Origin of the sequence: Paenibacillus sp. FSL R10-2778, assembly GCF_038593035.1 — a bacterium.
Taxonomy (GTDB): domain Bacteria; phylum Bacillota; class Bacilli; order Paenibacillales; family Paenibacillaceae; genus Paenibacillus_AQ; species Paenibacillus_AQ odorifer.
Map to the genome: position 1 here is coordinate 461371 of NZ_CP151956.1, position 115343 is coordinate 576713.

The window sequence follows — 115343 nt, forward strand, 5'->3', positions numbered from 1 at the left end:
CGGTTCGCTTGCATGTATCCTTGTCCACTCAGCTATTTTGACGAAGGTGACATCTTGCTGTGCGCGGATCAGCTTACTGGCGAACGGCTGAAGTGCATGCTCAGACAGCTCAATTAAAAGCGAGGTCAGCAAATAATTAACGCTGGAATAGGTTAAATACCCCGAGTTGGCCACATGAAGGATTTGATTCGCCAGAATATGAATCCGGTCACTATGTTGGATTTTTATGATTTGGGGCAGATATAGATCATGTACGGACCATAAGCGCTGTGTGCGCGAAAAGATTTCTTCTGCCTCAGGCTTCATTTCCTCCTCACTCAGTAATAACCCCTCGGTTGTCAGTTCGAAATGAAACCAATAAAACCTAACCCCGGGTCGTGACTCTCTATAGCCGACATGTGTGCGATTAGGCATGAGCAGAAGAGCTTCGTCAGGGCCTACTTCAAATTGTTTGTTCTCCTCACTCAAATATACCGTTTCGTTCACGCCAATGATTAGTTCGTAGTTCCCCATAACACGCTCTACATGCTTCCATGGTGTTTCTGAGATAAATTCACCTGCCGCTGTAAAATGAACAGGTGCATCTGCATTTATTTTTAAATAGCTCATGCGGTCCTCCTAGTATTCAATAAGTCGGGTTTGTCCACTATTTGTACGACTGATCTACCGACAAATCAACGTTCCGGTGTTATCTTATGGATACAAATATACACTTGTCATCTAACCCTGACAAGATTGCGAGGGAGCGATTTCATTGAAGACGCAAGCTTTTGATCTACAGAACGTACGAATTGATTCAGGTCCACTTCTCCATGCGATGGAGTTAAATACTGATTATTTACTTAAGCTTGAGGCAGATCGGCTTCTGTCGCGTTTTCGCGAATATGCTGGCTTAGAGCCTAAGGCTGCTCACTACGAGGGCTGGGAATCTCAGGGTATTAGCGGCCATACGTTAGGCCATTATATTTCTGGATGTGCGTTAATGTATGCCTCTACGGGAAATGAAGAGCTGCTACAACGCGTGAATTATGTAGTAGATGAATTAGAGCAATGTCAGGATGCGCATGGCAATGGCTTTATTTCCGGCATTCCTCGTGGCAAGGAGTTATTTGAGGAAGTGAAGGCAGGCGACATTCGCTCACAGGGCTTTGACCTCAACGGAGGTTGGGTGCCGCTTTACACGATGCATAAGCTGTTTGCAGGTCTTCGCGATGCTTATCGATTGGCCGGCAATCAGAAGGCGCTCGTTATTGAAACGAAGCTGGGGCTGTGGCTTGAGGATATTTTTGCAGGGCTGAGTAAAGATCAGATCCAAGAGGTGCTGCGTTGTGAGTTTGGCGGCATGAATGAAGCGCTGACGGATTTGGCAGAGGATTCCGGAGAAGATCGTTTCCTCGCGTTAGCGGAAAGCTTTTATCATGGGGAAGTGCTTAATGATCTGGCCGTAGAAAAAGATACCCTAGCTGGAAGACATGCTAATACACAGATTCCAAAAATCATCGGAGCTGCTAGACAATATGAGGTAACAGGGCAGGAGCATTATGCAGGTATTTCCCGCTTCTTCTGGGATCGGGTCGTGAATCATCATTCTTATGTGATCGGCGGCAACAGCTATAATGAGCATTTTGGTGAACCGGATAAGTTAAATGATCGATTGGGTGAAGGTTCCTGTGAGACATGCAACACGTACAATATGCTGAAGCTGACTAAGCATATGTTCCAATGGGATGCGTATGCAGCGTATGCAGATTACTACGAACGTGCGATGTATAACCACATCTTAGCCTCTCAGGAGCCGGTAGATGGCCGGGTATGTTACTTCGTATCTCTCGAGATGGGTGGACATAAATCGTTTAATTCGCAGTTCGAAAGCTTTACGTGTTGTGTAGGTTCGGGAATGGAAAGCCATTCTATGTATGGCTCGGCGATATACTTCCATAGTGCAGATGAGCTTTATGTCAATCAGTACGTACCTTCTACAGTGGCTTGGAAAGAGCAAGGCATTAGCTTGCAGCAAGAGACCAAGTTCCCGGCAGAGGGACAAGGTGTACTGCGGATCAGTGCAGCACAGCCAACGAAATTCACATTAAAGCTAAGATATCCTTACTGGGCTGAGCAAGGGATGAGTGTTAGCGTAAATGGTGAAGATGTTCAAGTAAATGTAGGCAAATCTAACTACTTTACTTTGGATAGAGAGTGGCAGGATGGAGACGTTGTCGAATACGATATTCCGATGTCGGTGAGAATCGAGACGATGCCGGATAATCCGAACCGAGTTGCATTCCTTTACGGGCCACTTGTGCTCGCAGGTGATTTTGGGCCTATAAATGCAGAGGCCAATAGCGATCGCGCCCTTGCTTCCGTATTAATCGGAGATCGGGACACACTGACGAACAACCTCATCCAATCTAATGTGAGCAAAAATGTGTTCCGGATGAAAGGTTTAGGGTATACAGGGGATCATGAGCTTCGTCCGTTCTACCCTATGCATGATCATCGTTATTCCGTGTATTGGGATTTATTTACACCGGAAGAGTGGAAGCTGGCAGAGGCTGAATATCGCGAAGCCGTGGAGAATAACTTGCTGCTTGAGCAGTTAACTGTCGATTCGGTACAACCTGCTGAAATGCAGCCTGAACGCGATCATAATTTCACAGGTGAATTTGTAGGCTTAGGTAAAATCCACAATCGCAAGTATCGGGACAGCTGGATCAATGGCTGGTTCTCCTTCACGATGGAAGTTTTGCCGGATGAGCAAGTGGATCTGGTGGTCACGTATCTGAAGTCGAACGATACTTCGCTGGCATTTGATATTTTGGCGGATGGGGAGCAACTTGGTGTAGGCACTCTTGAGTCTGAGGAGATGAATAAGCTGGAGACGATTCGCTATGAACTCCCGCAGCCGATCACGAGCGGCAAATCAGCAGTTACGATCAAGTTTGCTTCTCATGAAGGACATAAGGTTGGCCAAGTGGCCGGACTACGTATCGTTAAACGGAACTCTTGAATAAAAAGGCTTACAGAATTATAATAGGAACAATTCTTTTAATTGAGGTGAAATGGATGTCTTTCCGTACCGTTACAAGGAACTAGTTATCGGGCTGGGTGAAACGCGTACCAGCTATCAAGGGGGGAGTCTACCCTTTTGATTACAACTAACTAGAGCTTTGAACGGTGCCATAGGCAGCTATTTTTGTAGAGCCAGGCACTTAACCTATTTAACTTAGAGAACCGTTTATTTGTGGATGGTTTTTTACAGTGGGATAGGAGCGTCTGGCTTTTTTGCATTCAATTAAAAGAGGGGATAAACGATATGTTAAAAAAGAGTCTAGCTCACCTAAAGTGGTGGGTATGTGGTTATATTTTATTGGGTTTTGCCATTCAGCTGTTAAGTAGTTTAGGGGTTGTTGTCTTTCAAAAAATATTAGATAAGGCCACGGTAATCAACAGTTTTGGTGAAATATCCACATTAATTATGGTGTATGGGTTTCTGCTAGCTGGGGTGGCGATCCTGAATTATATAGACGAATACCCGAGTGTGTTTTTATCGAACAGCATCACGGAGCGGTTAAAGATTCTTGCACTGTCCAAAATATCAAAAATGGATTATCAAGCGTATCAGGATATGGGAACAGGGCAGATGATTAAGGTGATCGAGAACGGGGCAGCGGCTGGAAACAGCATTATTTTTTCTTTTTTTCTCAAAACATTACATGAGTTGTTACCTACTCTTCTATTCAGTCTAGTCTTTATCAGCTTCTATGATCTAAGGATCATGTTAGTGATTGCAGCTGGCTACGTGGTTGTCTTTCTGATAACAAATCTGTTGTTGAAATTTCTGTATGCCATGAAGGCTGCCATTCTCCAAGAGCAAGAAAAGATGTCCAGATTCTCTATCCGCGGGTTTATGGAATTGGTCGTCTTTAGAACCAACAAGAGATATGAGAAAGAGATCGATAAATTAAGCCAGACTGCACGCACTATCATTCATAAAAATGCTCAGCTAAAAATGATCCATGAAGCTTTTTTTGCTATATTCGAGTTATTTGTCACGATCATTAAAGTTGTTGTCCTGATTTATGGTGTGAAAAGCATTGTCGCAGGCGAGACCTCCCTTGGTATTGTGGTCGCATTGTTTATGTTCATCGATAAAATTTATACCCCAGTTGCCATCTTTAATGTTTTATTTGTAGATTACAGACTGAATAAAGTGACCTACAGAAGATTCGAGGAATTTATTGCTGCCCCAGAAGATAAGAACTTGGAATCCGGAGAAGCCATCACTGAGCTCCAAGGCAATATTGAGTTTAGGGAGGTGTCCTTTACTTATGGGAATGTGCAGATACTGAACAACCTGTCTTTTTCGCTTACGCGAGGAACTTCTGTTGCTATTGTCGGATTAAGTGGAGGCGGGAAATCTACGCTGATTAAATTGATTGTGGGGTTATTAAAAAAGGGCGAAGGTGAACTCTTACTGGACGGTAAGGATATCGATGAGATTCGTTTGAATAGCTACTATGATCATATTTCCTATCTATCCCAAGATACGCCGATTTTTGATGCTACGATAAGGGATAATATTGTATTTGATGAGGATACTCTGTCGGATGAAGAGCTATATGAGATTCTGGGAAAAGTTCATTTGCAGGAAAAAGTAAGCCATTTACCGGATCGCTTAGATACTTTGGTGGGCGAAAAAGGTCTCAAATTATCAGGAGGCGAAAGACAGCGATTAGCGTTTGCCAGAGTCATTGCCCAAAAAAGAAATATTCTAATTCTGGATGAGCCCGTGTCAGCGCTTGATAATATCACTGAGCAAAGTCTTATGGAGACGATTTTGAATGAATTTAAGGATAAAACTATCATCATTGTGGCCCACAGGCTTAATTTTATAAAAGACGTTGATAAGATATTGGTAGTGGATCAAGGATCAATTGTTGGGGAAGGGAAGTTTGATGATTTAATAGAACAGTGCGAAGCTTTTAAAGCGTTATGGAATAGAAAAATATCGTTTACAGATTATCGATAAATTGCTAGACTCTTCTAAAAAAAGAGGTGCTATCTATGGCTTGGCCAACACATATTGTAGCGGTGGGTGGAATTGCAATAAATGAAGAGGGAGATATTCTTTTAGTAAAAACACATCATGGTGGCTGGGTATTTCCTGGAGGACAAGTGGAAGTTGGAGAAAACCTAATGGATGCACTAATTCGCGAGATTAAAGAGGAAAGTGGAATAGATGTTGTTGTTTCTCAATTGATTGGCGTGTATTCGAATACAGGTATGCATAAATGGTATGACGGTGAGACGGATGTTCCTACCAAGGTCATGTTAGACTTTATCTGCAAGCCCGTGGGTGGAGAATTAAGTACTTCGGAGGAAACATCTGAAGTGATGTGGGTAGCCAAGGAGAAGGTGCTGGATCTGATTTCTGCAGCGGCTAATCGTACCCGCTATCAAGCTTATTTGGATTTCGACGGAAATACTAGGTACATGGATTATGTAACTGGAGGTGCGTTTGAAGTTAAATTGGATCGGACGGTGTAAAAAAAGAAGCTTTGAGGCTTTCCCGAAAGGGAAGGCCTCTTTTGTTGGGAATGAGCAATCATTCCGCTATATCGTATAAGGATTGTGACGAATCATCTCAATTAAATTCACTGCGGCTGCTGATAAGGGCTCATTTTTACGTGTACAGATCGCAATGGTATTTTTCAGATGGACGCCTTCTACATATACTCGGCACAATTCTCCACGCTCTACATATTTGCGTACGACTAATGAAGAAACGAAGTTTGCGCCATATCCGGCGATAACGGCTTTGATGGCTTCATGTAGTCCATTAAATTGCAAAGAGATGATAGGAGCGGGTGTGTTGTATGTGCGGCATAAAGATAATAATCGCTCCCGCGTGGAACTCCCTTCTTCACGCATAACGAAGGGTTCCTTCATCATTTCGATTAGAGAAACTTGCTGATTGGCATAACGATGATCGGGTGCGACTACAAACCATAACTCGTCCTGAAATAACTCCTCTGTCTGGATTGTATCTGGATAAGCCTCGGCGATTCCTCCATAAATAGCTATATCCACATCTACATTTAACAGCTGCTTGAGGGCATCACTTGAGTTGGTAGTGGTGATCATCATCTCCACTTGTTCATATTGCTGCTTAAACTTTGCAATCCAGGTAGGAATGAGAAAGTGAGCAGGCAAATACGTTGCGGCTAGACGGATACTTCCGTTACTGCCGTTAACATAATCTTGAGCGAATTGCTCAATTTGTTGTTCTACGGCGAACAGTCGTTTGGCGAGTATAGTAAGCTCTTCCCCTGCATCCGTTAAAGCAATTCCTCTGCCTTGAGGTTTAAATAGGGCAAAGGACAGTTCCTTTTCGAACTTCTTAATCTGCGCAGTGATGGCAGGCTGACTTATATTTAAAATTTCTGAAGCGCGTGTCACACTGCCTGCCGATGCGATTACATGGAATAAGCGTAAGGCATGTAGGTTCATGGTTAAACTCCCATCCTTCAATTCATATATTAAATATATAAATTAAATTTAAAGATATATTATATTTATGATTATAACTGATTTACAATACAGATATAAAGATGAACTTGGAAAGATGAGATTAGGGAAAGGAATAATGGAGAGGAGGTTTGGAACTGTAGGAGCGTAGCGATCGCCTTTGTCTCCGGATTTCAACCATGAACAGTGTTTAAATTGAAGAAATCTGGAGACAACAGCGACCGGAAGTCCAAACACTCCTCGTAGTTACGAACGATCCCTAAATGTGGAATTTATAAGTTCATCTAAACCAAAATCAATACTAAAGGAGAAGTGATAAATATGAATCAAACGACTACTTGGGATAAAGTCGATCAGTATATTACAGAGCGCCTGATTCCACAGGACGCTGTGTTGGAAGAAGTATTGGTCACCAATCAACAGGCAGGGTTGCCGCCCTTTGATGTTTCGCCTAGTCAGGGGAAATTCCTCAATCTACTGGTGCAAATGAAAGGTGCACGCCGGATTTTGGAGATTGGCACCTTGGGCGGGTACAGTACGATTTGGATGGCAAGAGCCCTGCCGTCTGACGGACAGATAGTTACCTTGGAGCTGGATCCTATTCATGCGCAGGTAGCTAAAGCTAATCTTTCGCTTGCCGAGGTGGATCATCTGGTAGAGCTTCGTGTAGGGGATGCATTAGAGCAACTGTCTCAGATGAAACAAGAGGGCGTTGAACCCTTCGACTTTATTTTTATAGATGCCGATAAACCGAATAATCCTAACTATTTAAAGTGGGCGCTGCAATTCTCCCAGCCCGGAACGGTGATCCTTGGAGATAATGTGATTCGTGAAGGGGAGGTCATTAATGAGAATAGCGAAGACGCTCGTGTAGTAGGCGTACGGGAATTCTATGATCTGTTGGCTGAAGAGCCTAGAATTTCGGCTACTGCCATTCAGACGGTGGGAAGCAAAGGTTATGATGGATTTGTATTGGGGATTGTGAATAGCTGAGGGATTCGACAGATCCTCTGAGCGTTACGACCCCGTTGGCGTTATTTGCGAATTTTTAGCCTATAGAGCAGGGTTTCGGACTCCAGTGGCGCTATTACTTAGAAAGAGGTTCATCTGTGTCCGATAGATGCCGGTGCCTCCTACCTGTAAATGATATCAAATCAAACAAAGGTGTCCCTAAGCCATGATGGCTTTAGGAACACCTTCGTTATTTTAAAGCGCCTCTTTAATCACCTTTTTGTAATAGAAGACGGACAATATTGCAAAGATCGAATACAAAGCAGTGTATAACAGCATCACCAGAATCATCGGTGTCCAAAGCTCTGTGCCGAATAAGAACCAGCCGGATTTAACGGCGAAGTAGCTGTGAAGCAGACCTATGACTAATGGAATACCGAAGTTGAACAATTGTTTCATCTGTATACCTCTGAGCAGATCGCCTTGCGTGAATCCAAGCTTTCTCAGAATAGTGTAGTTAGGTTTTTCATTTTCACTTTCATCCATTTGTTTAAAGTATAGAATACATCCGGAGGTAATCAAGAAGGTTAACCCCAGAAAAGCAACGATAAACATAATGAGTCCCATATTTTGTTTTTGACCTTTTATCGACTCTAATTGAGAGTCTTGTTTGTTTTTCTCATCAAATTTCAAGGTCTTGAAAAGTTCATTTGCCTGTTCAACGCTGGCCCGGACTTTCATATCAATCCCGATATTAAGGGAGGATCCCCTTTGAAGGGCAGGATCTAAATCCTTCTTTAAGCGCTTAAAGATCGATTCGTCTACAACCGCAACCGGTAAGCCACCACCTGTGTAATACCCTGAAATGGGACTTTCGATATCTAATCTTTTATAATCCTGTGGAAAAACCTCATGTAACCCTTTGAGTTCAATCGCACCTTTATCTTTCATAGTAACAAAATTATCCAGTGCACTGCTTGATTTCGTAAAATAAGCTTTATCTGGAGTTAGATCAACGTCTTCAAGTGCATTTTCACTTATGACCGCCAGGGTCATAATATTTGAAAACATATTGTCTCCGTCCGGTTTTTTAACAAGAATCTCTTCAACATCTACATCGACCTGAAGGACTTGGGTCCTTCTTTCTGTAAATACTAAATCATTTGCCGTTAGGATCTTTGTAAATTGTTCAGCCTCTTGGGCATTCGTGAATACAAAATCCGTTGGGACATATTGCTTGGAAGTTTTCTCAGCAGAGTAAAAGGAAATGTAGCTAAGGGATAATAAACCCAGGGCTAGTGCCGATACCGTTGTAATGATGGTTAATAATACGGCATTGGATTTCATGCGAAACATAATGGAGGAAAGAGATAGAACCTCTCTAATGTTCAGATAGCCGTTTTTCCGCTTACGAATGATATGAAAAATAAAACTTACCGAGCCTTTATAAAATAGATAGGTCCCAATAATGACGGATCCCAAAATAGTAATCATGGATATAGCCAATTGATTCATTGAGGTTACGTCTTCGGTAAGTAATTTAGAGGAGAGCACATAGCCCAGTAGGATTAGGCCAATTCCGACAATCCCTATGATCATTTCAAAGAAGGATAACTTTTTCACTGTACCTTCTGTTGTTGAGGTTACCCGGAACAAGGATAAGATACTTTGTCTTTTAATAAATCCATAATTCATCAGCATGATCAAAAGATAAATCACACAAAATACGATCAACGTCTGAATCAAAGCTTCGATAGAGAAATGAAGGGAGGCTATAGCATCGACCCCCATTATTTTAAATAAGATCATGAGGATCAATTTTGAGATAGAAAAGCCTACTAATATCCCTAGGATCAGGGAACCGAAATATAGGATAAAGTTTTCTGCCGAAAGAATGCGGAAAATTTTATTTTTGGTCATTCCAATTAACTGAAATAAGCCAATTTCTTTGCCGCGTCGTTTGATAAAGATCGTATTAGCATACAACAGGAAAATAGAGACAATTACGACTAGTAAAACCGAGGCAGCCGTGATGGCCGCGCCCCCTTTGATAGAGCTTTCCAGCTCATCCATCGAGGGATCATATTGCAAGGTGACAAAGGCGAAATATAAGGCCACACTAAAAACTAGCGCAAACACGTATAGGTAGTAATTTCGGATGTTTTTTCGCAGATTTCGAATCATTAATACATTAATGCTCATTCTGCACACCGCCTAATACACCCTGTGTTTTTATAATGTCGTTGAAGAAAACTTGTCTTGATTGTTCTCCTTTATTTAGTTGCGTATAGATTTTTCCATCTTTTATAAAAATAACTCTACTGCAATAACTGGCAGCCACTGGATCATGTGTAACCATAACGATAGTTGCTTTTCGTTTTTGATTGAGTTCACTTAGCTTATTTAATAAATCAGAAGCGGATTTAGAATCCAGCGCCCCGGTAGGCTCATCAGCAAAAATAATACTTGGATCATGAATGAAGGCACGAGCTGCTGAGGTACGTTGTTTTTGACCGCCAGAGATTTCATTGGGGTACTTATTTTTTAATTCCAAAATCCCCAATTCCTTTGCGAGACTTTCGAATTTCTGATTGGCGGCTTTCTTGGGTGTATTGGTAATGGATAGTGGCAGCAGGATGTTCTCCTTTACCGTCAGGGTGTCCAAGAGATTATATTCTTGAAAAATAAAACCTAAATGATTCTTGCGAAATTCAGCAAGCTGCTTCTCTTTCATATTGGAAATTTCATTGCCCTCGATGGTAATAGATCCGTTACTGATTTTGTCGATCGACGAGAGTACGTTGAGTAGGGTGGTTTTACCTGAACCGGAAGGCCCCATGATGCCAACGAATTCGCCTTCTTCTATACGAATATCGAGTCCGCTTAACACGGATTGTTTGTTTAATTTATTGCCATAGCTTTTATGAATTTTAGTAGCTTCTAGAATTGCCATAATGATTCACTCCTTCGTTTCTTCTTGTATAGCTTTATTATAAAAAAGTTTAATGTTCTTATCCTGCGATTGCCCGAACAAAATATAAAAGCATGTGACATTGTTGTCACATGCTTGAGATTTTAACGAATTCATTTTTGAGTGGGAAGGTTAGCGTAAATGTTGATCCCGCTCCGAGCTTGGATTGAACCCCGATGATGATGAGTAAGGATTGAGCTGCTTTCTGAGCTAAATATAAGCCCATGCCTGTGGCGGCATTGTCGCGATGTACAGTAGTGGAAGTAAACCCTCTGTCGAAGATGCGCGGCAGGTCCTTCGGATCTATCCCGCGCCCGCAATCCTTCACCTCAAGAACGATATGTTCAGCTTGCTGGTAGCTATTCACTGTAATATCAGAAGCTTCACTATATTTTACGGCGTTGGTTAGGAGTTGTCTGAGGATAAAAGCCAACCATTTAGCATCACTAAGCACTTCGGCAGCTTCTAAGTTCAACTCAAAGCCGATTCCCTTCTGAATACACCAAGACTGTAACGTCTTAATCTCACTAAAAATAAGCGTTTCTATATCAATTTGCTCCATATACAGATCGTTTTCAATAAATGGTATCCGTCTTTGATGGAGCTGCTGATCCAGCAGCAGGTGAATACGCAGCCACTCATAGGTCAAGTGCCCCTTCATAACATCATCTTCTATACGCTCAATCATTAGATGCATTGCGGTCAGTGGAGTCTTTACTTCATGAATCCAGGATAACAGCTCATCCTTCTCTTGCTCCAAATTCATTAAATTGTCTGAAGCAGTCTGCTTTAACAGTCTCACTTGGTTGGTGATGCTCTCTTCGATGATTTTCTCAAAAGGACTTTCGGCAAGAGCGATGCTTGTCAGATCGAGATCATCGTCGCGCTCATTTAAGCTTTTATAAAATCTGGTTTCCTTAGGATAGCGAATGACTAGGAAAATTACGAAAAAAATCATCGATAAAGAGACCAGATAGAGCACTGAAGACAGGGGGATGGTCGGGTCCATAAAGGTGATAAAGAGCATAAATAGATGTACAAAGAGAAAAAGAAAAATCCAACCGAGTCTTTCGAGCAGGTACTTTTTAATCATAGAGAATCCTCTTCAATGGCTACGTAGCCTTGTCCAACCTTCGTCTCAATAAATGCCCCTAATTCAAGCTCGTCGAGCTTTTTGCGCAGCCGATTTACGTTGACGGTAAGGGTGTTATCGCTAATAAAGCGCTTATCGTCCCATAAGCTATTAATTAATTCCTCGCGGGTGACAATTTTATTCTTTTTCTCAATGAGCAATTTCAATATGAAAATCTCATTTTTGGTAAGCTCAATCGTTCCCGTGTCGTTGGTCACTGAATTCCGCTCATAATCGACGGTAGCTCCGCACCACGTTTTGAGTTCAATGTTATCCGTATTGTAATTGTACACCCGCCGGAGAATGGCTTGCACCTTGGCAATGAGTACATCGAAATGGAAGGGCTTTTGGATATAATCATCGGCTCCCAGCTGCATGGACATCACCATATCTGTCGGATGATCCCGAGAGGATAAGAAGATAATCGGCAGATTAGAGTGAGAGCGAATCATTCTGCACCAATGAAATCCATCGAATTTGGGTAATTGGATATCAATTATCACTAAATCAGGTTTGATTTCCGTGAATTCCTGCGTAACATTGTTGAAATCTTGAATGCCATATACATCATAAGACCACTGCGTAAGCCGTTCTTTGATCTCATTAAACAGCGTTGTATCATCTTCTATTAATAAAAGCTTGAACAAATCGGTCACCACACTTTTAGTTTCGTGCCTTGCGTTTAGAATACGCTTAAATGATTGAAGCCATACTTTGATTGTGCTTAGAGCATTGCAGATAACACTGTCTGATAATGTGCAAATTCCTTCGTTTCATTAAACTGAGGGCACATTTTCAAGGAGAGCAGGGCGCTTTCGATTAAGAACTCTCTTGGTTCCTTATTGTTCATGATCTCTTCTTGGATAAAATATAACAGCTTCAGTGCATTGGACAGGCTGGGATCATCGGCGGCGAATGATTTATCTATGATTTTTTTTAAGCTTACAGTCGCAAACGATAAATCATTATTAAAAAAATCAGTGTATTCAGCAACAGGCAATAGTTTCCCTACATGATCGGGGGAGATAAGCTGGATTCCTTTTTCGCTTACATCCTCAACAATCGTCTGGATAAGAGTAGTGCAATAATTAATGATTTGTTGAGAGGTAATGACTTCGTTCATGGCACTGTTAATTTGCAGCATATTTTGCAAGATGCCTGTAAAAATGATGGCTCCATCCAGTAGATAGGGCTTCTTATCTTCAGAAAATATATGCAGGAAACGTTCATGCACCCAGGTTAATAAGGTGAATTTAGTTTTTTTGATGAACGTAATTAAATCCGGATCATTGGAGACCAGGGCATCTTCAACCAGCTGCAACAATTTATTTTTTTTATTGATTTTCATAACCAGTTGAACTTGTTTAGCGAATATATCAATGTCAGAGGGGTCCTGGCCAATGAGCAGGCCATTTCTGCCTTCTTCCAGCTGGTCATGAATAGAGGTGAATACAGCTTTAAAGAGATCCCCCTTGGAAGGGAAATAATTATAAAAAGATCCTTTGGAGATCCGGCTGTGATTCAGAATGTCCTGTATGGATGTGGCGTGGTAGCCTTTTTCAATAAATAATTCATGTGCTTTTTGAATCACTTGCTCTTTCCGTTTATTTATCATCTTAGGTGCCCCTTTAAGCTGGACTCTTTTGTGCAAAAAAACACTTCACGTAGAATAGACTAGCTTATATTTCCACTTAATACAATTTAGTTTTTAAATGAATTCTGACTTGCCAAGCAGTAAATATAAGAGTAATATATTCTACATTGTAACATAAGTTCAAAATTGAACCGACGGTATGATTATAGAATGGAGGATTCCAAAATGAAAACGAAAGAAAGTAAAGCTTCCTATGGGATTTTGGCAATCCTTATGATTGGTGCATTTGTTGCTTTACTGAGTAATACCTTGCTCAATATAGCTTTACCATCGATTATGAAGGATTTTGATGTCAGTGCCTCAACGGTACAGTGGTTATCGACGGGTTATATGCTAGTGAACGGGATCATGATTCCTTCAACGGCCTTTTTAATTCAAAAGTATACAGCCAGACGATTATTCCTAATCGCCATTGGATTATTTGCAATAGGGACCTTCATTGGAGGCTTTGCTCCAAGTTTCCCTGTATTATTGATTGCGAGAATGGTCCAAGCCTCAGGGGCCGCGATTATGATGCCATTATTAATGAATGTATTGTTCACCACATTTCCACCTGAAAAACGTGGCTCGGCCATGGGGATGTTTGGTTTGGTTATGATTTTTGCACCAGCCATTGGTCCTACACTCTCAGGATGGATTATTCAGCATTATGAATGGCCTGTGCTGTTCTTTATGATTGCACCGATCGCCGTATTGGTGTTCCTTCTTGCCTTCTTCAAACTGCATGATCCTAAAAAAGATGTGGCTATTAAAATTGATATTCTATCCGTAGTTCTATCAGCGATTGGGTTCGGGGGTCTTCTATACGGCTTCAGTTCCGCTGGGAATAAAGGATGGGATGATCCAATGGTCTACTCCACCCTTATTATCGGGGTTATTGGTTTAGTGATATTCATTATGCGCCAGATGAAGATGAAGGAGCCTATGCTTAACTTCAGAGTGTACAAATATCCGATGTTCGCTTTATCCTCAGCGATTTCGATTACACTGAATATGGCGATGTTCTCAGCCATGATGTTAATGCCGATTTATCTGCAAAATATTAGAGGCATTTCACCTTTGGATTCGGGACTCCTAATGTTGCCTGGTGCTTTGATTATGGGGGTTATGTCTCCAATCACAGGTAAATTGTTCGATAAATTCGGCGGCAAAGTCTTAGCGTTAATCGGTCTGGCTATCGTAGTGATCAGTACGTATTTCTTTAGTGATCTAACTGAGACAACGAAATATTCGACACTAATGATTTTGTATTCTGTGAGAATGTTCGGGATTTCAATGGTTATGATGCCTGTGATGACCAATGGTCTGAACTCCATCCCGGCTAAATATACACCACATGGTACAGCCATGAACAGTACGATTCAGCAAGTCTCCGGGGCGATTGGCGGGGCGCTGCTTGTAACGATTATGTCTAACAGTACCACATCACATGTCAAAGATATGGTAGCTGAGGCTGTGAGTAAATTAACGGCTAAGCCTTCTGCAGAGCAATTGCTTGGCATTCAAAACCAAGTCATCGCAAAAGCAACGATCGAAGGAATTAATGATGCGTTCTTAGTGTCAGTAGGCGTTGCCATTATTGCTTTTATCCTAGCTTTCTTCATAAAAAGAGGGATACAGCCTAAGGATACAGAAACAGTCGAGGAAAAAGTGGCTGTTAAACAAGTTTCATCCGCTAGATCGATGTAATTTGATATGTAGAAAGACGCCCACCTATGGTGGGCGTCTTTTTGTCTTAATTAAAAATAGAACTCTGAGTGAGTCTTGGTCCATCCTGAATGACCGTTATGGAGTCGTTTCCACCTACATAAATTCTATTTGTGAGCGGGTTTAGCACAGTGCTGCCTGATACGGAGGAGAATCTTGCGAGCCGTTTAAACGTGGTGGCGTTATAAACGGACATATGATTCTTATCAAAATTACCAACAAATAAATGATTTGTATTCGGGTTGATAATCGTGTTGGAGGAGGTAGGCAACACCTTTGTGGTTATAATTTTGTTGTTGCGCCCATCTATGACAAACAGCCTGCCCTTACCCTCCACTTGTGCACTTGAGACATAAATACGATTCGTCAGCGGATTTATAACGACCTCACTTTGCAAACGTCCCAGCTGTACATTACGCAACAATTTATTGGTTCGGCCATTGATCACAGAAAGAAACCGGCTCAAGTTATTAGCGACATAAATACGATTGGTAATTTTATTAAGTGCTGGCGCTATCACGGGGTTACTTCCGACTTTTATTGTCGCAATGATCGCCTGTGTAGTTCCGTTAATGACGGTGACGCTATCATTTACTGTATTGGTCACATAGACACGGTTGGTAAGCTCATTGATAACAATTCTGGAGGGGCGTCCACCGATTTCAATCTTTTTACGGACCTGATTTGTTTTCCCGTCTATGACGAATAGGGTTCCGAATGCGCTAGTTACATAAATCAGATTGGTTCGAACATTTACTCCGATATTGTCTGGGAATCGGCCTACTTTGACAGTTTTGATTACCTGGTTTGTCCGCCCGTTTATGACAGATACGTTTTCGTCACGGAAGTTAGGTACATAAATCCGGTTGGTTTGGGGGTTGATTCCGAGCTGAGACGGCAGTCTTCCTACAGGGATCCGAGCGATAATGCGATTAGTTCTGCCCTCCAATACCCCGATAGTTCCAGCCTCGGTGTCTGGGTTTACAAAGTATACTCGATTCGTGACGACATTTACTTTTATATCTCCGATCGGTCCGGCAGAGCGGACTGTAGCAATCACTTTTGGCTGCGCCATGCTTTTACCCCTTTCCAAGTAAATAGATACTTCATTATATTTAGGCTTAGGCAAAAGGGTACTTCATTTATCCTTGCAAGATATATATTAGGAGTGTAGAATGGTACTCCATTATCCAAATATTAAGTTAGATGTAAGCGTTTTATTTTTTGAGAAATTGAGATTGATTGGAGGTTGGGGTTGAGATGGTGAAATCAGTGTTGTCGGATATTTTATTAACACCTGATAAGATGCAGGTTCATAGCGAATTATTAGAGGAAATTGGGCAGTATATCACACAAGAAATTCTAAATCATCCGTTAATGAAAGAGGAGAGTCAGCGGGTAAGTATTCTCCTTGATGGATCGACCGCACTTGGTGTAGTGGATGAGCAGTCGGATGTGGATGTAATCATTATTTGTCAGGATGAGTATTATAGCAGCATTAATCATCGGTTCGAGCAAGCGGGGCTGATCCCGGAGCAAAGTAGTTTTTTTATGGATTTACGACTTCCCAGCGGCAAGACCGGACATTACACACTGCATAAAATATCAGAAATCAAAGCGGCGTTAATGAGCGGAAATATGGAATGGCTGTGGAATGCTTCTATTTCTTATATCTACTATGACCGATTGGATGTAAAGTCACTTTTTGATGCCTATGTGCCCCTCCAACCTGGAGTCCTAATGAGATTTCGTAAGAATTCATACATACAGTTACGAAGTTATGCCAAAAGCTTAGATAATCCGGTAGTGCGTGGCGACGCCTTTCCTATTTTATTTTTAGCGGTTTCTCTTTATAAAGAAGCATTACGCTGTGCCATTACTATTGAAGGTTACCCCTACCCCTATGACAAATGGCTGGTACCTGTAGCCAAACAAACGGCTGTCGGCCGAAAGATTTTGGAGTGTGCGGGCGATTTTTGGATTTTTATTAGAGATGATGAATCCTTTGCCCCTATGTACCAAGAGGATAATAACTTTGTCAAAATGGAAAAACGATTCCGGAAGATACTTGTAGAGGAATTCCGCATGCGGGGGATCGATGAACCTTGGTTAGTAGAGTGGTGGAAGTTTATGGAGGAGTGAGTGGAGCTATAGGGTGTTTGGGTGAGTAGAGTAGCTGTGGTGATTAAGTAATTTAAATGACTCCCCTTCCTCCTCTTGATTATGGTAAGGTATATTGAAGTGGAATTTTAGTGAGAGGTGATTATATGGACGGGACAGTTTCAATATTATGAGTTCCCTTTTCAAAACTAACACTACATGAGACAACACTTCATCTAACAAAACATATTCAATCTGGGGAATCGAAACTTTTCCATTTGATCACGGCTAACCCGGAAATTACGATAACAAGTCAATCGGACGAGCTGCTACGAACCATACTTCAAGAAGCGGATTTAATCACTCCTGACGGGATTGGCATTGTGTTGGCATCAAAAAGAAAAGGCGATCCTATTGCTGAGAGGGTAACTGGATATGAGCTGCTTCTTGAGCTTTTGGAGCAAGGAAATAGCTTGGGATGGAGTTTTTATTTCTTGGGAACAGATGAGCTTACCAGCTGTAAAGCGGTCGAAAAGATCACGGAGTTATATCCGAATGTGAAGATTGCAGGAAGACATAATGGTTTTCTTACCAAGGAAGAGGAGCCTGCCATTGTAGCAGAAATACAGCGCGCACAGCCAGATTTCCTGATCGTTGCGATGGGTGCGCCATACTCTGACAAATGGGTATATAAGCACAAACAGGAGCTTACGCAGGTAAAAGTTGTTTTTGGCGTGGGGGGCAGCTTAGATGTAATAGCGGGAAAAGTTACTCCTGCACCAGCGCTATGGAAAAAACTCAATCTGGAGTGGTTGCATCGACTTTTGTTCGCTCCCGTTGCGAAGGGACAAAAGTCGCGATGGCGCAGACAGGCAGTGCTGCCCAAATTCGTGTTCCGAGCTATGATTAGGAAATGAAGAAAAGGCCTCGTTTATGGGGCCTTTTTTAGGTTCGGTTGGTGGGAGAGGAGGAGGGGGCAGGTGTGAGAGTTGGAAGTAAGGAGTAGGGGGAAGAGTAAGAGAGATTAGTGGGAGTAAGGTGAGGAGTATGAGCAAGAGTGAGTAGTCAGTAGTGGGATTGAGGTAAGGAGTAGGAGTAAAAGTGAGTAGTGGGATTGAGGTAAGGAGTAGGAGTGAAAGTGAGTAGTGGGAGTATGTGTAAGAGTAGTGAGTAGAATGTAAGTGCGACTATAGCTGTGACCTTTAAACAAATTAATAATAATAAACAACACCGATTCTGGTTGATGCCATAGTCTCGTATTTAATTCAAACTAAAAGCTAAAGAGGAACAATAAGGGCAAAAATGCCCCTGAGTCACTGGAATTCCGCCGAAGTGGGAAATAGAAGGCAAAAATACCCTGGATCGGGTGCAATACAACCCGAAGTGGCAAAAGAAAGGCAAAAATGCCCTAGAATCGGTGCAATACAGCCCGAAGTGGCAAAAGAAAGGCAAAAATGCCCTAGATCGGGTGCAATACAGCCCGAAGAGGCAAATCAACGGTATAAATCCCGTAGACTGAGCCGAATCCGGCCCGACGAAGTGAATCAACGGTATAAATCCCGTAGACTGAGCCGAGTCCGGCCTGAAGCAGCAAATCAACGGTATAAATCCCGTAGACTGAGCCGAAACCGGCCCGACGAAGTGAATCAACGGTATAAATCCCGTAGACTGAGCCGAATCCGGCCCGAAGAGGCAAATCAACGGTATAAATCCCGCAGAATGAGCCAAATCCGGCCCGACGAAGTGAATCAACGGTATAAATCCCGTAGAATGTCCCCAACCCGGCCCGACGAAGCAAATCAACGGTATAAATCCCGCAGAATGTCCCCAACCCGGCCTGACGAAGCAAATCAACGGTATAAATCCCGCAGAATGAGCCAAATCCGGCCCGACGAAGCAAATCAACGGTATAAATCCCGTAGACTGAGCCGAATCCGGCCCGACGAAGCAAATTAACGGTATAAATCCCGCAGAATGAGCCGAGTCCGGCCTGAAGCAGCAAATCAGCGGTATAAATCCCGCAGAATGTCCCAAACCCGCCCGGTTACTATCTATTACCAACAGGGGGGCGGTTTTCGCCACACATTTAATGTGATCCCTACTATGATGAGTGGAATTTGTTTAATTGAGCAGATACATCCGCGTTAATTGAAAATAGGGTAGGAGTTTATCGCTACAAAATAAAAAACTGACACCGCTATACCAGCGATATCAGTTTACAGTGCTTAGCGATTAAGCTAGCGGCTGCCTATTTTTAGCTTGTTCCTCTCGCATCCACTGTGACAACTGGCGTTTGAGCTTAAGGAACTCGGGAGAGTCCGTAATCTCATCACGGCGTGGCCGCGGAAACGGCACATCGACTGTATGCAGAATGGAGCCGGGGCGGCCGGAAAATACATAGATACGATTAGAGAGCAGCAACGCTTCTTCGATGTTGTGAGTAATGAACAGCACAGAGCGGCGATTCTCTTCCCACAGCTCAAGCAGCCAGCGCTGCATTTCACTGCGAGTTAGTGCATCGAGTGCGCTGAAAGGTTCATCCAGCAACATTAGCTCCTGGGGAGCGAGCAATGCTCTGAGAAAAGCTGCACGCTGCTGCATCCCGCCAGACAACATATGCGGATAAGCATGTTCGAAACCGCTTAACCCAACCTTGGCAAGCCACTGGCGCGCTTCCTCGCGGGCTCCATCCCGCAGTGCGCCCTTGATCTCCCCAGCAAGCAGCACATTATCCTCAATCGTACGCCAAGGAAAAAGCGCAGGCTGCTGCGGCATATAACTAATTTCACCGCGTTGACCTGTAACGGCCTTACCGTTCATGAGGATCGTGCCTGCATCGGGTTTCACAAGGCCGCCAATCATATGGAATAAGGTGCTTTTTCCGCAGCCGGAAGGACCAACGATCGAAACGAACTCTTGTTGCTCTACCTTGAGAGAGACATTATTCAGAACTTTCGTCTCACGGCGACGATGGGAAAAAGATTTGGAGATGCCGCTCACTTCAAGGGCGGGTGCCACGGTATGAGCTTCAGGAGAGCTTATGACTTCTGTTGTTCTGTGTTGCATTTGCGTCGCTTGAGACATACAGGCATCTTCCTTTCTATGAGTTACGGCGCGGCTTCCAGCGAACCAGCCATTTTTCCAGCAATGCAATAATAGCAAAGAGTACAAGACTTAAAAGTACAATAATAACAATAGCAACAAACATCCGATCCGTACGATATGCGGATTTCTGCAGAAGCATATAATAGCCAATACCTTTATCCGCGCCAATCCATTCAGCGACCACGGCGCCCATAACCGCATAAGTAGCAGATATTTTTACGCCGGAAAATAGTGCCGGGATAGAAGAGGGCAGCTCCAGCTTGGTGAAGATTTGCCACTTGCTTGCGCCAGCCATTTTCATATAATTCATCATGACCTGATCACTTTGGGCCAGACCGCCCATCGCAGCGACAGCTACCGGGAAGAAACATACTAGTGTAATCAGCACGATTTTGGGCAAAAGACCAAAGCCGAACCAGATAATGAGAAGGGGTCCGAGCGCGATGGAGGGAACATTTTGACTCAGAATAATAAGTGGATAAAAAGCCCGTCTAGCCCAAGGCAAAAGATGCAAAAGCAAAGCAACGATCAGGCCTACCCCCGTACCAATGGGAAAACCAATTAAAGTGAGCCGCAGCGTAGCCATCGTATGAGCCCAAAGACCAGAAGCGTTTCTGGTGGATTCACGGGCAATATCAGCAGGACTCGGCAGAATCCAGGATTCAATATGAAATACAGATACAGATAGCTGCCATACGGTTAAAAAGAAGACGACCGCCACAAGGGGCGGCCATATTAGCTTCCAGGTCGATCTCACGGCCGATATTTCTCCGTCAATTTATCCATGCTGATTCCGTTAGGATTATGAGCGATTTTGATCTGCGAAATTACGCTTGGACTGCCTGCTTCGATCAACGCCTCCTGCATCTGACGCACGACCTCCAGCAGCTCGCTAAGCTCACCTTCCATTGTGGTTTCCAGTGGATTCACTTGATGTTTAACACCGGATTTCTGAATGACCTCAATCGCTTTATCTACGTATGGGATGGAATCCTCATTGTTCGGAGTTTTTGGAATTACTTGAATGCTTAGTAGGGTGTTAGCCACAATAATCAATCCTCTCATTTTATAAGGTAAGTTCAAAAAGCCAACTTTGATAACGAAGTAATTCATTACAATTGTTGTTTACTCCGCCGGTAAAAAATCATTACTGAATGCACTAGCAGCATCCAGCGGTTTATCCAGCAACTTCAGATCATACATCCAGTCGCCGTAATTTTGCCAGACCTCGGTTTTTTGCTCGCCCCAGCGGGCAGCATCGTCCTTGTATTTTGGGCTAAGCCATTTTTGGCTAGCTAGGACAAGGTCGGCGTCCAGGTCAGGAACGGCCTTCGATAACATACCGGCAGCCTCTTCCGGATGATCTATGGCATATTGATAACCTTTTGATGTGGCTTTCATGAAGGCCTTCACCAGATCAGGATGATCTGCAATTTGCTTCTCACTCGTCGTCAGTACAGGCGTGTAATAATCGAGCTGCGGCGCATAATCCTTTAAGTACAGCATATCCAATGGCTCGCCACGTAACTCAGCCTCAACACCAGTCCAAGCGTAGAAAATCCAGGCGAAATCAATGTCACGTTTGACGGCGGTAAAATAATCAGCTTCACCGATACTGATCAGCTTCACCTTTTTCACATCGCCACCTTCAGGATCCATGATAGCTTTCATGGCTGCTTCTTCGGCCGGTGAGCCCCAGCCTCCGTAGGTTTTACCTTCAAAATCCTTTGGTGATTTAATATTGCGATCTACTGGAGCGGCGAATCCCGACGTATTATGCTGAATAATAGCTGCTATCGAGACAAGGGGTACGCCTTGTAGACGGGCTAGTGTTAATCCTTCTTGGGCGCTGATGCCAAATGCGGCTTCGCCAGAAGTAACCATAGTATCAGAACCCGCTGCGCCTGGCTGAACGATCTCGACGTCCAGACCTTCTTCAGCGTAGTAACCAAGATCCTTAGCTACGTATAGACCGGTATGATTTGTGTTCGGTGTCCAGTCGAGTGCGACTTTAACTTTGGTGAGCTCTTTTGGAGCATCCGTCCCAGCCGCAGCAGTTGGATCAGTAGCATTTGCTTTGTTTCCGGCTGTATTCCCATTGTTGCTGCCGCATCCGGCAATGGCAAGAATGAGTACACAGGTGAGGCACAACGTAAGTGCTTTTTTAAGGTGCATGTCTTCTTCTCTCCTTTAAGGTTACAAGAATCCCGTCTTCACAACATGAACCGTAAAGTGTAGTATGTACGTTTTTCTACATCTTTTAGTGATCTTACAAAAAAAGCGCCCCGAGTGATCGGGACGCTGGCTTGGCGCAAGGTTAGTTAAGGTCACAGGGACCAGAACCAATTGGCGATTCCTACGCTGGCATTATCCAGATCAGGTATAAGGGTCAGTATCTTGTGGGATACAATCTCAGCCGGCCAATTCCAGCACCCCTGGTTCTATGAAGTTAACGGGTATTTCTATGTGCAATATAAGTAAGCATAAGTTTTGTACCCATACTTTATATCTTATATTTCTCGCATACGGTGTATTATAGACGGCTGTACTCGGAATGTCTAGTAGTGCACTCCTGAATTTTTCCAATCCAGTAGTTTCTTTTTTGCTAGTCTAGGTCTTTATATTTCTTGCGGTGACGCCGTTTAAGCTCACTAACCAGTGCCCCTAGCGTGAGGACAACGCTGATCAGAATCCCGCTCATGATCACGAAGAGGGCAAGAAATTCAAAGGGAGAATAACCAATCATTTTACTCCATTGAATCTTTCCATCCAAATCGTCAATGACCTGATTCATGCCGTAAATCCCGCTTACTACCGTAAATACAGTGAGAATCATCAGCAGATTATCCCGTCGCTTGGACTGAAACTTATCCTGATACTGAAACAGGTCATTTAAGGTTTCTTTCACTTCCTCGAACAAAGCATCGTTTCCGTATACTTTACGCAGCTGAAGAAATATCTCCCGGCCCTGCGACTGGGAAATCAACTCCAAGAAGTAGAACTTAGCCGAGAACTTATTGATGGAGTAGATTAGATTGTCTATTTCCTCATAATCATGATTAATCCGAAGTCGGGAGTGCATATTGGCGAGCTTTAGCAGAACGATTTTGTGGAAAATATTGAGTAAAAATCCGTAATAATATTGCCCGTACATCTGGTTGGCTAGACTAACAGCAATCTCCTGTTCAGCGCGGGTCATGCAGCAAAAAGTCTGCTCATTCATCATATAATACGTGTCTGGACCCCAGCGATTATAGGAGTGTTCATGACAATAGTTCGCAATATACGCTGGATCGCTGGCACTGGCATAGGGCTTTCCGTTTAGATCAATTCCATCAAGCTGTGAGGCACGATAGCGCAGATTTACACTAATCTCATCAGAGCTTTCTTCATTCTGAAAGCCATAAAAAGCTTGCACCTGCATTCTTTCATCTACGAAAAAAGGAAGGGTCTCGAAATAAGCCCCATTGATATCCGATTGATCCAGATATGGCTCCAGTCCATCCACCAAATTTCGGAAGACAAAATCCTCTACCATCTCATAGGTCTGTTCCCCGCAATGAATATAAGTGTAATCATCCTGTATGAAGGTATTCTCTAGCGCACGGAAACGATCTGCGAATTCTAGGGCAATACTAAAGGGAATTGAATCCCCCTCCAGCTGGACACGTATCGTCACGAATCCAAGCTGAAAAGGACATATGAATATATCCGTCGAGAGAATTTTGAAAAATATAGATTGCTGCGGAATCTCCAGAATGCAGTCGAGATTATTTACTCTGGAAAAACGGCGAAACGAGTCGGCATCCTTCCTGCGTGGAAAAAGGACATGTGCAGCAAACGGTAAATAGGTGCGCTCCATTCGTTCATGGGAAACACAGTAGCCATCTCCGTAGTAGGCAGCTTCAAGCTCTTTATTATCCAGAAAAAAACGTGTGAAGCCGTCGTCCTGTAATTGCTGGATAAGCTGCTTAGAATCGCCCTTTTTTATAGAAAAGGGAAATATAAACTGCATGAGCGCAGTATGTAACAAAGGCTCAGTTGAAGACTCATTCATTCATCGTCCATCCTTGTGCTCAGAATATGCTTATAGATCACATTACCCTAAAAGGATAACGTTGATACTGTTCTAAATACGGGAACTCTTTCCTTTCACCGCTTGCATGGACTGGAACCTCCATGCGGCAATGCTTAGCAGAAACAAGAAGGCGGCAAAAGCGGCGAGTAATCCGGCTGTTTGTGCCACTTCTAAATGGTCCATAGACCAGCCCATAAACAGAGGTAGCAAAGCACCGCCAACACCTCCGGAAGCAATCATAATGCTGGGTGTTGACTCTTCGGTGCCAGGCAGCATTTTGCTGGAGAAGACTAAAGCAATGGAGAAAATACCGGACATAAACAGCCCCAGCAGCAGAATTACAATGAAAGCAGCCATTCGATTGTCAGTGAACGGAAAGAGTGTCAGCAGTAACAAGGTTAGTAAACAGCTGCTGAGAATGTACACGCGATAAGATATTTTTTCGGCAATTACACCCGCAAACAATCTTCCTGTAGACATCGCCAGCCAAAAGAAAGTGACTGTCAGTGCTGCGGCAGACTCCGTCATCCCTAGCTTGGCAATAAAGATAGCCGGCATAAAGTTGACTAAACTCATCTCTGTGCCTACATAAAGAAAAAAGAAAACGATGAAGATCCCTAACAGAATCCATTGCTTACCTTTATACGGAAATTTTTTGTTAGAACGTGAGCTTGAGGATTGCGAATTGTCTGCTCCTTGGACAGAGGCACGTTCATCCAGCATTCGTTGTAGATTACCGAAGTGCCCTCTTGTCCAGAGGATAAGAGAAATTAAGGAGAAGGCAGCGACGATTAGAAAGGCCAATCTCCACGCTCCGGCAGCAATGAGTGGACTGGCGATAAGCGGCATTACGAGTGCGCCTATCCCGAATAGCACTTCAAGCCGGCTCATTGCAATAGCAGTTCCTTCGGTTACAGCACCAATAATAATGGTGCCGATAACCGCTTCGATCATCCCGAAACCAAAACCTGCGGCAACAGCGATAACATACATCCAGCCCCAAGGCGGTAGAAAGGCGTAGGCAATTTCTGCAACTAGTAGAAGACTGGTGGCAATGAGGATGCCTCCACGTTTACCGAAGCGGCGATTAAGCAGGGGAGAGACCAACACACCTGCTAAAAAACCAGCGAATTGACTAAAGATTAATTCACCGCCAGCACTATAATTTTGGTCATAATGTTGCAGTAGAACGGGCAGAATAGATCCCAGCACAACATGTGCCAGACCGATAACGAAGTAGGAAAGACAGCCGATCCAAATCAGTTTTTTCACGAAGTAAGCTCCTTATCTTGAAGTAGTTTATGAGGTAAGGTCGGATTCAATGTGAACCTGAAGGGTACATTATAATAAGCACCATTGTTATGATAAATCCAAACGGTGAGCTTGGATATATAAACTTTTATTTACATGCTTGAAGGGAGAGATTTACGTAATGGATAACAAACAACTGGAGCAACTCATTATTAAAGCATTGGATGACAACAAGTTCGGTTCCTTTGGTACAATCGAAGAAGGAAATAAGCCGAAAGTACGTTATATGGCCATTTTCCATGAGGGTTTGAAGATTTATTTGGCTACAAATCGCAAAACTCATAAAGTGGAGGAGTTATCCGATAATCCGAATGCTTTTGTACTGCTTGGCTATGAGGCAGGCGGAAGCAAAGATGTGCTGGAGATTGAAGCAACTGCTACCGTCTCCAAGGATGAAGGCTTGCGCTCCAAGGTATGGAATAAAGAGCTGGAGCCATGGTTTACAGGACCTGATGATCCTAATTATGTAATTCTGGAGCTTACTCCAACACGTATTGAGTATGTAGGCAGCAATAAAGAGCATGGAGTATGGCAGCCGTAAGCTATAGCGTTGAATTGATCAAACAGCCCTCCTATCCCATATGGGGTAGGAGGGCTGTTTGATGTGTTATAATGACTTCAACTTTTTAGGTATTCATATCAGGGAGGAGCTAAAGCTACATGAGCGTTACTCTGTTATATATTGAAGATGATCGTGAAATTGGCAGTGTAGTGTCTGCTGATTTAAGCGAAAGAGGATATAGTGTCCGCTGGTTACGGAGCGGCGAAGGAGCGATGGAAGAAGCCGGCGCCTGCCAACTGGCTATTCTCGATGTTATGCTACCAGGTCTGGACGGGTTTACGATCGGGCAACGTTTGAAACGTTCTTACCCTAAGCTGCCCATTTTGATGCTCTCCGCCCGGACCTCGATTGATGATAAGCTGCAAGGTTTGGAGTTCGCAGATGATTATTTGACCAAGCCCTTTCATCCGGATGAATTGGCCGCTCGAATCGAGGTGCTGATCCGAAGGAATGGGGCATCGGTTCAGGATTCACTCACACTTAAACATCTAGTCGTATATGAAGGGGATAACCGCGTGATGAATGCTCAGACTCAGGAAGAAATCATGCTTACAGGTAAGCAATTTCAGATTTTTTCCTATTTGCTGCGTCATCTTAACCAAATTATGACGAAGGAGCAGATCTACGAGGCCGTGTGGGGTGAGGCTTATATCGAAGGAGATAAAACTCTGATGGTACATATTCGTTATTTGCGTGAAAAGCTGGAGCTTGATCCGGGTAATCCGGAAATTATCGAAACTGTCCGTGGGATCGGCTACCGGGTAAGAGCATGAGAGGATTAGAGCGCATTCGCAAGAAACGTAATTCCTCTTTGTTATCAGGGTATTTGCTAATTATCGTATCTGCACTGCTATTTATCCCTGTGGTCCTTCCGTTGTCTTTTGTTGGCTACAATATCCTTAACGAAGTGACCAAAGGTGCCCCGCCTGTAGATACATCCCTGTATTCGAATATTGCACCGCTGGAGACTATGTGGCATAAAGAGGCACTTCACTTAGAAAGTGCCTCTTCGGAAGCCATAAATCAGCGGCTGCATGAATTGAGTCGAAAATACACTGAGGCTACTATGTTTTGGGTAGACGGGCAGGGAAAAACCCAGTTGATTCTCACGCCTGAAGAAGGGGATAAGGATAAGATTTACCCTGAAGTTCCTGATCAGTGGACTGCGGCTGAGGCTATTTCATTTATGAAAGAAAGTACGAATCGTGATCCTTTAGCCATCGTTGCTTTCGTGGGGGACAAAGTGGAGGCAGACAAGGGATTTATGGTGATGCAAATTCCAAGCAAGCTGCTGAACAAAGGGGCTTATGGGGGATTAGGGGCTTGGGCTTGGTATAACTTTGTGTTATTTACCCTTTTTGGAGGGTTCGCTCTGGTTTCATGGATGTTCTTTAGAAAAATTCGCAAACGGCTGCTGCAACTGCAAACCGCGATGACGATCACAGGCCCGGATAGAATGCCTAAGTCTATAGTGACAGGAAAACTGGACGAGATCGGTCGCTTGGAGGAAGCTTTTAATACGATGGTAACTAAACTGGATGAAAGCCGACGCAGGGAAATAGAAGAGGAAGAGTTGCGTAAGCGTCTAGTCTCGAATTTATCTCACGATTTACGCACACCCCTAACCGTCATTCGCAGCCATATCCATGTTATGACCAAAGAGGATCTGACCTCAAAAGGTAAGCAGTCCTTACAGCTTATGGATGAGCGTATTGCGGATCTTAGCGTCCTGATCGAGAATCTTTTATCTTACAATTTGCTCAATAGTGGACGGGTAACCTTAAAGCTGGAACGTAAAGATGTTCTACGCTTGTTACGGGAAAGTGCGGCTGCTTGGTACCCCGTATGGGAAAAAGAGGGCTTCGATATTGATATTAACCTGGAAGCCGAACCGCTATTCTGGAGGGTGGATGAGGTCTGGTTCCGCCGTATTCTCGATAATTTGTATCAAAACATTGTACGACATGCCAGCAGCGGGCATTATGTCGGGATCTCAACGGAGCAACGTAATGAACAACATGCCATAATTATTGCGGATCATGGTCGAGGCATTCAGAGTCCATCCGATTACAAGGGGGCAGGTTTGGGATTGTCTATCGTCGATCTTTTGATGAAGCATATGGAGCTGGAATGGGTTGTGGAGAGCACAGGCAAAGGCACTTCTATTGTAATCTTTGATCCGCGTCGTGAAATTTAAACAAAACTTAAACTGGCACTTCCTTGTTCTTAACCTTGGGACGTTATGCTGTATACCGAGGTGAAGAACATGGAAGAAACAGTGATTAAAACTAAGGATTTATTGAAAAAATATCGTGGCCGGGCTGCGGTAGAAAATTTGAATTTAAATATCCGTAAGGGAGAGATTTATGGTTTTCTGGGTCCTAACGGAGCTGGGAAAACTACAACAATCCGTATGCTGCTTGGCCTAATTACACCGACATCTGGAAAAATTGAAGTGTTCGGCCAGGATCTTCGGAAGAATAAGATGCAAATTTTACGGAAGGTAGGGTCGCTTGTCGAATCCCCCTCGTATTATGGGCATCTGAGTGCTGTGGACAATCTCGAAGCGATCCGCCGCATTCTGGATGTTCCGAAGTCACGAATCGCTGAAGTGCTAGATATTGTTTCTCTAACCGGGGAAGAGAGACGTCCGGTCAAAGGGTTCTCCCTCGGGATGAAGCAGAGACTCGGTATCGCAGCTGCCTTGCTAGGGAATCCAGAGCTGCTTATTCTGGACGAGCCAACGAACGGACTCGACCCGTCAGGGATTCAGGAAATTCGTGGGCTTATCAAACGTTTGCCACAGGAACAAGGAATTACGGTTGTAGTATCCAGTCACCTGCTTAGTGAAATTGAACAAATGGCAGATACCGTGGGTATTATTCGCCAAGGGCAAATGGTATACCAAGATACAATAGCTAATCTGCAACAACAGGCTGCTGGAGAGATACGCCTTGCGGTTTCGGAACCAGAGTCTGCGTTACGTCTCGCTGGAGGCCGGGGGTATGAAGGGACACTACAAGAGCAAAAACTGATTTTTTCAAGAATGAACGATGCAAGAGTAGCGCTGCTAGTCAAGGCTTTGGTAGAGAATGGGCACGCTGTCTATCGTGTAGAGGAGCGGAGACAATCGCTTGAGGACTTCTTCCTACAGGTTGTGGGAGGCGGGGAATCATGATGTGGCGGGCGTTGTCAGCGGATTGGCTTAAAATCCGCGGCAAAGGAATTTGGTTTCTAGTGTTTCTAGGACCGATTGGTCTGGTAGCCATGCAGGGCCTTAACTTTGGCCTTCGTTATGATTATCTGCGTCAGCAGTATAGCGCGGATTTATGGGGAGGACTTCTGGATAATGTGTCCGGGTTTGTGCCCACAGCTCTTTTTCTGGGGGGCACTTTAGTATGCTCGTTGATTGCAAATGTCGAACATCAGATGAGTTCATGGAAGCAGCTCTTGGCACTGCCTATCTCTCGTACCTCAGTGTTTATGGCTAAGTTAATGCTCTGTCTGCTGCTAGTGGCAGTTTCCTGCTTGTTGCTCTCAGTGGGGATAGTTGTTTTAGGGCTTATTTTGGGCTTCAAAGCGGATCTTATTCCTTATGTGGATGTAGTGCGGATTGGCTTTATGTCCTATATTGCGGCTCTGCCGGTCATCGCGCTACAGCTGTGGCTTTCCCTGGCTAATCGTAATCAGACACTGCCAGTTGCCCTGGGGATCACATTATCTTTGACGTCATTTTTCTCCATGTTCCTTTCGGAGTGGGTGCCTTTAACATGGCCATATTTGGCGTGGGACTCCTCTAATCGCCTTTTGTTCAGCGGTGCGGGTCTGCTGCTGGGAATGCTGGTGTTTTTGCCGGGTGCAGCGCATTTCGCTCGAAAGGATGTGGATTAAGATGATGTCATTTTGGAGAGTATTGTCCTCAGAGCGATTAAAAATGTCTAAATCATATGTTTGGCTTTTAGTCATAGGAAGTCCGGTTTTATCACTGGTTCCCGGATTGTTATCGGATAATCAAGGTGAGAAGATGTCTTGGGAGCTGCTGTTAAGTGTGATGTCAATGATGCATGCTTTGCTGTTTCTGCCTGTGCTTTCAGGCATTTTTGCGGCCCTGATCTGTCGTTATGAGCATCATGACGGTGGTTGGAAGCTATTGTTGTCTCTGCCTGTAACCCGGTTGTCGGTGTATCTCTCAAAATATGTGATGATCATCGGATTGCTGGCTGCTGTGCAAGTAACGTTCCTCATTATGGTGCTGGGAATGGGCTTGTTCCGAGGGGCTCCAGATCCAATCCCTTGGGCGCAGCTGCTAAAATCAGTATTTGGCGGCTTTGTAGCCTGTCTACCTCTCGCCGCATTGCAGCTGGCGATCTCGCAAAGCTGGAGCAGCTTCGGCGCACCGCTGGCGCTGAATGTGAGTCTGACCATTCCCAATATACTGATCGCTAATTCTTCAACCTACGGCCCCTATTATCCTTGGGTACAGCCGTTGTTGGCCATGAGTCATTATGGTGATGACGGATTTGGTGCCTTTAATCTGCCTTTAGAGACACTGATGATGATAGTGGGAGGAAGCTTGATTGTCTTTTTTGCCGCAGGACTAATCTCCTTTTATCGTAAAGCAGTCTAATTCACAATCAGAGGCTATAAACTCCTCCTCAATGGACATCCCGTGCTGTTTTTCTTATAATTAAAGAATATAATTAGCTAAGATGGAGGAGGGCGAGAGCATGGAGCCAACGGCATTAGAGGACTGCGACAATACATGCAAGGGTTCAGAGCTTGAACCGGAATCCATTGCATTGATCCTGCCAGACCGTGGGATTACTGATAAAATGGCAGAAATGTTCAAAGCGTTGGGTGATCCAACACGAGTGCGGCTCATTTACGCTTTGTCACAGCAAGAATTATGTGTACATGATTTGTCCGTGATCCTTGATATGGGCCAATCTGCGATATCCCATCAGCTCCGTTATTTACGGAATCTACGGATCGTGAAGCGGCGTAAAGAGGGGAAAACGGTATTCTATTCGCTGAACGATGCGCATGTGGAGCAGATCTTTTTGCAGACCCACGAGCATGTCCGACACGAATAGCTAGTTGCAAAAAAAGAGGGACTCCAGCAGCCATTGAATGGCTTTTGGGAGTCCCTCTTTTTATTATGCCGACGAGTCCCAACCATCCACTACGGCTTACGGACCCAGCTGACGTTATTTGCACAATAATCGCTTTTTGAGCAGAGTTGCGGACCTCAGTGCAGTTATTCTTTAGAAAGAGGTCTTATTTTGCTCTTTTTCATGCCAATAGCGCCTATGGGGTCCGATAATATGCTAAACCGGGGATAATACTGCTTTTAGTGTCAATTGGGTCCGTTAGCTGTGTGGTTTGCGACAAATATTGCTCTAATGAAGCTAAGTGGCATCTCAGCTTAACTAAGTAACATCTCAACTAAACTAAGTAGCATCCCAATTAAACCAGGCTGCGTCGGGGTTAACCAATGCGTTTAAATCCACTGAAGCCTTGTATTTTGAAGTAAGGATTTAGCTTATTAGCTGGCTTGATTTAGGTTCTTCGTTAGGTTTGGTTTTCTAAAGGACAACACTAGCCAGACACATTGCACAGCAAGCACTAGCAGGATAAATAGATCAATTCCCATGTATTCACTCGTATTATCGTTGCCCACAAACTGAATTAAATTATGTATAAAGTGAAAGGATATCAGCGGAAGAATATTATTATTTTTTAGCATCAACAAGGCTAGCGCAAAACCGATCAGAAGCGCATATACGAGTTGTAGAAGAATTTGTGTGATATCTGTGCTGGATAATGCATTAAGTAAGTGGGTAATAGAGAAAAGAATACTTGAAGTGATCACTGCTGTTTTAGCCCCTTTAGGAAGCAAGGTCTTTAAAATCAAACCGCGATAGATACTTTCCTCCACAAAAGCGACCAGCAGGGTGAAGAAGATAAAGAACAGTACCTCAGATGCACTGATCTCACGAAATCCCTTAAAGGATATGGTAATCAGGACCACTACTAGCGGGGCATAATAGATCCAGTTGCCCGAGGATATGGTGTTTAGAGGTCGGAAGCCAAGCGTGCTCCATTTGCGCTTAACTGTAAAGTAGATGATGAGTACAAGCGCGATTGGGATGAAGGAGATAAGTACAGGGGCGGTGTACGCAAGTTCCTTAATTGTTGCGTAAGCCCCGGCGGCAGTTACGGCTACAAGTAATAACACTTCGATAATAACTACGCTCCAAATAGGGTGTTTCTGTGAAAAAGAAGACGTTTTGGCTAGCTTTGACATGTTCTAAATTCATCCCTTCTGTGTAAATCATTTGCCCATCGAGCTTCATTGATAATGGGGTCATTCGTATGTAAGAAACTTACTTTGGGTCATACATGATTTTACATATTTTCACGTAAAGGTCAATTGATTTAATTTTTAAGATAATGTAGAAAAATGGTGTATATCGCGTATTGACCTTGAAATATAAAGGGAATATAATAGGGCTAAGATAACATATGAACAAGTGCTCATATATGGTTTTTATTTGAGGAGATGTGCCGTATGGATACAATGCAAGGAAAATTAAAACGTCAGTGGGAATTAGAAGGCTTGGATTGCGCCAATTGCGCGATGAAAATTGAAGATAAGGTGAAGAAGATTGAAGGTGTATCGTCTTGTTCCGTTAATTTTGTAACAAAAACAATGACGTTGGAAACTGCCGCAGGGTATGAGGAGTCAGCGATTGTAGAAGCGAAGAAAACGGTGAAGGCACTTGAGCCCCACGTAAATGTGAAAGAGAAGGTTGGGGGCAATCACAAGGCGCGCAATAGTGGCGCTCATGAACATACGCATAATCACGAGCATGGTCATGAGCACGGCCATCAAGCTGCTGGACATCATCATGGTCATGAGGATGCTGAAGGTCATGGTCATACGCACGAGCACGGGGAAGGTGATACACGCAAAATATTGCTGCGGTTAGGCGCTGGTGGAATTCTTGCTCTAGCTGGGATATTCCTGCCCGTGAATGGAGTAGTTGAATTGCTGATCTTTTTGGCAGCCTATCTTATCGTGGGTGGTGAAGTTGTCTGGCAGGCGGTTAAGAACATCATCCGTGGCCAGGTGTTTGATGAGAATTTCCTGATGGCTCTGGCAACTATCGGTGCATTTGCGATTGGTGAGTATCCAGAGGGTGTGGCTGTAATGCTGTTTTACCAGATTGGAGAACTGTTTCAAGGTCTGGCTGTGAATCGTTCACGCCGATCTATTACGGCACTTATGGATATTCGCCCCGAGTTTGCCTATCTCAAGCTTGGAAATGATCTGAAGAAGGTCTCACCAGAGGAAGTAGCCATCGGAGATTTGATTGTTGTTAAACCCGGTGAGAAGGTACCCCTTGACGGAACAATACTTGAAGGTAACGCCATGATGGACACATCTGCACTTACTGGAGAGTCGGTACCACGATCAGCTGGTCCAGGAAGTGCGGTGTTAAGTGGTTTTATTAACCGGAACGGCGTAATTACTGTGCAAGTTACTCAGACCTTTGGAGAATCGGCCGTATCCAAAATACTGGAGCTAGTGCAGAATGCGTCAAGCAACAAAGCTAAAACGGAGAACTTTATTACTAAATTTGCACGTGCCTACACGCCTGTAGTAGTGATCACAGCAGTCCTGCTGGCCGTCGTTCCTCCACTGCTGATCAGTGGTGCAACTTTTTCGGATTGGATTTACCGTGCACTTGTATTCCTCGTAATCTCTTGTCCTTGTGCGCTTGTGGTCTCGATTCCACTGGGATTCTTCGGAGGGATTGGTGCAGCTTCACGCAGCGGTATTCTGATTAAGGGAAGTAACTACCTGGAAGCCCTAAATGATGTGAAGGTAGTTGTCTTTGATAAAACGGGAACGTTGACCAAGGGACAGTTTAAGGTGACAGGAATTTATCCGTCGGGTGGCAAATCTAAGGATGAATTACTGCGGACAGCCGCTTATGCGGAGAGCCATTCCAATCACCCGATCGCTGAGTCGATTCGGACGGCTTATGGTGAACAGATTTCTAAGGAAGCTATCTCGAATTACAATGAAATCTCTGGTCATGGTATCGAAGTAACTATCGAAGGCAAGACCGTATTTGCAGGTAACGCACGTCTGATGGAGCGTGAGGGAATTGCTTATGAGGTCCCAGAGCAGAGCGGTACAGTTGTTCACATAGCGGTAGATCATCAATATGAAGGTTATCTGGTGATCGCTGATGAAGTGAAGGAGGACTCACTGCAGGCCATTCAGCGCCTCAAAAAGCTGGGAATACGCAAGACGGTGATGCTGACAGGTGATGCTTCCGCCGTAGCTGAAGATGTAGGGAAGCAGTTAGGGGTAGATGAGGTACACGCAGAGCTTTTACCACAGCATAAGGTAGAGGCCATCGAGAAGCTGGATCGTGATAAGTCTCCACGCGAGAAGATTATTTTTGTCGGAGACGGAATTAATGATACTCCTGTACTGGCTAGAGCCGATGTCGGCATCGCTATGGGAGGACTTGGTTCCGACGCTGCCATTGAAGCAGCAGATATTGTAATTATGACCGATGAGCCTTCGAAGATTGCTGTAGCTATCGGAATTGCCAAGCGTACTCGAGCCATCGTATGGCAAAATATTATTTTTGCTTTAGGTGTAAAAGCTATATTCCTTCTGCTCGGTGCATTTGGGATTGCCACGATGTGGGAGGCTGTATTCTCAGATGTAGGGGTAACCGTACTTGCCGTACTGAACAGTATTCGAGCTTTAAAAGTGCAAGACGAGGGTTAAGAATCTTTGGTGTATTAAATAAATGAACTCAACAAAAGTAAGCTTTAGGATTCCGGTTTTAGGGGTCTTAGGGCTTATTTTTTTTATTCTCCAGCAAAGAATTTGTCTATTTTTGCCGATATAGAAGATATATCCACATCAGGAGATATTATAACAAATGGAGTGAGGAGGCTATTTCATCGTGAATGAAAATGAAATGAAAGGAAACAAGATGAAAAAAATGAGAAAAAATGTAACGAAGAGAAAAGCGACGTCAATTCAACTTAAGTGGTCATCTGTTATATTAGCTATTGCAATCGTGCCGCTCATGGTAGCGACCATATTTTTACTTGATTATTTCGGCAATGTCACACGCACAGACAGTGAGCAAATGGCGCAGGACACCATTAATACGAACACATTCCGGATGGATGAGTGGCTATCCAACAAAACCTCGTCCGTAAAGGATCTGGTGTCCCAGCATCCTGAGTTCGATTTTACAAATCCGGCAAGTATCTTCCCTGTGATAGAAGTGCTGGAGGAAAGTGACAGTGAGACAGAAGGTTACAGTGTCATTAGTAAAGACGGCCAGTTAACCAATATGATGAACATGACCGCGAATGTAGCAGATGCGAGCTATTTCTTGAAAGCGAAAGAAACACATGCGCCTGTGTTGGGGGAAATGTCCTATCTGGAGCAGCTTGATAAATATATCATTCCAATCGTAGTTCCTGTCATGGATAAGGATAAGCAATTTATGGGAGGTATTGTCTTCTCGATTACTCCTGAAGTTCTTGCCCAAATGAGTAATGAAATTACTATGGCGGATACCGGATTTGGATACGTAATCTCAAATGATGGCATGTATTATACTTATCCAGACGTCAGTCGTATGGGCAAAAAAATTACCGATTACGCTAAAGAGCCGGCTCTTCAGAAGGTCGTTGACAAGATTTTGAGCAACAAAGAGGGGTCCGAAACTTATAAGGGCGAAGATGGTAAGAAAGTCATTACATACTTTAAGACAATTCCAGATACTGATCTGAAGCTTCTTGTAACAGTGCCGGAGAAAGAGGTTTTTGCCAAAGTGACCTCTGCACAAAGAACAGCAATGTTCATCTTACTGGCAGTTATACTTGTCATAATTTTTGTTTCACTGTACCTTACTCGTCTTATCGTTAGACCCATTAAAGCTATTTCCTCGACTATGAAAAAGGTGGCAGAGGGTCATCTGAATGAGAGGGTTAAAGTGCAGTCCGGAGATGAGATCGGCGAGATGAGTCAAAATATCAATGATATGATTGAGACACTCTCCGGTATTGTCAACAAGATTGATACAACAGTAGTGGAGGTTGCTTATTCCTCAGAAGGAATGCTGAAATCGGCTCAACGTTCGTCCTATACTTCAGCAGAGGTTGCTACAGTTATCCAAGAAGTAGCTCAAGGAATGGAAGAGCAATTTAGAGGCTCCGAGCAATCCGCAAGAGCAACGGAAGAGATGGCTGTAGGTTTGCAACGTATTGCTGAGTCCTCTGCAGCGGTATCAGATCAGGCTGAGACAGTCAACTCAGAAGTAGAGAGTGGCTATTTGGAAATTCAATCTACACTGCAACAGATGGCTGTTATCAGTTCCACAGCTAATCAGACTGCCGAGATGATTGGGAAATTAAGTGAGCAATCGGAACAAATCGGACAAATTGTGGATGTAATTTCTGAGATATCCAATCAGACAAGCTTATTATCTTTGAATGCTTCTATTGAGGCTGCCAGAGCTGGAGAACATGGTCGTGGCTTCGGTGTAGTTGCGAATGAGGTGAAAAAGTTAGCAGAGCGGACGAACAGTTCCATCATTAGTATAGTGGAGCTAATCGGCGGCATTCAGTCTTCAACAACAAGTGCAGCGGATTCCATGAAGAAGAGTATTGAGGAAATTGGCGATGGAATGGGGAAAATGCAAAACGTCGGTGTTTCCTTTGATCATATCCGTTCTTCGATCCGTGAAGTATCGTCGCAAATACAGGATGTGTCAGCAATTAATGAAGAGATGTCAGCCGGCACGGAAGAAATAACGGCTTCTATATCCGATATGCTCGGAATAGCTAAAGAATCTGCTGAGAATGCTCAGGCGGTCTCCTTAGCTTCAGGGGAGCAGACAGAGATTATGAAGGATGTCGTGTCCTCCGCGGAATCACTTAATGAAGTGATGTCTGTGCTGAAAGAAGAAATCGAAAAGTTTAAAAAGTAGGAGATAAACTGAGATTCATCTCCTAATAATACAAAAAATCGCTCTCTGGGAGCTGGCGGGTGATCTCACCCATTCCCAAAGTAGCGATTTTTTTATGAATTAAACGCTGTCTTCCAGCTGTAGGCTCTCGATGCCTGCACGTACAATGTTGCAGGAGTGGTTCAATTTCTGGGTTTCCTCTGTATTTAAATTAAGCTCCAGCAGCTCTTGAATCCCAGTGTTGCCTATGATGGCGGGCACGCCCGTGCATACACCGCTATGTCCGTACTCTCCATCCAGAATGGCGGATACGGCGATAATTTTGTGCTCATCATTCAGGATCGAACGGGTAATGTAGGCAAGTGCGCTGCCAATCCCGAAATGTGTGGAGCCTTTACGGGTGAAAATTTCCCAGCCGGCATCTTTTGTCTTGCGGGAGATATCCTCCAGATCCAAATGCGGGAACCGCTCGCGATGCTGATCTAAAATTTGCAGAATAGGCTTGCCGCCAATTGTTACATGGGACCAAGCTACAAATTGGGATTCACCATGTTCACCTAAGGCGTAGCCATTAACACTACGCGGGTCAATGGAGAACACATCGGAGAGCAGGGTTTTTAGGCGCGACGAGTCAATGGAGGTCCCGGTACCAATAATTCTGTGGCGAGGCAGACCTGATATTTTCCAGACCATATAAGTGACAATATCGACCGGATTAGCGGCGACTACGAAAATTCCATCAAATCCCCCAGCCATGATGTTGGTAATGATTTCTCGAGTAATAACCGCAGAGGCTTCCAATACGTCAAGTCGGGTCTGCCCGGCTGTTGGATTAGCGCCAGCGGTTAAGATAACGACATCCATTTTTGCACAATCGCTATAGGTTCCGGCATACACCTTTGTGCGTGTGCTTGTGAAATCCATACAGTGCGAGAGATCAAGTGCTTGTGCCATAGCCCGATCATAGGTGCGGTCGATCATCATAATTTCGTCGCAAATGGCCTGATTAACCATGGAGTAAGCACAGCTTGAACCCACCATTCCGGCCCCGACGATGGCTACTTTTCTCGATTTACTTTTCAATTGCCTTGTCCTCACTCTCTAAAAGTTATACGCAGTATAGGCTTCCAAATGATATTTATTTCAGCATTAAGGTCTTTTGGAAGCTTATCGTTAGGTATGCTTATAGTTTAACGTATCCCTTCGCAAGTTACCTGACATCGGACTTGCAAAGATTATATTTTTTCTGTTTAATGCTGAATAGGTGACATGATAAGTTAGTTATTTCAGGAGATCTATCCCTATAGTGTATGTAAAGTGCTTAAAGAGGATGTAATAAGAGGATGGCTAATTGATGTCAGAAAAGGGTGAAAAGTAGAAAAAAGCAGAGGAGAACATAAGCTTGAGTTACAAGAGGTAAGAAGTCATCTCAAGGATATCGGGTAAGAACCCTGAGATGGCTTCTTAGGATTATTATTGATAATCATGGCTGCGGCAGCAGACTCCCCGAGGAGGTCATAGCCTTATAACGCTTGAACATAAAAAATCTCCAATGAACAATCATGCCGAAGGCTAAAATAAAGAACAAACCACCGGACTGTGGAATAGACACATAACGGTTAATAAATTCATGGAGTAAAGTGCGGACTAGAAGAAGTCCGAGCAGGATAAACGCAAAGCTCTTGGAGCGTTGAGCGTAAATTTGTCCATCACGTTGTTCAAAGTGGGTGCTGCGTATAAGAGGATACGCGAAGATGAACCAGCCAATCAAAAAGGCGACTGCCGCCCACCATAATGGGAATCTGACCGCAGGTGCCACAAACATGGCAAAACCCGTCGACATACCGAGAGGTGGAATCCATATTTTTCGAATAGTAACCGGACGTGCGCTTGCTTTTAGACGAATGAAAATAACCATCAGCGCCATGAACAAAGCCCCTAATGTGGAGCCAATATGTAGAAGCGAGGGGTTTATGTTACCCATGATACACGACCTCTCTATGATTTCAGTCACTTGTATCTTCATTATAACAGAAAAACGATGGCAAAACATTGAAGTGTATTGGCTCCATCCCCGCAACAATTCCAGCAGAGGAATTTTTTCTTAAAGGAACGATACATACAAAAATCCCCGCCAGAGCATACTCTGACGAGGATTTATTGATGTGAATATTATTATCTCAGCCCAGACTTACGAACGGCTGCGTCCACTTGTCGAGCGAAGAATAAGGCTCACGATAAAGATCAGCACAACGGCACCGATCAAAGAAGGGAAGAAGTAGAAATCACTTACTTTAGGTCCCCAGCTTCCCAGAAGCACGCCACCCAGCCATGAACCGATAATACCAGCGATGATATTACCGATAACACCACCAGGAATATCTCTGCCCATAATCAGACCAGCCAACCAACCAATAACCCCACCAACGATTAACATCCATAGAAAACTCATGTTACTTCAACTCCTTCGTTTTGTTGTTTGCGATGTCTACTATTAACCTTTGTGACCATCTTTAAACCACATGGAAAAACTTACTTCTTCCGGAATGGTTAGGAAGTAGGCTCTAAATGCAGTTTCGATAATGTATTACAACTATAAACATGCTATAGTGAAAAAATATTATAAAATTATGAGTAAACCCCTATTAGTAAAGGGTAAGTAAGAAGTAATACAATACATAAAAGATAAAGGAGCCACTATTATGGAACGGGCTAATGAGGCATTGTTTTATGCAGGAACGTATAACTCTGAGAACGAGAAGGCGATTCAGTTATGTGCGCTTAGTCTTTTGTCGGGGGAAATGAGAATTCTTGAGGGTACCGAGGGAATTGAGAATCCATCGTTTTTAGCTGTGAATAAAGCAGGCAGCGTGTTGTATGCAGTTAGTGAGAAGGATCAAGGTGAGGTTTACGCATATGCAATTGATCCCGCAACTAAAGCGTTGAAATCACTTGGAAGTCGTCCTACGGAAGGTGGCGCTCCTTGTTATGTCTCCATTAGTCCTAAGGAAGATTACATATTCGTCTCCAATTACTCAGGAGGCAATGTTAATGCTTTTCCTGTAAATGAAGATGGTTCGCTTCAAGAGATGTCCGACCAAGTAAAACATGTGGGTTCAGGCATTCGTGAAGACCGTCAGGAGGCTCCGCATCCGCACTCTGTCATTCCGGACGCAAGTGGTAGACATGTGCTGGTGTGCGATTTGGGACTGGATCAAATTGTGATCTATCGCCCTGAAGAGGGCAAACTGGTAAAACATCGTGAGCTTAATCTGCCACCTGGTTCAGGTCCACGTCATCTGGCGGTGCATCCCTCTGGACAATGGATCTACCTGGCGAATGAACTGAATTGTACAGTAACGGCATTTGCTAATGATGAACAGGATGCAAATCTAAATGTTTTACAGCATCTTAGCACGCTTCCTGAAAATTATACTGCCGGTAGTGACGATACAGCTTCCGATATTCATGTCTCCCCTTGTGGCAGATTCCTGTATGTCTCCAATCGGGGACAAGACAGTATCGCCCTGTTCCATATCGATGAATTAACGGGTCTGCTTGAAGCAGTGGATTGGCAGGGTACCGGCGGGCGTACTCCGCGTAACTTTGCAATTATTGGGGATAAGCTGCTTGCTGCTAATCAGAATAGTGATAATATTACCTCGTTCTCTATCGATAGTGAGAGTGGCAGATTAATCCCTACAGGAAATGAATTGGAAATGAAGTCACCTGTTTGTGTGCAAGCGTTGTAGGCTGAGACTAGGTTATTGTATGTCGTAAAAATAAGGGCTATTCCCGTATCCATTCATTTTTTCGTGAGTGGAGGTTGGGAATAGCCCTATTTTGCAAATGAAGTCCTAAGGATAATAGCAAGTGATTTTTAAAATGTATTTCGGATACCTAAATCGTAAAAACCGATGTCATCCAGCATGATCCGGTCGCCTTCTTCATCAAGATAGAAGGTGATTTCTGTCAGGTTATCAGGATCCAGCTCTGGTTCTTCCTCTTGAAATTGTTCGAACGGCATCTCGTAGGTTTGAAATACAGCTTCGGAAAGGTCACCGTATTTGCCATCGTTTATCCGCTCTTCAAGCCATGGGAATAACGTGAACTGAGTTTGTGGAAGCGGCAGTATGTCCATTACTTCATCCAACGTCAAGCGGGCTGAGGTATCATTATGGTCAGTTAACTCCACCTCAACCTTTGGAGGTAGTGGAACATCCATTTCTTCACTAATGTCACCATTCAGATTTGCCATAGAGAACGTAAGGCCATCTGCCCCTAAAAGAGCAGTTTCAGTACGGACACTGCCGTTAAGCTTAATGTTGTAATAAGCTTCTTCGTTTTTGCTGGCTGTGCGTTCAAGGACAACACCATAGGTCGCTTTGCTTTTCGACTCCCGGTCTTTAGCCAGCTCTTCTGACCAAGAAACACCCGATGCTTCTGCTGTTCCCAGTTCTACTGTGTTTTTGTTACGGTCATCGTCGAATGTGGCTACAGGACGATATCCCCCGCTTTGGAATCGATTGTAGTAGGCGGTATCTGGTAACCACTTCAGCCCGCTGCGATAATCCCGGAACAAGCTTTGGTATTCCTCTTTTTCATGCAAGGTGGTCTCCAAGAAAGCTGATACATAGACCTTAGCGATTTGCCGTTGTTTGTCTGCATCCATGATTTGTGCCCGATTTAAAAAGAGTCCAGCTGGCAAGGTCTGATCATACCCGCCCCAATCGCTGTTGAATTGACTGTGATTGGCGTCCGCAATATACAGCGAGCTTTTGAAAGCAGACGATCCTTGGGAATAGGAGGTACGTATATACTGCCGATCACCATAGAAATCATGTACATCTCCATCGCGGGCTCCCTGGAGGGTCAAATAATTGATGTCTTTGAGACGGGCTTGCTGGTCATCTATCGTTTTGTCCGTTGGTGCAAGCGCGATTACAGAGGTTATATTAAAGCGATTAACTGCCGCCATCACCGGATCATCCTTGAACCAACGAGTGGCATCCGCGGCCATAGCTACGGCTTGTCCTCCGCGGCTATGGCCGAGCAGGGCGGTTTTTGTGAAATCTATTTTCTGATAAAAAGGACTGCCCGGATCATCTGAAAAGTCTGCTAGCTGCTCTAAATGTTTCAGTAGGGTCCAAGTCCGTACTTTAAAATCATTGTCCGGAATACCGGACCAAGCAGAATAATTCAGGAAATTCTCATCGAGCGAGATCGCGATAAATCCCCGGCTTGCCAATAGTTCGCCGAGATAAGCGTACCCGCCATCAGAGTAATCCTCCATCATATGATTGCCGTGCACCATCAGTACTACTGGATATGGACCTTCGCCTTCTGGCATCCATACGCGACCATTCAAGGGAAGTGCCTTATAATCGAAACCCCAGAATAAAGTGCGCAGCTTTGACCAATCCTTAATATAAGCAGAAGCATCGGCCGTAGAGGATATCAAGCTTGTATCCTTACCGTATTCGGCACGATGTAGATCGGTACCACTGGCATAGGTGAAGGTCTGATAAGCTAGATTACCTGGTTTTCCAGGATCGGAGGCTGTAAGTGGAACAACTTCCGTATCGTTGATGTCGACCGACTCTGAAATAGGCAGTTCTTGCACTCCGCTTGCCAGCGCAAGTGGGGAAAAAGTCACTGCCACTGTTAGCAGAAGTCCTAATGTTATTCTTTTGCTGCGGAGCAGGCCAATGGCTAATCCGCCTAGTGCTCCTAGCAGTGCAAGCACGACCGCAATGACAACCGCAGCCTCAATTTCAAAATCTGCATAATATAAGATTAGTAGAATAGCTCCAAAATCACTCAATACACAGCCTGCGAATAATCTTGGGATACGCAGTCCGGTCAACGCTAGCAGAACAGCCAAGATATTGCCGGAAATCGCCAGCAGGACAGTGCCTGCACCTGCAGCAAGAGCGATATCGGTAGGTTTACCTAATCCAGTAGGAATGCCTAACACGGCAGTACTAAAGGCTAAAAAGCATACTATCCACAGACCGGCTATAGCTGTTCTCCAAACTGCTGTATCGTAACGGTAGGTTCCCCTAATTCTTCGTCCAATTTCTTGAGCCATACGTCTGTGGAGCCGCGGTTTCAACGGCGCAGGGACGTACTCTAAATCCATACCCATGACTCTCTCCCCTGACATAAAGCGGTAATTTCTCTTAACCCATAAGCTGTAGCAATAATATTACTTTATAGCATCAATAACAAGTGGATCTTACAGGAACCGACCCCATAGCTTGTATGGTGTGGTGTGTGTGAGTTTTCTTTGACATAGGCTGGAAAAAAAGGTTTGACACAGTTAAAGGGTTTCAGTATTATATCCATATAAACCAACTAAGTAGATAGGAATAATTGAAGAAAGTTCTTACCGTACGAACGGAGGAACGCCTGCATTAGGCTCGCAGACACGGTCTTAGGACCGGTTTGACCTGCCATACGTAGGCTTTCCTCCGTTCTTTTTGTGTTACCCAAGGGTTTGTCTGGTACGAAAAAACATGGGGGAGTGGAAAAGATGAAGAAAAAGATGAATAAAGGGCTTCTTGTAGGGTTTAGCTTGTTGCTGACGGCAGGGCTTACTGCTGCTTGCGGCAGCAATAACAATAACGGCAATAGTGCTAGTCCGGCAACAGACGCACCAGCAACAACCAATTCAGCGGAGGCCACAAATGCGGCTGAAGCCACCAAAACTCCATCTAAAGATCCAGTAGAACTACTGAACGTATCTTATGACCCTACTCGCGAATTGTACGAGAATTATAATAAAGCTTTTGCTGCCTATTGGGAGAAAGAAACAGGACAGAAGGTCACCATTAAACAATCCCACGGTGGATCGGGGAAACAAAGCCGTGCTGTGCTTGATGGCCTGGAAGCGGATGTTGTGACATTAGCACTTGGTTATGATATTGATGCCTTGCAGGAAAAGGGACTGATCAACGAGGGCTGGCAAAGTAAATTCGATCATAACAGCTCGCCTTACACCTCGACTATCGTGTTCCTTGTACGCAAAGGGAATCCGAAAGGAATCAAGGATTGGCCAGATCTGCTCAAAGAGGGCGTAGAGGTTATTACACCAAACCCGAAAACATCAGGTGGAGCACGCTGGAACTACTTGGCGGCTTGGGGTTATGCACTAGACCAGAACAATAACGATGAGGCTAAGGCTGAGGAATTTGTAAAAGAACTGTTCAAGCATGTGCCAGTGCTGGATACCGGCGCGCGTGGATCTACGACAACGTTTGTGGAGCGTGGAATTGGTGATGTGCTGATCGCATGGGAGAATGAAGCCTATTTATCCGTGGAAGAGCTTGGACCGGACAAATTTGATATCGTGAATCCTTCGGAGAGCATTCTGGCTGAACCGCCAGTAGCTATAGTAGATAAGGTTGTGGACAAAAGAGACACGCGTGAGGTATCCGAGGCGTACCTGAAGTATCTCTATAGTGAAGAGGGACAAAAAATCGCGGCTGAGAACTATTACCGTCCTACATTAGATAGTGTGAAAGAAGAATACAAAGATAAGTTCCCGGAAATCAAGCTGTTCACATTGGCTGACAAATTCGGAACCTGGAAAGAAACGCAAGAGAAGCATTTTAATGATGGCGGGATCTTTGACAAGATTTATGTGCCGGGTGCCAAATAACAGATGAATGAAATGCAGGATATGATTATTGAGATTTGTCCCGGTAGGGGCTGATCGGCTAAAAGGCCGAAGGCGAGAAAGGATGAATAGGGGATGAATGTCACCACTACGGCTGCACCAGCAGCAACGCGGCGCAAAATACTGCCCGGCTTCGGGCTGACGATGGGCTACAGTGTTTTATACCTGAGTCTAGTGGTTCTACTGCCACTTTCGGCGCTACTGTTCAATTCTACAGGTCTGAGCTGGGCGAAATTCTGGGATGTAGCTACGGACCCGCGGGTATTAGCTTCGTATCGTGTGAGCCTGTCGACAGCTGCTGCGGCTGCTTTTGTAGATGCAATTCTAGGTCTTTTGCTGGCGTGGGTACTGGTACGTTATGAATTTCCGGGCAAAAGAATATTTGATGCGCTGATCGATCTCCCGTTTGCCTTGCCGACAGCTGTAGCTGGTGTCTCCTTGACGGCGCTCTATGCAGGCAATGGCTGGATTGGGTCTTGGCTTGAGCCGCTGGGATTAAAGGTGGCATTCACTCCGCTCGGGATTACCTTGGCTTTGATGTTCATCGGCATACCGTTCGTTGTCCGGACGGTGCAGCCGGTGCTGGAGGATTTGGACAGAGATATGGAGGAGGCTTCGGCAACCCTTGGCGCAGGCCGCTGGAGAACCTTTCGTTCAGTAGTTCTGCCTGAGCTGTTTCCGCCACTGCTAACAGGTTTTGCTCTAGCTTTTGCTCGGGGCATCGGTGAATTCGGCTCCGTCGTGTTCATCTCCGGTAACATGCCGATGAGGACGGAGATTGCTCCGCTGCTTATTATGTCTAAACTGGAGCAATATGATTATGCCGGAGCTACCGCCGTTGCCCTGCTATTGCTCCTCATCTCTTTCTTAATGTTACTTGTTATTAATACACTTCAGCGCTGGGTTCGTAAGACTTCTCGTTGAGGGTAATCGCCGTGACAGCAGACGTCCGAACATGTTCAAACTTACTCGGAGACACTCGATATCTGCCGTTGATATTGAATATTCCAAGCTATCTTGTCTTCGTAAAACCCTTTAAAGGAGGAATAATTTTGGCCGGTACCGTCCCTCTCCATACCCCCCGGCTACAAAAGAATGCGTCCTCGTCCGCGACAACGGAAACCCCAATTGTAAAATGGGTGTTGATCGGAGCGGCTGGGCTAGTCCTTTTTTGGCTGATTGCTCTGCCATTAGTTGTTGTGTTAACCGAGGCACTTAAGAAGGGCTGGGACGTATATATTGCTGCCCTGACTGATCCGGATGCCCGCTCAGCGCTGCGATTGACGCTGCTTGTTGCGGCGATAACTGTGCCTCTGAATACCTTTTTTGGTGTAACAGCGGCGTGGGCTGTAACCAAGTTCCGTTTCCGCGGCAAAGGGTTTCTGATCACCTTGATTGATCTCCCTTTTGCAGTCTCGCCAGTCATCGGCGGCCTAATCTTTGTACTCGTCTTCGGAGCAAACGGATGGTTTGGCCCTTGGCTGAGCGCCCATGATATTAAGATCGTATTTGCGCTTCCGGGTATCGTGCTAGCCACGTTGTTTGTGACGTTTCCTTTTGTAGCGCGTGAGTTAATCCCGCTGATGGAGGATCAGGGTACACAGGAGGAAGAAGCGGCAATTACACTCGGCGCACATGGGTGGCAAATCTTTTTCAGAGTCACGCTGCCTAATATTAAATGGGGGTTACTATACGGCATTATTTTGTGTAATGCGCGGGCCATGGGTGAGTTTGGTGCGGTTTCTGTGGTGTCCGGGCACATCCGTGGGGAGACGAATACGCTGCCGCTGCATGTTGAGATTTTGTACAACGAATATCAATTTTCAGCATCTTTTGCAGTAGCTTCTTTGCTCCTGTTATTGGCTTTGGTAACGATGATTATTAAAAGCTGGTTGTCGCGAAAAAATGCCCATTGACATGACTTTTAGTTCCATGCTAAGTTAATTCATAGTATACTGGTTGGTAATAACGGAATTGAAGAAAAAAGGAATTTAGGCGGATATAATCCTTTGGTGAGAAAGGGAGGCTAGAGAATGGCTAAACCGCTGAAAGTGGACGATTTATGGCTTACGCGGATTGCAGGACTTCTGGATGATATGGAATTTGGCTCATTGCATATTGTGGTTCATGAAGGTCAGATTGTTCAGATGGAGCGTACGGAACGCAAACGGTTTGAGAATAGCAGTGGCAACGCAAATGGACGTTATATTGGTGAAAGCGGCAGCCGGCGGGCCGATTCTCAATCGGCGGGACGTTGATTCAATCTCTGGGCAATCATAAAGGTATATATCATCTTTTTGGATAAAAGATTATGGAGTTGTCACATAAGCCACGAAATGGCTGTTGGGGCAACTCCTTTTTCTTCGTATGCTTGATATTTGGCACGTATGACGCACCATATGACGCACCCTATCGGACTCAGTTGACGCTAAACACAGTATTATGCCACATTTGCCCCGCTAACGGACCGCATAGCCGCTATTGGCATAAAAAACACCACATATGGACCTGATTCTAAGCAATAACGTCCCTGGAGTCCGAAACCACGCTTAAAAAGCTGAAAAGGTGCAAATAACGTCATCTGGGTCCCTAGGTCGCAGGAATGATGAGTGTTGAAGCAGACCGCCTAACAGTAAGAACACAGCAAGATGTCATCCGGGTTCGTAGGTCGCCGGAAATGATGAGTGTTGAAGCAGACCGCTCATGAGTAAGAACACAGCAATATGTCATCTGGGTCCGTAAGTCGCTGGGAATGATGAGTGTTGAAGCAGACCGCTCATTAGTAAGAACATACAATACGTCATCTGGGTCCGTAAGTCGCAGGAATGATGAGTGTTGAAGCAGACCGCCCACCAGTAAGAACACAGCAATACGTCATCCGGGTCCATAGGTCGCAGAGGATGATCTGTCTCTTTACGACATATACAAATGATCAGCCCGTAGGGCAGCTACATATTTTGATGACGCAGTACGTTTGTTAATAACGAGGGGCTTGGCGTGAGGCGGATACGCCCTCCATCAACAGGATGAACGCAGTAATGGCGTGCATAATCCAACCAACGATCGGAACAAAAGCTAAAATCGAGGTGATAATGCCCAGAACGTTCCCCATGAATGGTTTATGTTCTCTTTGCAGCACAACAACGGCTACAGCATGAAGCAAAAAGGCAATGGCCAAAGGGACCCAACCATTAGCAATGATAAAGAGTCCGCCAATCAACGGCAGAGCCAGAAAAGCTTCATAAAGGCATGTTCCCCATTTAAACAGCTTGGCTACAGGAGACATAATGCTTCACCCACCCTTTTAAAAATATTGTTACAGATACTATTCCACACAGTCAGTAAAGGAATTCAAGAATATAATGCTTATCCCTCAGTTTCAAAAACATCCCTAGCAGTGAGCCTTGCCTGTGAACCATGCAGTCGTATATAGTGGGAACAGCAATGCTGAACGGAGGAGTGCGGATGGAAACAACAAGTAAGCTTGATATACGCCATGAACAGCCTTCAGTGGAACAGTATTTGGCACTGAGAAAAGAAGCTGGGCTGAGTGAAATGAGTGTGGAAGGTGCAACGATCGGTTTGCCTCGTTCTAATTTTGCGGTAACTTTGTATGAGGAGAATAACCTAATCGGGATGGGACGGGTGATTGGCGATGGGGGATGCTTTTTTCAGGTCACGGATATCGCGGTCAAGCCTTCACATCAAGGACGAGGTTTGGGAAAGCTGATCATGCAGGAAATCAGGAAGTTCCTTACTACTGTACCGGACAAGGCGTATGTAAGTCTGATTGCAGATGGAGAAGCCTCGAAGCTCTATGCACAATATGGATTTGAATCGGTTATGCCACATTCTCAGGGAATGTTTTTGCGTCGCTAAGCTAAGGCGAATTCATGCTGCTTTTTTAGTAGAGAGTGCCCCTTGTATTGGTTAAGGGGTTTTTGGTCTGGAAGTGGAGTAGTAGGCGCGATCTGGTTTCGATCGGATTTGAGCGGATAAATAATGTTTAAAGGCTGTAAGGGAAAAGCTATTCAGATGAGCATCAAAAAAATAATAGAGCAGGAAGGCTGCACGATAATGGCCTTGCTCGTAGAATGTGAGGAACAACAAGATGGATGTTGTAATATTGGGCGCTTCAGGAACGATTGGAAAGGCAATTGTACAGGAGGCATTAAAAAGAAAACACGAAGTAACAGCTGCGGTACGCAATCCAGAGTCAGTAACTCTCGAACACGAGCGTTTACATGTAACAACGGTGGATATTCTTGATCCGGCTTCAGTAGCGGCTGCGGTCCGTGGCCATGAAGAGGTAATCAGTGCTTATGGACCAGGAGCGGGCCACGAGCAGGATCTGATTACGGCGGCAAAAGCGTTGGTGGAGGGTATGCAGACGGCAGGGTTAAATCGGCTGTTGGTTGTTGGAGGTGCAGGTAGCTTAAAGACTGAAACTGGAGAGCTGCTGATGAATACACCGGATTTTCCTGAAGAGTTTAAACCAGTTGCAGAGGCGCATGCGCAGGCTTATGAGATTTACAAAAATACAGAATTGGATTATACGTATCTCAGTCCTGCTGCGGTAGTTCATCCAGGTCGTCGTACAGGTCATTTCCGCATCGGATTGGACCGTCTTATTCTAGATGAGAATGGTGAAAGCAAGATTAGTGTGGAGGATTTCGCTGTAGCTATGGTGGACGAGCTGGAGGAAGGGAATTTTAGTCGGGCCAGATTTACTGTCGCTTACTGATATCAGACTTGCGCCGGACTTGCGCTCGGACTTGTACTTGGAATTGCGTGTGAAGCTTTGGAACGGTAGATAGCGGAAAGGGGCTAAATCATGTATCTGGTAACTGCTGAGCAAATGAGGCAGCTGGACAGCGAAACGATCCAGCAGCTGGGGATTCCAGCGATTGCGCTGATGGAGAATGCGGGAAGAGTTATCGCAGAGGAGATCATCGCGCTTTGCCGGGAGAGAGGCGGGGCAGGCTGCAGGAATGCAGCCAAAGGGAACGATCGGGCTAAAGGAGGCCGCGCTGGGTGACCCAGGCAAGGCATTTAAGGTCAGCGCAGATCATGCGCTGACGCTTGCCTCTGCCGCCGCCGAGCGATGGTTCATCCTCGTCGGCAAAGGCAACAACGGCGGCGATGGCCTCGCCGCCGCACGGTACCTTCGCGAGACCGGCATCGCCGTCACGCTCGTCTATGCGGTGCCGCCGGAGTTGCTCTCCGGCGAGGCCGCCCTGCAGCGCGATGCGGCTGCAGCCATGGGCCTGCCTGCCGTAGTATACGGCAGGGATCGGCTGGACCTTGCCGAGTGCAGCGGCATCCTGGATGCGCTGCTCGGCACCGGCGGCGCGGGAGCCCCGCGCGGCGCCTATGCGGAGCTGATTGCCGCAGCGAACAGCAGCGGCAAGGTCATTGTGTCCGCGGACATCCCCAGTGGTCTGAACGCGGACACAGGAGAGACGCATGAGCCTTGCATTCATGCGTCAGTGACGGTATGCCTCGCGTTTCTCAAGCGAGGCCTCCTGCAATACCCCGGTGCAGGCGCAGCGGGGCATGTCAAGGTACGGGCCATCGGCATTCCGACTGCTCTGGCTCTTAACAGCGGTGTGCAGACTCATCTGCTGACACCGGAAGTGCTGCATGCCCATTTGGGTGTCGATCTGGCCCGGCGGCGGTCGCCAGAAGGCCATAAGGGAACTTATGGGCATGTACTCCTTGCTGCCGGCACCTTACGGATGAGCGGCGCCGGACTACTGGCAGCCCGTGCTGCGCTGCGCACGGGCTGCGGACTGGTGACGTGGGCGCTTCCTAAGAAGCTGTTACCTTCCGTCATCGGTGTTGTTCCTGAACTCATGCTGGCTGATGTAGGTGGCAGTGAAGAGGGAAACTGGGAGGCTGAGACCGCGCCCGAGCTACTGAAGTTAAGCGAAGAGCGAGATGTAATCGCTGTGGGACCAGGTCTTGGACGGTTCCCGGGTGATACAGATTGGCTTCGCAGTCTTTGGGAAGGCAGTGATTGCCCGCTGGTTATCGATGCGGATGCTTTAAATATTCTGGCTGACTCCGATTATAAGAGTTGGGCGCGGCGCCGTCATTCTGTAATTCTGACACCTCACCCAGGCGAAATGGCTCGCCTGGCTAACCTAACTACGGCTGAGGTCCAACGTGACCGAATCGGTCTGGCTATGGACTATGCCAAGGAGCATGGGGTTACGCTTGTGTTAAAAGGAGCACATACCGTGATAGCAACTCCTGAAGGGCAAGCTTATGTAAATACCACAGGCCATCCCGGCATGGGCACTGGTGGAGCTGGTGATGTGCTAACGGGCATGATTTCCAGCCTGCTGGCTCAGGGACTTCATGCTACGCAGGCAGCAGCTTTTGGGGTATACCTGCACGGATTAGCAGGAGAGGAAGCAGCCCGTCAGCGGAATAATCCGGCGGCTATTATTGCCGGAGATATCATTGAAGCGCTTTGAGTATCCCTAATAAAGCTTATGACAGCAGTAAGCAGAGCAGTGGCAGAAATAGGGCGAATACTGGCAGCAACAGAGGAAACCTTTCTACACCAAGCTGGGTCACTCTGAGAAGGAGTAGTCCCAGGACTCCACCCAGACCCCATAGCAGATACTCTGCACCTTGTTCCGCTGCCAGCCATAGACCTGCACCAAAACCCGTGACGACATATACAGCAAGGGGCAGGATAGGGGATTTGGAGCGCAGAATACGCAGCAGTACATCTGCTACTAACGCCGCAGGCAATCCATAAGCATAAATGGCATAAGGAATCGATAGTGGCCAGCCTTCAGGAATTCCATCGGATTGTGGAAATCCAAGCATAAGTAAGGTAATAAGGACGTAAGTTAGCCCTGCGCAGGCTAATTTGGTTAATGCGTACATGCCACTGCTTAGGCGGACAGAAGAGATATCATAATCATTTATCTTATTCATTTGATATACATTCCTCTCGTGGTGTAATGCATCAGCTGGTGACCATGTCTCCACCATTGACATGAATACATGTCCCGGTAACATACGAAGAATCCGGTCCCGCTAAATAAAGATAGGCTCCTGCTAACTCATATGGCTGTGCGGCACGTTTAAAGGGTGTATCCGTCCCAAATACACTAACCTCATCTGCAGAGTAGCTGGAGGGAATTAGTGGTGTCCATACAGGTCCGGGAGCTACGCTATTGACACGAATGCCAGAGTCTACGAGTGATAAGGCTAAAGAGCGGGTAAAGGAGACGATCGCGCCTTTAGTTGAGGAATAATCTATAAGCTCTTTATTTCCTTGATAGGCAGTAATGGAAGCAGTGTTGATGATGGCTGCGCCTTTTTTTAGATGTGGAAGTGCAGCTTGTGTCAGGTAAAAGAATGGAAATATATTCGTCTGAAACGTTTGGTAGAGCTGTGCTTCCGTGATATCCAGAATACTTTTTTGCGGATACTGGACGCCATGATTGTTGACGAGGATGTCCAGCTTGCCAAAAGTGCGAAGGGTATGCTCCACAGCCTTGAAGCAGTTTTCCTTATGGCGTAAATCAACTTCGATCCGCAAACAACGTTGCCCTAATTCTTCAATTCGCCGCTGAGTGACCTCTGCATCTGAAGCTTCGTATAAATAAGCTATAGCAACATCTGCGCCTTCCTTTGCAAAAGCAATGGCTGCCGCTTTACCAATTCCGCTGTCGCCTCCGGTGATGAGCGCAATTTTTCCTTTTAGCTTTCCGCTGCCGGTGATCTCCGGATTTTCACTGATGGGGCGAGGATTCATTAGACTCTCTAGACCAGGCTGACGGTCTTGGTGCTGTGGGGGAAAAGCAATAGGCTGTTCCTTACATATCGTTTGTTCCCCATAATAGGGGTAGGTGGGGTTCATTTTTACATACACTCCTCCTTGCCTTCTATCTTCCGTATATTTCTATGCATGCGCCTAGAAAAGCGTGCGCTGTTATCCGGTCCTGCCTGTGTTTATAACCTAGTTCGAGGGAGCGTTTGTCAGAGATGAATGATTGGCGAAACATAGATTATCTGAATCGTGGAACTCCAGTGCAAAAAGAGGTCTATACCCTGTTAAGAAAATTAAATATTATGAGTTTGCTGGCCGACTATAACCCGGTGCTGGTTGGCACAGTGCCGCTTGGAATTCAGGTGAAGGGCAGCGATCTGGATATTATTTGTGAGGTGCATGATTCCGTAAAGTTTACGGACATTGTTAGTCGATATTTCGGAACCATGGATGAGTTTACTAGTGTATCGCGTGTGGTTGATGGGGTCCCACGAACGAAAATTAACTTTATGGCCGGTGGCTGGCCTATAGAACTGTTTGGGCAGCCGCGACCCACAGCTCTGCAGAATGGTTACTTACATATGATCATTGAAGCGGAAATTCTAGCTCAGCTGGATAATGATTTTCGCCAGCAGATCATTACAATGAAAACAAACGGGTGGAAGACCGAACCTGCCTTCGCGCAAGTGCTGGGCCTGGAAGGTGACCCTTATGAAGCGCTGCTGATGCTGGAAAAGCTTCCGCGGAGTGCTCTTTATGCTCTTTGTCATTCTATACAAGCGAGGGGATAGACATGAATTATCGAGAGATGATTGCGGATGATTATGAAGCTGCCTACCAGCTATGGGGAAATACAGAGGGAATGGGACTTAGTGAAGCGGATTCGAGACTGGAGATTACGTGTTATCTGGAGCGTAATGCTGGCTTCAGCCAGATCTGCGAGAATGAAGACGGCCGGATTGTAGGAACTGCATTGTGTGGACATGATGGGCGAAGAGGTTATATGTATCATGTTGCAGTTAGTAATGACTGCCGAGGCATGGGCATCGGGCGTGAGCTTGTAAAGCGTTGTCTCGGTAATTTACATGCAGCTGGTATCGCAAAATGTCATCTGATGGTGATTGGAACCAATGAACAAGGAAGAGGATTCTGGGAAGGGATAGGCTGGCAGTATAGAGGTGGAATTATGTTATACTCCCAGGATATCTTGTGATACATAAGATGCGAAATGAAAATACTATCTAAGTAAAATATCATTAGATTAGAAGTGGATATATCACAGCAAATGTAACGGTGAACTCCGACTGCCAGTGCAGTATACTATATATGAGTTTGATAATTGCCTATTTTGCAGGCAGGAGGTCTTTTATGCGTTTTAAAGATGTGTTTTCAATTATTGGTCCGGCCATGGTCGGGCCTTCAAGCTCGCATACAGCCGGTGCGGCACGGATCGGAAGGGCTGCAAGGCAGGTGCTGGGTGAAGTTCCGCGTGTGGCAGAAGTGACGTTTTTTGGTTCTTTTGCAGCTACTTATCAGGGCCATGGCACAGACAGGGCTATTGTCGGAGGACTTTTGGATTACGCTACCGATGATCATCGGTTACCCGACTCTCTGGAGTTAGCGGCTGAAGCTGGGATGGACGTATCTTTTGAGCAAGGAACGGGATTGTTTCCTCATCCTAACACAGTTAAACTGCATCTTATCGGACAAGAGACAGGAAGTGAGCTGACTTTAACGGGGACATCCATCGGTGGTGGAAACATTGAGATCGTCGATGTGGATGGTTTTGGAGTAAAGCTTACGGGAATGTATCCGACGGTATTGATTCATCATATGGATTATTTAGGTGTTCTGGCGAGTGTTACAGAAGTGATGCGTAACGGACAATTTAATATAGGGCATATGTCTCTGGATCGGAAGAATCGCAGCGGTGCAGCCTTAACGGTACTGGAGCTGGATGAAGCTGCTACTCCAGAGCTTATTGAAGCGCTTAAAGCGCTCACTGCGGTGAAATCGGTGAAATTGGTTAATTTAAACGAGGGTAAGCAAGATGAGAAGGGGAAGGAAAGCTTAACATGAATTTTCAAACACTTAGTCAACTGGCTGTATTATGTGAGGAACGTGGTCTTACCATTGGAGCCCTTATGCTTGAAGAGCAAAGCGCGGAATCGGGACGTTCCAGTGAACAGGAATTTGCCACTATGCGTGAATATTATGGGGTGATGAAAGAGGCTGTTCATCGTGGGATGCATGAAGATACCACTTCGCGCAGCGGTCTTACGGGAATGGATGCCCAGCGTGTAGGAGCCTATAACGCAGCAGATGAACCATGCCTAGGTGGACCCGCTGGTCAAGCAATGGCCTATGCCTTGGCTGTGTCCGAGGTTAATGCCTCAATGGGCCGCATAATTGCTACACCTACCGCAGGTTCATGCGGAATTATTCCGGGTGTATTTCTCAGCTGCCAGGAACGGTTTGGCTGGGATGATGACTATATGGTTACCGGTTTGTTCGCTGCAGGAGCGATCGGTTATGTCATTGCCAACAATTCGTTTGTATCTGGTGCAGAGGGTGGCTGTCAGGCGGAGGTCGGGTCGGCCATCGGGATGGCGGCAGGAGCTTTAACCGAACTGCGTGGAGGAACGCCTGCACAAGCAGTGCATGCTGTTGGACTGGCGCTTAAGAACACCTTAGGACTGATTTGTGATCCGGTGGGAGGACTTGTAGAGATTCCTTGTATCGTTAGAAACGGATTCGGTGCAGTGACCGCGCTCGCCGCCGCCGATATGGCACTGGCTGGCGTACGTAGCGTGATTCCTTCAGATGAAGTAATCAAGGTCATGCTTGAGGTAGGCTCAGCTATGCCAGAAAAACACCGCGAGACCGCAGGTGGCGGATTAGCACAGACACCTACCGGCCGCAAGATCATGCAGGATTTACGTAAAAAGAAGTGATTTTAGAGCATTTTGAAACGTTCCAACTGTTCCCATAATCCTTCCTTCCGAAGGATTTCTGCTTGTTTGGGTCCCAAAAGGTCAAAGTGGGGGAATGGCGAACGATTATGAATATATTTAGCCGGCAGTCCATTTTCCTCACACCAATATGTTAGTCTGGTCAGGTCACTACAGCCGACCTTGGTGACAGTAGTCATGCCGGGAAAACGCGGGTCTAGCCAGTAATGGGTTAAGAAAGCGATCTCTCCTGCGGAGACAGCCTTTTTCCAGCGGGTTAATTCTTCTCTGTTGATGCCGAAGGCCATTACGTCTCCTCCTTATGTAGTATAGTTGACAACATTATAACCCATTGAAAGGGGATTACATCATGAACGGACAGGTAAGAGCCGATATTCGTCCTGGGCTTGAAGTGGATATTGTGCTTAAGCAGGATCAGCCGACGGGTAAGCTAACACATGGAACGGTAAAGGATATTCTCACGAACTCACCTCGACATCCGCATGGCATCAAGGTGCGTTTAACCAGTGGACAGGTAGGACGAGTTAAGAATATTGTTGCTAACTAACAACAATAAACTTTACCTTTGATTTTTATAAAAAAGCGCCCCTAATCAACAGAGATTGGGGCGCTTTTCTTTTTTATCTGCTCATAAAATCCTCAACGGACTGATCGGCTTTGGTCTGATTACATAACGTACAAGCGCAAACGCAATTATCCGGAGTAGTATGGCCACCTTTAGCACGGGGGAGCAAGTGATCTATAGTGTCTCCATAGGAGCCACAGAAGTAGCAAGTATAGTTGTCTCTGGTCAATATATAAGCACGGAAATCCTTATTGCTGTAAATCCGGCGGATGGTTCGGCGATTCACTACGATAGCGGCATGTTCTCTGACTAGAGTAACTGCAAGCTCGTAGTCAATTTCCTGATGCCAGCGCCGTCCTTTATCACTGTGGCCACGCATTAGAATTTTCCCTTTGGCAGAGGGAATCAATTGCGTTGGATCTTCGGGACTCAGTTTCGCGCCTTGAGAATGAGAATGTTTCCTTCGTTGTTCCAAGCCCTGTATGCGCTGATTTGGGTTGGATTGCGGTGAAGAAGCAACCGTAGGCTTTCCTTGTTTGGAGCGTTCCTTGACAGCCAAAGAAGGGGATTGAATGGTATCAGTTTGTACTGGAATGGGACCTGCTGCAAGAGTGAGATCTATGTTTTGTCGTTGATTGCGGCACTCCCGACAAGCGCCACGGCGAGACTGACCTTTGGAACGTTTGCCGGTACGTTTACGAAATTCAGAGAGCGGCTTCTGTTGCTGGCAATAGGTACATTGTTTGGTGGATAAAAGATGGGTATCGTTCATAGATATGTTAGGTTCAGCGCAACTTAGCGCCCGTCCTGTCTCCTTGTTTTTTAGGATCCAATGTATTTTATTTATTAGATTCAGTCGGCAGGGTTAACATTTCGTTCTAATCTTAGTATAGCGTAAAATACAATCGTTCACATCGCACTCAAAAAAAGCTTAAATACGGCTTTTTGTGTGATATCTGTCTTGGTGACATTCAGGAAAAACATGTAAAATCGAAAAGAGCTGTAAGGAATGCTCTACTTTTTAAACATGGGAAGGGGTACTGAAATGAAGCCAACCAAAAGAAGGCCGTTTACGGTAACATTGCTTTATATTTTTCATATATTTTTGGGGGTTGGAGCGTTAGCAGGAGGCGGGTCAATGGTCATAGATCCTAGTGGTGATCTGATACACATACCCACATCTATGCTGGAAAGATCGCCATTTTCAGATTTTTTAATTCCGGGTATTTTGCTATTCATCGTATTTGGTATCCTGCCCATGCTCGTGTTATATGGGTTGATCAAGAGACCAGAATGGCATTGGGTGAATACTTTGAATCCCTTTAAGAAATTATATAGCTTCTGGGCATTGTCCCTATATATCGGCTTTGGTCTAATTATTTGGATTATGGTACAGACGTATATGCTCGACAGTGTGGTAATCATACATCTGGTCTATATGAGTCTAGGGCTTTTGATCCAAGCTGTTACGCTGCTTCCTTCCGTACAAAGTTACTTTTTGCTGGACGGCGGTACCGAAAGACGTTAAAATTGCAGTGAACAGAAGGTATTTCATTAGTCTGGGCAAGGAGTGAACCGGATTGACAACTATATACGATATTGCCAAAAGAACCGGTTACTCTCCTACAACGGTATCCAAGGCGTTTAATAATTATTCCGATGTACGGGAGAAGACTCGCCAGGAAATTTTCCGGGTTGCCCAAGAAATGGGATATTTGCCGAATTCCCATGCCCGTACACTGACTACTAAGAAATCATGGACCATCGGTGTATTATTTGTAGAGAATACGGGATTTGGTATTCGCCATCCCTTTTTTAGCGCTGTGATCGAGAGCTTTAAGAAGGTTGCTGTGGATAAGGGGTATGCCCTCATGTTTATTTCCAAGGATGTTGGGGGTAAACAAAGTGGGTATTTGGAGAATTGCCGAATCCGTGGTGTAGATGGTGTTGTCGTTTTCTTGTCTGATTACGAGGACCCCTATTTCCGTGAGCTGCTAGAGAGTGATATTCCTACTGTGATTCTGGATTTTGAGACTAACCAGTCGCATACGGTATGTTCGGATAATACGGCTGGAGCTCAGCTTGCGATAGAGTATTTAGTTTCTTTGGGTCATCGCAAGATTGCTCATATTTCCGGGGGGATGAACACTTTTCCCGGTAAAACTCGGGAGTTAGGGTATAAGAACGCTATGAAGCGGCAGGGGCTTGAAGTGCCGGAGTCCTATGTTGTGAATGGAGCTTTTTATTCTCGTGAAAGTGGTTATAACGCGATGCTGGAGCTTCTTAAGCTACCTGATCGGCCAACCGCTGTTTTTGCTTCGGGTGACATGTTAGCTTTAGGGGCTATTATGGCAGCAAAAGATAGTGGACTTTCCGTCCCGCTGGACCTTTCAGTTGTGGGATACGATGATATTGATCTAGCTGAGTATGTTACACCTGCATTGACAACCATTCGTCAGGATACAGCACTTTTAGGAAGCCGGGCAGCGGACATTCTTTTAGCATCGATTGAAGGGAAAAAGTTGGATAAGGAAGCGGTTTTAGTTCCGGTAGAAGTGATCGAACGGGAATCCTGTGCACCTCCGGCTAGCGGGAATTAGGGCTGTATCAAATTCCATAACTACAGAGAGCGGGCTGCTATCCACAGGATAAATCTTGACGTAGAGAAAAGAGTCCTGATAAAGTAGAGGACATCATAGCTTGAATTTTTTCTATGCGGTATTTGCTACAGCGTATTCAGAGGAATAGGGCTATAATGGGCATATTGTTATGCCGCTTTTTACCTGCTCTCGTTAGATCATTTTTTTTCATTATAATCGAAACCGGTTTCGATTATAGGTTTCGAATTGAGAATGAAATCAAAGTTTACCGAGGGTTTCCTTGAATTTTCTCAAACGTTTCAGTGGCCCATCGCTCCGAACCCTAACATCGGATGGTGATCCAGTAAAGACAGTGCTTGTTGTTAGTAACAAAACAATTAGAGGAGATGGATGAAATGGCAAAAGTCCAAACTGTAGTAACTGCAAAAGATACAGGGGAACGCTTAACTCCGAAAGAGGCAATTGTTTTTAGCACAAGAGTAGATTCTGGATCTGCCGATGTAGAGCTTAGGCCAGAGCAGGAGTTCCAAAAGATGATCGGATTTGGCGGCGCTTTCACAGAAGCTGCGGCCTATACGTTGTCACGGCTCAGTCCTGAGAACCGGGCAGAGGTTATTCACCGCTATTTTCATCCGGTAGAGGGATTAGGCTATAACATGGGTCGTGTTCATATCCATAGCTGTGACTTTGCTCTTGGAAATTATACTTATGTCGCTGATCATGATACGGAGCTGGCTACCTTTGATATCTCTCATGATCATAAGTGGGTGCTTCCGCTGATTAAGGATGCAATGCAGGTAAAAGGCGGACCGTTCACGATGTTGGCGTCTCCTTGGAGCCCTCCGGCATGGATGAAAACAAATGGTGAAATGAATAATGGAGGATCACTCAAGCCAGAATACGCTGAAGTTTGGGCACGCTATTATACCAAATTTATCGAAGCTTATGGGAAGGAAGGCGTACCTATTTGGGCGGTTTCCGTGCAAAATGAGCCGGCTGCTGTTCAAGTCTGGGATTCTTGCATTTATAGTGCGGAAGAGGAACGCGATTTTGTTAAAAATCATCTCGGTCCAGTGATGCAGCAGGCAGGCCATTCCGATGTGAACATTGTCATCTGGGATCATAACCGCGATATTATGGTCGAACGTGCTTCGGTCGTGTTGTCTGATCCTGAAGCTGCACAATATGTGTGGGGTACAGGCATCCACTGGTATGGTGGTGAGGAGTTCGACAAGGTAGAGAAGGTACATGATCTATTTCCTGACAAACATCTATTGTTCACTGAGGGCTGTCAAGAGGGCGGCGTCAAGCTTGGCGAATGGTTTACAGGTGAACGTTACGGCAGAAATATGATTGGGGATCTCAATGCATGGACAGAAGGGTACCTGGACTGGAACCTGGTACTGGATGAGACCGGCGGGCCCAATCATGTAGGGAATCTCTGTGATGCCCCAATTATTGCAGATACAACAACAGACGAATTGCACTATAACAGCTCTTATTATTATATCGGGCATTTCAGTAAATTTATCGCGCCAGGTGCGGTACGGATTGGCTTTACTTCTGAAGCGGAAGGAATCCTATCCACAGCATTCCGTAATCCGGACGGCAGCATTGCTGTCATATTGATGAATGAGAGCGAAGAAGTTCGCACAGTAACCCTGGGGCTTGGCGATGAGATTGCCAACTGCGAGCTATCCCCTCATTCTATCGTAACGCATCTGATTTCATAAATAAGTAACAGTTTAGGAGGACATTAACGTGAGTAATTATTATTTCCAATCAGGTAACTTTGTAATGGAGCAGTTTGATACAGGAAAGCCTTTCTCTAGTTTCCTGCCAGGTCTTGCAGGTCTTAAGGGAATTCCAATGTGGACTTTTTATGTAAACCGGGGGCAAGCGATTTGCAGCTTTGGGGTACGCGACAAGAACTCGCCAATCATGGAATTCTCTCCAGCAAATATCTCTTATAAAGACGTAGGAACCACCGGATTCCGAACCTTTATTAAAATAAAAGGCGAGCAAGAGATTTATGAGCCATTTCAATCGGCACGTCCAGATTCTGCCGCCAAGCGGATCATGACCATTTTGCCTAACGGACTGACCCTTGAAGAAAGCCATGCCGGGCATGGGCTGAAGACGACTGTACACTATTTCAATCTGCCTAATGATGATTATGCCGCGTTGGTACGTCGGGTGGAGATTGAGAATATCGGTGGCAAAGAGATTGAGCTGGAGCTGATGGATGGTCTGCCTGAGATTTTGCCTTACGGAGTAGAAAACAGCGGCTACAAGGAGATTGGTAACCTGCTGCGCAGCTGGATGGACGTATACAATCTGGAGAACGGTATTCCGTTCTATAAGCTGCGTTCCAGCACCAATGATAGTGCACAGGTTAGCGAAATCACAAATGGACATTTCTATCTGTCGTTTACTGGAGATGGAGAAAAAGTCGCGCCAATCGTTGATTTCGAACTTATTTTCGGCGGCAATACCTCTCTTACTTACCCAGACCGCTTTGCGGGATTAACGCTTTCGGAGCTGAGTGAGCTTCCACAATATCCAGTCAATAAGGTTCCTTGCGGCTTCAGTGGTGTGGCTAGACGTTTGGCACCCGGCAGCAGCTTGACCCTGAATACTTTGGTTGGGCATGTAAATGACATCGACAAAATCAATAAAAAGGCGGAGCAGTTATGCAGGGATGAATATATCCTGTCCAAATCCAAGGAAGCCGCAGGTCTGACAGAGGAATTAACAGAAGACATTGCCACGCACACTTCATCGGCTGTATTTGATGCTTATTGCCGTCAGTCCTATCTCGATAACTTCCTGCGCGGAGGCTATCCTTTTATTTTTGACAATGGCGGAGATGGCTTTGTAGTTCATTTATATTCCCGCAAGCATGGCGATTTGGAGCGCGACTATAACTTCTTCTCACTTGCCCCAGAATACTATTCACAGGGGAACGGTAACTTCCGCGACATGAATCAGAACCGCCGGAATGATGTGTTTTTTAATCCGAAGGTGGGCAGCTTCAACATCAAAATGTTCTATAGCTTGATTCAAGCAGATGGCTACAACCCACTAAGTGTTCAAGGAACAACCTTTGAAGTGAAGCCAGACAGCAAAGCGAAGGCTGCGGAATGGATCGGAGAAGCGGCTGCGGATCATCAAGCTGAGCTTGTTAAGCTATGCAACAGCCGGTTCACCCCAGGCAGCCTGATCAATTACATTGCGGATCAAAACGTTACGCTGAAGGTTAGTGAGCAGGAGTTTCTGTCGGGTCTGCTGGCTCTTTCACAGCAAAACATTGAGGCTGCTTTTGGCGAAGGCTTCTGGTCTGATCACTGGACATATAATTTGGATCTCGTAGTAGGTTATTTGGACATTTTCCCTGACAAGAAGCAGGAGCTTTTATTTGGGGATAGTACTTATGCGTTCTATGACAGCCCAGCATATGTGCTGCCCCGTAGTGAGAAGTATGTAATTAGTGACGGAAAAGCCCGGCAATATGGCGCCCTCCTTGAGGATGAGGAGAAGCTGCATAAGCTGAAATGGAAAGCTGGAGATACCCATTGGCTGCGTACCAAAGGTGGGCAAGGTGCTATTTACCACACCAATCTGTTCGTGAAGATGTTGTCTCTTGCTTTGAATAAATTTGCTACGCTTGACCCTTACGGCATGGGTGTGGAGATGGAAGGCAACAAGCCGGGCTGGAACGATGCTATGAACGGTCTGCCGGGATTGTTTGGCTCCGGAATGAGTGAGACTTTTGAGCTGAAGCGTACTGTAGTCTTTTTGCTGGATGTGCTGAATGGTGCTGAGAATGTACAGGGAGCTGTAAAGCTGCCAGAAGAAATCGCGGAGCTGCTTGAAGCGGTATATCACGCGGTAACTGCTGTCCTAGCAGGAGAAGTGGAACAATTCAACTATTGGGATACAGTAGCTTCAGCCCGTGAAGCTTATAGAGCAAGTATCCGGTTTGGCATTACTGGTGCTGAAACTGAAGTAACCTTGGAACACATCCGCGAAGCCCTTTCCAAGTTCCTGGTTAAAATTGATGAGGGGATCAACAAGGCGGTAGAAATGGGCAATGGACTTACCCCAACCTATTTCCGTTTTGAAGCGGAGAAATTCCATCAGGTAACAGATGCTGAGGGTCAGCCAGTCATTAGCGGATACGGATTGCCAAAGGCTGTGGTAGAGGAGTTTAAGGCTTATGCCTTGCCTTATTTCCTTGAAGGACCTACCCGCTGGTTGAAGACGATGAAGAATCCGGTGCAGGCAAAAGAAATCTATAATCTGATTAAGCAAACAGAGCTGTATGATCAGGCAACATCTATGTATCAGACCTCTGTTAGTCTAGATGGTGAATCGCATGAAATCGGACGGATGAGAGCCTTCACACCAGGCTGGCTAGAACGGGAGTCTAACTTCCTGCACATGTCCTATAAGTATTTGCTTGAGCTGCTGAAGGGCGGGCTGTATGAGGAATTCTACGGCGAGCTGAAGACGTCGCTGGTGCCATTCCTTGATCCTGCTGTTTATGGACGCAGTACACTGGAGAATTCATCATTTATCGCAACTGGAGGCAATCCTGATCCAAATAACCATGGTAGGGGGTTCGTAGCGAGACTTAGTGGATCGACCGCGGAATTCTTAAGCATGTGGAGAACAATGATGGCTGGAAGCCATGTTTTCAGAATGGAGGATGGAGCGCTTACGCTGTCTCTCGATCCGGTATTGCCAGGATGGCTGTTTGATGAAGAGGGCAAACTGTCTTTCACTTTCCTAGGGAATACGGAGGTAATCTATTCTAACCCAAAACGTAAAAATACCTTTGGCGAGAAGAAGGTCAGCATTCAATCTTTGATGCTTGTATACCGTAATGGAACTGTGACTAAAATATCTGGAGCGTTCGTGCGCGGTGAAGAGGCAGAGGCTCTGCGGCGTGGAGAAATTGCACAAATTCAAGCAGTATTAGCATAAAAATAGAGGGGCGAGCTGCGGCTCGCCCTTAAATTTTCACTCAATCCGAAAAATGGTACCTATAATCCGAAATTCAAAGCCTTACGGAGACAGGCAAAAGCAAATACAATGGATACATAAACATTGTAAGCGCTTTAGATTAAATACAGATATAGAGCCTGGAGGTCCAAAGGATGGAGAACAAAAAAAGCATGGAAGTAAGCTCAGCGATGAAGCCGTTAATTCCTGGCAATTTCGAAACCGGTAAAGTAAATCGGAGCCCGCTTTGGAAGAGGTTCATTGCCCAGCGTCATTTGCAGACAATGGCTCTACTCGGCATTGCGTGGATGATAATCTTTAACTACATTCCCATGTATGGAATTATCATTGCTTTTAAAGATTACAACATCGTTAAAACGATTGCAGAAGCCCCATGGGTGGGACTTACACATTTCAAAGAGTTCATGGATGATGACAATCTCTCGAATGTAATTAAAAATACGCTCGGCATCAGCTTGTTTAAGCTAATTATCGGATTTCCATTGCCAATAATATTTGCTCTATTTCTGAATGAAGTTCGTTCAATGAAATTCAAGAAGACCATACAGACGATTTCGTATTTGCCCCACTTTCTCTCATGGGTGGTACTCGGAGGGATTTTGGCTACATGGCTTGCTGATGTAGGAATTATCAATAACATTTTGCTAGCGCTTCATCTGATTGATCAGCCAATTACATACTTGGCTGAGCCTGGTTACTTCTGGACAATTATTATCTCCTCTGATATCTGGAAAGAACTTGGATGGTCAGCGATTATCTATTTAGCAGCAATTTCCGGTGTATCTCCTGAAATGTACGAGGCGGCGACAATCGACGGCGCGGGCAGATTTCAGAAGATGTGGTATGTTACCTTGCCGGCGATTAAATCGACAATCAGCATTCTCTTCATTCTCGCGGTCAGCGGAGTGCTGAACTCCAACTTTGATCAGATTCTGGTCCTGCGCAACTCACTGAATGATAGTGCAAGTAATGTAATTGATTACTATGTGTACTATACAGGGATTCTCTCAGGCCGCTTCTCTTACTCAACTGCAGTTGGATTGTTAAAATCGGTTATCGCTCTAATATTGCTGCTGATTGCCAACCAAGTATCTAAAAAAATCAACGATACATCGTTGTTCTAGGATAAGGAGGACCATATATGTTTGCACTTAAGCGTAAAACCAAGGGCGAGGCCCTGTTCGATATCATCAATAACCTCATCATGTTATGTATCTGCTTCATAACGCTTTACCCGATCTGGTACGTATTGGTTAACGCCTTCAATAACGGTAATGACGCCATGCGGGGAGGAATCTACTGGTGGCCGCGGATGTTCAGCTTTGAGAATTTCGAGGCCGTGTTTGCCAGCCCCGGCATCATGCAGGCGATGTGGGTTACTGTCGCCAAAACACTTTTGGGTACTGTACTGCATGTATTTTTCACAGCGATGGTAGCTTATGCATTCTCCAGAAAAAACCTCATTGGCGGTAAGTTCTACATGCTGATGGGTACAGTGACTCTCTTTTTTGGCGGGGGACTCATTCCTACCTTCCTGCTGATGAAGGACCTTCACCTATTGGAGAATTTCCTAGTCTATATTATTCCGGTTATGTTTAGCTTCTTTGATCTTATTATCTTCATGACCTTCTTCCGGGAGATTCCCGATGGGCTGGAAGAAGCGGCACGTATTGACGGTGCTAATGATTGGTCCATCTTTCTAAGAATCGTACTTCCAGTATCCATGCCTGTAATTGCTACCATTGCGCTGTTCCATGGCGTGTATCAGTGGAATGATTACTTCACGGGTATGATCTATATCAATAATACTGATCTGCAGCCGATTCAGACGTATTTGTTCCGGGTCGTCGCACAATCGAGCTCTAGTCAAATGATGGTCGCTGTACAAGGCAGCAGCGTTACGAGAAGCGTAACGTCACAGTCCATTAAGCTGGCGACGATGGTAGTGACCACACTGCCGATAGTATTCGTGTATCCGTTCCTGCAGCGTTATTTCGTTAAAGGGATGATGATCGGCTCCATTAAGGGCTGATGTCTAGCAGTGATAACTCCTCCGGTTGCCTACAGCTGTAGGCACTGGGGTTGAGCTTATAATTAACATTCATAGAAAAGGGGTAAACAAGCATGGGCATGAAACGTAAGCCAAAAGCAATGGGAGTTCTGCTTCTCGCAATAATGATGTCATTGTCAGCCGCAGGCTGCTCCAGCGGGAATAATGCTGGCAAGAATGCCGAAGGTAATGCTAACAGCGCTAAAGCTACTAATACGGAGGCAAGTGCTGAACCGACTGCTGCTGCATTATCAGCAGATGAACCGGGATGGAAGATTGATACTTCACCCATTACATTTGACTGGTACCTGAACTTCTCATGGTTCCCTAATAAATGGGGCGTGGACCCAACCTCCCAATATGTAACTAAGAAGACCGGAGTTGATATTAATTTCATCGTTCCGGCTGGTAACGAGAATGAGAAGCTTAACACGCTGATTGCATCCGGTAAATTGCCTGATTTCATCACTTTGGGCTTCTGGGAAGATGCGATTAAGAAAATGGTCGAAGGTGAACTTGTTCTTCCATTGAACAAACTTGCTGATGAATATGATCCGTACTTCTTTAAAGTATCCGATGCTGATAAGCTGGGCTGGTATACACAAGAAGACGGCAATGTGTATGGCTATCCTAACTCTTCTTCCTCTCCTGCCGACTATGAGAAATATGGAGAAAATTACGTATCCAACCAAGTATTCGCTGTCCGCAAGGATATGTATGAAGCTATTGGAAGTCCAGATATGCGCACACCAGAAGGTTTCTTGAATGCGCTTAAATTAGCGAAAGAGAAATTCCCTGACGTAAATGGACAGCCGCTTATTCCACTTGGTTTGCATGAATTTACCGAGAACGGTAACGATTCTTTGGAAGGTTACCTGCAGAACTTCTTGGCAATCCCAAGAGAAAAAGATGGCAAGGTATATGCTCGTGAAACCGATCCTGAATATATCCGCTGGATGAAGGCACTTCGTCAAGCGAATCAAGACGGTCTGCTGGCTAAAGATATCTTTATCGACAAACGCCCACAAATGGAAGAAAAAATTGCCCAAGGCCGTTATTTCGCAATGCTGTATCAACGTACAGACTTTGCAGCACAACTAGGAACGATTTACCAACAGGATCCAACTAAAACGTATATCGCTGTTGACGGACCTTCCAATACGAACTTGGATAAACCAACCCTTGATGGCCCTGGTATCTCCGGTTGGACGGTAACACTGATCTCCAAAGATGTTAAGGATAAAGCACGTGCTATCCGCTTCCTCAGCTACTTGAACAGTGAAGAAGGCAACAAAGACTTGTTCTTAGGCGAAAAAGGTGTCAGCTACGATACGATTGATGGAAAAGATCAATTTAAACCAGAAGTGTTTGATTTGATGAATAAAGACCGTTCGACGTTTGATAAGCAAATCGGATCTTCCTTTACATTCTGGATGCTGCAAAATACGAATATCACAGACCAATGGGCTCCTAAATCGGTAGAACCATTTAAGCAATTGGAAGATTGGACTAGAGGTAAATCCATAGGCTCCTCGGAGTTCCAACAAATCGAACCAACAGGAAACTCTCCTGAAGGTATCATCGCTTCGAAGCTGAAACAGCTGCGCGGTAAAACTATGCCGAAATTGCTCATGGCTTCCTCCGATGCGGAATTCGATAAGATTTGGAATGAGTATTTAGAGAAGAGAAAGAAGGAAGGCGAAGATGTATTTGATGCCTACCAACAAAAGAAATATGAAGAGAATAAAGTGAAGCTGTCCATAAAATAAAAAGTATGACCCAAAATGCCCGCTAACTGCGGGCTTTTGGGTTATTTTCGAATTATAATAAGGAATAGATATTAAGTATTTGAATATTCACTATTTTAGCGAGGTGGACAGGACAGAAGTGTATAAAGTGAATAGGCGAGATCGAACCAGAGCATTATGGCATTCTTTTAGTTATTGGTGGGGGCGAAGATCACTTCAGAGCCGTTTAATTGCAGCTTATGTTTTTATTGTTTTAGGCCCGTGTATGCTGGTTTCTGTCTACTCCTATAAAGCTATTAATAATACCTATCTCCGCGATGCCGTCGAGAAAAATGATTATTTGTCGCAAATGGAGAAGCTGCATATTCATAATCAGATCGAAGCGATGGAACGGGCGGCGCAAATGGCTTATTCTGATGCCGAAGTAGAAAAATTCTTAGCGAATGAAACCGAACCGCAGCTAGTAGATTTGGTTGATTTTAATACAAATGCTTATGTGAATATGACTCGTATTCAATTTAATAATCCGAATATTGAGCATTTAAGACTGTATTCGAGAAGTAATAAGGTGCATGAAATTTGGCCGATTATCTTTCGCGAAGAGCGGGTTTCTTCCACCCCATGGTTTCAGAAAGCGCTTCAATTGAAGGGGCAGGAATACTGGTCTTTTCAGAAAAATGATCCGGATTTGATGCAGAGATACTTGGGAGCACCGACGGAGAGTCTGCCAAAGGTTTCTTTGCTGCGTGAGAAGAGTCGGCCTGCAGACAATCATATCGGCATGGTGCAGGTGGATATGCTGCTTAGTCGATTTACACCCAAGACGTATACAGATGTACGGGATAATCAGACCCAGATGTTTCTTGTGGATAGTGAGCTGCAGCTTTTCACCAGGCCGGACAATTCTTTTTTGCAGGATAATCTAGTGATGGCTGATATGATTGCAGAACGGTATAAGCAGTTCCGGGAAACTGGCGAATGGGACAGTAATTACTCGGAGAATGGTAAATCGTTTTTGTTAATTAACACTCCGCTAGAACGAATTGATGCTTATTTGTTAAATGTAGTGTCAATGGAAGGAGTGATGAAGGATATCTCCCGCACGCGCAACTTAATCATTGGAGCCAATGTTGGTTTTATTACTTTACTAACGCTGATCGCTTATGTGACAAATGCCTTTATTCTAAAAAATCTGCGTAGATTGACCGAAACGATGAAAAAAGTGCGTAGAGGTGAAGCGTACACTGGAATAATGATTCGTGGTGGAGGGGAAGTCGGGGAGCTTGCCCATCATTTCTCCAAGCTGATGAACACCATCAATACGTTGGTGGCTCAGGCAGTGAGCAAGCAGGCGTTGTCTAAAGAGGCTGAACTGCGTACGCTGCATAACCAGATTGACGCACATTTTTTATATAATACGCTGGAAAATATAAAAATGCTGGCTGAAATTGAGAACCAGCGAACGATCTCGGACGCACTGACCTCGCTGGGTGGGATGATGCGCTATAATTTTAAATGGTCCGGAGAGTATGTGAAGCTGCGGGATGAAGTCCGCCACATTGAAAATTACATTGAAGTGATGAATATTCGTTTTGAATATCCGGTTAAGTTAGTGCTTCATATTGAACCTCGATATTTGGAGCTGGAGGTGCTGAAAATGTCACTGCAGCCTATTGTAGAGAACAGTGTTAAGCATGCTTGGTGCGACGAGAAAGAGAATTTACAGGACCCGAACATTCATATTCATATTTCGGAAACGGAAGGTGATATTTGCATAGAGCTTCGTGATAATGGCATCGGCTTAACTCCAGAGCGTTTGGTTGCTTTGAACGAGGCGATTTATGCGAAAGATGAGCGCTGTGAGAGTGCTTCAGAACAGAGGGATGTTGACCGCCGAACAGGTGGTATTGGACTGAGAAATGTACATCAGCGACTGCAAATCTTTTATGGTGATGAATATGGGCTTGTAGTACAGAGTGAAGCAGGGAGTTGGACGATGGTACGTCTGACCTTGCCGAAAGTTCTTTTGACAGGAGAAAAACAACTATGAAGAAGCTACTGATCATTGATGATGAAAAGAATATCCGTTACGGTCTCAAGACTATGATAGAAAGAGAATTTCCGTCCGTGTATACCATCACAATGGCGAGTAATGGCGCAGAGGGTTTCGAGATATTTAAGACCGAAGGTGCAGATATTATTATTACAGATATACGTATGCCAGTGATGGATGGAATTACACTGTTGGAGCAGATATCTAAGCTAACAAGTGGTGAGAAAAGCCCAGCAGTGCTCATCTTAAGCGGTTATGATGATTTCGAATATGCCAAAAGCGCGATTCGTTATCGCGTAAAGGATTACTTGCTGAAGCCGATTCGCCGAGATGAGTTGTTCGAAATTTTGAAGAATATCGATAAGGAACAGGAAGAACAGGATCTCAGCGCAAGGCAGCTGGAACAGGAAACGGAACACTTCCGCAGGGAACTGCGGTCCAGTCGTTTACGGGGACTGCTAATGCAGCAGGAGGTTCCGCTGGAGCGTGAGCAGCAAGAGTGGCTAAGTGATCTGCAAGCACCTTTTACAGTTGGTGTGTTGAATTACTATTACAATGACGGAACAAGAATGAAGTCGGGGGATGTTCAAGGACTGGCGGAACGATTGATCGGACCGCTTGAAAAGTTTTTCTCGGAAATCACAACGGATTGGGATGGCAAATTAGTCTTGATCGGGAGCAGAAAACAGGATTTTATAGAGCTGTCCAGACAAGCTGAAGCTAAGGAAATAAAGGGATTATCGATTGGGATTAGCAGCGAAGGAGGAAGTCTTGAGGACCTCCGTTCCTGTTATAAGGAAGCATGCCGGGCACTGCAATATACTTTTTTATATCCGCAAGTGAGTTTGTTGGATTATGGGGATGTTGGTCAGGGACGGTCTAACTTTCCGTTACCTAAGGAAGAGCTTCGCAAGCTGCTCAATATGCTGGGAACAGAACGCGAGAAGGAGATGAAGCATCTTCTATCTGTGATTTTTCAAACTGAGCATTTGAAGGAACTGGACCTAGCTTATCTGGAGTCCGTGGGACAGAATGTAAACGAACTGGTGTTGGATGAAGTATTTCGGGTACATGGCGAAGCCTCGGTAGAGGTATTGAAGCTGTATCGCACGGTAGGCAATATGTACAACTATCGTCATTTCCACGAATATTATCGTGCGCTGGAGAACTTACTCTTGAGTGTGAATGAATACATTGTAGGCGTAAGGTCCGCGCATACCGAGCATGCGGATATGGAAGAGGCACTGAGCTATATTGAAGCCAACTACGCCCGTCCACTGAATATGGCTATGGTCAGCAATCATGTATCTTTGAATTATTCTTATTTTAGCGAAGCCTTTAAGGCATATACCAGTGAGAATTTTGTTATTTATTTAAAAAAGGTCCGCATCCGTCATGCTAAAGAGCTATTGGCAAAAGGCTGCAGTAAACTCGCAACAGTCTCAGAAGAGGTAGGCTTCGAGAACAGTAAACAATTTGCCCGTGTTTTTAAAGAGCTGGAAGGGATTTCCCCAGGTGATTATAGAGCGAAAATAGTATCCGAAGAGTGTTGAGGCTATTGAAGATGCATTTAGAAGCGGCCCTCCTATATAATGGATTTGAGAAGATTCATTGGAGGAATGAAGGGTGGAAGAAATACAAGGCAATTTGATTACGGTTCAGACATTAGCAGCGGATTTTCGTCGACTGGGCGTTAAGGCGGGCATGACGATTTTATTGCATTCTTCTTTTAAATCGTTAGGCCAATGGGTAGCCGGGGGCCCGGTCGCTGTTATTTTGGCATTGGAGGAGGTCCTCGGAGAATCTGGCACGCTGGTAATGCCCACACATTCCAGTGACCTGACTGATCCCGCAGGCTGGAGCAACCCACCGGTGCCGGAGGCGTGGTGGCAGAGTATCCGCGAGCAGATGCCGGCTTATGATCCAGACCTGACCCAGCTTAGAGGAATGGGGGTTATTCCGGACTGCTTCCGTAAACAAAAAGGAGTAAAACGCAGTGACCATCCGATTCATTCGTTTGCCGCTTGGGGCAAGCATAGAGACGAAATTATGTATGGTCATTCGCTTGAAACGGGTCTGGGGGAAGATTCTCCGCTGGCTCGTATTTACGATTTGGGCGGACATGTACTGTTGCTGGGTGTTGGCAATCTTAATAATACTTCCCTGCATCTTGCCGAATGCCGCGCATCTTATGCTGGCAAGAAGGAAACCCTTGGCGGGGCGCCCATTATGGTGGATGGAGTTAGGCAGTGGGTGGAATTTAAGGAGCTGGATTGGGATTCTGACGATTTCGTTCAGCTGGCAGATCAGTTTGGACAAGAGACGAGACTTATTACATATGGACAGGTTGCTTCCGCAACCGCTCAATTGATTCCGCAACGGGAAATCGTTGATTATGCAGTGAACTGGATGGAACAGAACAGGAAGTAAAACCTCATTGGATAGGGGAAACGGAAGGAGAAGCTGGCATGAGTACAACAACGATATTTTTAACCCGGCATGGTCAAACGGAATGGAACGTGCAGCATCGGATGCAGGGACATATGGATTCTGAACTGACGGCTCTTGGTGTGCAACAGGCAGAATGGCTGAGCCGGGGAATGCGCACTGAACAGCTGGATGTCATCTATGCAAGCCCCAGCCCAAGGGCGCTGCGCACAGCTGAGATTATTCGTGGAGAGCGGAGTACTCCGTTTATGACCTCTGAGGCGTTCAAAGAGATTGGCATGGGGGTGTGGGAAGGCCGTGATTCTACTGAGCTGGAGAGCGAGTATTCGGAGCAGCATCGCAATTTCTGGCAAGACCCTGAGCAGTTTAAAGTGGAGGGTAGTGAGACCTTCGCAGAGGTGCAGGCACGGGCGCTGGGTAAGCTTCAGGAAATTCTCGTTGACCATCAAGGTGAGACCATTCTTATTGTCACACATACAGTAGTGATTAAGCTGTTAATGGCCTATTTTGAGGGCAGAGCGCTGCCTAAGCTCTGGGATCTGCCTTACATTTATCCGACCTGCTTATGCAGGGTTGATTTTACGGATGGTGTGCCGGAAATCCTGCTGCATGGGGATACGAGCCATTACGAAGAGAGTGAAGCTGGGATGGAATCATAACACTTCCTACAGATCAGATTGGGTTTATAAAAAAAGGCGGTTCCTCGGGTGCATTACGCACTCGGGAAACCGCCTTTTTGTCTTCAGAGCTGGAGATCAGCTTTTGCTAGTTGATAAACTGGAGAGATTTCAATGTCTTCTCCAGCATCGTAACCGCTTCGGCACGAGTTGCCAGCTTCTGTGGAGCAAAGGATCCATCTGTTGCTCCTTGGATAATTCCCTCAGCAGCGATTTCTGCTACTGCTGCTTGGGACCAAGCTGGAATGCTTGCTGCGTCACTGAATTTAGCCAGTGCTGCAGGATCGGCATTTAAGGTTTTCCCTGTGTACTTGATGGCTTTCGCTAATACCGAGGCCATTTCCTGACGAGTGATTGGGCTACCCGGCTTAAAGCTGCCATCGGTATAACCGGAAATCAATCCGGCTTCTGCTGCGGTGCGAATAGCATCAGCATACCAAGCACTTGGGTTTACATCTTTAAATGTGGTCTCACCATTAGCTGTCGCAAGTCCCAGAGAACGCGTAATTAATGCCGCGAACTCAGCACGTGTGATCGACTGTGAAGGAGAGAACGTATCGTTGCTTGTTCCGCTGACGATCAGCTTGGAAGCTAACAGATCAATAGATGATTTAGCCCAGTGTCCGTTAATATCTGCGAACGTTTTGGAAGACTTAACAACGGTGTAGTAGCTGTTGCTGTTCCGTTTAATCGTAACGTCCGTTGTTCCATCTGCTTTAGGAACAAAGATAGCAGGCACGAAGGAGATCTTACCTGAAGCAGGATCGAAGACCACTGCCGTTGCGTTATTTGAATTTAAGACGGCAGGTACATTGATCGTGCGCTTCACGTAAGTGCTGCCGAAATTGTTCAACTGCACACTCTTAGTTCCGGCTTGCGCTGAAACGCTGAATTCGATTACTGGAGCAGCTAAAGTAGCATTACCCAGCTGTGAGGCGATAGCTTGGTTTGTGCTGTTTAGTGTTCCCGAATTCGCTACTAGAATGGATACCGTAATTGTAAAGTCGCTGGTGCCTAATTGAGCGGCAAGTGCTGCGCTGTTTACAACACGGAGTGGCAAGGAATAAGAAGCACCATCCGTAGTAAAGGTAAGAACTGTGTTAGGTTGTGCTGCTGCTTGTTTTACAAGCACACTGCCTGGAAGCACTACTTGAGCGCCGCCTGTAGTGGCTTTAACCGGAATAACCAGCTCTTGGCTACCCGCTGGCAGTTCAGCAAGTTGTTTAGTTAGATCAGCAGCATTAATTGTTGTTACTTGTGCTGAAGCAATTGGTGCCACAGTTGGAGCAACAGTTGGTGATGGTGTAGCTGTAGCGGTTGGTACTGTTGGAGCCGATGTTGGTACTGATGTAGGCACTGAAGTTGGATCTGGTGTTGGTACTGGTGTTGGGTCTGGTGTCGGAGTTGGATTTGTCTCCGGCAGTGGTGCACCTTTTAGATCAACAATCCGGCCTTCAACGGCGGAAGTGTTGGCAGTGACCGTTCCAACCTTCTGCAGATACTTCGTAAATACATCAAAGTCCGGTAGGTACAGCAGATTCACACGGCCTTCTTTATAGGCCTTTTCAAGTGAAGTATAGAAATCTCCACCCTTAGCTGTGAAAGCATTAGTAGCTACTTCATAAGATGCTTTTAGATCTAGAGGAACGTATTTATCCCCGTTTTTCACTTCAATACGCAATACACGTTCGTTCACAGGTTTCGTAGAGTCGTAATAGAATTTCAACCCTGCAACGTGTGGGAAACGTCCGTCTGCTGCCGGCGTTTTGGAAACCCCGTTCTCCATAGCATCCTTAATTTCTTGTCCAGTCAAAGTGATCGTAACCAGATCGTTGTTGAATGGAAGTACACCGAGTACTTCGCCTTGTGTGATCGGTCCTTCGTTGATGGATTCGCGAATACCGCCGCCGTTTTGCAAGGCGATTACGGCATTAGTGCCCGCTTTTTGAGCTGCATAAAGCATGCCATCGGCAATCAGGTTACCAAGATTAGTTTCCTTTGTGCGCACATTATCACGAACGCCGTTTAGAACAACCTCTGAATTTCCTACTACCTCATTGGTTAGTTCTTGAATCCCCGGCTTATACTCGGTATCCAGGATCTTTTTAGCTTCAGGGTCCTCTGCGATAACGTAGTTAGTACCGTTTTTAGCATCGATGGAGATTAATTGGTCTTTCCAATCGGTCAGTACGCCATCTTTGTTAAATTTAACTTCAAGTTGGCCAAGGAAAAGACCTTTTTCACCAGTTTGTACAATTAGCTTCGGTGCTTTTGGATCGGTGTTATCAACAACGGCTTGATTCAGTTGCGTGTGGCTGTGACCCCCAACGATAATATCAATGCCGTTAACGGCTTTGGCTAGCTTGAGATCTTCTTCATAGCCAAGGTGAGAGAGAACAATGATCTTGTTAACTTTCTCTTTTTCAAGCATAGCGACCGTTGCTTCCGCTTTAGCGAAGGCATTCTCAAAGGTCACTTTACCTGGTGAAGCAATGTTCGCCGTATCTTCTGTCGTCAGACCCATGATACCGACCTGTTGGCCGTCTACTTCTTTGATCAGCGCAGGGTAGATGGTTCCAGCATTACCTGACCGGCCGATTTCATTGGTGAACATTTTGCTAAGAATATCATCCGCTGAGAAGTTCACATTGGAGGAGACAAATGGGAACTTTGCGTTGCCGATGAATTTGGACAGTACATCTGAATCTTTATCAAACTCATGATTACCGAAAGTCATAGCATCATATTTAACCAGATTCATAAAGGCCAGATCTGCTTGACCCAGATACTTATTGAAGTAAAGCGTTCCGGAGAACACATCACCTGCGTCTACAAGAATAGGATTCTCTGTAGTCGCCTTGGCATCTTTGATTGCTGTTACACGGCGCAAGATGTTGTTTGGCGAGCTGACAGTATCTAATCCTGCATGTGTATCATTGGTGTGCAGAATGGTTAGTGGGAAGTCTTCAGCAGTATTAAAATCAATCTGTGCCAAAACCGCATCATGATCGGATACCCGACCGTTCGATGGTGAGAAGTCGGCATTTAGATGAACGACATCTACTTTAGAAGAAGGCGTTAGATTTTTACTGACAAGAATATGATCTAGCACTTGAGAGTTTCCGTCATAGGTGTACGTATACTGCTCATTTAAAGGTAATGTATCGATCAAATTGTCTAGTTCTGTACCTTTTAAGAGGGTTGCAGTTTTAGTAAATTGGAAATCATTCAAATCGCCAAGAGCTACGATGTTGGCTTTAGGATTTGCAGTCAGAACCTCTTTGACAAATCCGTTTACGACCGCCGCGATTTTATGGCGTTGTGTTTCACTGGACAATACAGGGGGCTGAACGTTTCCGAAAGGACCGGTATCGCCGCCTTTTGAATTGAAATGGTTAGCGATCACAATTACTGTTTCGCCACCGAATACGAACTGTGCAGCAAGGGGTTTACGTGAACTTGCAAAGGCAGAGTTTGTTGGATCAATTCGTCCTGGATTGTAGGTCAATTGATCTGCCGCTGCGTTATATCCAACGGATTGTGTAGCTGTACCTTTTTGTCCGTTCACACTGTCCGCAAGCTGTACTCTTGCTGGATTGTACAGGAATCCTACGCGAATGTTTCCGCCTGGGGCACCGCCATCCATATTGTTCTCCGGAGCGATATCTGTGTATTTATATACAGGACCGCCAGCGGTTTCAATAGCCTTAATCAATTCGGCTGCACTTGCTTCAGTGATACCATTATTGGCTTCACCATTGCTGTCCTGCATTTCGACAACGCCGATAATGTCAGGTTTTTTCATATTGTTTGTGATGGAGTCGGCTAGTTTCTGGATTTTTGTTGCTCCGACACCCGGGTAGAAGTTTTCAATGTTGTACGATGCGATCAACAACTTACTATCATTGACTTCAAGAGTAGTTGTTTCTTGCTTAAAGGTACTTGGAGTGATGGCTGGAAGCTTACCGTTTTCCGGAATCACTTTGAAGTTACCGTTGTTGTATCCGATGACGCCAGTTACATCTCCCGCGAACTTATCTCCGGTGATGACTTCTTGACCCGGATTTCCGTAAGCAATGATGAGGCGCTGAGGATTGTATTGGTTGTATTCTTTGAGAACTAATCCACCAGCTGGTGTGATGACATCAGGTGTTTCATTTTCTACTCTTGTAGGGATGTTATACAGCATGGAATTTCCGCTACCACTTGTCCAGTAAGGACTGATAATCGTAGGGGTAGGGAGCTTGACGAGCATACCTTCTAACGATTCGTAGAAATCAATTGCATCTTCATTAGGCTCAAAATCAGCCATGCCGTCATTGTCAATTATGGAAGACGGAATGGCTCTCCCGCCTTTACCAAGTACGACAGGCTCTGGCACAGTATAACTTGAAGAGGAGTCTACTTTTATTGAAGTCATAGTAATTTGAGTAGAGGTTAAATTACTTGCGTTACCTTCGTTGTATTCGGAAACAGTTCCACTAACTTGGACTAAATCTCCAATTTGAGGCTTAAGGGATGAATTAGTGCTGTATACAAAAATACCTTCCGAAGTGTTTACATTATCGTCTGGCTGAGGGTCTTGCATAAAGAAACCTCTATAAGCGCCAGTGGCGAAGGTGTACCCATATTGGGTAACGATGCCTTCTACATCGGAAACGTTCTGACCTGCATACTCAGAAGTATGAGATTCTCCTTGAATATCATGTATACGAGGGAGTTCAGATGCTTTATATGCAAAGGTATAAACCTTACTTGTCTTGCCATCTGCTACGACAATTGCATGGATGGTAAGATCTTGATTAACTGTAATCGGATCTGAATAAAGCTTACTTGCTGTTGTTGGTTCAGTTCCGTTGGTCGTGTAGTAAATCTGTGCTCCAAGAGTAGGGCTGGATAGGGTCACAGAACTTCCTTTGATGATGCGACCTGCGCCAGGGCTGGCCATAACGGAAAAAGTTTCTTCCACCAAAGCATTTTCATTAAGTGGAATGAATTGATAAGTCGTACTATATTGCTCGATAACCCCAGTGATATTGTCAAAGGTTTTACCCTTAACTAGTTTAGGCAGGGTTGAAAAAATTGTGAATTGTTGTCCACCTTGGCTAGCAGTCACCGTGCTGCCATTTACATTGTCTATGGTCACATTATTCATAGTTACCAGCTGAGCTTCGTGGCTTTCGCCGTTCGCGGCAGACAAGTCGGTTGCTGTAATCAATTTTGGTGCAGGCACCCCAACATTTTGTGCAGCTACATTGTATTGAAGTCCACTTTGGAATTTGATTTCTTGCAGGTTGCTGTAGATATCCATTGTGCCGCTTACTTTAACACGATCTCCAACGTTTGCGAACTCTGGGAAACCATAAAGTACGATCCCGCCGGATTCATCCTGAATATACATTTTTGCTGCATTAATGTGAGTTACGATACCTTCTGTTAAAATATTCTGACCTTTACTAGCAAGGCGTGCTGTTGCAACATCTGTTTTGGCCAGAATAGTGTAATCAAAAGTCGATATAGGGCTGTCTGGCATATTTGGTTCTGAAGCATACGCTTTAATCGTAGTGTCCTCAGTTAAGGTAATAGGCCCTGTGTAAGGTTGGAAATTAGTTGAACCACCTGATCCATAAACAGCTGCATAGACGGATGCTCCAACCGTTGGAGAATTCAAAGATATTTCTGTACCAGCCGGCCAGGCATTAGGGGCTGGTAAAGCTACTGCGGAACTAGCAGTTTCCGGTAATTCAGGGAACGTACCGTAGGTGCTGTTCCGTGGACTTGGTGCTTGGACAACAAAATCCGTAGAGTTGTTATCTGTATCTAGACCGCGGCTGTCAGCCGGTGCACCAGCCGCAGCTTTACGGATAGCGGCTGTCGTATTGGAGAGAGCAGCGGTCGCACTTCCCTCGACATTTGTAGCTGTTCCGTAGCCAACTAAATCAATTGTTGTACCTGATTTATCAACGAGGTCGACTTTGCCGTTTGTACCACTCATAGCAAGGATTCCCTTGCTAACATCAGGAGTAGGCAAGTCGGTAGTTCCTCCCGTTCCAGCGGCCTCCTCAATAAGGAAGTATCCATTTGCCGGGATGGTTCCATTTAAGTCTGTTCCGCTACTAAAGGTTCCGGCCGCTGAGGTATAGCGAACTTTCCATCCAGTCAAATCTACTGGATGATTTGTGGGATTGTATAATTCAATAAAATCATTTTTAAATTCCGCTCCGCCGTTTCCACCACCACCATAGACCTGCGAGATAACAATATTGCTATTATCCGGTGCTGCCTCGGCGGTCTGGACAGCTGGTAACACACTGCCGGCAACCATTAACATTGCCAGTCCAGTAGCGAACCATTTCCTTACTCTTGAAGAAATAATCATTTGGATAAGTCATTCTCCCCTCGAATCTTTTATTTACAACCTATTAAATCTTAGCATTCAAATGTAAAATGAAAGGTTGTCTTTCATGAATATAAATTAAAGTTTGCATCAATTAAATCTAAAAATTGAAATGTTGTGATTTTAGTATAAAAACAGTGCATAAATACAATATTAATTATAAATTTAGTATTTTTATGGTTAATAGATATCACCGATATTTTAATTTTATGTTATATATATTGTTGAATTTATTATGGATTGCGACAAATTTATTCTAGAGTTTTGTTAATTTTTACATAGGGAAAACAATAGTGATTAGAATTATATAGAATGTATCGGAACAAAAATAATACCCCTCCAGCTTCTTATCCAGAAGTGGAAGGGCATTATTGATTTTAAATCTACTTGGACAACACATCACTGCTGGTGCGGAAGCTCAAGCCGTTCAATTCCATCCATATATTTACGCAGTGCCTGCGGAATGTAAATGGATCCATCCTCCAGTTGATGATTCTCCAGCAGCGGAATTAGGATCCTTGGTGTAGCCACTGCGGTGTTGTTTAGGGTGTGGCAGTATTGCAGCTTACCGTCGGCATCCCGGTAACGAATGCCCGAACGACGAGCTTGGAAATCGAGCAGGTTGGAAGCCGAGTGTGTCTCTCCGTATGCATCTCTGCTTGGCATCCAAGTCTCGATGTCATACTGCTTATGTGTCTTCAGGGACATATCTCCTGTGCAGACAGACATGATCCGATAGGGAAGTTCCAAGAGCTGTAGAATATGCTCTGCATTCGCAAGAATCTCCTGCAGCATGCCCTCTGATACGCCCTCATCATTCCGACATAAGATAACTTGTTCGATTTTTGAGAATTGATGAACACGGTACAGGCCACGCACGTCTCGTCCCGCCGATCCTACTTCACGGCGGAAGCAGGCCGACATTCCGGCGAGTCGCATTGGCGAATCCAGTTCGACAATCTCATCGCTATACAGCGAGACAAGCGACACCTCCGATGTGCCTACCAGCCAGCGATTGTCTCCGTTTAGCTCATAGGTCTGATCCATCCCGCCGGGGAAGAAGCCCGTACGTTCCAGCGCTTCCGGACGGACAATCACGGGAACATCCATCACCGTGAACCCGCGGGCAGTTAGTACATCAATGGCCAGCCTTTGTACAGCGAGATGTAACAACAACCCTGCACCCTTCAGCACATAGCTGCGTGGGCCGCCTGCTTTGACGCCACGGGGGATATCGATGATATTGTGGAGCTCGCCTAGCTCTACATGATCACGCGGTTTAAAGCCGAATTCCGGCAACGTTCCGGTTCGTCGCAGTTCTACATTATCTTTATCATCATGGCCAATCGGTGTATCCTGCGATACAGGGTTTGGTGCGAGCAGCATGAGTTCTCCACAGCGGCGGTCTGCCTCAGTTAGTTCTGCCTCATAGAGATTCAGGCGGTTGTTCAGTTCTCTTACTTGTTCTTTAACTGCTTCTCCTGCCACGCTGTCACCCTGTCGTAAAAGTCGTTCAACCTCTTTGGTCAGCCCGTTACGCTGGGCTCTCAACTGTTCCGTATCTTGGCGCAATTCGCGCCGTTTCTCATCCCATTCCAGCAGTTCATCCAGTGGGAAGTCGACTCTTTTCCAAGCCGTAATGTTTCTTACAAGTTCCTGATTGTCTTTGATCCAGTTCATATCCAGCATACCGTTTCGCTCCTTTTTGGTTAAAAAAACGCAAAAAACGCCCTCATCCATGGGACGAGGAGCGTCAGCTCGCGGTGCCACCCAGGTTGATCGAATCTCCTTAACTGCAGGAACAATCCGACCCTCTTTGGTCTTCGCGGTAACGGGCGAAACCCGGTGAACTTAGGGAGTTGTTGTAGACTCCGGTCGCAGACGCCTCACGGTTGGATGCCGATCATTGGCCTGATTGTTGGATTTAATATTGTTGCTTAGTATAACGTAAGAGTGGGAGGAGCGCAAGTGGTTATGGTTTGACAAAAATATCAATTCTACGTTAGGATTAGTATTAATTTAAAGTAATTTTGTCGGGATAATAAATAAAGCAGTGTGAGCTGCTTAAGTGGGATGGAAGAGGTGGAGAAGTGGCTAAAATTGTTGTGATTAATGGAACGCCTTCCCTGGTATCGCGTATCAATGCAGCTATAGAATATGCGGAGGCCAGCTTAACCAATCAGGGCTTCGAGGTTGAGCGTATTAACGTAGCAGAACTACCAGCGGAGGATTTGATTCACACTAAGTTTGAAAGTGAGTCTATCGTCAAAGCCAATGGCCTTGTAGCGGAAGCTGATGCGGTAATTGTGGTTAGCCCGGTTTATAAAGCTTCTTATACAGGCGTGTTGAAGACCTTTTTAGATCTGGTTCCACAAAAGGGATTGGCCGGAAAAGTTGTACTCCCGCTTTTCATGGGCGGCAGTCTTGCACATCTGCTCACAATTGATTACGCATTGAAACCTGTGTTGTCTGTACTGGGCGCGCGTTACATTCTTGGCGGCGTCTATGCCGTGGATTCTCAAGTGGTTCGTAATGATCAAGGAGTGGTAGAGCTTGCTGAGGAGCTGAAGCTGCGCCTGAACGATGCATTAGATGAGCTTGCAGAAGAAACTACACATCGTGTGGAACGCAAGGCATAAGACTAAGTAGCAAGCCTTCTGTGCTTAGTGCTAATAACAAACGTATAAGCGTCTCTTTCATCCCTGATACCAGGGGGGAGGGGCGCTTTTTGCATTATATAAGCTATAGCAAAAAGGCCATCTCACTAAGAAAGTAGAGAATGGCCTCTTTTTTATATAGGGATTATTATATATCCGGTCTTACAAATCGTCGAATCCGTTATCGTCGCCAACCTTACCATAGTTGCGGGACTTAGCTTCGAAGAAGTCAGTTTTGGTAGCATTAAGCGCATCATCGGAGAAAGGTTTGATCCAAGGCATACAGTTAACGTCAACACCTTGGTAAGCTTTTTCCATACCCATCAAAGTCAGACGTTTGTTCGCTGTATATTTGATGTAGTCGCTAAGCTCGTTAAGATCAATACCACGCACGTTAGTAAGTGTGTAATAAGCCCAGTTGGTTTCGAGCTCTACCGCGCGGTCGATGGTACGGTATACATAATCCATGTTTTCTTTGGTGTTCAGCTCAGGGAAGTCTACGAGCAGCTGCTTAAATACTTCTGCGAAGAAGTAGCAGTGCTGATTCTCGTCACGTTGAATATAAGAGATCATTTGGCTGGTTGCCATCATCTTCTGGTCACGGGCCAGATTGTAGAAGAAGGCGAAAGTGCTGTAGAAGAAAATTCCTTCCAAGATGAGATCTGCTACCAGCGCATGGAAAAAGGTCTGTCTCGTAGGGTTATCACGGAACTCTTGATAAATATCAGAGATAAACTGATTGCGTTCCAGCAGGACAGGGTCTTTTTTCCAATATTCAAAAATTTCCTTCTGCTCACTCTCCGACACGATAGAGGATAGAACATAGGAATAGGATTGGTTATGCACCACTTCTTGCTGCCCGATAATAGCGGAGATAGCTTCCAAAGAGGAATCGGTGAAATAACGCTTCACGTCGCTCACGAACATCGTCTGCATCGAATCCAGCACAGCGAGTAGGGAGATATTAATCTTAAATACGCGTTGTTCCTCGGCATCCAGCATCGGGAATTGTTGCGCATCCTTGGACATTGGAATTTCATCCGCGATCCAGTGATTAAGCAGCAGTACCTTATACAGCTTGTACATATGAGGCATGCGAATATCATTCCAGTTCAGAATACCTGAGCATTCACCGTCGATAATGCGTGTGGATTGGTTAGGTGCTTCAGTATTAAAAATCTTTTGTAATTGCATTTCTTATCCCTCCATTTTTTGCGCTGGTAATCTTTCTTTGGTGTCTTGTTCATAGAAAGACGGTGATGGAGTAACGGAGAGGAAGTTTGGAGCTGTAGGAGCGTTAGCGTTCGCCCGAAAGCTTTCCGTAGGAAAGCTCGCATCGAAAGCATATGCTGTCATCGGATGTCATCCGCTAATAGCGGTAAAGATCTAGACCTCTGATGACAACAGCGGCCGGAAGCCCAAACATTCCTCGCAGTTACGAAATTCATCATCGTTTTTCTATTCAGGGCACTAAGATAATTAGCTAGCGCAAGATTCACACTCTTCTATAGTCAAAGCACGGCTACGCACATAATAAGTTGATTTCAAGCCGCCCTTCCAGGCATTCAGATGCAGTTCCAGGAACTCGGTAGCCTTGATGTCAGGACGGACATACAGGTTGAAGCTTTGGCCTTGATCGACGTGACGCTGGCGAGCAGAAGCCATGCGGATCGACCAGTTTTGGTCAATCGTAAATGCTGTCTTATAGTACCAGATCGTTTTGTCGGACAGATCCGGTGCTGGGTTAGCAATCTTATAAGTTGTTTTTTCTTCATAGGAAAGCAGTTCATACAGCGGATCAATGCTGGCGGTGGAGCCGGCAATAATCGATGTAGATCCATTCGGCGCAATGGCGAACATCCAAGCGTTACGTACGCCGTCCTTAGCTACTTCTTCTTGCAGCTCGCGCCATTGCTCAGTCGTTACATATTTACCTTCTTGCTCACCGCTAACATAACCGCGGGAAGTGAAGTATGCGCCAGTCTCCCAATCGGATCCAGCAAATTTCGGATAACGGCCTTTTTCACGGGCAAGCTCCATGCTCGAACGAACCAACAGGTAGTTGATATGTTCATATAAATGATTGTTATATTCTACGGCTTCATCGGATTCCCAACGAATGCCCTTGAGTGCCAATAGGTGATGCAGGCCGAATGTGCCGAGACCTACTGCGCGGTACTGGCTGTTCGTGTATTGTGCCTGCAGAACTTCAATGTTATTAATGTCGATTACGTTATCAAGCATACGAACTTGGATCGGAACAAGTCTTTCTAATACGCCAGCTGGAATCGCCCGTGCTAAGTGAATCGAATTCAGATTGCAGACTACGAAGTCGCCAGGGATTTTGGAAATAACGATCCGGGTCTGGCCATCTTTAGTTACTAATTCTTCTTGCTCAATAACTGTTGCAGACTGATTCTGCATAATTTCTGTACACAGGTTGGAGGAGAAAACCATACCTTGATGACGGTTTGGGTTGGTCCGGTTCACGGTATCGCGGTAGAACATGTACGGTGTACCTGTTTCTAGCTGTGATTTCATAATCCGTTTCATGATGTCGATCGCAGGAACAGTGATCCGGGATAATTCCAGGTTCGCTGTAGCTTCAGCATATTTTTCACGGAAAGTACCTTTGCCAAGCTCTTCATCGTAGAAATCTTCCAATCCTAGTGGACGGCCGTTTTTATCTGTCCAGCCCATGACCTTTTTCACTTCATGAGGGCAGAAGAGGTTCCAATGGCTGCGCGATTCTACAGCTTCCATGAACAGGTCAGGCAGGGAGACGCCATGGAACACGTCATGTGCACGCATACGCTCGTCACCGTTGTTCAGCTTAAGATCGAGGAAAGCGAGAATATCTTTATGGAATACATCAAGATAAACAGCTACAGCACCTTTACGTGTGCCCAACTGGTCTACACTGACTGCTGTATTGTTCAACTGGCGAATCCAAGGGATTACACCGGAGCTTGTGTTCTTGTGGCCACGGATATCCGAACCACGTGCCCGTACTTTTCCGAGGTAAACGCCGATGCCGCCGCCCATTTTGCTTAGACGTGCTACGTCTGTATTGGAGTCAAAGATACCCTCTAGGGAATCGTCTACAGTATCAATAAAGCAGCTGGATAGCTGTCCAGCGACCTTTTTGCCGGCATTGGACATTGTAGGTGTAGCAGCAGTCATATAGATGTTGCTCATAGCCCAATAAGCTTCTTTTACAAGCTCAAGACGTTTCTCAGCTGGCTCACGGTGCATCAGGTACATAGCAATAATCATATAACGTTCTTGTGGAAGCTCCATTACACGGCCGTCAAAATCATGCGCTAAATAACGGTCGGATAGCGTAAGCAGACCGATATAGTCAAACAAAAGGTCGCGTGTATAATCGATACACCCGCCTAGTTCGATAATTTGTTCTTTGGTGTAATGACTTAGAAGTTCTTCGCGATAGATTCCTTTTTTCACGAGATCCGTAATTAGTGGATACAATTCACCGTAAGGCTCTTCTGGATAAGCTTTGTAGCGGCGATGAACGGCAGCTTTTTTATAAAGGGTAGTCAGAAGGGCGCGGGCAGCTGCGAACTTCCAGTTAGGCTCTTCTTTTGTTACAAGCTCTAGAGCGCTCATGGTGAAGGCATTGCTGATTTCTTCTCCGCTTACCGAGTCACGACGCAGTTTGGAATTCACTCCACGCAGCAAAGTTTCTTTATTTAGTTGATCGAGACCTTCCAGAATACGGTCAGCGTAGACGGAAAGACGGTTCTCATCAAAAGCCAGTTGGCGATTATCCGGTTTTACTACGAATTGCGGCATGGTTAGTTCATCCCTTCTTATTTCAAATTAATTTTCAATATCAAAAATTGATATATTATAGCGCAGCAGGCTGCCACAGAAAGACCTCCGAGCCGTTCATGCTGGCCGGAATGTCGATAATGCGTTGGTTGGAGCTTCCCCGGTAGAGAAGCGTAGTATCTTTCAGTTCTTCTACAAATCTTCCATCTATTAACACCTGACACTGTTTAAGTAGATTCCACTCCGGCGTACCGGGAAGGGCTGTAAGTTCTTCGTACGTATAACCACTGTAAATCCAGATTGAGAACCCTGGCAGTACAGTGCGAAGCTCATGAATGAACCCCAGCAACTCTTCTGCTGAGAAAAAAGGATCGCCGCCTGCCAGTGTCAGACCATCCAGCAAAGGGTTAGCGGCGATTTCTGCAATGATTTCATGTTGTCGTTCTAAGGTGAAGACTTCTCCATATTTAAAGTTCCATGTCTCGGGATTAAAACATCCCGGGCAACGATGGCGGCAGCCGCTGAGAAAGAGGACGGCCCGCATGCCCTCTCCCTCGTTAATCGACTCCGGATAGTAACCGCAAATATTCATAGATGCTTAACGCGATCCCGAACTTCAGCTTGTTTGGCGGCATTAAAGCGGGTCTGATAGTCGCCGGTTAAATAACCTGTAACTCTGCGCAAACGGCGGATGTGCACGTCATTCTCATTTGCGTTGCAGGAAGGACAGTTTGTCCCAATTACGCCTTCGTATCCACAGCTGGAGCAGCGGTCAATCGGATGGTTAATGCTGAAATAACTGACCTGTTGTTCGAGCGCATATTTAATGATTTTGATAAAAGCCGATGGGTTGTTGCGGGCATTGCCGTTTAATTCGACATAAGAAATAGCCCCGGCATTGCAGTATTCATGGAAAGGAGCTTCCAAGCTGATCTTCTGAGCAGCACCCAGATCGAAGTATACAGGGATGTGAAAAGAGTTCGTATAATATTCACGGTCGGTTACGCCCGGAATGGAACCCAGTACCTTGCGGTCAACTTTGGTGAATTTACCGGACAAACCTTCTGCTGGAGTTGCGAACAGGGTGATGTTAAGATCCAGTTCCTCGCTTTTCCGATCGCAATAGTCCCGCATATGACGCACGATAGCCAGCGCCTTGGCATGAACTTCCATATCCTCGCCATGGTGTTTGCCGTACATAGCTTTCATACATTCCGCCATACCGATGAAGCCAAGAGACAGACTGCCATGCTTCAGCAGATCGCCTACAGTGTCATCGGGTGCAAGATGTTCGCCGCCTTCCCAAACGCCTTCTCGCATCATGAAATCGGAAGCTTTAGCTTTTTGTGCGGTTTGGATGTGGAAGCGATGGAGAAGTCCTTCCAGCGCAATATCCATATAATGATTTAGATCTTCATAGAAGCCAGCTTCGTCTGCGACGGTACGTCTGCCTGTTACTGTGCCGTGTGCCAGACCTAGCCGAACCAGATTTAGTGTATTAAAGGAAAGGTTGCCCTTCCCAGAGCAATGATTACGCCCAAAACGGTCACCGAGCACTCGGGTTCGGCAGCCCATTGTAGCGAACTCCGTATCAGGATCACTTGAATCATAATACTGCAAGTTGAGCGGAGCGTCCAGATTAGCGAAGTTTGGATATAGTCTGCGCGCAGAACATTCAGCTGCTTTTAGGAACAGTTCATAGTTAGGATCGCCTTGCTGTTGATTGATTCCTTGCTTGCATTTGAAGATTTGAATCGGGAACACTGGTGTTTCTCCGCTGCCAAGTCCGTTCATAGTTGCGGTTAGCAGAGAACTGATCACAAGCTGACCTTCTGGTGAAGTACAAGTACCGTAGTTGATGCTGGTAAACGGTATTTGTCCACCGGATCGGCTGGACATGGTATTCAGATTATGTACCATACTTTCAGCCGCTTGCAGAGTTTCGATTTCGGTTTCCTTTAGTGCAAAACGGAACGCTCTTGGATATGACTCCGCCAGATCGGTCCGGCTCATCGTAATCTCGCCCAAAGATTCATCAGCTTGTCCTTCTTCAAAATAATCCAGACCCTTGCGGAACAGCTTGGCGAAGGATTTGGTTACATAAGGTGCCAGATCATAGTCGAGTTTATTGGCGGATACACCACCATATTGAGCATTTTGCTGGGATTGGAAAATAATCGCTACCAGAGACATAGCTGTCATTATTGAGTTCGGAGGACGAACGCTGCCGTTGCCGGTATTGAAACCTTCACGGAGAAGTTTATCAAACGGGATAAAAATACAGTTCGTCGTTCCAATCGCGTATTGATCCAGATCATGCACATAGACGACATTGTCATCAATAGCCTGCACTAGCTGTGGCGGCATCGTAAAATTGCGGGCGTACCATTTTGAATATTCACTGCCGAACTTGCTCATTTTACCGGAGAAACTCTCTCCATTCAAATTGGCATTCTCGCGCAATAGGTCCATATCCCGACTGTCGATAATATCCCGGCCTAAATCAATGAGCTCTTCTAAAAGAACTTCCCGTGCATTTTCTACTCCATTAAATTGTCTCTCCAACAACGTCATTGTACAGCTCTCCTCTCAGTATAAAAGAAAAACATCTATCATCAAATCCATATATCCATAAGAAGTTGGACTGCTATAAGCAGTCGTATATTTGTTCAGATTACATAAAAAAAGCATCCCCTACCCGAGGATGGCAGAAAATGCCCGATGCGTTATGTAAATATCCACACGGATATTTGCAGAGGTCTCTACGTAGATGACCGCATGCGGACACCATCCCTGTTCCTCGCAGGCATCAATAGTTGGTGTCGTCGAAACAGGTAGGTCTCCTGGCTTCCGTGGGATCTCTCGGCGCCTTCCCAAGGGTGTTCCTAACCCTCAGTGGCATCTGCCGGGAGATGTGGATTCTCAAGCTTCCCAGAAGCTTAAGAAGGCCATCCGGTTACAGTGGCGGGACCGCAGCGGATTCTCACCGCGCTTCCCTATTAAGCTCTAAATCCGGTTAAGGATCAAAGCGCCTGTCTCCACTATATTTTGTTGTCGTTAGATAAAAATAACCCAAGATGTTGTGTTTGTAAACAGTTTTTTAGAAAACCCGCGCGGGGAGCGGGTTCTTTAAAAGTACTCCACAAATGATCCACAGGCTGTCCATAAGTAATCCACAATTGATCCACAGGGAGATGCGAAATGATTCATAAATTGTCCGAAAAGATGCCACAAAGAGTCCATAAATATAGTGCAGATGACCCTAGAATTTGCTCATGAGAAAATACTCTTAGCCCAAAGTCATATTTTGAAGTAATCAGAAGAAATAGAAGAGATAAGGGAGGATAATATTGCTTAGTTTGTGACAGAGCGGTGGAATTGTTACAATGGAAGGAGACAGCTACTATAAAATTTCGAGGAGGTATTCTCATGCCTATTGCTGAAGTTACAGTTATTCCAATTGGAACAGGCAGTACCAGTCTTAGCAGCTATGTTGCGGATATGCAGCGGGTGCTGAAGACAGTAGAAGGGATTACTTATGAACTTACGTCTATGGGTACGATCATCGAAGGGCCTCTGCAACGCATTTTTGCCGCGGTAGAAGCTTTGCATGAGTCTCCTTTTGCCGCAGGTGCAGAACGTGTCTCTACCTCACTTAAAATAGACGACCGCCGCGATAAACCCTCTACTAGCCGTGGAAAGTTAGAGTCTGTGGAGCGTAAGCTACAGGTGGATTAGCAGTTTAGGAGGGCGGAAAACAGGGAGAAATAGGCTTGCGTTTCTGGCTGAAAGTTGTATAATATTTTTTGTTTGGCAGAAAAACAGCGTTAAGCTGGTGTAGCTCAGGGGTAGAGCAACGCACTCGTAATGCGTAGGCCGGGGGTTCAATTCCCTTCACCAGCATCCCAAAAAACCATACGTGGCGCGGATTCTTGAAATTTGGAGAGTCGCGCTTTTTTGTTTCTTCTACCATTAATATTACAAAGTGATTTTACAAGTGTTTGGGAATATGAAAAACCCCACCAGTTTAAGGTGGGGCTTTTGTTACCAAGTATTATAGTTCGATTGATACTTAACTTGCTTATTCACATAGCTCTCATTGGGGTAATCACTTCTGACAGACTGCAAGTAACCTGAAATTGCAAATGCTGCAATAAGCCCTCCTATAATTCCTGTGATGAAGCTGAATGTTGAAAATCCGAATGTGGCAACTACTCCAATGGAAGACAATGCTACAAGCAATAGACTGAATATTTTCATCTTTATACACACCTCCATTTTGTATATGTAGTAATTTGGAAATTAAGATTGATACGTTACCTTGTTTGATCGGTTTCGATAAAAATAATAAAAATTCAGCAAATCTTTAGACGGGCTTCATACTTAGTTAAGCTAAGAGGATTATAGTAATTACATAACCCCCTTATAATATAGATCTAGACCCTGCCGGAAGTTGGTGGGGTCACTTTTTTGCACAGAGTAATTTTATAAATATGGTTGCCCAATATAGAAGAGAAACAAGAAATATAAAATGTAGAGAATGGGTAGCTTTATTTTTAATTTCTTGCAGGAATTTTTGAATTTTTCTGAGGTCTTGGACAGATTCTTCATCACATATCCATAAATGAGGAATTGTCCAATAATAAAGAAAATGAGCTTAAGGGGAAAGTTGCCCATTTTTATCTCAGTGAAAATAATAGTGAATGTGACACTCACAAAGGTTAGTGATACAACTTTTAAAAACTGTTCATAACGATCTTGTGGTTCTTTGATAGGATCCTGCTGCCCCCATTTTCTCTCATCAATTTCTGTCATGGTAAACCTCCAATCTACTGAATGTTATTAGTATTTCACCAGATTGAGATGCTTTTTGAACAGGGAGAATTAATTGGGAAACCATTATGAGTATAGTTGTCTGTTGCATCTTGTTGAAAGCTTACTTGTTGTGGAGATAGTACATTGCCTGAAGTTATAAGCTCCTATAGTTGTTACATCGTAAGGTTTCAGTAATTCCAACAAAGAGTGAACTCCCAAATGCTTGGGATTATGCCCACTGGCTTCGGCTGGTGAGCTTTTTTTCGTTTACAGAATGTCCCGGAATTATTATATTCAGATTATGTAAATGTTTAGTCCGGGATAGATTATTCATAGTAAATATTCGGAAGGGTATTTCTGCTTCGGAAATTCCCGTAACAGAGATGTTGAGAGTATATAATATTCCATATTATATACTCTGATTTCTCTTTAAATCTACTATAAAGAAGCGCCGTCCCTTTTGGAGACGCCGCTTCTTTATAGTAGATTCTATTCTTTTTGCTCAATTCTTGATTTTGGTGATCTTTTTGGCGGTAACTTGTGCAGGGAATGAATCATCACTTACTTCAAAAAATACTTTAATCTCATCGCCTTTTTTATATTTAGAAGGTGCAACTTTATTTACCCAAATGGCTTGAGAGTACTCATTAGATTCGAGAATCTCCTTGTATTCCTTGTTCAAGTCTTCTTCTTTTAATTCAGAAATTACTAAAATTCTTTTATTTTCTACATCTATTGTGTGTACAATTCCTTTCAAAACTTCATTATTCTTACTACAGGCGGTGACGAATAACAAAAAAACAAAAATAAGAGTCCATTTAATAGTAGTACGTGGTTTTTGAATCATGGACCTTCCCCTCCAGTGGTTACGACATTAGTTTAAAATCGGTTGCACAGGCATAGCATTTAGTACATTACCAATATAAGAATAAACAGCAGCCTTTCCATTATGACGACCTTTATTGATTCTGGGGAGTTACAGGTGAATGTCTGTAGTATTGATATTTTCATAAGAACTTTTGTTTGTATATAATAAAAATAAATGTTCTTATTTTAGAGGCGATCAATGATGGAAATGAGTATCGACCAAACGGTTGGGATTATTTATCAGGTCAAGGTGAACAAGATTACACAACGCGAGATCGAGATCCGTGGCATCCGTGACAAACGTCCAACATAAACAAAGGGGATAAATATCATGCGGTGTATAACAATACGGCAGCCTTGGGCGACCTTAATTGCTCTTGGTGAAAAAGAGTTTGAAACTCGTTCATGGAGAACAGCCTACCGCGGCGAGTTAGGCATCCATGCCGGAATGAGGATTGACAAAAAGATTTGTGAACAGGAACCTTACAAATCAGTATTGGCGAAACATGGCTATACAGCGAATAATTTGCCGACAGGAGCTATTATTGCTACAGGTCAGCTCGCGGGATGTTATGTGGTTACTCCAGAGGTGGATTTAAGGGAATGGATCAATGGGAATGAATATGATTTTGGCGACTATAGTGAAGGACGGTTTGCCTGGAAGCTTGAAGGGGTTCATCCATTAAGCCATCCAATTCCAGCTAAAGGTCGGCTAAGCTTGTGGGAGCACTCTAATCACTTCTGAACGGCGAACAATATTTTTAATGTAATTTTTATGTGCCTATCAGCTATTTTTCAGGTTCGAGGTATATATTAGAGACACCAAACACCCCCCAGTGTTTTGTGGTATATCTCTCTCAGGTCTTGCCAACTCCCATGGTAAGGCCTATTTTTTTGTTCACTAATTGATTGGGGGGAGAGAGCGCAGCGGCTTCTATACAGCTTTACTTAATCTGGTACTGTTCTTCGTAACTCTTAAAAGATGAAATATCCAGCCCTAGGTATCTGCGCATATGGATGGCAGCTTGAGCCGCAACAATGTCATTCAACAGCAGCATTCGTTCATGATAGCCACGACATATATACTTGGCTTCAATTCCAGTATTAAGTCTGTTTTGCTCATACACCTTAATTCCCCGTCTTCTCATTTCTGCACGAACATCCCTTAGATCTGTTGTAGCTACTGCAGCAGCTGTTCCAAGCACCTCCAGATAAGGGGCGGGTGTTCGTAAGTGTGTAGATAAAATGGCGGAGTCCCGTTCGAAAGCTGATAAAATCATCGGAAGCAATAAATAAGATTTCACCAGCATGTTGTCCCTGCTTTCTGCTCTATGCATGAATCTCATCACCTCTAATAGGAACGTATATTCGTATTCTACCCCGATATTCCAAAAATAATCAATGGTATTTCTAAACAGCTTATCCAATGTGATTAAATTCACAACTAAATAACGAAGAATAAATTATATTAAAAATTGTAATAATAAAAATTAATGTATCGAACGCAAATAAAGGAGAATTATGATGGAAAAAGAGGGCAGCCTCCAGCGTGGATTGTTTTTTGGTTTAATTCTGAGTATTCCCTTATGGATATCCATATTGGGCTATATACAGTTACTTTAAAATTTAATGAAAAACCTTATGCGAAGCGCCTTCAGGCGCTTTTTTTGTGTGGTACTAATGCGGGGAATTATCGAAAGGAATTGATTGACAATTGTGGGTGTCGGGCGCTAAACTGTTATTAATTCAAAAGTATTAAAAGTCATAGACTGTTATTGGATAGAATGCTTCAGCTACCAGTTCTGGACTTGCAGTGTAATACATATATATAGTCATGATAATAGCAAACCGTCTGAAAGGGCGGGACGCAAAGTCCAGGAGTCTAAAGTGTCTTAAAGGCACAATGACCGTCCGACTGCCATGAGAAGGGAATTTCACTTCTTTTTGGCGGTCTTTTTTGTTGTTAGGTCCTTTAGAGTTTCTGGTAATTATTCTGATTAATATAAATCATAGTTTTAGGAGGTGTGCCATTTGAAAAGAAGAATAAAACCGTTACTCTCGCTTGTATTAGCTGGGATTTTGACGGTAGGTAGTGGGCTTTCCTCATTGGGAGCTGGAGTTGCTGGAGCAAGTAGTTCTTCTACATTGGGAATTGCAGCGGTCTACAACGTGTTTATTCTAGGGGATATAACAACAGTTTCGGATACGGAAGGAAGGTTTGCTGCTGGAGGTAACGTTAACTTAACCAACTATAGTGTTGGAGATAGGTTGACCGCTGCAGAGGTTTCCCTGACTGACACACTTGTTGTTGGAGGGAATCTTACTTTCAACGGAGGTACTGTTTATGGGAATATCGTGCACGGGGGAGATTTTTCAGGGAATGTAACGCTCCTCAAGGGTGGTACAAAAAGACAGGGGAGTACGATTGACTTTTCAGCAGTAGGTCAGTCTTTGAAGGACAAATCAGCAGAACTTGCAGCATTGCCGGCGAATGGAACAACAGTGTACCAATATGGCAGCCTTATCCTGACAGGTACAGATCCTGCGGTCAATGTTTTTAATGTTTCAGGAGATAACGTCTCTAATACCTACGGAATTACAATAAATGTTCCTTCAGGATCTACTGCAATTATTAATATTGATGGTTCTAACGTAAAAATGAAAAACTTCGGATTTCTACCTAATAACGTGTTGAACAGCAAGAAAATTTTGCTTAACTTTAGCCAAGCTGCGTATCTTGATATGGCAGGCATAGGTGTAATGGGAAGCATACTTGCCCCCTATGCTCATGTTGATTTTATTAATGGTCAGATTAACGGTACTTTAGTGGCGGCTTCACTCAAAGGTACTGGTGGTGGTGAATTTCACCACTATCCATACGATGGTGATGAACCTGGACCAACACCGACACCAACGCCGACAGTGACGCCAACACCGACACCAACGCCAACAGTGACACCAACGCCGACACCGACGCCAACGCCAACGCCGACAGTGACACCAACGCCAACACCAACGCCGACGCCGACAGTGACACCAACGCCGACACCAACACCGACAGTGACACCAACACCAACACCGACAGCGACACCAACGCCGACACCGACGCCAACACCATGTCCGACGCCAACACCAACGCCGACAGTGACGCCAACACCGACACCAACGCCGACAGTGACGCCAACACCGACACCAACGCCGACAGTGACGCCAACACCGACGCCAACACCAACGCCGACGCCAACGCCGACACCGACGCCAACGCCAACGCCGACAGTGACACCAACGCCAACGCCGACACCGACGCCAACGCCAACGCCAACGCCGACAGTGACACCAACGCCAACGCCGACAGTGACGCCGACGCCGACAGTGACACCAACACCAACGCCAACACCAACACCAACGCCGACGCCGACAGTGACACCAACGCCGACACCAACACCGACGCCAACACCGACGCCGACAGTGACACCGACGCCAACGCCGACAGTGACGCCAACACCGACACCAACGCCGACAGTGACGCCAACGCCGACACCAACGCCGACAGTGACACCAACACCAACGCCGACAGTGACACCAACACCAACGCCAACAGTGACACCAACGCCGACAGTGACGCCAACACCGACACCAACGCCAACACCAACGCCGACAGTGACACCAACGCCAACGCCGACGCCGACACCAACGCCAACGCCGACACCAACACCGACGCCGACAGTGACGCCGACACCAACACCAACGCCGACGCCAACACCGGCACCAACGCCGACAGTGACACCAACGCCGACGCCGACAGTGACACCAACGCCGACAGTGACGCCAACACCAACGCCAACAGTGACACCAACACCGACGCCAACGCCGACGGTAACACCTGAGGCAACGCCGACGCCAACACCGACACCGACGGTAACGCCTGAGGCAACACCAACACCGACGGTAACGCCTGAAGCAACACCAACACCAACACCAACACCAACACCAACACCAACACCAACACCAACGTCGACACCAGAGACTCCGGTGTTCCCGACACCAACGCCATCATCCGTAATTGGCACTATAGTTCTTGCAGAAGATCCTGTGCCGCTTGGGCCTGTAGCTTCGCCGACACCAGCGCCAGTACCAACACCGTCGAATAGCACAGAAGTACTTGTTGATGATGATGAGATCCCATTAGGTCCGGTACCGGCAGTGACACCAACGCCAACACCAACACCTGATGAAATCATCGTAGTGGACGATACGATCCCATTAGGAAAGCCACCTGTGAAGGAATTGCCAAAAACGGGTGAATCAAGTCCTGCACCTTACTATGTAGCAGGTTTAGGTTTTGCACTTATCGGATTATTAATGAGAACCAAGTTCTCCAAAAAGAATAAATAATAAAGGGTAGATCAACATAGAGTCGCTTTCGGGAGTGTTCCGATGGCGGCTCTATTTGTATGTCATGATTGCGATAGTTTGGTGCATTCTAAGTAGATGGTATACTCTTGTTGCAAAGGAAATGAAGAGGGGATGGCGAAGGCGAATTGATATGGTTCATTATTAGCGCTGTAATCATCATAGGGATTCTAATCTATGTGGGATTTTTCTTCTATGGTATTGCTATTAAACGAGCGCCAAAGGTATTTCTAAGTAATAATCCTAATCTGAAGGCTGATCCTCCGGTTGCCGGAGCTTCTTGGGGGGAGGGGAAGGATTGGGTCTCTCGCCAGAGCTTCGAGAATATTGAGATCGTATCTGCAGATGGACTTAAACTAAGAGGTTACTTACTCCGATCTAATCGTGCTGCGGGACGCACAGCCATTCTAGCCCACGGTTATTCAGGTAAAGCAAAGGATATGGGGGCGTACGCCAAAATCTACTACGAGAACTTAGGCTTTAACATCCTAATTCCCGATGCAAGAGGGCATGGAGATAGCGCAGGGGATTACATTGGTTTTGGTTGGCCGGAACGAAAAGATTATTTGCAATGGATTGAATACATGATTAAAAAGACTGGGCCTAGTGCTCAAATTGTGCTTCACGGTGTCTCTATGGGTGGTGCTACAGTGCTAATGACCTCAGGGGAAGATCTTCCGCCGCAGGTAAAAGCTATTGTTGCGGACTGCGCTTATACCTCAGTAAAAGCACAATTATCTTACCAACTACGACGCATGTATCGCTTGCCAAGTTTCCCTTTCGTTCAAAGTGCAAGTCTAATCACCCGCTTGAAGGCGGGGTATGGCTTTGGTGAAGCCTCTGCATTAAAACAAGTGCGGAAAGCGAAGGCTCCGATTCTTTTTATTCATGGGGATGCGGATAACTTTGTACCTTTTGCTATGATGAATGAATTGTATGAGGCATGCCAGAGTCCAAAAGAGAGGCTCATAGTGCCGCAAGCGGGGCATGGATTGTCTTATGATACGGATAAGGCGGGGTATACAGATGTAGTAACAGCTTTTATAAGTCGATATGTAAAATAAGTCCTGAACGTAGACAGCGCCCGATATCCGCTAGGTAGCGGTTATCGGGCGCCTATATTTTTCCACACATGACGTAGTCCTTGAATAAGGATCGTACCGTCATGCTTTCTCGTTATATTCATCCCCCGCCGTTCGTGAGTAACGGGTGTCTTGATTCCTTGTTATTTCCAGCAGCCGTGTGGCGAGAATAATCCTTCCAATACGACAAAAGCCCTACCTCTCTTTTGCCCTTGCGGCTCCATTGACCGCGCCAGTGTGAATCGGAATGCTATATTTCGAATTTAATCTCATAAAAAGGAAGAGTACTGCAAGAAAACATAAAGCCTCTTTGTCCAAAATGCCGATGTGTATAATAGTCGGCCTGACATCTTCTTGGTGGGGATATTCAATATATCGAAAAACAAATACCATATAAATATAACACACTATTGTTTAAAAGGCAAATATAATAATGAATTCCAAGATAAGGTTTATTTGATTCTAGAGAGGAACAAACCTCGATAAGGGGCGCTTAGATTTTGAAAGTAACTTAAATTGGGTTAATTGTGAATTATTCCGGAAAAGCTAGTAAACCAGAGGAGATGGGCGATCTCGGTGCAAATGGGCTAAAATGTAAGTTGGATTTTTTTGCAAACGCTACAAACTTCAACTGAAAATGCCAGAGACGAATGGGTTGTGTCTGCTGGGGTTATTTTGCGTGCCTATTTTGTGAACAGCTCTCTAAAACTGACAATAAACTCCAACATTGATTGAAGGATTGAGGGTAGACCGTTATAATTAATAAGTCTGGATTTTAATTAAAAAATAAGGGAGATTTTTATGAAACGCGCAGATGTGTGGCTGATTTCCATCGTATTGATTGCTGCGCTCGCTTTTCTCGTACCGAGATGGTTTTCGGACAATGATGACAAAGGTGGGGCCGGTAAAAATCTCATAGCCAATGTAACGGTGGACGGTGAGTTATTTAAAACGGTAAAGCTTACAAAAGAAGAACAAACCATTGAGGTCCGCACGGAACGCGGCTATAACATTTTGAAGGTGCATGATTACGGGATTGAAATGTACGATGCCGATTGCGCTGATAAAGTTTGCCTAGGTTTTGGTTTTATTACCCTGCCCAAACAGACGATTGTCTGTCTACCGCATAGAGTATTAGTCGAAATCACCAGTGCGTCGGGGGAGGATGATATAGATGCCTATGTCCAGTAGTGAATCTGCAACAGCTTTAAAAAGAACAGTGATTATTGCGATTTTCGCCGCAGTAGCAGTAGTGTTAAGTTTAATAGAGGCACAGATTCCGTTATCCGGGATGGGACTGGTGCCGGGTGCTAAGCTCGGACTGGCCAACATTATGATTTTGACTTGTATTTACTTTTTACGTGGACGGGATGCTTTGCTGCTTGTCATCCTCAAAACACTGCTTACTGCATTTCTGCTAGGTACCTTCTCAAGCTTGCTGTTTAGTTTATTTGGTTCACTTTTTAGCTTTGTTGTTATGTTTGTGCTGATGCTGATTAGTGGCAAAGGTAAGAGTATAAGCTTGATCGGAATTAGTATAGCCGGTGGGATTGCGCATAATATCGGTCAGCTGCTGGCAGCTTCTATGGTATTTGCATCACTTAGTATTTTTTATTATCTTCCCATGCTGCTGATCACTGGGGTAGTAACAGGAATTGCCGTGGGCTATGCAGTCCGTTATTTGGTGGCGTCATTGTCAAAAATATCGCTGTTTGAAGAATTTTTGGACTGATTAGTCACATCAGCGGAAGGATGACTAACATGAATGAATCATACGAAGGTCAAGACTTAGAGGGAGAGGGACAAGCAGTCATCTCTCTGGATGGGGTATCGTTTGGCTATGATCCCGAGCATCCGATTCTTCACAATATAACGTTATCTATCTCTCAAGGACAATGGGTCAGCTTGGTTGGTCCTAATGGCTGCGGGAAGTCTACGTTGGTCAAGCTGCTCAATGCTCTGCTGCCTAAGGGGGCTGGTGAGATTGTGGTTAGTGGCATGCTGCTTAGTGAGGAAACGATCGGAAGCATTCGGCAATGTATCGGAATGGTGTTCCAAAATCCGGATAATCAGTTTATTGGAGCCACTGTAGAGGAAGATATCCTATTCGGCCTGGAAGGGCTTTGTTTGCCGTACGAAGAGATGGCTGAACGTTTGCACTCCTATACGACGAGACTAGGAATAAATCATCTGTTGTCCAAGCATCCGGGTGAGCTGTCGGGAGGTCAAAAGCAGCGTGTTGCTATCGCTTCCATTCTTGCTATGGAACCAGGCATCGTCATTTTTGACGAGGCCTCTTCTATGTTGGATGAAGGAAGCAGAAATGACCTTCTCGGTATTCTGCAGGATATGCGGGCAGAAGGGAAGTACACGATCCTCATGATTACGCATGATGCAGATGAGATTTTGGCATCGGATCGGGTGCTTGCGCTGCATGGAGGTGGTTTGGCTGCAGATGTTACACCGGCGGAGTTGTTCCGGAACGAGGAGCTTCTGGAAAAATGCCATCTGCGTGAACCTTATCCTTGGCGCCTTGCACGCGAGCTGCAGAACCAGGGTATTCATGTGGATGTCCCGACCAGTGAAAAGGAGCTTATAGACACGTTATGGCCATAGAATTACAGCAAGTAAGTTACACCTACGCTGACCGAAGCCTCTGGAAGCTGACGGCGCTCCGGGACATTAACCTCAGTGTACCCATTGGCTCGATGGTTGGTATTGCGGGGGCGACGGGCTCAGGTAAATCGACGCTGCTGCAATTGTTTAACGGGATACTGAAACCAACCGAGGGTACGGTAAAAGTGCTTGATGTAACTATTCAGGCTGGTGAGAAGTCACCTAAGCTAATGCCACTGCGCCGCCGAGTCGGATTGGTATTTCAATTTCCGGAGCAGCAGATGTTCGAAGATACGGTCGAGAAGGATCTCATTTTCGGTCCCCTTAATTTCGGCATGAGTCTCGAAGAGGCAAAGTCACGTGCACGTCAGGCCATGTCAGATATGGGGCTGGATCTCGCACTGCTAGAGCGGAATCCTTTCCAATTGAGCGGTGGACAAATGCGTAAGGCGGCTATCGCTTCCGTGCTAGCTATGGACCCTGAGGTCATCGTTCTGGATGAGCCCACGGCAACGCTTGATCCCATTAGCCGTGCAGAGCTAATCAGCTTGCTGGAGAGATTATGTCGTGAGCAGGGCAGAACGATCATTATCGTCACGCATCGGATGGATGAGTTATTGCCCTATGCGGACAGCTGGGTTGTACTTAAAGAGGGCAGCACGGCGTTTCAGGGCAGTGTAAAGGCGCTTGCAGATGATCCTTCAATTCTGGAACAGTGTGGTTTGACGGTTCCACAGTCCCTTCGTTACTGGCGTGCAGTTGCTGATCATTTAGGTCTTGTGGATGAAGCCCCCCGCTTGACGGCTGAGAGTCTGGCAGAGCTTATAGCTTCGCTGCCAGCGGAATCAATAAGCACTGGTAAGCCCGATGGAAAGAGGGATGACCATGAATGAGAAACTGATCTTAGGTCGGAGTATTGAGACCGGTTCGTGGGTGCACAAGCTGGATGCTCGTGCCAAAATCACTGGCATGCTATTATACGTAGCTGTTATCCTGCTCTCACGTTCGTGGATGGCCATGGCTGTGCTGGCTATTTTTTCGATAGCCGTTATGGCTTCAACGAAGATTCCGCTTAAATACTTCCTGAAAGCAGCTAAGCCTTTACGTTATTTAATGTTGTTTATCTTTATTGTGCAGGTGGTGTCTGTAAAGACAGGGGAGGTAATGCTGACTCTTGGTTCCTGGTCTATCTATGAGGGAGGGCTAAGATTAGGGGCATTTTCGGTCATCCGCATGTTCTTTCTTATCACCTTTACAGCGCTTCTGACCTTCACAACAACGCCGGGGAAGCTGAATCAAGGGCTGGAGGGGATCTTGACACCCTTCAAAAAGCTTGGCTTATCCCCTGACCGTATCACGCTGATGATCAGCATTTCACTTCGTTTCATTCCTACGATTCTAGATGAATCGCAGATCATAATGAAAGCGCAGGCCTCAAGGGGAGCCGATCTGAAAGAGCTGCCTTTGAAGGAAAAGGGACGGATGTTAGTCTCCCTGCTGGTCCCGATTATCGCCAGTGCTTTTAGGCGTGCTCAGGATCTGGTGTATTCCATGGAGGCCCGCGGTTTTCGCATGGATGCTCCCCGCAGTCGGTATCACCGCCTAAGGTGGGGCAAATTCGATACTGTTTTTATTGGGATGTTTGTGGTCATGGGAATTGCAGTAGCTTTGTTATAATACTCATTCCCTATTAGTAGTATCAACTTGGGAGGGAACTTGAATGGCACGTTATTTTAACGGTAGAGAAGTCGAATTACTCGCACCCGCAGGAACGTTTGAGATTTTCAAGGAAGTGATCCAATCACGGTGTGATGCAGTTTATTTTGGTGGACCTGTATTGAATATGAGAATGATGCGTAAAGGTTATAATCTTACTCATGAAGAGATCATAGAGGCACTTGATATCGCACACCGTCTAGACAAAAAAGTGTATATCACTGTGAATAATCTTTTTAGTGAGGAAGATGTGGAGGAAGCTAGAGAATACTTGCGTTTCCTTGATGGTGCTCGGCCAGATGCCTTGATTGTTCAGGATATGGCAGTGTTGGAGCTTATTCGGGAGATGGAGCTTAACCTTCCTATTCACTCTTCTGTAATGATGAATGTTCACAACCTGGAGATGATCTATGCGCTGCGTGATCTGGGTGTAACTCGTGTAGTTACCTCGCGGGAAATGGACCTGCAGACAGCTAAGCTGCTTGGTCAGCGGAGTGGTATGGAGCTGGAATATTTTATTCACGGGGATATGTGCTCTGTGCATGGTGCAAATTGTTACTTCAGTTCCCATGTTTTTGGCATGAGCAGCAACCGGGGAAAATGTATGAAGCCTTGCCGCTGGGATTATCGGGTTAAAAAAGACGGATATGTATATCCTGCTGAATATCCACTGGCTGTCAAAGATATGTTTATGTATGAGCATCTTCCGGAATTGATTGAATCAGGCATTACTTCCTTCAAAATAGAAGGCCGTATGCGTGATAAGGATTTTATGGTGATGCTGGCGAATAGCTACGGCGAAGCCATTGACCGATATATCGATGATCCGATTGGCTTTGATCGTACGGTTGATACTAAAGAGCTGTACAACAACCGCAAGCGTGACTTTTCGACAGCTTATGCTTTTGGTAAACCAGGGTTAGCTAACATTAACCGTCGTTATGAAGGTACGGGCAAATTCTATAGCACTGGAAAAGTATTTAGCACACCAACCGCAGAACGTGAGCTATCTGAAAAACGTGTAGAGGAATTGCGGGAACGTTTGGCACAAGAAAAGAAACCAAAGACAACAAAAGCTAAGTTGGCTGTACGTGTGAATAATATGGAACAGGCGCGCGTAGTATTGGAGCTGGGTGTGGATAGTTTATACTTGCCGGGGGATGTATTTGAACCGGATAGACCTTTTACAAAACGTGATATTAAGGAACTTGGTGAGCTAAAAGGCGATAGCAAAATCTATTTAGGGTTGCCACGCATGATGACCGAGCTTCATTTCGATCAATATGATCAATTGCTTGGTGGAGAACGCTTGCCGATCGACGGTCTAATCGTTACTAATTTGGGAGCGATTCGCAGATACAGTTCTACAGGTTATCCGTTAATTGGAGATGGTAGTTTAAATGTCTACAATCATCTTTCAGCCCAATTATATGCGAAATTAGGTTTAACTCAGCTTTCGGTTTCACCGGAAATGACGCTGGGTCACTTTGCTACCTTTGCCTCACGTTGTGACACGCCTTTGGAAGTTGTTGTACATGGTACACCTGCACTAATGTATATGGAACATGATCTTTATGAGAATACTGAAGTAATGGAGCCTATCGCTGAAGAGGATAATCAATATGTGCACAATAATGTATTGGTTCTAAAAACAGACAAAGGTGAAAATCCGGTATATCGTGATCAGCACGGCCGTTGCCATCTTTTGTTCGCGAAAGAGCTCTGCTATTTACCGTTGCTTGGTGAGATGATTGATCTAGGCATATCTAGTTTCCGTATTGAAGGAGCGACATATAGCGCTCAGCAGTTGCGTGAAATTATAATTTCTTATCAACAAGCTATGAATCGTACTGAAGTGAAAGATGATATGCTAGGTGGTCTTGAGCCCATTTATGCGGGTTATACTCTAGGTTCGCTGCAATTTAACTAATTCTATTTTTTGGGGTAAAATACCGTCTGCTAGTAAGAAGAATGCACAGTACTCTATGAATAAGTTACTATTTTCACAAGAAGAGAGGGAATCAATCATGGAACAACAAGAATTCATCGGAAGAGAAGCCGTAGCGGCAAAGCGTAAGCAATATTTCTATCCGTGTACACAGCATTTTTACCGCGATGCGCCTCAGCTTGTGCGAGGTTCGATGCAGTTTGTGTATGATGAACATGGCAAACAATATACAGATTTCTTCGCAGGTGTATCTGTAGTTGCCTGTGGGCACTGCAATCCAGCCATAACTGGACGTACGATTGAGCAACTGCAGCAGCTGCAGCATACGTCTACGATCTATTTAACTCAGCCAAATGTGGATTTGGCTGAACGTCTGGAAGAGGTTATGCCAGGCGGTCTACGCCGAACCTTTTTCGTGAACAGCGGCTCAGAGGCAAATGAAGGCGCACTGCTGCTCGCCCGGATGTATACAGGACGCAAGGGGTTCATTGCACTGGAAAGTGGTTTACACGGCCGTACCAATCTAACTATGAGCGTGACAGGTCTGCCGATGTGGCGTACCGATAAATACTTGGATCATGACGTTGAGTTTATTCCTCGCCCATATCATCCAGAACTATCTCTGGAGGAAGCCGCTGCACTATCCTTGGAATCTCTGGAGCGAGTGCTTGAGGAGAAGGGGAATACTATCGCCGCAATGATCGTAGAGCCAATCCAAGGCAATGGTGGTATGATTATGCCAACGCCAACCTATTTCAGTGAGGTCAAAATGTTGCTGGAGAGATACGGCGTGCTTCTGATCGCTGATGAAATTCAAACTGGATTTGGTCGTACAGGCAAAATATTTGCTATGGAGCATTTTGACGTAGTGCCCGATATTATTAGTATGGCCAAGGCACTGGGGAATGGAATTCCGGTGGCAGCCTTTGCGACAACGGATGAGATTGCACTCGCGCTGAACCGTCCGTCGGCTTCCACCTTTGGAGGTAATCCGGTATCTGCTGCAACGGCGCTGGCTGTGCTTGATTATATTCGCGATGAACGGCTTCCTGAACGCTCAGTGCTGCTCGGAGAACGATTGAAAGCAGGGCTAAAGACCCTTCAAGACCATTATCCTTCGCTTATTGTGGATGTACGGGGAATTGGGCTTATGTTGGGAGCGGAGCTTGCTGGTGAGGATGCAGAAGGCTCTGCGGCGCTTACAGATCAAGTACTGGAAGCGATGAAAGACAGAGGATACCTGATCGGCAAAAATGGCATAGGACGCAACGTACTAGCCTTTCAACCGCCGATGATTATTACGGAAGAGGATATCGACGGGCTGCTTAACAACCTGAATGAAGTCCTTGCGGAGCTTAATGACTAATATAATGAATTTCAAGTAGCGAAGAAAGAGGAAAACGAATGGCTATTCTAAACATTTTTAAAACTGCAGGCCTAAAGCTTAAAATGTTCAGTGAACTGGTGATGTTCTCTCATACGCTTTTTTCACTGCCGTTTGCCATTATCTCGATGGTGTGGGCTGCTGGGGGCTGGCCATCAGGGCATGTGATGATCTGGGGTCTGATTGCATTGATCGGTGCCCGTAATGGCGCTAATGCATTCAATCGGCTGGCAGACCGTACGTTTGATGAACAGAATCCTCGTACGGCACATCGGCATTTGCCACAACGGTTATTGGCAGAAAAAGAAGTGGTAGTCTTTGTTATTGTCAATTATGCCATCTTTATTGTGGCTTCAGGCATGCTGAACTTGCTCTGCCTGCTCTTATCGCCGGTAGCAATCGTGTTAATATCGACTTATTCTTATACAAAACGTTTTACCTTTCTAAGCCATTTATATTTAGGCTTTGTTATTGCTTCCGCACCGATTGGTGCATGGTTTGCCGTAACCGGAAATATCGCATTTACCCCGTTTGTGATCGGGACGGTAGTTATGCTCTGGATTGCCGGATTTGATATTATCTACGGCACTCAGGACATTGAATTTGACCGGCGGCATGGGTTATGGTCTATTCCGAGCTTCTTTGGATTAGAGAATGCGCTGCGTATCGCCAAAGGTCTACATTTCATTATGATTATGCTGCTATTATTTCTATACGTATGGCAGGATCTCGGCTGGGTGTATCTAGTTGGGATTGGCATCGCTACAGTGCTCCTGATGACCGAGCATAAGATTATAAAACCTTCGAATCGTAAGCTGATGAAGGTGGCTTCTTATAATCTAAATCAGGTAATCAGCATAGTGATATTATTGTGTACGCTGATTGATTTTTTCTATGTTAGTTAGGGAGCTGGCTTTGGTGAGCCGGCTGGCTGAGCATTGGCACATTGCCCTCAAACTAACAACAAAAGACAATAGCCTACCCAAAAGGGGGAGGCAAGGGGATCGGAAAGCTGGCTACGCTAGCTTTCCTTTTTTGTGTTGACTCGGTTCCCCGCTCTGCAAGGGGGAAGCTACGAGTTGAATGCAAAGATTAGGGAAAACCTCCCTAATCTTATTGATTTTTTTATCCTTTGACTCTGTTTTAGGGAATTTCTCCCTGAAATATAGCTGGTTACTTTTAAAAGCATGCTAAAGTGGACTTTATTAGGGAGGAATTCCCTAATATCGTGGTTTTCGAACGATTATTAGCTAATTTTAGGGAGGTTTTCCCTAATTATATCCGATGGAGTAGAATGACTAAATTAGCTCATATGCGCTACGCTGCGTTTGCGTGTTTAGCTTGTCTTGTTGAAGCAGAAAAATAGCAGTTTGAATTTGCGGCAAGATCAATGAAATGATTTGTTTAAAGCAAAAAACGGATACCCCCAAGTGAATGGGAGGTATCCGTTTTTATTTGTATTAGAACGTACGCTTTAGCGATCACGGTCCGCAAAATATTGCAGCAACGTTTCCAGATCAGCATGCGCCGGGTAGGAGGAGAGCTGCTGCACAATAGCTGCAGCTTTATCCAGATAGTTCTGGCTGACCCGTTCAGCGCGAGCGAGGGCATCGCTATTGTTAATTAGGGTGAGCACATGTGCTACTTCAGCGTCGGAAGAATCCGGGCCGATTGCACGGATCACAGGCGAGAGCTTAGGGTCCTGCAAGGCGTACAGCACTGGCAGGGTGACCTGACCATGTCGCAGGTCGCTACCGGCAGGTTTGCCTAGGACATCGGCGGACTGTGTGAAATCTAGCAGGTCATCTTGTATCTGAAAGGACATCCCTAAGGCTTCTCCAAAATTATAAAGGAGATTGGCAACTTCTTCGGTGCTTTCAGTGGACAGTGCACCAACCCGTAAGCAGGTTGCCATAAGAAGAGCGGTTTTGTTTAAGGATTTCTCCAAATACTGATCCATTGTAATTTCATAATCAAAAGCATGTTCCATTTGCTGATATTCACCCAGACACAGCTGAGCGGTGGCTACAGAGGATAAGTCATGAACGTATCTGTTTTTATCTCCTGTATATTTGCTCAGCAGCTCGATGACCCGAGCGGACATGTAATTACCAACATGTACTGCTGACAATGTCCCCGTCTTAATATGTAAGGCGGGTACGCCCCGCCGTAACTCAGAACGGTCAATGATATCATCATGAATTAATGAGGCGGCATGAATAAATTCAGCAGCAGCAGCTAATTGAAGCGCTCTGCGACCGGTATCCTTACGGCCAAACCGACTGCCAACAATGACCATGAGGGGACGAAGGCGTTTACCACCGGAATTTATAAGCTCTAGAACACTTTGCGCGAGCTGAGATTTCTTAGGTACATCTTTATCACGCGTCACAAGGTTTACGATTTCGCGGTTGATTTCATTTATGTCTATATTTAAGGCCTCATGCAGCTTCATTTATGGATCCCACCTGTCAAATGGCTTTGCTTGTGCGACTACGCTGTCTGCACTCTTGAATCAAGAACTCTTCGATTCCAGTAGCTGGATCATGTTCCGCGAAGTCTCCATTTGACCGTCTAATCTGCATTTTTTTGATCGAAGGAGCTAGATAAGCAACTAAGTCGAGCTCACGGCATTTCACCGCAAACTGCAGGTAAAAGCTATACAAATAATCTCCATCCAAAATGTTGCGTGTAAGGTCGGGATGATGTGGGATACATTCCATATGGCGCTCTGCTGCCAAAGTGAGAATAGTGTAAATACCCAGCAAATTGACTTTGCGGCTGTATTCCAGATCATGGCGTTCCAGTACCGAGATTAGCTGTTCACATGCAGCCGGAGAGGGCTGAAGCTCAATTCCGGCAATAGGTGACATTTCAGTATGCAACAACCGGAGGGTATCTTCTATGAGTTGTTTGTTCACAAGATTCTCTCCTTCTTGTCGGTTTTGCCGGAAGAAACCATACCCCGATCATCCCTACAAAACCATTCATTCAAGAAAAAACCACCATTTCCTAGGATTAGGAAGGTTATTTTCTTCTTGTAAATAAGGAGAGTAATGTGTCCTAGGGACACATTACTCTGAAGTATATCCATATTTAACCCTAATAAAATACAATTTGCACATATGTTCTATATGATAAATTACACAAATTCAGGGTTTTATTATCAGTCGGTGTATAGATACCATCGTCTGACGAGCGGAATTCTCTTCCACTGTTTCTTAAGCCAAGGAAGTACATAGTAGTCTAGACCAAGTGTGCTTCCCGATCCGCCGATGCAGGCAATACCAGCAGCAACGTACCATAACATTTCTGTCGAGGCCATTTTGGTTGACCAAATCATGACCGACATGCCTACGGTCGCTATAGAAGCAAGTGCTGTGAAGAGACCAACGATGAGCATAATACCGAAGACGATTTCTGCACATACCATACCGATTTGGAACCATTTCGCGAGGAAAGTATAACTTCCGTCGTTGTTGTAGAACATCAAATCCATGAACCAGTTTGTAATGTTGTATACGAAGTTAGGTACAGGCAACGCTTCAACTGCTTCTTTTGCAGTGGATACTGCTGAAGCTGCAGATTGTGCATCTACGGTGTCTTTAACTGCATCTACTGCAACACTGGCTGCTGATGAAGCATCCGTTGCAAAAGGAGCAGCTGGAATCAAGAAAATCTTATCTGGATCTTTCCAAATCTTTTGGATCTTCTCAATACCTTCGTATAACCACATACCCCCAAGTAGAACACGAAGTGGAACGAGCCAGAAATTAGGTGAACGTTTGGAGAAGTGACCACCCAAGAAGCTCTTGCGGTTCTCAACATGGAAGAATTCATGCATCATATATGTCCATACTTTATTGAATCCGACAACCTGAGACAGGTAGAACATATTAATAAAGTGTTTGGATAGCATTGCCATGAATCCAGTAAGCATAAAGAACTTACCTGGCAGACCAACGTTAGCTACGCCGTAGCGGCTACCAATGGAGACCATTGTACCGTGGAAACCTGGTTTGTAAGCTTTTTTAGCAGTGTTCTGAATGTCGGCGGCAATGTTGCCAGCAACAATCGGAGCGGCTTGTTCAGCGTTCTCAACCATTTGTGGTACAGGACGAGTTTCACCTTCAGGAATGTAGAAAATGTTGTCCCCTACTACGTAGACGTTCTTATGATCTACACTTTCCAGGTTCTCATTCGTAACAATCCGTTTGCGGCCTTGTTGTTGAACTTCAAGTCCACCAACGATTTCGGAGCCTTCAACACCAGCAGTCCAAACAATTGTTTGGGAATCGACGACGTTTTTCTCACCAAGGGCAACACTACCATTGCCTACTTCGGTGATTTTAGCGCCAGTAACGATTTCCACGTTCAGCTTACGAAGGCGAGCTTCAGCTTTTTGAATCAGCTTATCTGGAAGGATAGGCAGAATCTTCGGAGCCATATCAGCCACAATCAGTCTTACTTCGGATGGGTCGATAAAGAACTCCTTGCATAATTCCTCGCGTTGTTCAGCCATTTCACCAACCAGCTCGACACCAGTAAAGCCGGCACCGATAATAACGAAGGTCAGCATAGCACGGCGTACAGCTGGATTTTTCTCCATAGCCGCTTTGGTATACATATCGCGGATTTGGCGTTTCAATGCTACCGCATCATCGTAAGACCAGAAGGAGAAGGTGTTTTCTTCTGCGCCTGGAATACCGAAGAAGGTTGGTTTGCTACCTGTGCCGATTACAAGGTAATCGTAAGCGTAGGTAGCTTTATCGGACTTAAGTTTTCTGCTTTTGAAATCGATATTGCTGATCTCATCAAGAACAACATCTACTTTAAGGCCCGCAAAAATTTTCTTAAGATCGATCTTGATTGAATCCTCTGGAGCACGGTTCGCGGCAACCTCATGCAGCTCAGTCAATAGAGTGTGATATGGATTCCGGTCGATCAGTGTAATTTCAACATCTTTGTTTTTCTTAAATTTCTTTGCCAGTTTCTTAGCCGTGAGTACGCCGCCGTAGCCGCCGCCCAAAATGACTATTTTCTTCAAGAGAAATTCACCTCATTCGTCTGATTAGCTGCAGAAGGTCCTGCGAAATTATTTCGCGCCTTCGAGTGCTTTTTCTGCAAGTGTAAAATATTCACCAACATGAATACTCACGCCGGAAATTGCATCAGTTTTGCCTTCAGCATCAAGCGTTGGAGCAGTACCTTTGTTTTCAAGGAAGTATTTTTCAGCCAAAGCGATTTCTTCATGCCATTCAGCAGAAGCGCCGCCAGCTTTCATACCATATTTACCATCAACGGAGAATTGCTTCTTGTCATCGCCAGCAGCATTCAAACCACTGAATTTAACAGCTACAACATTACCGTTAGCAACAGTCAGGTCAACAGTGGATTTCCAACCGGATTCAGCGTCCATTTCGCCTTCAGCATGGTAGCCTCCGTCTTTATATTGACCAGCTTCTACTGGACCAGCAGCAAGAGCAGCTTGAGCAGCTTTTACAAAGTCAGATACGTGTACGGATACACCAGAGATGGCATCAGTTTTCCCCTCAGCATCAAAAGTTATAGCTGCTGGATCTTGTTTTTCGATCAGGAATTCTTCAGCTTTAGCTGCTTGCTCGTGCCATTCAGAAGAAGCACCGCCAGCTTTCATGCCATATTTACCATCTTCAGAAACCTTTTTCTTCAGGTCGCCTGCAGTGTTAACGTTAAAGGCATCCCAGTCAGCTTTAGTGATCTTTCCACCTTCTACAGTTAAGAGTGCGAAATATTGCCAGCCAGTTTTAGCATCAACGTCAGCAGTACCGTAGTAAACTCCGTCTTTGTACTGTCCAGCTTCAGTTCCAGCGTTACCGGAATTTGTTGCAGGAGCAGTTGTTTCAGCTGGTGCGTTAGTAGGGGCTGCGGCGTTGTCTGTGTTGTTACCACAACCTGCGAGCAATCCAAGGATAAGTGCGCTCGACAAGATAACAGAAGCTTTTTTCATTTCAAATGACCTCCAAAAATATAGTTTAAAATATATATATTAAAATGTAAAACATTTTAATAGTCGAGCGAAGTGATAAAAATCACTTTATAAATGATATTTGTCACTTTAATCTCATACCTCATTACCCGTTTGTAACAGTATCATGACTTATATCGGCATAGATTAGAAAAAAATTTAATGATGTTGTTTTATCTCCGATGGCATTCTAGCACATGGACTAGGAAAACATTTGTGAAATAAATCACTTAAAAAATTAAATATTTAATTTATATCTGGATTATATCAAATTTTAAAAGATTTGAATACATAAATTAAAAAATATATGTGACAGAATACGACTTAATTTGCTAATGCCATGAATGGCGGAAAGATTCATAGCGAATGGGGAAGGGTAAGTAAAGGTAACACGGGATAACGATCCTACCCTAATTAATTCAGCTAAGGAGATGAGCTTATAATGGACAACAATGTATTTAAAGGGAAATGGAAACAGCTCAAAGGCGAGGCCAAGAAGCAATGGGGCAAGCTTACAGATGATGATCTTGACGTAATTGATGGTGAAAAGGATAAATTAGTAGGTAAACTACAAGAACGTTATGGACACACGAAAGAAGACGCGGAAAAAGAGTACCAAACTTGGGGACGATCCTACCGCGATTAATTCGTTACTAATGACGTCTATAATAAAATTCCAGAAGAAGAGCGCAAATCGCATCTGATTTGCGCTCTTCTTCTGCGTCCGTGGGCGGTTAGTTATCGAATAGGGCTTTAGTATGGTAGTATTATGAGATGAAAGTTGTAATTTATTTTGCCAAGGTGGGAGTGAATCTATGGGTTATCTTAAAATATTTTTTGGAAACACCGCGATGCTAATAGCTGTAGCCTATTTGGCTAATCTTATATATAAAAGCACCATTTCAAATGCAAGTGTAAGAATAAAGAAAGTAAGCTGGGTATTACTAGCCATCTTTGCCGGGTGGATTAGTACTCTTTTTGGATATAGGCTGGATGAGCATGTGATTTTTGATTTACGTTTTGTGCCACTTATTATTTCAACGCTGGCTTATCCGCATCCTTTCATTCTTGTTTTGATTGGTATAGGAACAGGTCTTACACGGTTAACTTTTGGAGTAAATGAGGCAGCAATGGCTGGTACAATTAATTTGTCCATTCTAGGATTTGTTTGTGCTGCGCTTAGCTACTGGGTCAGACGATCTAGCTTATGCATAGTGAACAAAGGTTTGATCGTGATTCTAGTCGTAAATGTAATGAATGCAATCAACATTATGGTGTTTGGTGTGATTCCCGCCCCAGAGTACATAAGAGAGATTATGCCGATTACTTTCCCTGCAGGGTTGATTCTAAGTGTTCTATTCTCCTTAATTATTCGTGACTTTCAATTAGGACTCTTACGGAATGTGCAGATTCAGCGTGCTAATGAACAACTGTCCGCCCAGACGGAGGAGCTGCATAAGAATAAGATAGCGCTTGAAGAACGTGCCGATCAGTTAATGATGGCTTCGCAATTTAAATCCGAATTTCTGGCCAATATGTCTCATGAGCTTCGAACACCACTGAATAGCATCATTAATTTATCGCAATTAATTGAAGACAATGATAATTCTCTTACGGAAGCAGAAATGAGTGAGTATGCAGCCATTATTCGCCGTTCTGGTGAAGAATTATTGATGATAATTGGCGATATATTAGATCTCTCCAAAGTGGAAGCAGGTCGATTGGATATTATAAATGAAGATTTAAGTGTTATTGAGATCCCAGAGATCCTGGCTATGCAATTCGCTGTCACGGCTAAACAAAAGGAATTGGAATTTACTATTGCTATGGAAGAAAATATCCCGCAAATGATTCATTCTGATCCACAGCGGATTCAGCAGATCCTGCGTAATTTGCTCTCTAATGCTTTTAAATTTACAAAGTCTGGCCATGTCGCACTCCGTATTCGCCAAGAGGAACGTGGGGAAGGAGCTATTGTGAAGCATTGGATTGTATTTGAGGTAGAAGATAGTGGGATAGGTATTGCACCAGAGAAGCATGCCATGATCTTTGAAGCCTTCCAACAGGCGGATAGAACAATTAGTCGAAAATATGGCGGAACAGGATTAGGACTTTCTATTAGTAATGATTTGGCCAGACTGCTCGGAGGGTTCATTACTTTAGAAAGTGAGGAGGGTAAAGGGAGTCGTTTTTCGCTTTATTTACCCCTCGAATTCATAGAAGAGTAAGCTCCAATATTATTTGTTAATTTGGCGTATTGACAGTAGATTGATGCGGAGTAGAATGAAGCAAATGCCGCATCAAAGGAGTGTTACCCCTTTCTATGAACAACATGGAAACTAAGCACACAGTTACTAGTTCAAAGCGTGTCCGTAAAACCTCAGTACATCGCAGGAATTTGCGCATTGCTACCTGGGAAGGTGTGCCATCGACCATTTTCCAGGTCCTGCTGCAAGGGCAGTTTCTAACAGGATTCCTGCTATATTTAGGAGCCACTTCAAGTCAAATTGGATTTGTGCTAGCGCTTACCACTTTGGTTAACGTGATGCAGATCGGGGTAGCTTTTTTGATTCAGAAGCTGCCAAGCCGCAAATGGGCTATGGTTACTTTTATCGGCCTGCATAGGATACTTTGGAGTTCTACGGGGCTAATTCCGTTTATTTTTCCTAAAGAGTATTGGGTCATGGCTTTTATAGCCTTATATACTACTGCTTTTATTGCCAATACGGCGGGTGGTGTGCTGTGGAGCTCTGTGATCAGCGATCTTGTTCCGGCACGTGTGCGTGGACGCTATTTTGGGATTCGTAATACGTTCCTGAATGCACTCGGTAGTCTGGTAATGTATGGTGGGGGTATCGTTTTGGATCGTTATCCCGGGAGCCATGGCTTTTTGATTCTTTATATTGTTGTGTGGATCTTCGCGATCTCTAACGTCGTTGTATTCTTTTTTTATCCCGACGTGCCTTTCGAGAAATCGGAAGAACATAAATTTTTACCGATGTTTAAGAAACCGCTTAAAGATACTTTATTTATGAAGTCTACTTTGTTTCTGGCCGCCTGGTTGCTGCTGCAGAATTTAACTGTTCCGCTATACTCGTATGTCATGTTGCAGTTACTTCATATAAATTATGAAACGTTATCACTGCTTAATGTGTCCCAGACTCTTTTTATGATGGCTAGTTTCTACGTTTGGGGTAATCTAAATGCAAAATATAGCAATAAACGTCTGTTGTTCTTTACGTTGCCGATTATTGCCTTGTCCTCGTTGATGTGGGGACTCTTGTCTGTGTTGCCGATGCTGTTGGTGTTGTTTGCCGCTCATATTGTTTTTGGTGTAGGTGTAGGCGGTTTCAACCAGCTGGCCTTTAATTTTATTATTGGAGACACGCCGAAAAAAGAACGGCCTATGTATATGGCGACCTATGCGGCGCTTACGGGTTTATCATCCTTTTTTGGTCCGCTTATTGGGGGACAGCTGTATGAAAAAATTGCCCACTGGCCGCAATGGACCCAAGTATACGGTATGCAGTTGGTAGTGGGAACGCTTATGATCGCTCTTGCCTTCCTGCTGGGCCGTCGTATTCTAAAGGACGAATAGAAGTAAAGGGGACTATTCCATGTTAAGGATTGCGTTGGTATTAGGGGCTACTGGATTAGTAGGGAAAGCGGTTACGGAGGAATTGCTGAATCGTGAAGGTTGGGGTGAGGTGAGAGTGCTTGTACGGACTCCATTAGCTTTAGAACATCCTAAGCTTAAGCAAATCGTTGTGGATTGGGAGAGCCTGGCGGAGTATAGCGATTCGTTCGAAGGCGTTCATTCCATCTTCTGTTGCCTCGGGACTACGATCAAGAAGGCAGGTTCACAAGAGCAGTTCGAACGTGTCGATCTGGATTATCCGCTTGCAGCTGCTGCTATTGCGAGAGATCACGGTGTTAAACAGTTCTTGGTTGTTTCATCCATGGGGGCAGATGCCAAATCGCGCAATTTCTACAGTCGGACTAAGGGGAGAGCAGAGGAAGCGTTAAGCAAAATCGGTTTTCAAGGGCTGCATTTGTTTCGGCCATCCTTGCTGCTGGGTCATCGTGAGGAATTCAGACTGGGAGAACGCGTCGCGGCTAGATTGATGAAAGCACTGGAGTTTGTGATGGTTGGCAAAGCGGCTAAATATCGTGCCATACCTGGTGTAACTGTGGCGAGAGCTATGGTTAATATTGCCTCTGCTGACACGCATGGTCTGCATATCTACACGAATGAAGTAATACATGTGATTGGAAAACGTTAAGTTTTTCGGGCTGCTAATAAATTTGCATTACGGTGAGAACAGGACTTACAATGGACAATAAATGATCAGCGTTTAATGGAGAGGGGTAACAAGATGAGTAAAAAACAAGTAGCTACTACAAAAGCACCAGGAGCCATTGGTCCTTATAGTCAAGCCATTACCACCGGTAGTTGGGTATACACTTCAGGACAACTGGGCCTTAATCCCGAGACAGGGAATTTGGCTGAAGGCGTTCAGGAACAAGCTCGTCAAGCACTTAGCAATGTACAAGCTATTCTTGAGGAAGCTGGTGCATCACTGGATCATGTAGTGAAGACCACCGTATTCCTAAAAGATATGAATGATTTTGCAGCAGTTAACGAGGTTTACAGCACTTTCTTTAAAGAACCTTATCCTGCCCGCAGTGCCATTGAGGTTGCTCGGCTGCCCAAAGACGGACTTGTTGAGATCGAAGCGGTAGCACGTAAGAAATAAATATGATTTCGCACTTCTAGATTATTCTACAAAAAAAGGCAGGTTAAGGAGGATCACCTTCTTAGCCTGCCTTTTATATTATCAAGAGGACAATCAGTATCTGCTGTATCTTCTGCGGCGTGGTGTGAGCAATAGCCAAATGCTGTAGAGCAGCAGAA

97 protein-coding genes, 1 tRNA gene, 1 pseudogene and 3 riboswitches (2 of these 102 only partly in view) are annotated in these 115343 nt (G+C 45.0%); of the genes and pseudogenes, 59 read left to right on the plus strand and 40 right to left on the minus strand.

What is annotated here, in order from left to right; translation table 11 throughout:
- Positions 1-609, minus strand: the 5' portion of a protein-coding gene (locus NST40_RS02060) for an AraC family transcriptional regulator (RefSeq protein ID WP_342410369.1). 285 nt of this gene lie to the left of the window's left edge; only the first 609 of its 894 coding nucleotides appear in the window; its start codon is at positions 607-609; its stop codon lies beyond the left edge, outside the window.
- A 145-nt stretch (positions 610-754) separates the two neighbouring features.
- Between NST40_RS02060 and NST40_RS02065 the strand changes: the two genes are divergently transcribed.
- The 3 genes from NST40_RS02065 to NST40_RS02075 all read left to right on the plus strand — a co-directional run bounded on the left by NST40_RS02065 (position 755) and on the right by NST40_RS02075 (position 5547).
- On the plus strand, positions 755-3007 hold the full coding sequence (locus NST40_RS02065) for a beta-L-arabinofuranosidase domain-containing protein (RefSeq protein WP_342410370.1): 2253 nt from the start codon (positions 755-757) through the stop codon (positions 3005-3007).
- 306 nt (positions 3008-3313) lie between these two features.
- Positions 3314-5029: an ABC transporter ATP-binding protein gene (locus NST40_RS02070; protein ID WP_076275994.1), complete on the plus strand. Its 1716-nt coding sequence runs from the start codon at positions 3314-3316 to the stop codon at positions 5027-5029.
- Between the two features lie 35 nt (positions 5030-5064).
- The gene (locus NST40_RS02075) at positions 5065-5547 is read left to right on the plus strand and encodes an NUDIX hydrolase (protein WP_342410371.1); all 483 of its coding nucleotides are present in this window, start codon (positions 5065-5067) and stop codon (positions 5545-5547) included.
- A gap of 66 nt (positions 5548-5613) precedes the next feature.
- On the opposite strand, the gene NST40_RS02080 is transcribed toward NST40_RS02075, so the two are convergent.
- Positions 5614-6510 (minus strand): LysR family transcriptional regulator, encoded by an 897-nt coding sequence (locus NST40_RS02080; protein WP_076275995.1) that lies wholly within the window; start codon positions 6508-6510, stop codon positions 5614-5616.
- Positions 6511-6849: 339 nt separating this feature from the next.
- Here NST40_RS02080 and NST40_RS02085 point away from each other — a divergent pair, with 339 nt between their 5' ends.
- The gene (locus NST40_RS02085) at positions 6850-7521 is read left to right on the plus strand and encodes an O-methyltransferase (RefSeq protein ID WP_076192727.1); all 672 of its coding nucleotides are present in this window, start codon (positions 6850-6852) and stop codon (positions 7519-7521) included.
- 213 nt (positions 7522-7734) lie between these two features.
- On the opposite strand, the gene NST40_RS02090 is transcribed toward NST40_RS02085, so the two are convergent.
- The 5 genes from NST40_RS02090 to NST40_RS02110 form a co-directional block, all read right to left on the minus strand.
- Positions 7735-9681, minus strand: coding sequence for an ABC transporter permease (locus NST40_RS02090; RefSeq protein ID WP_076302323.1), 1947 nt, complete (start codon positions 9679-9681; stop codon positions 7735-7737).
- Positions 9671-10432 (minus strand): ABC transporter ATP-binding protein, encoded by a 762-nt coding sequence (locus NST40_RS02095; RefSeq protein WP_038568421.1) that lies wholly within the window; start codon positions 10430-10432, stop codon positions 9671-9673. The genes NST40_RS02090 and NST40_RS02095 overlap by 11 nt, the downstream gene beginning before the upstream one ends.
- A gap of 106 nt (positions 10433-10538) precedes the next feature.
- Positions 10539-11543 (minus strand): sensor histidine kinase, encoded by a 1005-nt coding sequence (locus NST40_RS02100; RefSeq protein WP_076218981.1) that lies wholly within the window; start codon positions 11541-11543, stop codon positions 10539-10541.
- On the minus strand, positions 11540-12229 hold the full coding sequence (locus tag NST40_RS02105; RefSeq protein WP_076124606.1) for a response regulator transcription factor: 690 nt from the start codon (positions 12227-12229) through the stop codon (positions 11540-11542). Before NST40_RS02105 ends, NST40_RS02100 begins: the two co-directional genes overlap by 4 nt.
- A 77-nt stretch (positions 12230-12306) precedes the next feature.
- A complete protein-coding gene (locus NST40_RS02110; RefSeq protein ID WP_339170923.1) occupies positions 12307-13197 on the minus strand; it encodes a TetR/AcrR family transcriptional regulator in 891 nt (296 codons plus the stop codon).
- A 204-nt stretch (positions 13198-13401) separates the two neighbouring features.
- Between NST40_RS02110 and NST40_RS02115 the strand changes: the two genes are divergently transcribed.
- Positions 13402-14925: a DHA2 family efflux MFS transporter permease subunit gene (locus tag NST40_RS02115; RefSeq protein ID WP_076275998.1), complete on the plus strand. Its 1524-nt coding sequence runs from the start codon at positions 13402-13404 to the stop codon at positions 14923-14925.
- A 46-nt stretch (positions 14926-14971) separates the two neighbouring features.
- Here the strand turns inward: NST40_RS02115 and NST40_RS02120 are convergent, their stop codons facing one another.
- The gene (locus tag NST40_RS02120) at positions 14972-16018 is read right to left on the minus strand and encodes a YncE family protein (RefSeq protein ID WP_076278911.1); all 1047 of its coding nucleotides are present in this window, start codon (positions 16016-16018) and stop codon (positions 14972-14974) included.
- Positions 16019-16203: 185 nt separating this feature from the next.
- Here NST40_RS02120 and NST40_RS02125 point away from each other — a divergent pair, with 185 nt between their 5' ends.
- The gene (locus tag NST40_RS02125) at positions 16204-17085 is read left to right on the plus strand and encodes a nucleotidyltransferase domain-containing protein (protein WP_342410372.1); all 882 of its coding nucleotides are present in this window, start codon (positions 16204-16206) and stop codon (positions 17083-17085) included.
- A gap of 236 nt (positions 17086-17321) precedes the next feature.
- Complete coding sequence (locus NST40_RS02130; RefSeq protein WP_342410373.1) at positions 17322-17960, plus strand: WecB/TagA/CpsF family glycosyltransferase; 639 nt, start codon at positions 17322-17324, stop codon at positions 17958-17960.
- Positions 17961-18502: 542 nt separating this feature from the next.
- Here the strand turns inward: NST40_RS02130 and NST40_RS02135 are convergent.
- The 7 genes from NST40_RS02135 to NST40_RS02165 all read right to left on the minus strand — a co-directional run bounded on the left by NST40_RS02135 (position 18503) and on the right by NST40_RS02165 (position 25498).
- On the minus strand, positions 18503-19045 hold the full coding sequence (locus NST40_RS02135) for a hypothetical protein (protein ID WP_342410374.1): 543 nt from the start codon (positions 19043-19045) through the stop codon (positions 18503-18505).
- A gap of 230 nt (positions 19046-19275) precedes the next feature.
- Positions 19276-20109, minus strand: coding sequence for an ABC transporter ATP-binding protein (locus NST40_RS02140; RefSeq protein ID WP_312149659.1), 834 nt, complete (start codon positions 20107-20109; stop codon positions 19276-19278).
- Between the two features lie 34 nt (positions 20110-20143).
- The gene (locus tag NST40_RS02145) at positions 20144-20905 is read right to left on the minus strand and encodes an ABC transporter permease (RefSeq protein ID WP_342410375.1); all 762 of its coding nucleotides are present in this window, start codon (positions 20903-20905) and stop codon (positions 20144-20146) included.
- Positions 20902-21195 carry an MTH1187 family thiamine-binding protein gene (locus tag NST40_RS02150; RefSeq protein WP_036682688.1) on the minus strand — a complete coding sequence of 98 codons (294 nt, stop codon included), beginning with the start codon at positions 21193-21195 and terminating at the stop codon, positions 20902-20904. The genes NST40_RS02145 and NST40_RS02150 overlap by 4 nt, the downstream gene beginning before the upstream one ends.
- Before the next feature lie 78 nt (positions 21196-21273).
- A complete protein-coding gene (locus tag NST40_RS02155) occupies positions 21274-22323 on the minus strand; it encodes an ABC transporter substrate-binding protein (protein WP_076124596.1) in 1050 nt (349 codons plus the stop codon).
- A gap of 161 nt (positions 22324-22484) precedes the next feature.
- Positions 22485-22595: riboswitch (TPP riboswitch) on the minus strand.
- A gap of 158 nt (positions 22596-22753) precedes the next feature.
- A complete protein-coding gene (locus NST40_RS02160; protein WP_052096734.1) occupies positions 22754-24205 on the minus strand; it encodes a hypothetical protein in 1452 nt (483 codons plus the stop codon).
- 72 nt (positions 24206-24277) lie between these two features.
- Positions 24278-25498 (minus strand): MFS transporter, encoded by a 1221-nt coding sequence (locus NST40_RS02165; protein WP_076192749.1) that lies wholly within the window; start codon positions 25496-25498, stop codon positions 24278-24280.
- Between the two features lie 160 nt (positions 25499-25658).
- Here NST40_RS02165 and NST40_RS02170 point away from each other — a divergent pair, with 160 nt between their 5' ends.
- The 7 genes from NST40_RS02170 (at position 25659) to NST40_RS02200 (ending at position 31192) form a co-directional block, all read left to right on the plus strand.
- On the plus strand, positions 25659-26078 hold the full coding sequence (locus NST40_RS02170) for a pyridoxamine 5'-phosphate oxidase family protein (protein WP_036682665.1): 420 nt from the start codon (positions 25659-25661) through the stop codon (positions 26076-26078).
- 119 nt (positions 26079-26197) lie between these two features.
- On the plus strand, positions 26198-26872 hold the full coding sequence (locus NST40_RS02175) for a response regulator transcription factor (protein WP_342410376.1): 675 nt from the start codon (positions 26198-26200) through the stop codon (positions 26870-26872).
- Complete coding sequence (locus tag NST40_RS02180) at positions 26869-28296, plus strand: HAMP domain-containing sensor histidine kinase (protein WP_342410377.1); 1428 nt, start codon at positions 26869-26871, stop codon at positions 28294-28296. Before NST40_RS02175 ends, NST40_RS02180 begins: the two co-directional genes overlap by 4 nt.
- Positions 28297-28365: 69 nt before the next feature.
- Complete coding sequence (locus NST40_RS02185) at positions 28366-29277, plus strand: ABC transporter ATP-binding protein (protein WP_076307938.1); 912 nt, start codon at positions 28366-28368, stop codon at positions 29275-29277.
- Positions 29274-29990, plus strand: a complete 717-nt coding sequence (locus NST40_RS02190; protein WP_342410378.1) for an ABC transporter permease — start codon at positions 29274-29276, stop codon at positions 29988-29990. Before NST40_RS02185 ends, NST40_RS02190 begins: the two co-directional genes overlap by 4 nt.
- A 1-nt stretch (position 29991) precedes the next feature.
- Complete coding sequence (locus NST40_RS02195) at positions 29992-30726, plus strand: ABC transporter permease (RefSeq protein WP_076276002.1); 735 nt, start codon at positions 29992-29994, stop codon at positions 30724-30726.
- Between the two features lie 100 nt (positions 30727-30826).
- Positions 30827-31192, plus strand: a complete 366-nt coding sequence (locus NST40_RS02200) for a metalloregulator ArsR/SmtB family transcription factor (RefSeq protein ID WP_036682656.1) — start codon at positions 30827-30829, stop codon at positions 31190-31192.
- Between the two features lie 452 nt (positions 31193-31644).
- On the opposite strand, the gene NST40_RS02205 is transcribed toward NST40_RS02200, so the two are convergent.
- A complete protein-coding gene (locus tag NST40_RS02205; RefSeq protein ID WP_076276003.1) occupies positions 31645-32406 on the minus strand; it encodes a CPBP family intramembrane glutamic endopeptidase in 762 nt (253 codons plus the stop codon).
- A gap of 264 nt (positions 32407-32670) precedes the next feature.
- Here NST40_RS02205 and NST40_RS02210 point away from each other — a divergent pair, with 264 nt between their 5' ends.
- Both NST40_RS02210 and NST40_RS02215 read left to right on the plus strand, forming a co-directional pair.
- Positions 32671-34914 carry a heavy metal translocating P-type ATPase gene (locus tag NST40_RS02210; RefSeq protein WP_342410379.1) on the plus strand — a complete coding sequence of 748 codons (2244 nt, stop codon included), beginning with the start codon at positions 32671-32673 and terminating at the stop codon, positions 34912-34914.
- 181 nt (positions 34915-35095) lie between these two features.
- Positions 35096-37138 (plus strand): methyl-accepting chemotaxis protein, encoded by a 2043-nt coding sequence (locus tag NST40_RS02215; RefSeq protein WP_341000992.1) that lies wholly within the window; start codon positions 35096-35098, stop codon positions 37136-37138.
- A gap of 99 nt (positions 37139-37237) precedes the next feature.
- On the opposite strand, the gene NST40_RS02220 is transcribed toward NST40_RS02215, so the two are convergent.
- The 3 genes from NST40_RS02220 to NST40_RS02230 all read right to left on the minus strand — a co-directional run bounded on the left by NST40_RS02220 (position 37238) and on the right by NST40_RS02230 (position 39569).
- Complete coding sequence (locus NST40_RS02220; protein ID WP_076124580.1) at positions 37238-38200, minus strand: L-lactate dehydrogenase; 963 nt, start codon at positions 38198-38200, stop codon at positions 37238-37240.
- A gap of 400 nt (positions 38201-38600) precedes the next feature.
- Positions 38601-39101 carry a cytochrome c biogenesis protein CcdC gene (locus NST40_RS02225; RefSeq protein WP_036682651.1) on the minus strand — a complete coding sequence of 167 codons (501 nt, stop codon included), beginning with the start codon at positions 39099-39101 and terminating at the stop codon, positions 38601-38603.
- A 207-nt stretch (positions 39102-39308) separates the two neighbouring features.
- Positions 39309-39569 carry a GlsB/YeaQ/YmgE family stress response membrane protein gene (locus NST40_RS02230; protein ID WP_036682650.1) on the minus strand — a complete coding sequence of 87 codons (261 nt, stop codon included), beginning with the start codon at positions 39567-39569 and terminating at the stop codon, positions 39309-39311.
- A 250-nt stretch (positions 39570-39819) separates the two neighbouring features.
- On the opposite strand from NST40_RS02230, the gene NST40_RS02235 reads away from it, so the two are divergent.
- On the plus strand, positions 39820-40869 hold the full coding sequence (locus tag NST40_RS02235; RefSeq protein WP_076276005.1) for a lactonase family protein: 1050 nt from the start codon (positions 39820-39822) through the stop codon (positions 40867-40869).
- A 128-nt stretch (positions 40870-40997) separates the two neighbouring features.
- Here the strand turns inward: NST40_RS02235 and NST40_RS02240 are convergent, their stop codons facing one another.
- The gene (locus NST40_RS02240) at positions 40998-43265 is read right to left on the minus strand and encodes a hypothetical protein (protein WP_076276006.1); all 2268 of its coding nucleotides are present in this window, start codon (positions 43263-43265) and stop codon (positions 40998-41000) included.
- A gap of 387 nt (positions 43266-43652) precedes the next feature.
- Between NST40_RS02240 and NST40_RS02245 the strand changes: the two genes are divergently transcribed.
- The 4 genes from NST40_RS02245 to NST40_RS02260 all read left to right on the plus strand — a co-directional run bounded on the left by NST40_RS02245 (position 43653) and on the right by NST40_RS02260 (position 47056).
- On the plus strand, positions 43653-44780 hold the full coding sequence (locus NST40_RS02245; protein ID WP_036682645.1) for a sulfate ABC transporter substrate-binding protein: 1128 nt from the start codon (positions 43653-43655) through the stop codon (positions 44778-44780).
- Positions 44781-44873: 93 nt separating this feature from the next.
- Positions 44874-45722 carry a sulfate ABC transporter permease subunit CysT gene (cysT, locus tag NST40_RS02250; protein ID WP_076124574.1) on the plus strand — a complete coding sequence of 283 codons (849 nt, stop codon included), beginning with the start codon at positions 44874-44876 and terminating at the stop codon, positions 45720-45722.
- 128 nt (positions 45723-45850) lie between these two features.
- Positions 45851-46714 (plus strand): sulfate ABC transporter permease subunit CysW, encoded by an 864-nt coding sequence (gene cysW, locus NST40_RS02255; RefSeq protein WP_076101318.1) that lies wholly within the window; start codon positions 45851-45853, stop codon positions 46712-46714.
- Between the two features lie 117 nt (positions 46715-46831).
- Complete coding sequence (locus NST40_RS02260) at positions 46832-47056, plus strand: YezD family protein (protein ID WP_076101319.1); 225 nt, start codon at positions 46832-46834, stop codon at positions 47054-47056.
- A 719-nt stretch (positions 47057-47775) separates the two neighbouring features.
- Here the strand turns inward: NST40_RS02260 and NST40_RS02265 are convergent.
- Entirely contained in the window at positions 47776-48084 is a 309-nt protein-coding gene (locus NST40_RS02265; RefSeq protein ID WP_076134873.1) for a hypothetical protein, read from the minus strand.
- Between the two features lie 179 nt (positions 48085-48263).
- Between NST40_RS02265 and NST40_RS02270 the strand changes: the two genes are divergently transcribed.
- The 3 genes and pseudogenes from NST40_RS02270 to NST40_RS02280 all read left to right on the plus strand — a co-directional run bounded on the left by NST40_RS02270 (position 48264) and on the right by NST40_RS02280 (position 51280).
- Positions 48264-48677, plus strand: a complete 414-nt coding sequence (locus NST40_RS02270) for a GNAT family N-acetyltransferase (protein WP_081387389.1) — start codon at positions 48264-48266, stop codon at positions 48675-48677.
- 232 nt (positions 48678-48909) lie between these two features.
- On the plus strand, positions 48910-49542 hold the full coding sequence (locus NST40_RS02275) for an NAD(P)-dependent oxidoreductase (protein ID WP_076218933.1): 633 nt from the start codon (positions 48910-48912) through the stop codon (positions 49540-49542).
- A 90-nt stretch (positions 49543-49632) separates the two neighbouring features.
- Positions 49633-51280, plus strand: a pseudogene (locus NST40_RS02280) (NAD(P)H-hydrate dehydratase).
- 16 nt (positions 51281-51296) lie between these two features.
- Here NST40_RS02280 and NST40_RS02285 read toward each other — a convergent pair.
- Entirely contained in the window at positions 51297-51752 is a 456-nt protein-coding gene (locus NST40_RS02285; protein WP_076142073.1) for a hypothetical protein, read from the minus strand.
- A gap of 31 nt (positions 51753-51783) precedes the next feature.
- Positions 51784-52683 carry an SDR family oxidoreductase gene (locus tag NST40_RS02290; RefSeq protein WP_076142074.1) on the minus strand — a complete coding sequence of 300 codons (900 nt, stop codon included), beginning with the start codon at positions 52681-52683 and terminating at the stop codon, positions 51784-51786.
- Between the two features lie 125 nt (positions 52684-52808).
- Here NST40_RS02290 and NST40_RS02295 point away from each other — a divergent pair, with 125 nt between their 5' ends.
- From NST40_RS02295 to sdaAA, 4 genes are all read left to right on the plus strand, one after another.
- Positions 52809-53384 (plus strand): DUF4269 domain-containing protein, encoded by a 576-nt coding sequence (locus NST40_RS02295; RefSeq protein WP_076276008.1) that lies wholly within the window; start codon positions 52809-52811, stop codon positions 53382-53384.
- 2 nt (positions 53385-53386) lie between these two features.
- Positions 53387-53806 (plus strand): GNAT family N-acetyltransferase, encoded by a 420-nt coding sequence (locus NST40_RS02300; protein ID WP_076276009.1) that lies wholly within the window; start codon positions 53387-53389, stop codon positions 53804-53806.
- A gap of 155 nt (positions 53807-53961) precedes the next feature.
- Complete coding sequence (gene sdaAB / locus NST40_RS02305; RefSeq protein WP_076124558.1) at positions 53962-54672, plus strand: L-serine ammonia-lyase, iron-sulfur-dependent subunit beta; 711 nt, start codon at positions 53962-53964, stop codon at positions 54670-54672.
- Positions 54669-55547: an L-serine ammonia-lyase, iron-sulfur-dependent, subunit alpha gene (sdaAA, locus tag NST40_RS02310; RefSeq protein WP_076124557.1), complete on the plus strand. Its 879-nt coding sequence runs from the start codon at positions 54669-54671 to the stop codon at positions 55545-55547. The genes sdaAB and sdaAA overlap by 4 nt, the downstream gene beginning before the upstream one ends.
- Before the next feature lie 2 nt (positions 55548-55549).
- On the opposite strand, the gene NST40_RS02315 is transcribed toward sdaAA, so the two are convergent.
- Positions 55550-55852 carry a hypothetical protein gene (locus NST40_RS02315; protein WP_076124555.1) on the minus strand — a complete coding sequence of 101 codons (303 nt, stop codon included), beginning with the start codon at positions 55850-55852 and terminating at the stop codon, positions 55550-55552.
- 62 nt (positions 55853-55914) lie between these two features.
- On the opposite strand from NST40_RS02315, the gene NST40_RS02320 reads away from it, so the two are divergent.
- Positions 55915-56112, plus strand: coding sequence for a YwbE family protein (locus NST40_RS02320; RefSeq protein WP_036682616.1), 198 nt, complete (start codon positions 55915-55917; stop codon positions 56110-56112).
- Between the two features lie 73 nt (positions 56113-56185).
- Here the strand turns inward: NST40_RS02320 and NST40_RS02325 are convergent, their stop codons facing one another.
- The gene (locus tag NST40_RS02325; protein ID WP_076276010.1) at positions 56186-56902 is read right to left on the minus strand and encodes an HNH endonuclease signature motif containing protein; all 717 of its coding nucleotides are present in this window, start codon (positions 56900-56902) and stop codon (positions 56186-56188) included.
- A 366-nt stretch (positions 56903-57268) separates the two neighbouring features.
- Here NST40_RS02325 and NST40_RS02330 point away from each other — a divergent pair, with 366 nt between their 5' ends.
- The 11 genes from NST40_RS02330 (at position 57269) to NST40_RS02380 (ending at position 72716) form a co-directional block, all read left to right on the plus strand.
- Positions 57269-57658, plus strand: a complete 390-nt coding sequence (locus NST40_RS02330; RefSeq protein WP_249267764.1) for a hypothetical protein — start codon at positions 57269-57271, stop codon at positions 57656-57658.
- 52 nt (positions 57659-57710) lie between these two features.
- Entirely contained in the window at positions 57711-58730 is a 1020-nt protein-coding gene (locus NST40_RS02335) for a LacI family DNA-binding transcriptional regulator (protein WP_076276011.1), read from the plus strand.
- 395 nt (positions 58731-59125) lie between these two features.
- Entirely contained in the window at positions 59126-60463 is a 1338-nt protein-coding gene (locus tag NST40_RS02340) for a glycoside hydrolase family 30 protein (protein WP_076276012.1), read from the plus strand.
- A 28-nt stretch (positions 60464-60491) separates the two neighbouring features.
- A complete protein-coding gene (locus tag NST40_RS02345; RefSeq protein ID WP_076276013.1) occupies positions 60492-63719 on the plus strand; it encodes a cellobiose phosphorylase in 3228 nt (1075 codons plus the stop codon).
- 209 nt (positions 63720-63928) lie between these two features.
- Positions 63929-64882, plus strand: a complete 954-nt coding sequence (locus NST40_RS02350) for an ABC transporter permease subunit (RefSeq protein ID WP_051491255.1) — start codon at positions 63929-63931, stop codon at positions 64880-64882.
- Positions 64883-64899: 17 nt separating this feature from the next.
- Positions 64900-65790, plus strand: coding sequence for a carbohydrate ABC transporter permease (locus tag NST40_RS02355; RefSeq protein WP_036682603.1), 891 nt, complete (start codon positions 64900-64902; stop codon positions 65788-65790).
- Positions 65791-65882: 92 nt separating this feature from the next.
- Complete coding sequence (locus NST40_RS02360) at positions 65883-67577, plus strand: extracellular solute-binding protein (RefSeq protein ID WP_036682600.1); 1695 nt, start codon at positions 65883-65885, stop codon at positions 67575-67577.
- Between the two features lie 118 nt (positions 67578-67695).
- On the plus strand, positions 67696-69606 hold the full coding sequence (locus NST40_RS02365; protein WP_081387391.1) for a sensor histidine kinase: 1911 nt from the start codon (positions 67696-67698) through the stop codon (positions 69604-69606).
- On the plus strand, positions 69603-71162 hold the full coding sequence (locus NST40_RS02370) for a response regulator (RefSeq protein WP_076276014.1): 1560 nt from the start codon (positions 69603-69605) through the stop codon (positions 71160-71162). The genes NST40_RS02365 and NST40_RS02370 overlap by 4 nt, the downstream gene beginning before the upstream one ends.
- 73 nt (positions 71163-71235) lie before the next feature.
- Positions 71236-72039, plus strand: coding sequence for an AAC(3) family N-acetyltransferase (locus NST40_RS02375; RefSeq protein WP_076276015.1), 804 nt, complete (start codon positions 71236-71238; stop codon positions 72037-72039).
- A 38-nt stretch (positions 72040-72077) separates the two neighbouring features.
- Positions 72078-72716: a histidine phosphatase family protein gene (locus NST40_RS02380; RefSeq protein WP_076276016.1), complete on the plus strand. Its 639-nt coding sequence runs from the start codon at positions 72078-72080 to the stop codon at positions 72714-72716.
- Between the two features lie 106 nt (positions 72717-72822).
- Here the strand turns inward: NST40_RS02380 and NST40_RS02385 are convergent, their stop codons facing one another.
- Positions 72823-79113, minus strand: a complete 6291-nt coding sequence (locus tag NST40_RS02385) for a 5'-nucleotidase C-terminal domain-containing protein (protein WP_342410380.1) — start codon at positions 79111-79113, stop codon at positions 72823-72825.
- A gap of 417 nt (positions 79114-79530) precedes the next feature.
- Positions 79531-80820, minus strand: a complete 1290-nt coding sequence (gene serS, locus NST40_RS02390; protein WP_076276018.1) for a serine--tRNA ligase — start codon at positions 80818-80820, stop codon at positions 79531-79533.
- A gap of 401 nt (positions 80821-81221) precedes the next feature.
- Between serS and ssuE the strand changes: the two genes are divergently transcribed.
- Positions 81222-81770, plus strand: coding sequence for an NADPH-dependent FMN reductase (gene ssuE, locus NST40_RS02395; RefSeq protein ID WP_076192779.1), 549 nt, complete (start codon positions 81222-81224; stop codon positions 81768-81770).
- A 180-nt stretch (positions 81771-81950) separates the two neighbouring features.
- Here the strand turns inward: ssuE and NST40_RS02400 are convergent, their stop codons facing one another.
- From NST40_RS02400 to NST40_RS02415, 4 genes are all read right to left on the minus strand, one after another.
- Positions 81951-82982: a ribonucleotide-diphosphate reductase subunit beta gene (locus NST40_RS02400; protein WP_036682584.1), complete on the minus strand. Its 1032-nt coding sequence runs from the start codon at positions 82980-82982 to the stop codon at positions 81951-81953.
- Between the two features lie 285 nt (positions 82983-83267).
- Complete coding sequence (locus tag NST40_RS02405) at positions 83268-85601, minus strand: ribonucleoside-diphosphate reductase subunit alpha (protein ID WP_076142084.1); 2334 nt, start codon at positions 85599-85601, stop codon at positions 83268-83270.
- A gap of 55 nt (positions 85602-85656) precedes the next feature.
- A complete protein-coding gene (nrdG, locus tag NST40_RS02410) occupies positions 85657-86172 on the minus strand; it encodes an anaerobic ribonucleoside-triphosphate reductase activating protein (protein WP_076124537.1) in 516 nt (171 codons plus the stop codon).
- Positions 86169-88154 carry an anaerobic ribonucleoside triphosphate reductase gene (locus NST40_RS02415; RefSeq protein ID WP_076124534.1) on the minus strand — a complete coding sequence of 662 codons (1986 nt, stop codon included), beginning with the start codon at positions 88152-88154 and terminating at the stop codon, positions 86169-86171. The genes nrdG and NST40_RS02415 overlap by 4 nt, the downstream gene beginning before the upstream one ends.
- Positions 88155-88395: 241 nt before the next feature.
- Positions 88396-88631: riboswitch (cobalamin riboswitch) on the minus strand.
- A gap of 378 nt (positions 88632-89009) precedes the next feature.
- Between NST40_RS02415 and NST40_RS02420 the strand changes: the two genes are divergently transcribed.
- Positions 89010-89318: an MTH1187 family thiamine-binding protein gene (locus NST40_RS02420; protein WP_036682575.1), complete on the plus strand. Its 309-nt coding sequence runs from the start codon at positions 89010-89012 to the stop codon at positions 89316-89318.
- A 93-nt stretch (positions 89319-89411) separates the two neighbouring features.
- A tRNA-Thr gene (locus NST40_RS02425) sits at positions 89412-89483 on the plus strand.
- A gap of 141 nt (positions 89484-89624) precedes the next feature.
- Here NST40_RS02425 and NST40_RS02430 read toward each other — a convergent pair.
- The 3 genes from NST40_RS02430 to NST40_RS02440 form a co-directional block, all read right to left on the minus strand.
- On the minus strand, positions 89625-89840 hold the full coding sequence (locus NST40_RS02430; protein WP_076219989.1) for a hypothetical protein: 216 nt from the start codon (positions 89838-89840) through the stop codon (positions 89625-89627).
- A gap of 225 nt (positions 89841-90065) precedes the next feature.
- Positions 90066-90395, minus strand: coding sequence for a hypothetical protein (locus NST40_RS02435; protein ID WP_076219990.1), 330 nt, complete (start codon positions 90393-90395; stop codon positions 90066-90068).
- A 502-nt stretch (positions 90396-90897) separates the two neighbouring features.
- Positions 90898-91242 (minus strand): DUF3221 domain-containing protein, encoded by a 345-nt coding sequence (locus NST40_RS02440; protein ID WP_076142087.1) that lies wholly within the window; start codon positions 91240-91242, stop codon positions 90898-90900.
- 351 nt (positions 91243-91593) lie between these two features.
- Here NST40_RS02440 and NST40_RS02445 point away from each other — a divergent pair, with 351 nt between their 5' ends.
- On the plus strand, positions 91594-92007 hold the full coding sequence (locus NST40_RS02445; RefSeq protein WP_076179467.1) for an ASCH domain-containing protein: 414 nt from the start codon (positions 91594-91596) through the stop codon (positions 92005-92007).
- A 199-nt stretch (positions 92008-92206) separates the two neighbouring features.
- Here the strand turns inward: NST40_RS02445 and NST40_RS02450 are convergent, their stop codons facing one another.
- On the minus strand, positions 92207-92599 hold the full coding sequence (locus tag NST40_RS02450; RefSeq protein ID WP_051491249.1) for a hypothetical protein: 393 nt from the start codon (positions 92597-92599) through the stop codon (positions 92207-92209).
- 495 nt (positions 92600-93094) lie between these two features.
- Positions 93095-93185, plus strand: a riboswitch (cyclic di-GMP riboswitch).
- A 108-nt stretch (positions 93186-93293) separates the two neighbouring features.
- Between NST40_RS02450 and NST40_RS02455 the strand changes: the two genes are divergently transcribed.
- From NST40_RS02455 to NST40_RS02500, 10 genes are all read left to right on the plus strand, one after another.
- The gene (locus tag NST40_RS02455) at positions 93294-95657 is read left to right on the plus strand and encodes a choice-of-anchor A family protein (RefSeq protein ID WP_342410381.1); all 2364 of its coding nucleotides are present in this window, start codon (positions 93294-93296) and stop codon (positions 95655-95657) included.
- Between the two features lie 146 nt (positions 95658-95803).
- A complete protein-coding gene (locus NST40_RS02460) occupies positions 95804-96739 on the plus strand; it encodes an alpha/beta hydrolase (RefSeq protein ID WP_305954094.1) in 936 nt (311 codons plus the stop codon).
- An 819-nt stretch (positions 96740-97558) separates the two neighbouring features.
- Positions 97559-97948: a NusG domain II-containing protein gene (locus tag NST40_RS02465; protein WP_036681022.1), complete on the plus strand. Its 390-nt coding sequence runs from the start codon at positions 97559-97561 to the stop codon at positions 97946-97948.
- Entirely contained in the window at positions 97932-98489 is a 558-nt protein-coding gene (locus tag NST40_RS02470; RefSeq protein WP_076124520.1) for a Gx transporter family protein, read from the plus strand. Before NST40_RS02465 ends, NST40_RS02470 begins: the two co-directional genes overlap by 17 nt.
- Positions 98490-98518: 29 nt before the next feature.
- A complete protein-coding gene (locus NST40_RS02475) occupies positions 98519-99373 on the plus strand; it encodes an ATP-binding cassette domain-containing protein (protein ID WP_076185195.1) in 855 nt (284 codons plus the stop codon).
- Positions 99364-100266 carry an energy-coupling factor transporter ATPase gene (locus NST40_RS02480; RefSeq protein WP_076124517.1) on the plus strand — a complete coding sequence of 301 codons (903 nt, stop codon included), beginning with the start codon at positions 99364-99366 and terminating at the stop codon, positions 100264-100266. The genes NST40_RS02475 and NST40_RS02480 overlap by 10 nt, the downstream gene beginning before the upstream one ends.
- Positions 100259-101050 (plus strand): energy-coupling factor transporter transmembrane component T, encoded by a 792-nt coding sequence (locus NST40_RS02485; protein WP_076138201.1) that lies wholly within the window; start codon positions 100259-100261, stop codon positions 101048-101050. Before NST40_RS02480 ends, NST40_RS02485 begins: the two co-directional genes overlap by 8 nt.
- Before the next feature lie 43 nt (positions 101051-101093).
- Positions 101094-103019, plus strand: coding sequence for a U32 family peptidase (locus NST40_RS02490; protein ID WP_076276034.1), 1926 nt, complete (start codon positions 101094-101096; stop codon positions 103017-103019).
- Between the two features lie 97 nt (positions 103020-103116).
- Complete coding sequence (locus NST40_RS02495; protein ID WP_076276035.1) at positions 103117-104403, plus strand: aspartate aminotransferase family protein; 1287 nt, start codon at positions 103117-103119, stop codon at positions 104401-104403.
- A 38-nt stretch (positions 104404-104441) separates the two neighbouring features.
- Positions 104442-105326, plus strand: coding sequence for a UbiA-like polyprenyltransferase (locus NST40_RS02500; protein ID WP_076276036.1), 885 nt, complete (start codon positions 104442-104444; stop codon positions 105324-105326).
- A gap of 569 nt (positions 105327-105895) precedes the next feature.
- On the opposite strand, the gene NST40_RS02505 is transcribed toward NST40_RS02500, so the two are convergent.
- From NST40_RS02505 to NST40_RS02520, 4 genes are all read right to left on the minus strand, one after another.
- Positions 105896-106876: a polyprenyl synthetase family protein gene (locus NST40_RS02505; RefSeq protein WP_076124510.1), complete on the minus strand. Its 981-nt coding sequence runs from the start codon at positions 106874-106876 to the stop codon at positions 105896-105898.
- A 16-nt stretch (positions 106877-106892) separates the two neighbouring features.
- A complete protein-coding gene (locus tag NST40_RS02510) occupies positions 106893-107342 on the minus strand; it encodes a hypothetical protein (RefSeq protein WP_076124508.1) in 450 nt (149 codons plus the stop codon).
- A 245-nt stretch (positions 107343-107587) separates the two neighbouring features.
- The gene (locus tag NST40_RS02515; protein WP_076124507.1) at positions 107588-109468 is read right to left on the minus strand and encodes an FAD-dependent oxidoreductase; all 1881 of its coding nucleotides are present in this window, start codon (positions 109466-109468) and stop codon (positions 107588-107590) included.
- Between the two features lie 48 nt (positions 109469-109516).
- Positions 109517-110410, minus strand: coding sequence for an FMN-binding protein (locus NST40_RS02520; protein ID WP_076124505.1), 894 nt, complete (start codon positions 110408-110410; stop codon positions 109517-109519).
- A 460-nt stretch (positions 110411-110870) separates the two neighbouring features.
- On the opposite strand from NST40_RS02520, the gene NST40_RS02525 reads away from it, so the two are divergent.
- The 5 genes from NST40_RS02525 to NST40_RS02545 all read left to right on the plus strand — a co-directional run bounded on the left by NST40_RS02525 (position 110871) and on the right by NST40_RS02545 (position 115185).
- Positions 110871-111074 (plus strand): CsbD family protein, encoded by a 204-nt coding sequence (locus NST40_RS02525; protein ID WP_036682530.1) that lies wholly within the window; start codon positions 110871-110873, stop codon positions 111072-111074.
- Between the two features lie 169 nt (positions 111075-111243).
- Positions 111244-112656, plus strand: a complete 1413-nt coding sequence (locus NST40_RS02530) for an ATP-binding protein (RefSeq protein WP_076276037.1) — start codon at positions 111244-111246, stop codon at positions 112654-112656.
- 104 nt (positions 112657-112760) lie between these two features.
- Positions 112761-114026, plus strand: coding sequence for an MFS transporter (locus tag NST40_RS02535; protein WP_036682545.1), 1266 nt, complete (start codon positions 112761-112763; stop codon positions 114024-114026).
- A gap of 19 nt (positions 114027-114045) precedes the next feature.
- Positions 114046-114711, plus strand: a complete 666-nt coding sequence (locus NST40_RS02540) for an oxidoreductase (protein WP_076124502.1) — start codon at positions 114046-114048, stop codon at positions 114709-114711.
- A gap of 93 nt (positions 114712-114804) precedes the next feature.
- Entirely contained in the window at positions 114805-115185 is a 381-nt protein-coding gene (locus tag NST40_RS02545) for a RidA family protein (RefSeq protein ID WP_036682524.1), read from the plus strand.
- 93 nt (positions 115186-115278) lie between these two features.
- Here NST40_RS02545 and NST40_RS02550 read toward each other — a convergent pair whose 3' ends face one another.
- On the minus strand, positions 115279-115343 hold the end of the coding sequence (locus NST40_RS02550) for a TspO/MBR family protein (RefSeq protein ID WP_076124500.1). It continues 703 nt past the right edge of the window; the window shows 65 of its 768 coding nt (coding positions 704-768); the start codon falls outside the window, past its right edge; it ends in the stop codon at positions 115279-115281.

What these genes read in the sequence shown, in the direction of transcription:
- NST40_RS02070 (WP_076275994.1), top strand. Translation starts at nt 3,314, where the DNA reads ATGTTAAAAAAGAGTCTAGCTCACCTAAAGTGGTGGGTATGTGGTTAT.
- NST40_RS02075 (WP_342410371.1), top strand. Translation starts at nt 5,065, where the DNA reads ATGGCTTGGCCAACACATATTGTAGCGGTGGGTGGAATTGCAATAAAT.
- NST40_RS02080 (WP_076275995.1), bottom strand. Translation starts at nt 6,510, where the DNA reads ATGAACCTACATGCCTTACGCTTATTCCATGTAATCGCATCGGCAGGC.
- NST40_RS02085 (WP_076192727.1), top strand. Translation starts at nt 6,850, where the DNA reads ATGAATCAAACGACTACTTGGGATAAAGTCGATCAGTATATTACAGAG.
- NST40_RS02090 (WP_076302323.1), bottom strand. Translation starts at nt 9,681, where the DNA reads ATGAGCATTAATGTATTAATGATTCGAAATCTGCGAAAAAACATCCGA.
- NST40_RS02095 (WP_038568421.1), bottom strand. Translation starts at nt 10,432, where the DNA reads ATGGCAATTCTAGAAGCTACTAAAATTCATAAAAGCTATGGCAATAAA.
- NST40_RS02100 (WP_076218981.1), bottom strand. Translation starts at nt 11,543, where the DNA reads ATGATTAAAAAGTACCTGCTCGAAAGACTCGGTTGGATTTTTCTTTTT.
- NST40_RS02110 (WP_339170923.1), bottom strand. Translation starts at nt 13,197, where the DNA reads ATGATAAATAAACGGAAAGAGCAAGTGATTCAAAAAGCACATGAATTA.
- NST40_RS02115 (WP_076275998.1), top strand. Translation starts at nt 13,402, where the DNA reads ATGAAAACGAAAGAAAGTAAAGCTTCCTATGGGATTTTGGCAATCCTT.
- NST40_RS02120 (WP_076278911.1), bottom strand. Translation starts at nt 16,018, where the DNA reads ATGGCGCAGCCAAAAGTGATTGCTACAGTCCGCTCTGCCGGACCGATC.
- NST40_RS02125 (WP_342410372.1), top strand. Translation starts at nt 16,204, where the DNA reads ATGGTGAAATCAGTGTTGTCGGATATTTTATTAACACCTGATAAGATG.
- NST40_RS02140 (WP_312149659.1), bottom strand. Translation starts at nt 20,109, where the DNA reads ATGCAACACAGAACAACAGAAGTCATAAGCTCTCCTGAAGCTCATACC.
- NST40_RS02155 (WP_076124596.1), bottom strand. Translation starts at nt 22,323, where the DNA reads ATGCACCTTAAAAAAGCACTTACGTTGTGCCTCACCTGTGTACTCATT.
- NST40_RS02160 (WP_052096734.1), bottom strand. Translation starts at nt 24,205, where the DNA reads ATGAATGAGTCTTCAACTGAGCCTTTGTTACATACTGCGCTCATGCAG.
- NST40_RS02170 (WP_036682665.1), top strand. Translation starts at nt 25,659, where the DNA reads ATGGATAACAAACAACTGGAGCAACTCATTATTAAAGCATTGGATGAC.
- NST40_RS02175 (WP_342410376.1), top strand. Translation starts at nt 26,198, where the DNA reads ATGAGCGTTACTCTGTTATATATTGAAGATGATCGTGAAATTGGCAGT.
- NST40_RS02180 (WP_342410377.1), top strand. Translation starts at nt 26,869, where the DNA reads ATGAGAGGATTAGAGCGCATTCGCAAGAAACGTAATTCCTCTTTGTTA.
- NST40_RS02185 (WP_076307938.1), top strand. Translation starts at nt 28,366, where the DNA reads ATGGAAGAAACAGTGATTAAAACTAAGGATTTATTGAAAAAATATCGT.
- NST40_RS02190 (WP_342410378.1), top strand. Translation starts at nt 29,274, where the DNA reads ATGATGTGGCGGGCGTTGTCAGCGGATTGGCTTAAAATCCGCGGCAAA.
- NST40_RS02195 (WP_076276002.1), top strand. Translation starts at nt 29,992, where the DNA reads ATGATGTCATTTTGGAGAGTATTGTCCTCAGAGCGATTAAAAATGTCT.
- NST40_RS02200 (WP_036682656.1), top strand. Translation starts at nt 30,827, where the DNA reads ATGGAGCCAACGGCATTAGAGGACTGCGACAATACATGCAAGGGTTCA.
- NST40_RS02205 (WP_076276003.1), bottom strand. Translation starts at nt 32,406, where the DNA reads ATGTCAAAGCTAGCCAAAACGTCTTCTTTTTCACAGAAACACCCTATT.
- NST40_RS02210 (WP_342410379.1), top strand. Translation starts at nt 32,671, where the DNA reads ATGGATACAATGCAAGGAAAATTAAAACGTCAGTGGGAATTAGAAGGC.
- NST40_RS02225 (WP_036682651.1), bottom strand. Translation starts at nt 39,101, where the DNA reads ATGGGTAACATAAACCCCTCGCTTCTACATATTGGCTCCACATTAGGG.
- NST40_RS02230 (WP_036682650.1), bottom strand. Translation starts at nt 39,569, where the DNA reads ATGAGTTTTCTATGGATGTTAATCGTTGGTGGGGTTATTGGTTGGTTG.
- NST40_RS02235 (WP_076276005.1), top strand. Translation starts at nt 39,820, where the DNA reads ATGGAACGGGCTAATGAGGCATTGTTTTATGCAGGAACGTATAACTCT.
- NST40_RS02240 (WP_076276006.1), bottom strand. Translation starts at nt 43,265, where the DNA reads ATGGGTATGGATTTAGAGTACGTCCCTGCGCCGTTGAAACCGCGGCTC.
- NST40_RS02245 (WP_036682645.1), top strand. Translation starts at nt 43,653, where the DNA reads ATGAAGAAAAAGATGAATAAAGGGCTTCTTGTAGGGTTTAGCTTGTTG.
- cysT (WP_076124574.1), top strand. Translation starts at nt 44,874, where the DNA reads ATGAATGTCACCACTACGGCTGCACCAGCAGCAACGCGGCGCAAAATA.
- NST40_RS02260 (WP_076101319.1), top strand. Translation starts at nt 46,832, where the DNA reads ATGGCTAAACCGCTGAAAGTGGACGATTTATGGCTTACGCGGATTGCA.
- NST40_RS02265 (WP_076134873.1), bottom strand. Translation starts at nt 48,084, where the DNA reads ATGTCTCCTGTAGCCAAGCTGTTTAAATGGGGAACATGCCTTTATGAA.
- NST40_RS02270 (WP_081387389.1), top strand. Translation starts at nt 48,264, where the DNA reads ATGGAAACAACAAGTAAGCTTGATATACGCCATGAACAGCCTTCAGTG.
- NST40_RS02275 (WP_076218933.1), top strand. Translation starts at nt 48,910, where the DNA reads ATGGATGTTGTAATATTGGGCGCTTCAGGAACGATTGGAAAGGCAATT.
- NST40_RS02285 (WP_076142073.1), bottom strand. Translation starts at nt 51,752, where the DNA reads ATGAATAAGATAAATGATTATGATATCTCTTCTGTCCGCCTAAGCAGT.
- NST40_RS02290 (WP_076142074.1), bottom strand. Translation starts at nt 52,683, where the DNA reads ATGAACCCCACCTACCCCTATTATGGGGAACAAACGATATGTAAGGAA.
- NST40_RS02295 (WP_076276008.1), top strand. Translation starts at nt 52,809, where the DNA reads ATGAATGATTGGCGAAACATAGATTATCTGAATCGTGGAACTCCAGTG.
- NST40_RS02300 (WP_076276009.1), top strand. Translation starts at nt 53,387, where the DNA reads ATGAATTATCGAGAGATGATTGCGGATGATTATGAAGCTGCCTACCAG.
- sdaAB (WP_076124558.1), top strand. Translation starts at nt 53,962, where the DNA reads ATGCGTTTTAAAGATGTGTTTTCAATTATTGGTCCGGCCATGGTCGGG.
- sdaAA (WP_076124557.1), top strand. Translation starts at nt 54,669, where the DNA reads ATGAATTTTCAAACACTTAGTCAACTGGCTGTATTATGTGAGGAACGT.
- NST40_RS02315 (WP_076124555.1), bottom strand. Translation starts at nt 55,852, where the DNA reads ATGGCCTTCGGCATCAACAGAGAAGAATTAACCCGCTGGAAAAAGGCT.
- NST40_RS02320 (WP_036682616.1), top strand. Translation starts at nt 55,915, where the DNA reads ATGAACGGACAGGTAAGAGCCGATATTCGTCCTGGGCTTGAAGTGGAT.
- NST40_RS02325 (WP_076276010.1), bottom strand. Translation starts at nt 56,902, where the DNA reads ATGAACGATACCCATCTTTTATCCACCAAACAATGTACCTATTGCCAG.
- NST40_RS02330 (WP_249267764.1), top strand. Translation starts at nt 57,269, where the DNA reads ATGGTCATAGATCCTAGTGGTGATCTGATACACATACCCACATCTATG.
- NST40_RS02340 (WP_076276012.1), top strand. Translation starts at nt 59,126, where the DNA reads ATGGCAAAAGTCCAAACTGTAGTAACTGCAAAAGATACAGGGGAACGC.
- NST40_RS02350 (WP_051491255.1), top strand. Translation starts at nt 63,929, where the DNA reads ATGAAGCCGTTAATTCCTGGCAATTTCGAAACCGGTAAAGTAAATCGG.
- NST40_RS02355 (WP_036682603.1), top strand. Translation starts at nt 64,900, where the DNA reads ATGTTTGCACTTAAGCGTAAAACCAAGGGCGAGGCCCTGTTCGATATC.
- NST40_RS02360 (WP_036682600.1), top strand. Translation starts at nt 65,883, where the DNA reads ATGGGCATGAAACGTAAGCCAAAAGCAATGGGAGTTCTGCTTCTCGCA.
- NST40_RS02370 (WP_076276014.1), top strand. Translation starts at nt 69,603, where the DNA reads ATGAAGAAGCTACTGATCATTGATGATGAAAAGAATATCCGTTACGGT.
- NST40_RS02380 (WP_076276016.1), top strand. Translation starts at nt 72,078, where the DNA reads ATGAGTACAACAACGATATTTTTAACCCGGCATGGTCAAACGGAATGG.
- NST40_RS02385 (WP_342410380.1), bottom strand. Translation starts at nt 79,113, where the DNA reads ATGATTATTTCTTCAAGAGTAAGGAAATGGTTCGCTACTGGACTGGCA.
- serS (WP_076276018.1), bottom strand. Translation starts at nt 80,820, where the DNA reads ATGCTGGATATGAACTGGATCAAAGACAATCAGGAACTTGTAAGAAAC.
- NST40_RS02400 (WP_036682584.1), bottom strand. Translation starts at nt 82,982, where the DNA reads ATGCAATTACAAAAGATTTTTAATACTGAAGCACCTAACCAATCCACA.
- NST40_RS02405 (WP_076142084.1), bottom strand. Translation starts at nt 85,601, where the DNA reads ATGCCGCAATTCGTAGTAAAACCGGATAATCGCCAACTGGCTTTTGAT.
- nrdG (WP_076124537.1), bottom strand. Translation starts at nt 86,172, where the DNA reads ATGAATATTTGCGGTTACTATCCGGAGTCGATTAACGAGGGAGAGGGC.
- NST40_RS02415 (WP_076124534.1), bottom strand. Translation starts at nt 88,154, where the DNA reads ATGACGTTGTTGGAGAGACAATTTAATGGAGTAGAAAATGCACGGGAA.
- NST40_RS02420 (WP_036682575.1), top strand. Translation starts at nt 89,010, where the DNA reads ATGCCTATTGCTGAAGTTACAGTTATTCCAATTGGAACAGGCAGTACC.
- NST40_RS02430 (WP_076219989.1), bottom strand. Translation starts at nt 89,840, where the DNA reads ATGAAAATATTCAGTCTATTGCTTGTAGCATTGTCTTCCATTGGAGTA.
- NST40_RS02435 (WP_076219990.1), bottom strand. Translation starts at nt 90,395, where the DNA reads ATGACAGAAATTGATGAGAGAAAATGGGGGCAGCAGGATCCTATCAAA.
- NST40_RS02440 (WP_076142087.1), bottom strand. Translation starts at nt 91,242, where the DNA reads ATGATTCAAAAACCACGTACTACTATTAAATGGACTCTTATTTTTGTT.
- NST40_RS02445 (WP_076179467.1), top strand. Translation starts at nt 91,594, where the DNA reads ATGCGGTGTATAACAATACGGCAGCCTTGGGCGACCTTAATTGCTCTT.
- NST40_RS02450 (WP_051491249.1), bottom strand. Translation starts at nt 92,599, where the DNA reads ATGCATAGAGCAGAAAGCAGGGACAACATGCTGGTGAAATCTTATTTA.
- NST40_RS02465 (WP_036681022.1), top strand. Translation starts at nt 97,559, where the DNA reads ATGAAACGCGCAGATGTGTGGCTGATTTCCATCGTATTGATTGCTGCG.
- NST40_RS02470 (WP_076124520.1), top strand. Translation starts at nt 97,932, where the DNA reads ATGCCTATGTCCAGTAGTGAATCTGCAACAGCTTTAAAAAGAACAGTG.
- NST40_RS02475 (WP_076185195.1), top strand. Translation starts at nt 98,519, where the DNA reads ATGAATGAATCATACGAAGGTCAAGACTTAGAGGGAGAGGGACAAGCA.
- NST40_RS02480 (WP_076124517.1), top strand. Translation starts at nt 99,364, where the DNA reads ATGGCCATAGAATTACAGCAAGTAAGTTACACCTACGCTGACCGAAGC.
- NST40_RS02485 (WP_076138201.1), top strand. Translation starts at nt 100,259, where the DNA reads ATGAATGAGAAACTGATCTTAGGTCGGAGTATTGAGACCGGTTCGTGG.
- NST40_RS02490 (WP_076276034.1), top strand. Translation starts at nt 101,094, where the DNA reads ATGGCACGTTATTTTAACGGTAGAGAAGTCGAATTACTCGCACCCGCA.
- NST40_RS02495 (WP_076276035.1), top strand. Translation starts at nt 103,117, where the DNA reads ATGGAACAACAAGAATTCATCGGAAGAGAAGCCGTAGCGGCAAAGCGT.
- NST40_RS02500 (WP_076276036.1), top strand. Translation starts at nt 104,442, where the DNA reads ATGGCTATTCTAAACATTTTTAAAACTGCAGGCCTAAAGCTTAAAATG.
- NST40_RS02505 (WP_076124510.1), bottom strand. Translation starts at nt 106,876, where the DNA reads ATGAAGCTGCATGAGGCCTTAAATATAGACATAAATGAAATCAACCGC.
- NST40_RS02520 (WP_076124505.1), bottom strand. Translation starts at nt 110,410, where the DNA reads ATGAAAAAAGCTTCTGTTATCTTGTCGAGCGCACTTATCCTTGGATTG.
- NST40_RS02525 (WP_036682530.1), top strand. Translation starts at nt 110,871, where the DNA reads ATGGACAACAATGTATTTAAAGGGAAATGGAAACAGCTCAAAGGCGAG.
- NST40_RS02530 (WP_076276037.1), top strand. Translation starts at nt 111,244, where the DNA reads ATGGGTTATCTTAAAATATTTTTTGGAAACACCGCGATGCTAATAGCT.
- NST40_RS02535 (WP_036682545.1), top strand. Translation starts at nt 112,761, where the DNA reads ATGGAAACTAAGCACACAGTTACTAGTTCAAAGCGTGTCCGTAAAACC.
- NST40_RS02540 (WP_076124502.1), top strand. Translation starts at nt 114,046, where the DNA reads ATGTTAAGGATTGCGTTGGTATTAGGGGCTACTGGATTAGTAGGGAAA.
- NST40_RS02545 (WP_036682524.1), top strand. Translation starts at nt 114,805, where the DNA reads ATGAGTAAAAAACAAGTAGCTACTACAAAAGCACCAGGAGCCATTGGT.